Source organism: Chryseobacterium nakagawai, from assembly GCF_900637665.1.
Taxonomy (GTDB): Bacteria; Bacteroidota; Bacteroidia; order Flavobacteriales; family Weeksellaceae; genus Chryseobacterium; species Chryseobacterium nakagawai.
The window spans coordinates 288,027-403,369 of the sequence record NZ_LR134386.1 but is presented as its reverse complement, the minus strand read 5'-3'; the positions used below and the strand labels follow the sequence as shown (position 1 = coordinate 403,369).

At 34.9% G+C, this 115,343-nt stretch carries 105 protein-coding genes and 1 pseudogene (1 of these 106 only partly in view); 58 read left to right on the top strand and 48 right to left on the bottom strand.

Annotation, left to right across the window (positions count from 1 at the left end; all coding sequences use genetic code 11):
* Positions 1-242 precede the first annotated feature (242 nt).
* The 9 genes from EL260_RS01890 to EL260_RS01855 all read left to right on the top strand — a co-directional run bounded on the left by EL260_RS01890 (position 243) and on the right by EL260_RS01855 (position 5,418).
* A complete protein-coding gene (locus EL260_RS01890) occupies positions 243-815 on the top strand; it encodes a DUF2589 domain-containing protein (RefSeq protein WP_123858600.1) in 573 nt (190 codons plus the stop codon).
* A gap of 69 nt (positions 816-884) precedes the next feature.
* A complete protein-coding gene (locus EL260_RS01885) occupies positions 885-1,568 on the top strand; it encodes a hypothetical protein (protein ID WP_123858599.1) in 684 nt (227 codons plus the stop codon).
* Between the two features lie 4 nt (positions 1,569-1,572).
* Positions 1,573-2,127, top strand: a complete 555-nt coding sequence (locus EL260_RS01880) for a hypothetical protein (RefSeq protein WP_123858598.1) — start codon at positions 1,573-1,575, stop codon at positions 2,125-2,127.
* A gap of 204 nt (positions 2,128-2,331) precedes the next feature.
* Positions 2,332-2,502 (top strand): hypothetical protein, encoded by a 171-nt coding sequence (locus EL260_RS25430; RefSeq protein ID WP_164464419.1) that lies wholly within the window; start codon positions 2,332-2,334, stop codon positions 2,500-2,502.
* A gap of 357 nt (positions 2,503-2,859) precedes the next feature.
* Positions 2,860-3,780 (top strand): helix-turn-helix transcriptional regulator, encoded by a 921-nt coding sequence (locus EL260_RS01875; RefSeq protein ID WP_123858597.1) that lies wholly within the window; start codon positions 2,860-2,862, stop codon positions 3,778-3,780.
* Between the two features lie 83 nt (positions 3,781-3,863).
* Positions 3,864-4,460 (top strand): hypothetical protein, encoded by a 597-nt coding sequence (locus tag EL260_RS01870; protein ID WP_228445271.1) that lies wholly within the window; start codon positions 3,864-3,866, stop codon positions 4,458-4,460.
* Between the two features lie 5 nt (positions 4,461-4,465).
* Positions 4,466-4,897: a nucleoside deaminase gene (locus tag EL260_RS01865; protein WP_123858596.1), complete on the top strand. Its 432-nt coding sequence runs from the start codon at positions 4,466-4,468 to the stop codon at positions 4,895-4,897.
* 88 nt (positions 4,898-4,985) lie between these two features.
* A complete protein-coding gene (locus tag EL260_RS01860; protein WP_123858595.1) occupies positions 4,986-5,180 on the top strand; it encodes a hypothetical protein in 195 nt (64 codons plus the stop codon).
* A gap of 52 nt (positions 5,181-5,232) precedes the next feature.
* Positions 5,233-5,418, top strand: coding sequence for a hypothetical protein (locus tag EL260_RS01855; protein ID WP_123858594.1), 186 nt, complete (start codon positions 5,233-5,235; stop codon positions 5,416-5,418).
* Between the two features lie 79 nt (positions 5,419-5,497).
* Here EL260_RS01855 and EL260_RS01850 read toward each other — a convergent pair whose 3' ends face one another.
* The 5 genes from EL260_RS01850 to EL260_RS01830 form a co-directional block, all read right to left on the bottom strand.
* Positions 5,498-6,034, bottom strand: coding sequence for a GNAT family N-acetyltransferase (locus tag EL260_RS01850; RefSeq protein WP_123858593.1), 537 nt, complete (start codon positions 6,032-6,034; stop codon positions 5,498-5,500).
* Between the two features lie 60 nt (positions 6,035-6,094).
* The gene (locus tag EL260_RS01845) at positions 6,095-6,853 is read right to left on the bottom strand and encodes a type III pantothenate kinase (RefSeq protein WP_123858592.1); all 759 of its coding nucleotides are present in this window, start codon (positions 6,851-6,853) and stop codon (positions 6,095-6,097) included.
* 104 nt (positions 6,854-6,957) lie between these two features.
* Entirely contained in the window at positions 6,958-8,796 is a 1,839-nt protein-coding gene (locus EL260_RS01840) for a M1 family metallopeptidase (protein ID WP_123858591.1), read from the bottom strand.
* Between the two features lie 182 nt (positions 8,797-8,978).
* Positions 8,979-9,458 carry a DinB family protein gene (locus EL260_RS01835; RefSeq protein WP_123858590.1) on the bottom strand — a complete coding sequence of 160 codons (480 nt, stop codon included), beginning with the start codon at positions 9,456-9,458 and terminating at the stop codon, positions 8,979-8,981.
* 153 nt (positions 9,459-9,611) lie between these two features.
* Entirely contained in the window at positions 9,612-11,303 is a 1,692-nt protein-coding gene (locus tag EL260_RS01830; protein ID WP_123858589.1) for a DUF6909 family protein, read from the bottom strand.
* Positions 11,304-11,609: 306 nt separating this feature from the next.
* Between EL260_RS01830 and EL260_RS01825 the strand changes: the two genes are divergently transcribed.
* Both EL260_RS01825 and EL260_RS01820 read left to right on the top strand, forming a co-directional pair.
* Positions 11,610-13,805 (top strand): glutamine synthetase III family protein, encoded by a 2,196-nt coding sequence (locus tag EL260_RS01825; RefSeq protein WP_123858588.1) that lies wholly within the window; start codon positions 11,610-11,612, stop codon positions 13,803-13,805.
* Between the two features lie 510 nt (positions 13,806-14,315).
* Positions 14,316-15,026: a C40 family peptidase gene (locus EL260_RS01820; protein WP_123858587.1), complete on the top strand. Its 711-nt coding sequence runs from the start codon at positions 14,316-14,318 to the stop codon at positions 15,024-15,026.
* Positions 15,027-15,204: 178 nt separating this feature from the next.
* On the opposite strand, the gene EL260_RS01815 is transcribed toward EL260_RS01820, so the two are convergent.
* From EL260_RS01815 to EL260_RS01790, 6 genes are all read right to left on the bottom strand, one after another.
* Positions 15,205-15,786: a pentapeptide repeat-containing protein gene (locus EL260_RS01815; protein ID WP_123858586.1), complete on the bottom strand. Its 582-nt coding sequence runs from the start codon at positions 15,784-15,786 to the stop codon at positions 15,205-15,207.
* Between the two features lie 80 nt (positions 15,787-15,866).
* Positions 15,867-17,096, bottom strand: coding sequence for a rod shape-determining protein RodA (gene rodA / locus EL260_RS01810; RefSeq protein ID WP_123858585.1), 1,230 nt, complete (start codon positions 17,094-17,096; stop codon positions 15,867-15,869).
* Positions 17,093-19,138 (bottom strand): peptidoglycan D,D-transpeptidase FtsI family protein, encoded by a 2,046-nt coding sequence (locus EL260_RS01805; protein WP_123858584.1) that lies wholly within the window; start codon positions 19,136-19,138, stop codon positions 17,093-17,095. Before EL260_RS01805 ends, rodA begins: the two co-directional genes overlap by 4 nt.
* Positions 19,135-19,641, bottom strand: coding sequence for a rod shape-determining protein MreD (locus EL260_RS01800; protein ID WP_115968295.1), 507 nt, complete (start codon positions 19,639-19,641; stop codon positions 19,135-19,137). The genes EL260_RS01805 and EL260_RS01800 overlap by 4 nt, the downstream gene beginning before the upstream one ends.
* A complete protein-coding gene (mreC, locus tag EL260_RS01795) occupies positions 19,634-20,488 on the bottom strand; it encodes a rod shape-determining protein MreC (protein ID WP_123858583.1) in 855 nt (284 codons plus the stop codon). The genes EL260_RS01800 and mreC overlap by 8 nt, the downstream gene beginning before the upstream one ends.
* A 28-nt stretch (positions 20,489-20,516) precedes the next feature.
* The gene (locus tag EL260_RS01790; protein WP_002982450.1) at positions 20,517-21,542 is read right to left on the bottom strand and encodes a rod shape-determining protein; all 1,026 of its coding nucleotides are present in this window, start codon (positions 21,540-21,542) and stop codon (positions 20,517-20,519) included.
* Between the two features lie 327 nt (positions 21,543-21,869).
* Here EL260_RS01790 and hemA point away from each other — a divergent pair, with 327 nt between their 5' ends.
* From hemA to EL260_RS01765, 5 genes are all read left to right on the top strand, one after another.
* On the top strand, positions 21,870-23,144 hold the full coding sequence (gene hemA, locus EL260_RS01785; protein WP_123858582.1) for a glutamyl-tRNA reductase: 1,275 nt from the start codon (positions 21,870-21,872) through the stop codon (positions 23,142-23,144).
* Complete coding sequence (gene hemC, locus EL260_RS01780; protein WP_123858581.1) at positions 23,131-24,039, top strand: hydroxymethylbilane synthase; 909 nt, start codon at positions 23,131-23,133, stop codon at positions 24,037-24,039. The genes hemA and hemC overlap by 14 nt, the downstream gene beginning before the upstream one ends.
* A gap of 62 nt (positions 24,040-24,101) precedes the next feature.
* Positions 24,102-24,785: a uroporphyrinogen-III synthase gene (locus EL260_RS01775; RefSeq protein WP_123858580.1), complete on the top strand. Its 684-nt coding sequence runs from the start codon at positions 24,102-24,104 to the stop codon at positions 24,783-24,785.
* Between the two features lie 45 nt (positions 24,786-24,830).
* Positions 24,831-25,868 (top strand): uroporphyrinogen decarboxylase, encoded by a 1,038-nt coding sequence (hemE, locus tag EL260_RS01770; protein ID WP_123858579.1) that lies wholly within the window; start codon positions 24,831-24,833, stop codon positions 25,866-25,868.
* Positions 25,869-25,951: 83 nt separating this feature from the next.
* On the top strand, positions 25,952-26,617 hold the full coding sequence (locus EL260_RS01765) for a hypothetical protein (protein ID WP_123858578.1): 666 nt from the start codon (positions 25,952-25,954) through the stop codon (positions 26,615-26,617).
* A 39-nt stretch (positions 26,618-26,656) separates the two neighbouring features.
* Here the strand turns inward: EL260_RS01765 and EL260_RS01760 are convergent, their stop codons facing one another.
* The 5 genes from EL260_RS01760 to EL260_RS01740 form a co-directional block, all read right to left on the bottom strand.
* Entirely contained in the window at positions 26,657-27,877 is a 1,221-nt protein-coding gene (locus tag EL260_RS01760) for a cysteine desulfurase (RefSeq protein WP_123858577.1), read from the bottom strand.
* Between the two features lie 250 nt (positions 27,878-28,127).
* Positions 28,128-28,781: a 50S ribosomal protein L25/general stress protein Ctc gene (locus EL260_RS01755; protein WP_123858576.1), complete on the bottom strand. Its 654-nt coding sequence runs from the start codon at positions 28,779-28,781 to the stop codon at positions 28,128-28,130.
* A gap of 55 nt (positions 28,782-28,836) precedes the next feature.
* The gene (locus EL260_RS01750; RefSeq protein WP_045491761.1) at positions 28,837-29,775 is read right to left on the bottom strand and encodes a ribose-phosphate pyrophosphokinase; all 939 of its coding nucleotides are present in this window, start codon (positions 29,773-29,775) and stop codon (positions 28,837-28,839) included.
* Positions 29,776-29,860: 85 nt separating this feature from the next.
* Positions 29,861-31,417: an SGNH/GDSL hydrolase family protein gene (locus EL260_RS01745; RefSeq protein WP_123858575.1), complete on the bottom strand. Its 1,557-nt coding sequence runs from the start codon at positions 31,415-31,417 to the stop codon at positions 29,861-29,863.
* A gap of 11 nt (positions 31,418-31,428) precedes the next feature.
* Entirely contained in the window at positions 31,429-32,664 is a 1,236-nt protein-coding gene (locus EL260_RS01740) for an OmpP1/FadL family transporter (protein WP_123858574.1), read from the bottom strand.
* A 478-nt stretch (positions 32,665-33,142) separates the two neighbouring features.
* Between EL260_RS01740 and EL260_RS01735 the strand changes: the two genes are divergently transcribed.
* From EL260_RS01735 to EL260_RS01710, 6 genes are all read left to right on the top strand, one after another.
* A complete protein-coding gene (locus EL260_RS01735) occupies positions 33,143-34,552 on the top strand; it encodes a PSP1 domain-containing protein (RefSeq protein WP_123858573.1) in 1,410 nt (469 codons plus the stop codon).
* A complete protein-coding gene (locus tag EL260_RS01730) occupies positions 34,545-35,009 on the top strand; it encodes a gliding motility lipoprotein GldH (protein ID WP_123858572.1) in 465 nt (154 codons plus the stop codon). Before EL260_RS01735 ends, EL260_RS01730 begins: the two co-directional genes overlap by 8 nt.
* Before the next feature lie 6 nt (positions 35,010-35,015).
* The gene (locus EL260_RS01725) at positions 35,016-37,391 is read left to right on the top strand and encodes a transglycosylase domain-containing protein (RefSeq protein ID WP_123858571.1); all 2,376 of its coding nucleotides are present in this window, start codon (positions 35,016-35,018) and stop codon (positions 37,389-37,391) included.
* A 75-nt stretch (positions 37,392-37,466) separates the two neighbouring features.
* Entirely contained in the window at positions 37,467-39,008 is a 1,542-nt protein-coding gene (locus tag EL260_RS01720; protein ID WP_123858570.1) for a protein adenylyltransferase SelO, read from the top strand.
* An 84-nt stretch (positions 39,009-39,092) separates the two neighbouring features.
* Positions 39,093-39,953, top strand: coding sequence for a T9SS type A sorting domain-containing protein (locus EL260_RS01715; protein ID WP_123858569.1), 861 nt, complete (start codon positions 39,093-39,095; stop codon positions 39,951-39,953).
* Between the two features lie 77 nt (positions 39,954-40,030).
* The gene (locus EL260_RS01710) at positions 40,031-41,308 is read left to right on the top strand and encodes a DUF6080 domain-containing protein (RefSeq protein WP_228445269.1); all 1,278 of its coding nucleotides are present in this window, start codon (positions 40,031-40,033) and stop codon (positions 41,306-41,308) included.
* A 45-nt stretch (positions 41,309-41,353) separates the two neighbouring features.
* Here EL260_RS01710 and EL260_RS01705 read toward each other — a convergent pair whose 3' ends face one another.
* On the bottom strand, positions 41,354-41,911 hold the full coding sequence (locus EL260_RS01705; RefSeq protein WP_123858568.1) for an SPOR domain-containing protein: 558 nt from the start codon (positions 41,909-41,911) through the stop codon (positions 41,354-41,356).
* Between the two features lie 182 nt (positions 41,912-42,093).
* On the opposite strand from EL260_RS01705, the gene EL260_RS01700 reads away from it, so the two are divergent.
* The 13 genes from EL260_RS01700 to ypfJ all read left to right on the top strand — a co-directional run bounded on the left by EL260_RS01700 (position 42,094) and on the right by ypfJ (position 58,077).
* Positions 42,094-43,452 (top strand): c-type cytochrome, encoded by a 1,359-nt coding sequence (locus EL260_RS01700; RefSeq protein ID WP_123858567.1) that lies wholly within the window; start codon positions 42,094-42,096, stop codon positions 43,450-43,452.
* 23 nt (positions 43,453-43,475) lie between these two features.
* The gene (locus EL260_RS01695; protein ID WP_123858566.1) at positions 43,476-46,541 is read left to right on the top strand and encodes a TAT-variant-translocated molybdopterin oxidoreductase; all 3,066 of its coding nucleotides are present in this window, start codon (positions 43,476-43,478) and stop codon (positions 46,539-46,541) included.
* Between the two features lie 25 nt (positions 46,542-46,566).
* Positions 46,567-47,964 (top strand): NrfD/PsrC family molybdoenzyme membrane anchor subunit, encoded by a 1,398-nt coding sequence (gene nrfD, locus EL260_RS01690; RefSeq protein ID WP_123858565.1) that lies wholly within the window; start codon positions 46,567-46,569, stop codon positions 47,962-47,964.
* The gene (locus tag EL260_RS01685) at positions 47,951-48,472 is read left to right on the top strand and encodes a DUF3341 domain-containing protein (protein WP_047376185.1); all 522 of its coding nucleotides are present in this window, start codon (positions 47,951-47,953) and stop codon (positions 48,470-48,472) included. The genes nrfD and EL260_RS01685 overlap by 14 nt, the downstream gene beginning before the upstream one ends.
* Complete coding sequence (locus EL260_RS01680; protein WP_123858564.1) at positions 48,465-49,151, top strand: c-type cytochrome; 687 nt, start codon at positions 48,465-48,467, stop codon at positions 49,149-49,151. Before EL260_RS01685 ends, EL260_RS01680 begins: the two co-directional genes overlap by 8 nt.
* Positions 49,152-49,159: 8 nt before the next feature.
* Entirely contained in the window at positions 49,160-50,491 is a 1,332-nt protein-coding gene (locus EL260_RS01675; RefSeq protein WP_123858563.1) for a quinol:cytochrome C oxidoreductase, read from the top strand.
* A gap of 182 nt (positions 50,492-50,673) precedes the next feature.
* Complete coding sequence (locus EL260_RS01670; RefSeq protein ID WP_123858562.1) at positions 50,674-51,879, top strand: hypothetical protein; 1,206 nt, start codon at positions 50,674-50,676, stop codon at positions 51,877-51,879.
* Positions 51,880-52,416 (top strand): adenine phosphoribosyltransferase, encoded by a 537-nt coding sequence (locus EL260_RS01665; protein ID WP_123858561.1) that lies wholly within the window; start codon positions 51,880-51,882, stop codon positions 52,414-52,416.
* A gap of 205 nt (positions 52,417-52,621) precedes the next feature.
* A complete protein-coding gene (locus tag EL260_RS01660; protein ID WP_123858560.1) occupies positions 52,622-53,329 on the top strand; it encodes a YfgM family protein in 708 nt (235 codons plus the stop codon).
* Between the two features lie 3 nt (positions 53,330-53,332).
* Positions 53,333-53,851, top strand: a complete 519-nt coding sequence (gene ribH, locus EL260_RS01655) for a 6,7-dimethyl-8-ribityllumazine synthase (RefSeq protein WP_123858559.1) — start codon at positions 53,333-53,335, stop codon at positions 53,849-53,851.
* A gap of 213 nt (positions 53,852-54,064) precedes the next feature.
* A complete protein-coding gene (locus EL260_RS01650; RefSeq protein ID WP_123858558.1) occupies positions 54,065-56,143 on the top strand; it encodes an LTA synthase family protein in 2,079 nt (692 codons plus the stop codon).
* A 150-nt stretch (positions 56,144-56,293) separates the two neighbouring features.
* Positions 56,294-57,136, top strand: a complete 843-nt coding sequence (locus EL260_RS01645; protein WP_123858557.1) for a hypothetical protein — start codon at positions 56,294-56,296, stop codon at positions 57,134-57,136.
* A 77-nt stretch (positions 57,137-57,213) separates the two neighbouring features.
* Entirely contained in the window at positions 57,214-58,077 is an 864-nt protein-coding gene (ypfJ, locus tag EL260_RS01640; protein WP_123858556.1) for a KPN_02809 family neutral zinc metallopeptidase, read from the top strand.
* A gap of 57 nt (positions 58,078-58,134) precedes the next feature.
* Here ypfJ and EL260_RS01635 read toward each other — a convergent pair whose 3' ends face one another.
* The gene (locus EL260_RS01635; protein WP_123858555.1) at positions 58,135-58,992 is read right to left on the bottom strand and encodes a GLPGLI family protein; all 858 of its coding nucleotides are present in this window, start codon (positions 58,990-58,992) and stop codon (positions 58,135-58,137) included.
* A 14-nt stretch (positions 58,993-59,006) separates the two neighbouring features.
* The gene (locus EL260_RS01630; RefSeq protein ID WP_123858554.1) at positions 59,007-59,960 is read right to left on the bottom strand and encodes a GLPGLI family protein; all 954 of its coding nucleotides are present in this window, start codon (positions 59,958-59,960) and stop codon (positions 59,007-59,009) included.
* A gap of 214 nt (positions 59,961-60,174) precedes the next feature.
* Here EL260_RS01630 and EL260_RS01625 point away from each other — a divergent pair, with 214 nt between their 5' ends.
* From EL260_RS01625 to sufD, 5 genes are all read left to right on the top strand, one after another.
* Positions 60,175-60,504, top strand: a complete 330-nt coding sequence (locus tag EL260_RS01625; RefSeq protein ID WP_123858553.1) for a HesB/IscA family protein — start codon at positions 60,175-60,177, stop codon at positions 60,502-60,504.
* Positions 60,505-60,573: 69 nt separating this feature from the next.
* On the top strand, positions 60,574-62,022 hold the full coding sequence (gene sufB / locus EL260_RS01620) for a Fe-S cluster assembly protein SufB (RefSeq protein WP_123320368.1): 1,449 nt from the start codon (positions 60,574-60,576) through the stop codon (positions 62,020-62,022).
* A gap of 21 nt (positions 62,023-62,043) precedes the next feature.
* On the top strand, positions 62,044-62,454 hold the full coding sequence (gene uraH / locus EL260_RS01615; protein WP_123858552.1) for a hydroxyisourate hydrolase: 411 nt from the start codon (positions 62,044-62,046) through the stop codon (positions 62,452-62,454).
* 30 nt (positions 62,455-62,484) lie between these two features.
* Positions 62,485-63,228, top strand: a complete 744-nt coding sequence (gene sufC / locus EL260_RS01610) for a Fe-S cluster assembly ATPase SufC (RefSeq protein ID WP_123858551.1) — start codon at positions 62,485-62,487, stop codon at positions 63,226-63,228.
* 162 nt (positions 63,229-63,390) lie between these two features.
* On the top strand, positions 63,391-64,698 hold the full coding sequence (gene sufD / locus EL260_RS01605; RefSeq protein WP_123860634.1) for a Fe-S cluster assembly protein SufD: 1,308 nt from the start codon (positions 63,391-63,393) through the stop codon (positions 64,696-64,698).
* Positions 64,699-64,765: 67 nt separating this feature from the next.
* On the opposite strand, the gene EL260_RS01600 is transcribed toward sufD, so the two are convergent.
* The gene (locus tag EL260_RS01600) at positions 64,766-65,689 is read right to left on the bottom strand and encodes a DUF3078 domain-containing protein (protein ID WP_123858550.1); all 924 of its coding nucleotides are present in this window, start codon (positions 65,687-65,689) and stop codon (positions 64,766-64,768) included.
* Between the two features lie 232 nt (positions 65,690-65,921).
* On the bottom strand, positions 65,922-66,848 hold the full coding sequence (locus tag EL260_RS01595) for a DUF3078 domain-containing protein (RefSeq protein ID WP_123858549.1): 927 nt from the start codon (positions 66,846-66,848) through the stop codon (positions 65,922-65,924).
* 248 nt (positions 66,849-67,096) lie between these two features.
* Here EL260_RS01595 and EL260_RS01590 point away from each other — a divergent pair, with 248 nt between their 5' ends.
* The 3 genes from EL260_RS01590 (at position 67,097) to gdhA (ending at position 70,556) form a co-directional block, all read left to right on the top strand.
* Complete coding sequence (locus EL260_RS01590) at positions 67,097-67,864, top strand: rhomboid family intramembrane serine protease (protein ID WP_123858548.1); 768 nt, start codon at positions 67,097-67,099, stop codon at positions 67,862-67,864.
* Positions 67,865-67,897: 33 nt separating this feature from the next.
* Positions 67,898-69,007: a DNA-processing protein DprA gene (gene dprA, locus EL260_RS01585; RefSeq protein WP_123858547.1), complete on the top strand. Its 1,110-nt coding sequence runs from the start codon at positions 67,898-67,900 to the stop codon at positions 69,005-69,007.
* A gap of 190 nt (positions 69,008-69,197) precedes the next feature.
* Positions 69,198-70,556: an NADP-specific glutamate dehydrogenase gene (gene gdhA, locus EL260_RS01580; RefSeq protein WP_115968363.1), complete on the top strand. Its 1,359-nt coding sequence runs from the start codon at positions 69,198-69,200 to the stop codon at positions 70,554-70,556.
* A 116-nt stretch (positions 70,557-70,672) separates the two neighbouring features.
* Here the strand turns inward: gdhA and EL260_RS01575 are convergent, their stop codons facing one another.
* The 5 genes from EL260_RS01575 to EL260_RS01555 all read right to left on the bottom strand — a co-directional run bounded on the left by EL260_RS01575 (position 70,673) and on the right by EL260_RS01555 (position 75,202).
* Positions 70,673-72,193, bottom strand: coding sequence for an amidohydrolase family protein (locus EL260_RS01575; RefSeq protein ID WP_123858546.1), 1,521 nt, complete (start codon positions 72,191-72,193; stop codon positions 70,673-70,675).
* A gap of 102 nt (positions 72,194-72,295) precedes the next feature.
* On the bottom strand, positions 72,296-73,036 hold the full coding sequence (locus EL260_RS01570; protein WP_123858545.1) for a LytTR family DNA-binding domain-containing protein: 741 nt from the start codon (positions 73,034-73,036) through the stop codon (positions 72,296-72,298).
* 155 nt (positions 73,037-73,191) lie between these two features.
* Entirely contained in the window at positions 73,192-73,506 is a 315-nt protein-coding gene (locus EL260_RS01565; RefSeq protein WP_123858544.1) for a hypothetical protein, read from the bottom strand.
* Positions 73,507-73,741: 235 nt separating this feature from the next.
* Positions 73,742-74,230, bottom strand: a complete 489-nt coding sequence (locus EL260_RS01560; RefSeq protein WP_123858543.1) for a YkgJ family cysteine cluster protein — start codon at positions 74,228-74,230, stop codon at positions 73,742-73,744.
* Complete coding sequence (locus tag EL260_RS01555) at positions 74,231-75,202, bottom strand: ion channel (RefSeq protein ID WP_123858542.1); 972 nt, start codon at positions 75,200-75,202, stop codon at positions 74,231-74,233.
* 144 nt (positions 75,203-75,346) lie between these two features.
* On the opposite strand from EL260_RS01555, the gene EL260_RS01550 reads away from it, so the two are divergent.
* Positions 75,347-75,727 (top strand): group III truncated hemoglobin, encoded by a 381-nt coding sequence (locus EL260_RS01550; RefSeq protein ID WP_123858541.1) that lies wholly within the window; start codon positions 75,347-75,349, stop codon positions 75,725-75,727.
* Between the two features lie 36 nt (positions 75,728-75,763).
* On the opposite strand, the gene EL260_RS01545 is transcribed toward EL260_RS01550, so the two are convergent.
* The 9 genes from EL260_RS01545 to hflX form a co-directional block, all read right to left on the bottom strand.
* On the bottom strand, positions 75,764-76,834 hold the full coding sequence (locus tag EL260_RS01545) for a calcium:proton antiporter (protein ID WP_123858540.1): 1,071 nt from the start codon (positions 76,832-76,834) through the stop codon (positions 75,764-75,766).
* A gap of 66 nt (positions 76,835-76,900) precedes the next feature.
* Positions 76,901-77,239, bottom strand: coding sequence for a DUF6122 family protein (locus EL260_RS01540; RefSeq protein WP_185145603.1), 339 nt, complete (start codon positions 77,237-77,239; stop codon positions 76,901-76,903).
* A 17-nt stretch (positions 77,240-77,256) separates the two neighbouring features.
* Positions 77,257-78,495 carry a hypothetical protein gene (locus EL260_RS01535; protein ID WP_123858539.1) on the bottom strand — a complete coding sequence of 413 codons (1,239 nt, stop codon included), beginning with the start codon at positions 78,493-78,495 and terminating at the stop codon, positions 77,257-77,259.
* A complete protein-coding gene (locus EL260_RS01530) occupies positions 78,496-80,529 on the bottom strand; it encodes a hypothetical protein (RefSeq protein WP_123858538.1) in 2,034 nt (677 codons plus the stop codon). It lies immediately after the preceding gene.
* A 17-nt stretch (positions 80,530-80,546) separates the two neighbouring features.
* Positions 80,547-81,215 carry a hypothetical protein gene (locus EL260_RS01525; RefSeq protein ID WP_123858537.1) on the bottom strand — a complete coding sequence of 223 codons (669 nt, stop codon included), beginning with the start codon at positions 81,213-81,215 and terminating at the stop codon, positions 80,547-80,549.
* A 129-nt stretch (positions 81,216-81,344) separates the two neighbouring features.
* Positions 81,345-82,067: a DNA alkylation repair protein gene (locus EL260_RS01520; RefSeq protein ID WP_123858536.1), complete on the bottom strand. Its 723-nt coding sequence runs from the start codon at positions 82,065-82,067 to the stop codon at positions 81,345-81,347.
* Between the two features lie 20 nt (positions 82,068-82,087).
* Positions 82,088-83,374, bottom strand: a complete 1,287-nt coding sequence (locus EL260_RS01515; RefSeq protein ID WP_123858535.1) for a cation:proton antiporter — start codon at positions 83,372-83,374, stop codon at positions 82,088-82,090.
* A 23-nt stretch (positions 83,375-83,397) separates the two neighbouring features.
* On the bottom strand, positions 83,398-84,027 hold the full coding sequence (locus tag EL260_RS01510) for a DUF4919 domain-containing protein (protein WP_123858534.1): 630 nt from the start codon (positions 84,025-84,027) through the stop codon (positions 83,398-83,400).
* Positions 84,027-85,250, bottom strand: coding sequence for a GTPase HflX (hflX, locus tag EL260_RS01505; protein ID WP_123858533.1), 1,224 nt, complete (start codon positions 85,248-85,250; stop codon positions 84,027-84,029). Before hflX ends, EL260_RS01510 begins: the two co-directional genes overlap by 1 nt.
* Before the next feature lie 195 nt (positions 85,251-85,445).
* Here hflX and EL260_RS01500 point away from each other — a divergent pair, with 195 nt between their 5' ends.
* Positions 85,446-86,153, top strand: coding sequence for a LytR/AlgR family response regulator transcription factor (locus EL260_RS01500; protein ID WP_228445267.1), 708 nt, complete (start codon positions 85,446-85,448; stop codon positions 86,151-86,153).
* 612 nt (positions 86,154-86,765) lie between these two features.
* Here the strand turns inward: EL260_RS01500 and EL260_RS01495 are convergent.
* Positions 86,766-87,200, bottom strand: a complete 435-nt coding sequence (locus EL260_RS01495) for an META domain-containing protein (protein ID WP_228445265.1) — start codon at positions 87,198-87,200, stop codon at positions 86,766-86,768.
* Positions 87,201-87,286: 86 nt separating this feature from the next.
* Here EL260_RS01495 and EL260_RS01490 point away from each other — a divergent pair, with 86 nt between their 5' ends.
* Positions 87,287-89,494 (top strand): S46 family peptidase, encoded by a 2,208-nt coding sequence (locus EL260_RS01490; protein ID WP_123858532.1) that lies wholly within the window; start codon positions 87,287-87,289, stop codon positions 89,492-89,494.
* A gap of 76 nt (positions 89,495-89,570) precedes the next feature.
* Entirely contained in the window at positions 89,571-90,047 is a 477-nt protein-coding gene (locus EL260_RS01485; RefSeq protein ID WP_123858531.1) for a YdeI/OmpD-associated family protein, read from the top strand.
* A 17-nt stretch (positions 90,048-90,064) separates the two neighbouring features.
* Here the strand turns inward: EL260_RS01485 and EL260_RS01480 are convergent, their stop codons facing one another.
* Positions 90,065-90,346 (bottom strand): hypothetical protein, encoded by a 282-nt coding sequence (locus EL260_RS01480; RefSeq protein ID WP_123858530.1) that lies wholly within the window; start codon positions 90,344-90,346, stop codon positions 90,065-90,067.
* 202 nt (positions 90,347-90,548) lie between these two features.
* On the opposite strand from EL260_RS01480, the gene EL260_RS01475 reads away from it, so the two are divergent.
* Entirely contained in the window at positions 90,549-91,772 is a 1,224-nt protein-coding gene (locus EL260_RS01475) for a spondin domain-containing protein (protein WP_123858529.1), read from the top strand.
* Between the two features lie 94 nt (positions 91,773-91,866).
* Here the strand turns inward: EL260_RS01475 and EL260_RS01470 are convergent.
* A pseudogene (locus EL260_RS01470) lies at positions 91,867-92,547 on the bottom strand (YifB family Mg chelatase-like AAA ATPase); the annotation flags it as partial.
* A 112-nt stretch (positions 92,548-92,659) separates the two neighbouring features.
* Between EL260_RS01470 and EL260_RS01465 the strand changes: the two are divergent.
* The 6 genes from EL260_RS01465 (at position 92,660) to EL260_RS01440 (ending at position 99,654) form a co-directional block, all read left to right on the top strand.
* On the top strand, positions 92,660-93,364 hold the full coding sequence (locus EL260_RS01465; RefSeq protein WP_123858527.1) for a TnsA endonuclease N-terminal domain-containing protein: 705 nt from the start codon (positions 92,660-92,662) through the stop codon (positions 93,362-93,364).
* The gene (locus tag EL260_RS01460; protein ID WP_123858526.1) at positions 93,361-95,277 is read left to right on the top strand and encodes a helix-turn-helix domain-containing protein; all 1,917 of its coding nucleotides are present in this window, start codon (positions 93,361-93,363) and stop codon (positions 95,275-95,277) included. The genes EL260_RS01465 and EL260_RS01460 overlap by 4 nt, the downstream gene beginning before the upstream one ends.
* Positions 95,255-96,154 (top strand): TniB family NTP-binding protein, encoded by a 900-nt coding sequence (locus EL260_RS01455; protein ID WP_123858525.1) that lies wholly within the window; start codon positions 95,255-95,257, stop codon positions 96,152-96,154. The genes EL260_RS01460 and EL260_RS01455 overlap by 23 nt, the downstream gene beginning before the upstream one ends.
* A complete protein-coding gene (locus tag EL260_RS01450) occupies positions 96,154-97,152 on the top strand; it encodes a TniQ family protein (protein WP_123858524.1) in 999 nt (332 codons plus the stop codon). Before EL260_RS01455 ends, EL260_RS01450 begins: the two co-directional genes overlap by 1 nt.
* A 336-nt stretch (positions 97,153-97,488) precedes the next feature.
* On the top strand, positions 97,489-97,968 hold the full coding sequence (locus EL260_RS01445) for a hypothetical protein (protein WP_123858523.1): 480 nt from the start codon (positions 97,489-97,491) through the stop codon (positions 97,966-97,968).
* A 24-nt stretch (positions 97,969-97,992) separates the two neighbouring features.
* The gene (locus EL260_RS01440) at positions 97,993-99,654 is read left to right on the top strand and encodes a hypothetical protein (protein ID WP_123858522.1); all 1,662 of its coding nucleotides are present in this window, start codon (positions 97,993-97,995) and stop codon (positions 99,652-99,654) included.
* 134 nt (positions 99,655-99,788) lie between these two features.
* Here EL260_RS01440 and EL260_RS01435 read toward each other — a convergent pair whose 3' ends face one another.
* From EL260_RS01435 to EL260_RS01415, 5 genes are all read right to left on the bottom strand, one after another.
* Positions 99,789-100,175 (bottom strand): hypothetical protein, encoded by a 387-nt coding sequence (locus EL260_RS01435; protein ID WP_123858521.1) that lies wholly within the window; start codon positions 100,173-100,175, stop codon positions 99,789-99,791.
* Between the two features lie 28 nt (positions 100,176-100,203).
* Entirely contained in the window at positions 100,204-102,201 is a 1,998-nt protein-coding gene (locus EL260_RS01430; RefSeq protein ID WP_123858520.1) for a DUF262 domain-containing protein, read from the bottom strand.
* Positions 102,202-102,204: 3 nt separating this feature from the next.
* Positions 102,205-103,878 carry a DUF262 domain-containing protein gene (locus EL260_RS01425; protein ID WP_123858519.1) on the bottom strand — a complete coding sequence of 558 codons (1,674 nt, stop codon included), beginning with the start codon at positions 103,876-103,878 and terminating at the stop codon, positions 102,205-102,207.
* Positions 103,879-103,985: 107 nt separating this feature from the next.
* Positions 103,986-105,143, bottom strand: coding sequence for an ion channel (locus EL260_RS01420; RefSeq protein ID WP_123858518.1), 1,158 nt, complete (start codon positions 105,141-105,143; stop codon positions 103,986-103,988).
* Between the two features lie 270 nt (positions 105,144-105,413).
* Entirely contained in the window at positions 105,414-105,773 is a 360-nt protein-coding gene (locus EL260_RS01415; RefSeq protein ID WP_123858517.1) for a superinfection immunity protein, read from the bottom strand.
* A gap of 180 nt (positions 105,774-105,953) precedes the next feature.
* On the opposite strand from EL260_RS01415, the gene EL260_RS01410 reads away from it, so the two are divergent.
* The gene (locus EL260_RS01410) at positions 105,954-106,199 is read left to right on the top strand and encodes a helix-turn-helix domain-containing protein (protein WP_123858516.1); all 246 of its coding nucleotides are present in this window, start codon (positions 105,954-105,956) and stop codon (positions 106,197-106,199) included.
* Between the two features lie 618 nt (positions 106,200-106,817).
* Here EL260_RS01410 and EL260_RS01405 read toward each other — a convergent pair.
* Together EL260_RS01405 and dinB are read right to left on the bottom strand one after the other, a co-directional pair.
* Positions 106,818-109,874: a DNA polymerase III subunit alpha gene (locus EL260_RS01405; protein WP_123858515.1), complete on the bottom strand. Its 3,057-nt coding sequence runs from the start codon at positions 109,872-109,874 to the stop codon at positions 106,818-106,820.
* 17 nt (positions 109,875-109,891) lie between these two features.
* Entirely contained in the window at positions 109,892-111,040 is a 1,149-nt protein-coding gene (gene dinB, locus EL260_RS01400) for a DNA polymerase IV (RefSeq protein WP_123858514.1), read from the bottom strand.
* A 61-nt stretch (positions 111,041-111,101) separates the two neighbouring features.
* On the opposite strand from dinB, the gene EL260_RS01395 reads away from it, so the two are divergent.
* Positions 111,102-111,905, top strand: coding sequence for an XRE family transcriptional regulator (locus EL260_RS01395; RefSeq protein ID WP_123858513.1), 804 nt, complete (start codon positions 111,102-111,104; stop codon positions 111,903-111,905).
* Between the two features lie 35 nt (positions 111,906-111,940).
* On the top strand, positions 111,941-112,546 hold the full coding sequence (locus EL260_RS01390) for an alpha-ketoglutarate-dependent dioxygenase AlkB family protein (RefSeq protein WP_123858512.1): 606 nt from the start codon (positions 111,941-111,943) through the stop codon (positions 112,544-112,546).
* Positions 112,547-112,577: 31 nt separating this feature from the next.
* Here the strand turns inward: EL260_RS01390 and EL260_RS25425 are convergent, their stop codons facing one another.
* The 3 genes from EL260_RS25425 to EL260_RS01380 form a co-directional block, all read right to left on the bottom strand.
* Positions 112,578-112,754 (bottom strand): hypothetical protein, encoded by a 177-nt coding sequence (locus tag EL260_RS25425; protein ID WP_164466589.1) that lies wholly within the window; start codon positions 112,752-112,754, stop codon positions 112,578-112,580.
* A gap of 778 nt (positions 112,755-113,532) precedes the next feature.
* Positions 113,533-114,477: an RES domain-containing protein gene (locus EL260_RS01385; RefSeq protein WP_123858511.1), complete on the bottom strand. Its 945-nt coding sequence runs from the start codon at positions 114,475-114,477 to the stop codon at positions 113,533-113,535.
* A gap of 171 nt (positions 114,478-114,648) precedes the next feature.
* Positions 114,649-115,017, bottom strand: coding sequence for a hypothetical protein (locus tag EL260_RS01380; RefSeq protein ID WP_123858510.1), 369 nt, complete (start codon positions 115,015-115,017; stop codon positions 114,649-114,651).
* A gap of 220 nt (positions 115,018-115,237) precedes the next feature.
* On the opposite strand from EL260_RS01380, the gene EL260_RS01375 reads away from it, so the two are divergent.
* On the top strand, positions 115,238-115,343 hold the beginning of the coding sequence (locus tag EL260_RS01375; protein ID WP_123858509.1) for a hypothetical protein. Its footprint extends 488 nt past the window's final position; only the first 106 of its 594 coding nucleotides appear in the window; the start codon lies at positions 115,238-115,240; its stop codon lies beyond the right edge, outside the window.

Below are 115,343 nucleotides of genomic sequence, written 5' to 3'. Positions count from 1 at the left end.
TGAAAAGAAATTATATCACGACAAGTTTTGACGCTTGAGTCAACTATCTTTAAATAAACAAAATAACCAAGGAAACCAAAGCTAAATAAGCTTATTCCAAACTTACATTATCCCTATTATTTTTAATAATCTTCTGTTCATCAAATACTGAACAGGATATCTATTGCCCAATATTGAATATTAGTCTGCTAGCACTACTATATATTATTAACCAATTAATAACCTTAAAAATTTTTAGAATTATGGCAAATTTAGTACAAGAATTAAACAGTTTAGATTTCAGTGTTTACATCGGAGGACCTATGCAGGCAGCGATCAAGGCTCAGCATGACGCATCCATGTCGCAAGTAAATTTCATTAAAGAAGTTGGCTTTGAAGAAGGAGCTAAAAAGCTTAAATATGTAGATTTTATCTATAAAAAGTCAGTTCCCAGCACCGCTGAAAACAACGAAAGTGTGACAACATCAGAAGTAAAATTAAGTGTCCCATTACTTTGTATGCTGACCATTCCGGCTTTAAGAATTGACGAAATGACTATTGATTTTAACGCCAAGCTTAATTCTGTAGAAACTCAGAGTATTGCTAGTGAATTCCAGGGAAGTGCTTCTATCAGCGCTAAATTCTGGAAAGTTAAATTCAATGCTTCAGCTTCTTATAAGAAAACCAACTCAAGTACTTCAACTACGGAAAAAACGTATACGTTGGGCGTACATGTAAAAGCTGTAAATGACGAATTACCTGCAGGGCTTTCAAAAATTATGGATATGTTAGAAGATGCTATTGTTGCTTCCGCAGCACCGGTAACTACTACTTAATTATTTTCAGGATGGTTGCTCCGGCAGCCATCCTTTTAAAAAATCTTTATCAATTAAAAAAAACTTATCATGCCAAAATTGAATGAATATTTAGGAGGTATTGTCTCTGAAATTGCCGCAGCCAGAAAAATGACAGACTTACAGACTGTACAAATTGCAAAAGAATATGCTAAAGATGATTTATTGAAACATTTTTCCATTCCAAGAATGAAAGTGGGGACAGTAGATCTTACTATTCCTTTTGCTACAGCAGGAAGCTCCCCTATCTTGCTTTTCAAAGATTTTTCTTATGAAGAAATTACCAAAGTTGCCTCAACGGATTATAATGCTTCTGATACTAAAAATGATCAGAATTTAAGAAATTTCCTAGCCAATCAGGAGTTTAGTTATAATGATTATATAACGAAGATTAAGTCTGAAAACAAACCGACGCTCACCGATACTCAAATACAGTATTTTGAACCTATTTCAAAATATACAGTAGAATACTGTCGTTCTCTTCCCAATTTTACATGGAAGAATACAGATCCCCAGCTTTTACAGCAAAACCTTTTCAACAGGATTGTTTTGGAAGCCAGAAGAGTTATTGAAAAGATAGATAACCGGGAGATTATTGTAGAGGCAAGCAAATTAATGCAACTGGATGCCAAATGCCTGATTTTCGCTAAAATGAGTGTGAGTGAAGCAGGAATGGAATGGTCGAGATATGAGGATATCAATGGAAATATTATAGAAACGCTTATCCCTGAATAATAGAATGAAAAAGTCACAGTTTATTTTAGTTTCCCAGCTAAAGGATCAGCTGCTGGAATTTCCAGCTATTGTTTCTTCGTTGGAGAAAAAAGATCTTTTTTTTGTTGAGAAAATGCTTTCATGGCTGAAGTCTGTAGAGAATATTCTTTCTACGAACACCATTAGTGAAGTTTCGGAAATAGCCGGTTTCAGAAGTAAGATCCTGGCAGGTAAAATCAGTGATGAAAGAAGTTTTAATGCTAAAAAAAACCAGCTCAAGGTTACCGCAAATCTTCTTCACGATGCGCAAAACTGTGTGCTTAATGTGTTACTGCCTCATGAAACAAAAATGAATGAATGCAGAGATATCACCAAGCAAATCCTGGCTTTAGCAGCACAAACAACAAGCCCGCTTTATACTTCAGAAATAACATTTGAAGATTTTGTACAGAAAGTCTGGTGCCATATCCTTTCTGATAATGATTTAAAATTAGGAGGCATCAAACTCAAATCAATGCTTTCTGAAATGGACATCATTATGCTTATTGCTGATGAAATAGATATTAACGATTTTTCTTAAAAACTAAAATAACTCAAAATTCTTTTGAGTTATTTTTTTATACGTCAAGTTTTGACGCCACCCTCTATTACCTTTGAAATATAAACAAGAGCACAAAAACAATTAATAAAAAACTTTAAAAAGCCTTTGAATTCAATATTGATCTATGCTGAGCAACCTAAAGTATGTTCAAAACACAACCAACACCAAATCACAATACAAAACATGGAAACATCCAATCACAATACAGATATACTCTTCGATGAAGATCTCTACACCGTGGAATGGAGTGACATCGAAAATGCAGAGATGGATTATGAAAACTATCTCAATGACATTGAAAATTTCTTCAGACAAGATTTTGATGAAGATATCCTGGAAGAAGATCCCTTTTAAATAAAAAATATGACAAGTTCTGATGCTGTCCGTCATTACTCTCTATCATGCACCCAGCAGTCTCATTAAACATTCTCAACGCCTTTGAATCACCATTCACAAATGTTGGACAGCCAGAACGATGTCTGAAAATATAACACACCTGTGGAAATTCGGCCTACGACCAAATAAAACAAGGCCTAAGATCCTGAAGCGATCTTGTAAAGCTTCAAAATTTATTCTGAAAATAAATATTAGAATATGGAATAAGCCACAGGGTTTCTGTGGCTTATTATTTTTCAAACTTCATCACAAAAAAATAAAACACGACACGTTTTGTCGCATTAAGCCCATATATTTGTGGTACAAAATTTTACCATGAAGAAAGATTTTTATCTGACAAGATATGCCTTAATTATTAAAAGATTAGAAAGTTCTCCGGCTACCTATTCCCAGTTGGAAGACTATCTATTAAATTCTTTTGAATTCCAGGATGCCGGGATCAAAAGTTATTCTATCCGTACCTTGCAGAGAGATATTCGTGAGATTTCCGACCTTTTCAACCTTTCCATTCACAATAAGAAAAAAGGTGACAACCGGTATTATATTGAAAGCCGCCCCATCATGGAAGTGGATGAGTATAACCAAAAACTTTTGGAATCTTTCCAGGTAAGCAACGCCCTGAATCTTCACCCTGATTTTTCAAATTTCATTTTCTTTGAAAGCCGTAAACCAACTGGTATAGAGCATTTTTATGATTTGTTCTTTGCCATCCGTAACAAAAGAGTGGTTACTTTTGAACATTACAATTATAAAAATAAACTGATGACCTCCCGAAAGGTCCATCCTTTGGCTTTAAAAGAATCCAAAGACAGATGGTATCTTATTGCGATTGACACTAAGGATAAAATTTTAAAATCGTTTGGATTAGACAGAATCAATTATCTGGATGTGGCTAAAAATCAGTTCAGAGAAAAGTATAAATATAACTTCAGAGAGCATTTTAAAAATGCTTTTGGAGTGATGAACCTGGCAGAACAGAAGCCGCAGAACATTGTATTAAAATGCAGCCGCCATCAGGGAGAATACATTAGAAGCTTCCCGCTTCATCAGTCACAAAAAGAGACTAAAGAAACTCCGGAAGAGATCTATTTTGAGTTTTTCCTTCATCCTACTTATGATTTTATGCAGGAACTTTTATCCTATGGAAAAGAAGTCACCGTGCTAGAACCGAAAGGTTTAGTTGACGACATCCGCAATCATCTTCAGGAATCTTTAAATCGCTATCTTGAAAGTTAACAGATGCTGAATCAATCTCATATTTTTTAGTTATATTTACATAAATATCCCTATTGAGAACTTTATTCATTTGCATATTTTGTATGATTTCTTCATTTTGTTTATCTCAGCAAAAAGAGGAATTCCGGTTGGTAAAAAATTATTACAACCAGCATAGAGGTATGCTAAATAATGAATTCAAGAAAAAATTTGATGCAGAATCCAATGTTCTTAAAAAAGATGCGATCAAAGGAGATTTTCTTTTTTTTATGAAAAAAATGGATAGCATTGAAAACACTGCTTTAATTGGAGCACTGTTGAGGGTAAGAAATATTGAAGATCTTCAGACTTTAAAAACAACAAAAGGAATCTCTCAGGATTTTACCGATAAATCTGCGAATGTAGAAAAGATGGCAGATTATCCCGGAGGCATCAATACCCTACGACAAGAGGTTGCAGATCTTCTTTATGTAGAGGGGGTGAACTCTGATTCCAAAACAGTAAAAACAGATGTTATATTTATTGTGGAAAAAGATGGAAGCGTAAGTAACGTTCATGCTCAGGGTGATAATTTTACGTTCAACAGACAAGCTGAAATTGCCCTCTACTCTATTTCTGAAAAATTTTCTCCCGCAATGGTAAAGGGTGATCCGGCAAGATTCCGTTTCAGGATTCCTTTAACTTTAACGATGGTTGATTAAATTAGATGTTTACAGACGAATATTATATGAAAATGGCCCTACAGGAAGCAGCGGCTGCTTTGGAACAGGATGAAGTTCCTATCGGATGTGTGGTTGTTTCCAACAACCGTGTTATTGCAAAAGCACACAACCTCACTGAAACATTAAACGACGTTACTGCCCATGCAGAAATGCAGGCTATCACCTCAGCCGCTAATTTCTTAGGAGGTAAATATCTAAAGGATTGTACTCTTTATGTTACCATGGAGCCATGTGTCATGTGCTCAGGAGCTTTATCATGGTCACAGATTTCCAAAGTAGTTATTGGTGCCAGAGATGAACAGAGGGGTTTTATCAATAAACACCTTTCTCTACATCCAAAAACAGAAGTCATTACAGGGATTATGGAAAATGAGTGCTCTACCATTGTTAAAGATTTTTTTAAAAGCAAAAGATAAGTTTCTTTTTTGTCACCGCATATTGAAAAACAAGATACAAGTAATCAAATAATTACCTACATTTGATTTACATTCAAATTAAAACAATATGAAAAAGCTAACCAGAAAAGAAACAGCTAAAATCAATGGTGGAATCGCACCGGGACAATGCTTTTACACTGATCCTAACACAGGCAAGAGAAAACTTGGATGCCAATTAGGCCCCATTCCAGACTGTTGTGGAGGATGGATTTATCCAAATCCTGAATACGCATGCCAACCATGTACAGTTACTGATCTTTAAAAATGAATAAAGACAATTAAACTAATTCCATTTACCTTCAAATTAAAACAACATGAAAAAATTAGCAAGAAAAGAAACGGCCAAAATTAATGGTGGAATCCGCCCTGATCAATGTTTTTATATTGATGACAATGGGGTAAGAAAAATCGGATGCAGAACTCAACCTTTTTTTAATGAGGATAGTGGCACATGGATCTATCCATTGAAAGAATGTGATTCATGTACAGGAGATCTCTAAAAAGGCCCTTTTGAAAACCATAAAAAAATCAGAGAATATAATGTTCTCTGATTTTTGTTTTTATAAGGTCGTATCCCAATTAATCTTTGAAGATAGAATACATAGCAAGGTCAAAATATTCGTCGTCTTTTTTGGCATGTTGTTTTAAAAGAGCCTCCCGCTCCATTCCTATTTTTTCCATGATTTTTCCGGAAGCAGGATTGTGAAGGAAATGAGTAGCATAAATCTTATTAAAACCTAAGTCATTAAAGCCGAAATCTACTATAGCCTTCGCTGCTTCTGTAACATATCCTTTATTCCAGTAGGGAATTCCTACCCAATATCCAAGCTCCGCCTTATCATCATCTCTGTCATGAAGCCCGATAGCACCTATAAGTTCCTCTTTTTTATTTCTAATTCCAAAGGTAAAGCCAGTATTATCATCAAAAGCCTCTTGGGACATTTTTATCCAAAGCTGAGCATCATTTTCCGTATAAGGATAAGGAATATTAGAGGTAAGATCTGAATAAATTCTATGCTTAAGAAACTCAACAATAAAAGGGATATCCTTCTCTTCCAACTGAGAGAGAATCAGTCTTTCAGTTTCTATTTTTGGAAATTCTTTTAATTCTTTCATATTATTCATGGTTATATTGAAATAAAAGTTGAGGTATAACTCAACATTTCTGGATGATATCTACAGATCTTTTCCAAGGAAATAAAGCCCTTTCAAGGTATGCAGTCTATCCATTACATGAATCTTATCTGTTAAAGGTTTATACACATGAGAAACCCCTCCTGTAGCTACCACAAAGCAATCATCATTCACCTCATCATTAATACGATTAATAAAACCTTCTACCATCCCAAGGAAACCATATACCATTCCGCTTTGCATACAGGTTACCGTATCTAATCCTAACACAGATTTAGGTCTCTTAAGTTCAATATCTGGAAGCTGAGCAGTCTGATTGATCAGGGAGTTTAAAGAGGTTACAATCCCCGGAGCAATAATTACTCCCAATGTTTCACCTGTTTCAGCCACACAGCTTGCCGTAAGAGCCGTTCCGAAATCAATTACAATCTTTTTCCTGTTTGGGTAAAGGTTATGAGCTGCCACAAGATTGGCATAAATATCCGTTCCCATCTGCTTAGACTTCGCCTGTACTCCTGATGGCGTTGTACGATCAACAATTACCGGATTAACTCCGTGGATTTTCTTAATTCCTGAACTCATCACTTTGGTGAGCTGAGGGACTACTGATCCTATAATTACTTTCTCTATTTCTTTTGGGTCAACTTTATACGTCTGATAAAGCATCAGCATTTGCACATAAAGCTCGTCTGCTGTTCTATAAGGTTTTGTATTGATTACCCATGAAATATCACAATTATCACCATTAAAAAGGCCAAATCTGATATTGCTGTTCCCTACGTTGATTACAATTGAATTCATTTATATTTAAACAGGCTATGATTTGAAAAAAATTTGAGTTCCAAATTTATAAAAAAATAAAAGGAGTATTTGCAAATACTCCTTTTATCTCTATGTTGATCTTTTTATTTTACTTCTACAAAGTTATCCGCCATATTCACATCTGCGATTCTCTGGCTGAAATCAATTCCCAATACTGACAATTGAGATTTTGTATAAGGAATGGTAATCGTATATTCTTTTTGAGTCCAAGGCCAGTAAGGCATCGTCTTGAATTCACCATAAGCATCTTTTTCTTTCCACGTATGAGTCATATTCAATGGAATCTGATAAGTTACAATTTTCTTATCCGTAGTCATTACACTGAAATCAATTGGCATCGGAACCTGACCGTTATTGATAAGGGTAACTGTAGTAGATTTTGCATCATACTTTACCTCCTTAATTCCGTAATCGATCGTTTTGGTAGTATTGATCCAATAATTGTGGAACCATTTTAAATCCATTCCTGAAACCTTTTGAGCAATATGAAGGAAATCTCTGTCTGACGGGTGTTTCATACTCCATTGGTCATAATATTGCTTCAACGTTTCTGCGAGCTTCTGTTCGCCCATAATATATCCTAACTGTACCAGATACAACTCTCCTTTTACGTAAGAAGCATACGTGTAAGAAGTTCCATTATCATGGTGATCTCCTAACCAAACCGCAGGTTCTTCAATTCCTTTTTTAACAAAGTTTCTGTACGCGTTCAAAGTGTTGGCAAACGGATTCGGAAGCTCTTCCGGAAATAACTGATACATAGTATATCCTTCTGCATAACTGGTAAAACCTTCATCCATCCAAGGACGTACAGATTCGTTAGTCGCAAGCATTTGCTGGTACCAAGAGTGAGAACCTTCGTGAGCCATTAGTCCCATCAGTCCTTTGATATCTTTAGCCTCACCAAGAATCATGGTACACATTCCGTACTCCATTCCACCGTCACCTCCTTGAATAAAGGCATAAGTTGGATACACATATTTCCCGAAATGAGAATTCATGATCTGGAAATACTTGGTAATGTAGGGTTGTGCTTCTCCCCAAACCTTAGTTTTATCATTCTTCAGATAGACTAAATATACTTTTGGACCTTCCGGAACATTAAAGCTTTCCACAGAATAATCTCTGTCTGCACTCCATGCAAAATCAAGGATGTTTTTCGCAGTCCATTTCCAGGTTGCTTTTTTATCTTTTTCTGTTTTGATCTTTGCAGCAGCATCGTATCCTTTTACTTCTGTTGGGTTTTCAAGAATTCCTCCAGCTCCTACTACATAGTCTTTATTAATTTTAATCGTAACATCAAAATCTGAAAACGGTGCATGGAATTCTCTTCCCAGATAATCAAAAGTTGCCCAGCCATCATAATCGTATTCAGCAATCTTCGGATACCATTGTGTCATAGTCATATCCACCCCCTCTCTATTGTTTCTTCCACTTCTTCTGATCTGCTGAGGAATTACAGCATCCCAATCCATGGTAAAAGTTGTTGTAGAGTTTGGTTGAATAGGCTCCGCCAGATATACTTTCATAATGGTTTCCTGAACTTCAAATTTCAGATCCTTACCATTTTGTTTGATCCAGTGAATATTTTGAGCTCCTTCCTGATCTTTTGGAATGGAAGACAGTGTTGAGATTCCATTTTTCTGCAACCTTCCGTCACCATTTTTCCCTTGGGAAGACACTCTCTGATCCATCATGGAATTAGGCTTGAAAGCATTCCAGTACAGGTGAAAATACACCACATTCAGCTCATCCGGTGAGTTATTGGTGTATTCTAAGGTTTGTTTTCCCTGATAGGTAAATTTTTCAGCATTGACATCAATATCCATCTTGTACTTCGCAGCCTGCTGATAATAAGCTCCTTGCTGAGCATGAAATTGTGAAATGATAAACGCAAAAATGATTGCAGCCGATTTTCTCATTTAAAATTTTATTTTTTCTAAAGGTAGGTAATTAAAATAAAACCCTCAAACGTGGAGTTACAAGAGGGTTTTGTCTGTTTTAGATGATTTTCTACTGGTCTTGTTAAATGAAAAGTAAAATTATTTTTTCAATCATAGAGTATACAGATTTTCACAGATCATTAGGAGTATAATTTTGGACTTTACTCTATGTATTGTTCTTTCAACAGTTTTTTTATGAGAGTAATCTGCCCTAAATGATAATAAGCATGTTCAATCATCCCGTCTATATTTCTCTGATACGTTCCATATTTTTCATCTACAAACTTTTCATTAAGCTTTGAATCCGGCATTTTTTCTAATAATGCTATAAACTTTTCAGAATCCTCCCATAGTTTATTTAACAAGCTTCCCCATTGTTCTTGAGATTCAATAGGGGGAAGATCAAAGCTGTATTTATCCTTTATTTCCAGATCTCCTCCTTCAAAAACATGTACAAGCCCAGCTATATAATAATCAATATGAAAAGTAAGCATGGCAATGGTATTTAAAGAACCTACTTTGGTTGTCGCTTGTTCCCAGTTTATATCAGAAAGCTGATCTCTAAAATTGGTATTGGCAATCCAGAGACCATCAAGCAAAACTTCTCTGAATCTTTCGGCTAATTGTGATACTGAACTCATGATAAATATGTTTTTCTAAAGATAAGTAATTAAAATATTGATTTTTAATCTCTCGCAGATTTTGCAGATAGCGCAGATCTTTATGTATTTTAAAACAAAAAAGCCCCAGATGCATTTTACATCTGAGGCTGATATTATCATTTGAAATTACAATTATTTCTTAGCAGAAACTTCTTTCTTTCCGCTTCTTAGGATCTTTTCAAGGATTCTTAAAGTAATCAGATACGTTGGTTTTACTCCTGTAAGACCTAAACCTCCTGAAGATAAAGTACTTCCAGTCTCTAAAGGATTATCCGAAGCATAATAAGCATAGCAAACGAACAGATCCGGTGAAATATGATGTCTGATTTTAGAAGCAACCTGAATCGCTTTCTGATAGTGAGCACCTTCCATTTCAAGACCAATCGCTCTCCACGAAGTATTCATAAAGTAGGACAAGATATCCTTGTTCTGAAGCGATGTTCCTAAAACTGTGATCATAGGACCTTCAAAAGCTTTCAGTTCATCATCTTTAAAATCATCAAGCTTCAATGCATTTTCAAAAGGATAGTTATCTGCGGTACCTTCAAAAATGTGAGAAGTTGGGATCATAATATCACCTTTTTCTCCGGTAAGAATACCAGCTTTACCCATAATGGATACTGATTTTACATGCATCATGTATACTTCTCCCTTATGTTCATAAGGTTTCAGCAATTCATCCATTACTTCAAAAGCCTGTTCACCGAAAGCATAGTCAAAGACCATTACTACATCATCTCCTGAGAACTTAGTATCAGCAAATGGAGTATTTTTCAGGTTCATTTTGCTAAGGTCAATGATCTGTACATCAATATTGCTTCCACTTTTATCAGCAATATGGATCATCCCTTCATCCATGGCAAATTTTAAGACCTTGTCACGAAGTTCTTTTTTGTTAGAAATCTCTTCGTACAACTTATAATCTACCTCATTGTTATGCTTCTTTTTAAGCGCATCATTTGCATACAGCATATTTTTCACAGAGTGCATGTTCGCCGAAATAATATGCAATGGACGGTTATGAAGATTATTTTCAAATAAAACCTCCTTCACTTTATTCGCCCATTTCTCACCAAAGTAATGGTGTCCTACTCTTTCTTTTAATATTGCACTGAAATGAATTTCTCTTTCTGTAGTTCCTTTTGCATCTTCAAGACTTACTTTCGCTAAGTTATAGATGATTTTAAATAAACGGTCCGGATTATTATCATCACCAAAAGTATTGTAAGCTCTTAATGTTTCATCAAAAGATCTTCCTATTAAAGAGGAAAGGTGAATTAGTGCCACTTCTTTCTCTTTTCTGCTGAATTTCTTTTCACCTTTCACTACTTCTTCAATAATTTTGAATGCGCGTGTAGGTTTCCAGTTTTCATCCTGAATGAATGCCAGGTTACGGATTTTATCAGCTTCTATAAATAGGAATGTAAGGTGGGTAAGAATGTCATAAATTTCGGAACGGCCCAAAAGAACTTCAATATTCATCTGGTGTTCGTCTATTCTATAACAGTTTCTTCTTCTTTTCTTTGGAACAATTGGTTCGAAACTTCCTTTATCAAACCCTTCATCAGATGTAAGATGAATAAAAGCACATTCTTCAATTCCCTCCGGAAGCCTGTCCAGTACATACATTAAACCATCAAGTTCCAATTTACTTGGAACACTCATAGTTCCATAAATTTCCGGATTAATAGTTTTCAACAAGCTTCTGATACTTTCTCCTGAAACCCCTGCTGGCTTGAAAAATCCTCTATAAAATAAATGTCTCATAGAGATGTATAATCTTTCAATAGCCTCTGTTGTTTCTCTTGCTCTAGAATTTGTCATAAAATAAATTTCACACAAATATACGAAATCTTTGTCCATTTTATTTTAACTATCTTTTAATAAGTGGCTTAAATTCGCATAGGATCACGGAATGTATCATATAAAATGTATTTATATACTACCACCCTTTCCAAACCCCGATAAATATTGCATTTTAATCTTCGCAGAAACAAACACCCCTACTCGAAACACCCCAAACAATTGTTTAATTTATATAAAATTTCAAAACACCCCTTAATTTTTTAGGGTCAAATCATTTTTGTTTCATTTTTTTTGTAAATTTGCCCTATCAAAATTCACCCAAATATGTCAACCTTAAGATTCAAAGCATTAGAAACTCTTCCATTTAAGGATTTCAGAAAAGATAACACTGTCGAAATCCCTGGGAAATTGTCAGAACTATTCTGCCAAAATGTTTTCTCAGAAGAAACAATGAGAGAATATTTAACGAAAGAAGCATTCCAGTCTATTATGGATGCGGTAAAAAAAGGGACTAAAATCCAGAGACACATCGCAGATCAGGTTGCTGTAGCAATGAAAGACTGGGCAATGAGCAAAGGAGTAACACACTATACTCACTGGTTTCAGCCTTTAACGGGGACAACTGCAGAGAAACATGATTCTTTCTTCACTCCTATCGAAGGAGGTAGGGCGATCGAAAGATTCAGCGGAAACTTATTGATTCAGCAGGAACCGGATGCGTCTTCTTTCCCGAATGGAGGAATCAGAAATACTTTCGAAGCTAGAGGTTATACAGCTTGGGACCCTACTTCTCCAGCTTTCATTATGGGAACTACATTATGTATTCCTTCGATCTTCATCTCTTATACTGGAGAAACTTTAGATTATAAGGCACCTCTTTTAAGAGCTTTAAATGCTGTAGACGAAGCTGCGACCAACGTAATGCAGTATTTTGATAAAAACGTAACAAAGGTAACTCCTACTTTAGGTTGGGAGCAAGAATATTTCCTGGTTGATTCCGCGCTATACCAATCACGTCCGGATCTTGTATTAACAGGTAAGACTTTATTAGGACATTCTCCAGCAAAAGGGCAACAATTAGACGACCACTACTTCGGTTCAATCCCTACAAGGGTAATGAACTTCATGAAAGAGCTGGAAATTGAGTGTATGAAACTGGGAATTCCTGCTACAACAAGACACAACGAGGTGGCTCCAAACCAATTTGAGCTCGCCCCGATGTTTGAAGAAGTAAACGTTGCTGTAGACCACAACTCTTTGTTGATGGATATCATGGCGAGAGTAGCTCATAAGCACCACTTCCACATCTTATTCCACGAAAAACCATTCGCAGGAGTAAACGGAAGCGGAAAGCACAACAACTGGTCTTTAGCTACTGATACTGGTGAAAACCTTTTAAGTCCAGGAAAAAATCCTAAGAAAAACTTACAGTTCTTAACATTCTTCGTGAATACTATTAAAGCTGTATATGAATATGCAGATCTTTTAAGAGCAAGTATTGCTTCTGCAAGTAACGACCACAGACTGGGTGCTAACGAAGCTCCACCGGCAATTATCTCTGTATTTATCGGAAGTCAGCTATTCAGCGTTTTAGAAGAACTTGAAAAAGTTACCAACGGAAAATTATCTCCTGAAGAAAAAACAGAATTAAAATTAAATGTAGTTGGAAAAATTCCTGAAATCCTATTAGATAATACAGATAGAAACAGAACTTCTCCATTTGCCTTTACAGGAAATAAGTTTGAGATCAGAGCAGTAGGATCTTCTGCAAACTGTGCAGAATCGATGACTGTAATGAACACTATTGCTGCAAAACAATTAGGTGACTTCAAAAAAGAAGTAGATGCTTTGATTGAAACAGGACTGAAGAAGGACGAAGCTATTTTCAATGTATTAAGAGAATACATCAAGCAATGTAAAACCATTATGTTTGAAGGTGACGGATATTCTGATGATTGGGCAAAAGAAGCAGAGAAAAGAGGATTGAACAATCTGAAAACAACTCCAGAAGCTCTTAAGCAGGAAATGGATAAAAAATTCCTAGATCTTTATGAGGAAATGGGAATCTTTAATCACAGAGAGGTTGAAGCAAGAAACGAAATTAAACTAGAAAAATATTCTACTGTTATTGACATTGAAGCTAGAGTTCTAAGTGATATTGCAAGAAATCATATTATTCCTTCTGCTTTAAATTATCAAAACAGGTTAATTGAAAACGTTAAGGGTCTTAAGGAGATTTTCGGAGACAAAGAATTTAAGCCATTAGCAAAAGAACAGATGAGTCTGATCACCAGCATTTCTGAAAATGTTTCTAAAATCAAACTGGGTGTTGAAGATCTTATTAAAGCCAGAGAGGCAGCAAAAGGCATATCAAACAGCCAAAAGCAGGCAGAAGAATACTGCAACAAAGTAAAACCACTATTCGACGGAATCAGAGAGGCTTCTGATAATCTTGAAATGATGGTGGACGATGAGCTTTGGCCAATGACAAAATACAGAGAGATGTTGTTTACAAAATAACTCTGTAAAGTTCCATATTAGTTAAATTCCTCAGTTTTCTGAGGAATTTTTTTTATAATGTCTATTCCCTCAACATAATTCCCTCTTCTTCGTTAAGACTTTTGCTACTGTTAACTAAACATTGCCTCATATTCTATCCTATCCTGAAAAGCGATATATCACATAAGACTATTAACAAAATTCTCCTTAAACAACTACTATCATTGCATTTATACAGAATTTATTTTGTTTTTTTAACAGCGTTGAAAATTAGAGTTTTAAATTACAAAACGTGATTTATAGAAGAAAATCGATAGATTTTGTTAAAGAATCTTAATAAAAAAAACCGCAGTCTTACCAAAAACAGGCAATTGCGGTTTATTTTTCTTTAACATATGTAAATAATATGTTAAATAGTGTTAAAATAAGATCCTGACAATTATCATATCAGGGGTCTTTTGCTCGGAATCTCTACTTTTGTATTGCTTTTGAAAATAAATATTCCATTTTAACACGGTTAATCAAATATATATGAAGAAAAGAGTTTTGTTTTATTTAGTTGCTTTAGTTACTACAGTATCATTGCAATCGTGCGCTACCAATTATGTAGTTTCAAAACCAGCAACTTACAGTAAAGAATACAAAACAGATGCCAAACTAGCTTCTATTGATAACAAAAAAATGGAGCAGGATAAGCAGAAATTAATCGACTCTTTTCTTGCTGAAAAAGCTGCATCTATAGCAAATGCTAAAAAAGCTGTTAAAAATTCTGAGATTGCAAAAGCAATCAGACATAATAAAACCATTGATGGTATCCTTGAAGAAGCTGAAACATACCTTGGAACCCCTTACAGATATGGAGGAACTACAAGAAGAGGTATTGATTGTTCAGCTTTCGTTCTTTCTGTTTTCGGAGCTGCAGCAGGTCTTACTTTACCAAGAGTAGCAGCTTCTCAGGCTCAGGAAGGTGAAAGAATTGAAAAAGGAGACCTACAAAAAGGAGACCTAATCTTCTTTTCTCACGGAAGAAGAATTTCTCACGTAGGGATTGTAGAAAGTGTTACTGAAGAAGGTGAGATCAAATTTATCCACGCAGCAACATCTAAAGGAGTAATGGTTTCTTCACTGAATGATTCTTATTGGGGACCTAAGTTCAGATTCGCAAAAAGAGTTATCAACGCGGAGGGGGAAGCTTACAACAACCTAGCTTCTACTACGCAAGCTACACCAGCAAATTTTTAATTTTATAAATAATTGATTTAAATAATGAAGCCATCAGAAATTCTGATGGCTTTTTTATTTGTCTTATTTAAAATTAAGTTTTGGCTAAAGCCAACGGAAGATATTTTATATAAAAAAGCGAACTAAAGCCCGCTTCTATTGTGTCTAATAATTAATGTTTACAACAACCTTTCAGAACCTAGCTGTTTCTGTCTATTTCAATATCCAGGTTATACAACAGTCCATACACTTCCGAAAGCGAAAATTTAGCCTTTTTAAGCCTATTTAAACCCGAATCAATCGAATAGTTAACAGAAGTTCTCAAATCTGCTTTTTCTAGGTTAGTATTATCGAAAACAGCTCCTGACAAATCACAGTTATAAAATACCGCACTGGATAAATCACATTCTGTAAAATCCACCTCAATAAGTTTAGAATCTTTGAAAATAGATTTCTTGATCGATGTTTGGTAGAAAACAGAGCTATGAAGAGCACAACCATCAAATTTAAAAGAAAGCCCAAAGCCATTACAATCATTAAACTGTAAGCCGAGCATCTTACATTCTTTAAAAGTGACATTCCGAAAAGCTGCTGAGGTAAGCTTTGCCATGCTTAAATTACACCCTATAAAATCGCAGTCTGTAAAACTAAAACCAGACAGATTTCCATATTCAAAACTGCAATTCTTAAAAGTACAGTTTTCATACTCTCCTTTTTCCAATGGGATCTGTACAAAATCTGTATTTTCAAAATTTTGATCTAAAACAAAAGTGTCTTTCATAAAAGTAATGATTGAAGAGGTATAACAATAGAATCCACAAATGTTGCAGAACTAAAACCAGTTTAAATCTTTTAAGATAATTATACTAAGCTATTCTTATCCGAATAATTAAGTTTAAAGAAAATAAAAGTCATCATAGAGAAGGCCAGCAAAGAACTTCCACCATAACTGAAATAAGGAAGCGGAATCCCTACCGTTGGGAAAAGCCCCATAACCATCCCTAAATTGATTGAAAAGTGCATCATCAGGATCGAGGCAAAGCAATAGCCAAATACACGGTTAAAGGTAGATTTTTGTCGTTCTGCAAGGTAATAGATTCGTCCGATATATATCATGTAGCATAAAATAAGGATAGCACTTCCTAAGAAGCCCCATTCTTCTCCTACGGTACAGAAAATATAATCGGTTTCCTGCTCCGGAACGAATTTTCCTTGAGTAACAGATCCTTCACGATATCCTTTTCCTAAAAGCCCTCCGGATCCAATAGCGGTTTTGGAGTATAATAAGTTATATCCAGAAGTATCTCTAAACGCCTTTTCACCTTTATAAAGAACCTCAATTCTTTCTCTCTGGTGCTTAGGCAGTTTTTCTAAAATATAAGGAGAACCAAATGCCAGTCCACATAACAAAAGAATAGATCCCGAAATTCCTGATATAGAAATCACATCCCAGGACATTCTATGGTAATTCATCGCGATCAAAACTCCGGCAATAATTAAAATAGCAGCAGCTACATATACTGGCGGAATCGCTAGAGCTACCAAAAAAACAGCAGCAAAAACAAATCCCACACCAAAGAGCAAGCCACTTAATCCTTCTCTGTATAAAGCGATAAAAAATGCAATAAATACAAGCATAGAACCAACATCGGGAATAGCCAATACCACAACTGCAGGAATTCCAATAATCCCTAAAGCTGTCAGCAATGACTTTTTGTTCTTAAGGTTAAAATCAGGTCCTGAAACATAGTTGGCCAACATTAATGCTGTACCAATCTTTGCAAACTCTACAGGCTGCATCGTAAGACTTCCAAACTTGTACCAGTTCTTCTGGCCTAGAATTTCCTTTCCAAAAGGGAAAAGACCTATCAGTAAGAGAACGCCGCCTATATAAATAATACCTGCCATATTCTCGAAGAATTTACTTCTTCCTACAAATATAACAAGTCCTACCACTAAAGATATACAGAAGAAGATCAATTGCTTTTCTCCTAATTTCTGATCAACACTGTAAATATTGGCAATAGCAAAAATGCAAAGCATGAAATACAGTCCTAGACCTAGTTTATCTATCCCTTCTGTCCATTTCATTGCTTAACAGGTTTTTTAGGAGCGTTAGTATTCTTCTTATCGTCTTCTATTTTTTTCTGAAGCTTGGCTTTTTGCTGTTTAACAAGTTCCAGGCTATCTTTTATTCTTTTTTGTTTAATTGAATCCGGTTTAGGGTCTTTATAAAGGCCTTTACGCTTCAAGTCTGCAATCCATTGTCTTTTGTATTCCGGCATAAAACTCGAGGTAATCATTTTTTTATACAGATTTTCCCTTTTCAAATCACCGGTAATATATTTTTCTGCAATTACTGTACAAGCCGGTCCTGCCCATGTCGCTCCAAACCCTGCATGTTCCATTACTGCTACTACAACAATTTTTGGTTTATCTGCAGGAGCAATCAATACAAAAATAGAGTTATCCTTTCCTTGTGGAACCTGCGCTGTACCTGTTTTGGCTAATTGTGTAAAGTCATTGGATTTCAATCCTCTTGCCGTTCCTCTCAAAACTACGGCTTCCATACCTTTTAAAACAGGTTCAAAATGTTTTGGATCAACTAATGTTTTATGCTTAACCTTAAATCTTGGATCTGGATTTGCTTTTCCATCAATTGCTTTTACGATATGCGGTGTATAATACCATCCTTTGTTGGCAATAGCAGCTACATAATTTGCCAACTGAATAGGAGTTACCAAAACATCTCCCTGTCCCATTCCATTATAGATAGCTCCGGTTGACATTTCATCCCAATTTTGGAAATCGGTTCTCTTCGAACCACTTGCCTTCATGATGGCTTTAAACCTTTTCTCGTAAAAATCTCCGGAAGGTATTCTACCCTTTGCACCCACTGCAAAGTCATTATTTAAAAATTCTCCTACTCCAAAGCTGCTCATTATTTTCTTCCACTCATCAACACCTTTTGAAGGATTTCCCGGATACTTTTTAATAATTGCAATAAATGCGTAGGTAAAAAAGCAGTTACTGGAAACCTGAATAGAAGGAATTAGCGGATCGGCTCCACCATGCCCTTTAATTCTTTTACCTTTATAGAAAAATCCACCTCCACAAGGGAAAACCGTTTTTTCATCCATTACTCCCATTTGCATCGCTGCTAAGGCAGTCAATAATTTGAAAGTTGATCCTGGGGGATATCCTGCTTGTAAAGAACGATCAAAAGTAGGTTTATTTTCATAAAGTGTATCTTTTGACAGAGCATATAAATTTTTGGATTTATAAGGTCCTGTGAAGAGGTTCGGGTCAATATCCGGTCCAGTTGCTGCCACTAATACTTCTCCATTATTAGGATCAATAGCTACAATTGCCCCATGTTTGTTAACAAGCATTTCTTCAGCAGTTCTCTGAAGATCATAATCAATAGTCAGAGTAATATCTTTACCTGTAATTACATCCTTATCCAAAGATCCGTTTTTATAAGAACCAATGTTTCTGAGCCTGATATCTTTTTGGATGTACTTCATTCCTTTTACTCCACGAAGTTCCTTCTCATAAGACTTTTCAACCCCAGTTTTACCGATAAAATCTCCCGGTAAATAGTAGACAGAATCTTTTTTAATCTCTTTTTCATTCACTTCACTGGTATACCCTAAAAGGTTTCCTGAAGTAGAAACTTCATATTGACGCTGAGGTCTCTGTACAATATTAAATGCCGGATATTTAAAAATAATTTCCTGTACTCTCGCAATATCTTCCCTGCTAAGGTCCTTTAGAAAGGTCATAGGCGTCAGCTTAGAATAATATTTTTCTTTCTTAATAACATTGATCTTGTTGATAAAATCCGTTTTACTGATCTTCATCAGACTGCAAAAGCCTAATGTATCAAAATCCGGTTTCATTAAACCTTGGGTAAAGGAAATTTCATAAGCAGGTTGGTTTCCTACCATGATCTTTCCGTTTCGATCAAAAATAACTCCACGCTGAGGAATTACATATTCAATTTTGATGGAAGTATTGGCTGCGTTCAGCGCATAACGATCTGTGAACAATTGTAAATACGCAAGCCTCGCCACAAAAATAAGGGCGATAACAACAAGGATGGAAAAAATTTTTAAATAACGTGTGTTCAAACTTTTTGTTTGATTTTAAATATTAATGCGTAGACCACTATAAATATAAAAGAAATTACACTTGTCACCAACACATTAAATAATATTTCAAAAAATCTGCTAAACTTAAAGAACTCTATATATTGTACTAAAAGCTGATGCAGGAAAATACTTGAAAATAAAAACAGCAAAAACTGCGCCCATTGCAGGGACTGAAAAGAGAAAAAGTCTGTAGACGTATCTGTAGATGTTCTGAATATCAAGGTCCTGAAATAAGCGATCAGCGTTGTAGCAAAGGCATTGATCCCCCAAGAATAAAGGAAACCATCAATAGACAACCCTATCAAAAAGCTTAACGCAAGAAATTGAAATTTGTTTCTGAAGAAAGGATAGAACATGACGAACACAGGGTATAATACCGGAGTATACTTCCCGAAAATAGTAATCCTGTTCAGTACAAAAATCTGTAATGCAACAAGAAATATCATGATTAATATGTCCGTAAATAAAGTTCTGCTAATCATTTTCCTTTTTTATTACAGCCTGCATCGTGTCCTGAATTTTCTGCACTTCTGCTTTCTTCAGGTTCTTCACGACATACACTTTATTCAACGCACCCATTTTTTCACTCAGCTCTACTGAGATATCCCAGAAACCGGTTTTATTATCTACTGAATATCCGGCAATAGTTCCAATAGTTACCCCTTTTGGAAAAATTGCAGATTTCCCGTCTGTAACAACGGTATCTCCAACTTTTAAAGCAACATATTTCGGAATATCTGCAAGGTGCATCACCCTGGAGTTATCTCCGTTCCATGTTAATGTTCCAAAATATCCGGAATTTTTCAGAGCGGCATTAATTCTGATTCTGTTTACACTTAATACAGATTGAACCAATGCATAACTGTCTGTAGAATTGATAACAATCCCCGCGATACCTCTAGGTGCCATTACCCCCATCTGTGGAAAGACACCATCTCTTCGGCCTCGATTGATTGTAAAATAGTTATTTCTTCTGTTGATGCTGTTGAAAACAATTTCACCATCAACAAAAGTATAGATCTGACCGCCTCCGATGGTATCATGTACTCTTTTGAAAACAGGATTTTTTGTTCCGTCTTTTCCATACAATTCTGCCATAAGGGCTTTATTCTGAACCACAAGATCTTCATTGATCTGTTTTAGCTTCAGATAAGAAACTCCCTCATCAATATACCCGGAAATCCATGAATTTAATGCAGCTGTTTGGCCTGCAATCCAGGATCTCTGCATGGCATTTCTAGAGAATATCAGAACCAGAGCAATAATTTGCAGGAATATAAAGAAGACAAAAAGTGTGTTCTTCGAAAATAATCTCAGCAAAAATCCCATTCAGATATACAGTCGTAAAAAGTTAAAATTATTTAATTAAGAAATTGAATTTATCCATATTCTTAAGAGCAATACCGGTTCCACGAACTACAGCTCTCAACGGATCTTCTGCTACAAATACAGGAAGACCTGTCTTTTTGTGGATTCTGTCCGCAAGGCCTCTTAACAATGCACCTCCTCCAGCAAGATAAATACCTGTTTTATAAATATCAGCAGCCAATTCCGGTGGAGTAAGGGAAAGCGTTTCCATTACGGCATCTTCGATTCTGATGATAGATTTGTCTAATGCACGGGCAATTTCTTTATACCCAACCATAATTTCTTTTGGTTTACCTGTAATAAGGTCTCTACCTTGTACCGGAATATCTTCAATGTCTACATCAAGATCTTCCACTGCGGAACCTACTTCAATTTTAATTCTTTCAGCAGTTCTTTCTCCAATATAAAGGTTATGGTGAGTTCTTAAGTAATATGCAATATCGTTGGTAAATACATCTCCTGCAATTTTCACAGATTTATCACATACGATACCTCCTAAAGCTACAACAGCAATCTCCGTAGTACCTCCACCTATATCGATGATCATATTCCCTTCAGGCTTCTGTACGTCAATCCCAACTCCTATAGCAGCAGCCATTGGTTCATAGATCAATCTTACTTCTTTTGCGTTTACTTTCTGAGCAGAGTCTCTTACCGCTCTCTTTTCAACTTCAGTAATACCAGAAGGAATACAGATTACAATTCTTAATGCAGGCTGTATGAATTTACCTTTGATTCCAGGAATTTTCTTAATAAATTCCTTAATCATATGTTCAGAAGCGTGGAAATCTGCAATAACGCCATCTTTCAATGGACGGATTGTTTTGATATCCTCGTGAGTTTTACCTTGCATATGTTTCGCCTGTTCACCTACAGCAATGGGTTTACCCGAAGAACGTTCAATTGCAACAATTGACGGTTGATCTATAACAATTTTATTATTATGGATGATAAGGGTATTGGCTGTTCCCAGGTCTATCGCAATTTCTTGCGTAAACATATCAAATAAACTCATATTTTTCTTCTGATTTTAAGTTTACAAAGATATAAATTTAACCCTACTAAAGAAATTTCAATGCAACATAATTTGGTTAAAATTTTATTAAAATTTATAATTCTTTATTAACTTTCTGTTTAGATAATTACAGAGTTTGATTTCAACCAAAATTAATGGGACATCAAAAGGGTAAAAAAGACTAAGAAAAGATCAAAGCAAATAGAAAAATTGCCTAATTAGCTTTCTTGATCTTTTTTTGACTTAACTCTATAGTTTTTTACGATAATTATCATATACACTATCAGAGGATGATTAATTAAAAAAAGCGTAAATTTGCCGTTGCTTATGTTACAGTATTCCAACATCCATCGAACATCGAATTTTGCCGTGCTTTCTATAAGCTACGAAAAGGCTGATGTAGAAACGAGAGGAAAGTTTGCATTCTTTGATGAAAACATCAAAAACTTTGTTTCCCGCGTCCATCAGGAAGATCTTGGGGATGCATTTGTAGTTTCCACATGTAACAGGACAGAGATCTATACCACTTCTTCCAATTATCTTTTAGTAGCAGAAGAATATTGCAAAACCATTGGAGTAAACATTACAGATTTTCTTCAGTTTGCTAATATTTTAACTAAAGAAGAGGCTTTAATACACCTTTTCAGGGTCGCTGCGGGACTTGAAAGTCAGATCATTGGAGATTTTGAGATTATAGGTCAAATCAAAAAAGCATATAGCCGTTTTAAAAAGGAAAGGCAGAATTCTAATCCATACCTGGAAAGAGCAATTAATGCTGCTATTCAGATTTCCAAAAGGATAAAGAATGAAACCGGAATTTCCAACGGAGCCGCTTCTGTTTCTTATGCAGCAGTTCATTATATTCTGAATAGCCAAAAGAAAATTACTGAAAAGAACATTCTTCTTCTTGGAGTAGGTGAGATTGGACAGAATACGGTTGAAAATCTGGTAAAACATGTTTATCAGCCCAAAATTAAAATTGCAAACAGAACTCAGGAGAAAGCTGAAAAAATTTCTCAAAAATATAATATTCCTCACGTTGATTATTCTGATTTTGACAAGGAATTAAAAGAAACAGATATTCTTATCGTGGCTACAGGAGCCAAACACCCAATTATCAACCAATCTCATTTCCCGAATGGAAAAGAAACATTGGTGATAGACCTTTCCATTCCTCATAACGTTGAAAAGAATGTTACGGAAAATAAAAATGTAACTTTAATTGATGTTGATGAACTTTCAAAACAGATCCAGGAAACGATTCAGCAAAGGGAAAAAGAAATTCCTAAAGCCGAAAAGATCATTAAGGAGCTGATGAAAGACTTTATTGAGTGGGAGAAAAAAAGAAAACTAGCACCAAACATTCACCATTTCAAAGCCGTTTTAAAGAATATGGAACGCAATGAAATGCATAATTTTTACAAGAAAAATAAATATATAGACATCACGGATATGGAACTTTCTGATAAAATGATCCAGAAGATCACCAACCGTTTTGCAAAATATATCATCGATAATCCTTTAAAAGCCGAAGAAATTAGTAAATTAATGCACGAAATATTAGTTGAACAACCAAACAACGAATTCAATGAAAAGCATTAGAATCGGAACAAGAAATTCCGCACTTGCACTTTGGCAGGCTAGAGAGGTTGCGAGGCACCTTCAGAACAACAACTATTTAACGGAGATTGTTCCTATCGTTTCTTCTGGCGATAAGAACCTTAATCAACCTTTATATTCATTAGGAATCACCGGGGTTTTTACAAGAGACCTTGATATAGCCTTATTGAATGATGAAATAGATATTGCAGTTCATTCTTTAAAAGATGTCCCTACCCTGTTGCCTCAGAATATTGAGATGATTGCCTATTTGGAAAGAGATTTCCCACAAGACATTTTGATCAGAAAAGAATCAGCTAAAAACAAAGAACTTCATGAACTAAAGCTTGCAACAAGCAGTTTGAGGAGAAGAGCTTTCTGGTTAAGACATTTCCCGAATACTGAGTTTTCTGATATCCGTGGAAATATTCAGACGCGTCTTCAAAAGCTTGAAGATGGCAATTTTGACGCTACCATTTTATCTTTGGCAGGCATCAAAAGAATGAAAATGGAAATTGATTATGAAATGCTTCCAGTAATGATTCCTGCCCCATCTCAGGGCGTTATTGCGGTTGCAGGACATTCCGATAAACCGGAGATCAATGAAATCCTGAAGCAGATCAACCACAAGCCCACTCAGATCTGTGTAGAAATCGAAAGAAACTTCCTAAGTACTTTAGAAGGCGGATGTACAGCCCCTATTGGAGCTTTTGCAGAAATCATTGAGGATCAGATCCGCTTTACAGCAGCCCTTTGCTCACTGGATGGTAAAAACTGCATTGCTATTGATGAGAACTTCGAGTACAACCCGGAAGAAAATTTTGGAGAAAGATTCGCCAAGGTAGTACTGGAAAACGGAGGAAAAGAATTGATGACAGAAATCAAAAGCCAGATCTAGATTATTTAATTCAATTTAGATCTCTAATTTTTTAACTCTTTTCATTTTCTAATCCAACAGACATGAAAATCTTATTTACCAAAAATATAGACCAAGCTATTATATCCAAAGAATTAGGAGAGGATATCCTGGTTGATTGTGTTGAGGTAATTAAGACCAAGCCTATTCTCATCAGTCCGTTTGAACTGAAAAATTACTCTTTGATCTTCACCAGTGTGAATGGTGTAGCCTCGTTTTTTAAAAATAGATTTAAGCCTAATGAAAATTTCACGGCTAAAAACTACAACAAAATCTACTGCGTGGGTGAAAAGACAAAAAGAGCATTAAGAAAGCACGGCTTTGGAACATTTAAGGTCTTAAAGAATGCAGATGCGCTTTCCAGATTCATTATCGGAAACTGCCAGCATGAACAGTTCCTTCATTTCTGTGGTAATCTCGCCATTAATGTACTGGACAAAGAACTTCCTTTGCAAAACATTAAATATAAAAAGATCACAATATACAACACTGAGGAAATCAATCCTTTAATTCCTGAAAAATATCATGCCGCAGTATTTTTTAGTCCCAGCGGAGTTCGTAGTTTTGCAAAGCAAAATTCTCTGAAAGATATGAAGCTGTTTTCGATTGGAGAAACTACATCAGGAGAATTAAGAAATTACACTCACGAAAATATTTTCACGTCCGAAGAGAACACTCTGAGCTCTATTTTTGAGCTGATAAGACTGGAAATTGTGACCAAACTTTAGAATATCTGTTACCGGATTAAACGGTGATATTAGTTTAAATAGATTATGATAAAAAACGACCTATATTTAAAAGCACTTCGCGGAGAAACCGTTGAAAGACCTCCTGTCTGGATGATGAGGCAGGCTGGAAGATATCTGCCGGAATTCATTGCTTTAAGAGACAAATATGATTTCTTTACAAGATGTCAGACCCCTGAGCTTGCTGCTGAGATCACTTTACAGCCTATCCGCAGATTTCCTTTAGACGCAGCGATCCTGTTTTCTGATATTTTGGTAGTTCCACAGGCTATGGGAATTGATTTCAAAATGAAAGAATCTGTTGGCCCTTGGTTAGATACTCCTATCAGAACAATGGAACAGGTTCAAAACATTGAAACTCCGGATGTGAATGATACGTTAGGCTACGTTTTTGACGCTATTGAATTAACCCTTCAAAAACTAGACAATGAAGTTCCATTGATCGGTTTTGCCGGATCTCCATGGACAATTCTTTGCTACTGTGTAGAAGGAAAAGGAAGCAAAGCTTTTGATATTGCAAAATCTTTCTGTTTTCAACAGCCTGAAGCAGCTCATTTATTACTTCAAAAGATCACCGATACTACGATTGCTTATTTAAAAAGAAAAGTAGAAAAAGGTGTTTCTGCTGTACAAATTTTTGATTCATGGGGAGGAATGCTTTCTCCAATGGATTATCAGGAGTTCTCTTGGCAATATATCAACCAGATCGTTGAGGCATTAAGCCCACTTACCCATGTAGTCGTATTCGGAAAAGGATGCTGGTTCGCGTTGGAAGACATGACTATGTCTAAAGCTTCGGCTCTTGGTGTTGACTGGACCATTAAGCCAGAATTCGCAAGAACTTTGACAAACCACACCATGACTTTACAAGGGAACTTTGATCCAGCAAGATTACACTCTACCCCTGAAACCATCAAAAAGATGGTAAATGAAATGATTAACCGATTCGGAAAAGACAGGTATATTGCTAATCTTGGACATGGTATTCTTCCAAACGTTCCTGTTGAAAATGCTGAAGCATTCATCAGAGCTGTGGTTGACTGGAAACCAAATTCAGAATTTTAATACAACATGAATATAACATTCTAAATAATAAGCCTCATAAGTTTCAAACTTATGAGGTTTTTATATCAAAAAAAAAATAACCTATGGAAAACGAAAAAAATCCCGGATTTGAGGATTTCATGAACTTTGTGAATCAAACCCGTGAAGAGAAAAAACAGAAAATCAATGTTGAATTATATGACAAAATTTCTTTATGTGTAGATCAAGTCATTGAATACAAGAAAAATAGCGATATAGGCCTTTTTATTGAATCATTTAAGAAGCTTAAAGAAATTACTTTGGAATGCGATAATATAGATGAGATCACTGATATCTTACTGTACGAAAGAATTTATGCCGCTCATTCAAAGGAATACAGCGAATTTTTTTCAGACATCACAATCCCTCAAATGTATGGAAAAAGCAAAAAAGAAAATTTTCAATATATTGAAAATGCCCTATTTGATCAGGATGGTGGTAAAAAGGAGCAAGCTTTGGTTATCTACATCAAAATAGCAAAAGAACATGGCGAACATCAGCTAAAGATTCTGAATTTTATCGAAAGAAACTATCAACGCTTTTCTCAAAATCAAAAAGTCCTTTTCTGCATGCTGACTGATGAAATATTAAATCACAGCCCACATGCTAAGAGAATCAAAAAATTAATGAATGTAAAAGAATACTCATTAACTTATGGAGATAATGATACTCCTGAAAACGTTCAAAATCATGATTCCCAGGATAAAAAATGGTGGGAATTCTGGAAATAAAATATAAAAAAACCTCTGAACAATCAGAGGTTAATTTTATTAAGACAACATTCGTTGTGCTTTTTTCACTCCTTCTACCAAAAGATCAATCTCTTCAAAAGTATTATAAACAGCAAAACTGGCTCTTACTGTTCCGGCAATATTAAAGAATTCCATAATAGGCTGCGTACAGTGATGTCCTGTTCTTACAGCAATACCCATTTTGTCAAGGATCATCCCTACATCGGAGGAAATCCCTACTCCTTCCAGATTAAAGGAAACAACTCCTACCCTCTTTGCTTTTTCACCATATACTTTCAGCCCTTCAATTTCTAAAAGATGTCTTTGAGCATATTCCAACAAAGCATTTTCATGGTTCTGAATATTCTCGCGCCCCACTCCATTCATAAAATCAACCGCTGCACCTAATGCAATATTCCCTCCAACGTTTGGTGTTCCTGCTTCATATTTAAATGGAAGTCCTGCATAGGTTGTCCCATCAAAAGAACATGTTGCAATCATCTCTCCACCTCCATGGAATGGTGGTAAAGCTTCCAGTATCTCTCGTTTACCATATAAGATCCCTGTTCCCATCGGAGCATACATTTTATGTCCTGAGAAAACAAAGAAATCACAATCCATCTTCTGAACATCAATATTGAAGTGAGGAGCAGACTGTGCCCCATCAATAACAACATAAGCATCCGTATTCTTTCTTGTTTTTGCAATAATTTCTTCAATAGGATTTACAATTCCCAATGCATTAGAAACCTGATTCACAGAAACCACTTTCGTTTTTTCACTTAAAAATTCATCAAAATAATCTAACTGAAGAATTCCATTTTCGTCAATAGGAATCACTCGAAGTTTCGCTCCGGTTCTTTCACAAAGCAATTGCCATGGAACAATATTGGAGTGATGTTCCAGATAGGAAATAATAATCTCATCGTCTTTTTTAAGTTTTTGAGTTAAAATATAAGAGATAAGGTTCAATCCTTCTGTTGTTCCTTTGGTGAAAATAACTTCAAAATCATGTTCTGCATTAATGAACTTTTGGATCTTTCTTCTTGAAAGTTCCATTTCTTCTGTTGCAAGTTGACTTAATGTATGAATTCCTCTGTGAACATTCGCATTAAGTTCTGTATAATATGCGTGACAGACTTCTAAAACCGAATTTGGCTTTTGAGATGTAGCAGCATTATCCAGATAAACCAGCGGCTTACCATTCACTTCTCTGTCTAATATAGAAAACTGGCTTCTTATTTCCTGAATGTCAAACATTTATTTATTTTTTAAATTAAAGCGTTCTTATTTAGAACACTTCAAATTTACGGCTTTTTTTTCGAAAGAAAGTATGGGATGAAGAAGTGATACTTGTCAGTTGATAGAAATATTCAATGGGAGATCGCTAAGAAAACCGATAAGAGATAAGAGAAAAAGACAAAGAGTAAAATTGCAATTTTACTCTTTTACCCAAAATAAAAAACCCGTCAAAAAATGACGGGTCTTATATGGTTTAAATAAGCAATTCTTATTCTGCAGATTTTTCTTCTGTTGTTGGAACATCAGGAGATTGAGTAGCAACTTCTTCTGCTTCTTCTTCATCCTCATCATCCATTGCTGCTGCACCACCTTTCATTGCATTTCTAGACATCTTAACAGCAACTACTACTGCATTGTCTGGGTGTACGAAAGAATATCCTTCAGTTTTGATACCACCGATGTAAAGTTTGTTACCGATTTTTAATGGAGTAACATCTACAACGATTTCGTCAGGTAAATTAGCAGGAATAGCTTTTACTTTTAGCTTTCTGAAAGACTGACGTAAAACACCACCAGCTACAACACCTTTTGAACGTCCTGTAATTCTTACCGGAACTTCCATAACAACTGGCTTATCGTCAGATAATTGATAGAAGTCAATGTGAAGAATTTTGTCAGTAATTGGGTGGAACTGAATATCTTGAAGAACTGCTGGAATTGTTTTTCCGTCAACTTCAATAGATACCGTGTGTGCTTCAGGAGTGTATACTAAACCTTTGAAAGCTCTCTCTTCAGCAGAGAAGTTTAAAGGGGTCTCACCTCCATAAACAACACAAGGAACTAATTCAGCATCACGTAAAGCTTTTGTAGACTTTTTGCCCACGCTTTCTCTTTTTGTACCTTGAATTGTAATAGATTTCATTTATAAAAAATTTAAAAAATTGTTCTTATTTAATTCGCAAACTACTTAAAATCAATTAAATAACAAACTTACTGCTAATTGATTTGTGCTCATGAACCATGGTCATAACGTCCGCAAATAATGGGGCGCAAGATAGCACTTTTATTTTAGATGACAAATTATTTTTGACAGGAATTGAGTCAGTTACAATAACTTCCAAAAGTTTTGAGTTCTCAATATTCTCGTAAGCCTTTCCTGAAAGTACTCCGTGAGTAGCCATAGCTCTTACCGTTTTTGCACCTTTCTCAATCAAAATATCCGCCGCTTTACAAAGTGTTCCTGCAGTATCAATCATATCATCAATAAGAATTACATTCTTACCGGTAACATCTCCAATTAGGAACATCTCTTCCACAACGTTTGCTTTCTTTCTTTCCTTATAAGCAATTACTACTTCTGCCCCTAAGTGACCTGCATAGTTTTTTGCTCTTTTTGCACCACCCATATCCGGAGAAGCAATCGTAAGATTGTCAAGGTGTAAAGATTTGATGTAATCAACGAAGATGGAAGAAGCATAAAGGTGATCTACCGGAATTTCGAAGAACCCTTGAATCTGATCTGCATGAAGATCCATTGTCATTACTCTTGTTGCTCCCGCTGCTGTAAGAAGGTTAGCAACTAACTTAGCACCGATCGGCGCTCTTGGTTTGTCTTTTCTGTCCTGTCTAGCAAGCCCGAAGTAAGGAATTACGACGGTAATGCTCTTTGCAGAAGCTCTTTTCGCTGCATCAATCATTAGAAGAAGTTCTAAAAGATTGTCTGCAGGCGGGAATGTAGATCCGATTAGGAAAACCCTTCCTCCTCTTACAGATTCATCCAAAACTGGTTCAAATTCCCCGTCACTGAACTCCTGAAAGTTGATTTTTCCTAATTCTTTCCCATAACTCTGGGCAATTTTCTCTGCCAAGTCCCTGCTGGTTCTTGTACAAAATAGATAACTTAACTGATCGGCCATTTTTACTTTTTAAAAGATTTTGCAAATTTAAAAAAAAACCACAAGATTTACTCCTGTGGTTTTTAAGTTTTTATTTAATCAATAATTATGGTAGTGTAACTCCTGAGTAATTATTAGGGTTTACAAGGGGTAACGATGAGTTATAAGTTGCGTTAATTGCCGTAATAAATTCATTGGCAATAACACCATATCCTCTACCCGTTAAATGCACTCCATCCAATGAGAATGCACCTCCGGATACAAATTTAGCTGTATATTTTACTCCATCCCAAGAAATACCAGAATCTGCAGCTAATTGCTTAAGTTTAGCATTTGCATCTACAAAAGCATAACCTTTTGCAGTGGCTGCAGCCTTAATGGTTACGTTATAAGCATCAATAGCATCATTGATCTCCTTAATCTCAGATGGAATCAGAATATATTTGTCCGCAAACGGATAAGCAACTCCTCTAGCTCCAAGCGACGCAGGAATTCCCGCAGGAAGTGTTTCAGATGTACCGATTGCTGCCTTCGTTGTTAAAGGAACAAGATCTCCTGATTTTGCTTGTCTTGCCTGTCCATAAGTAGCTCCAAGATAAGGAGCAAGCATCACTAAAGTTGGATTTCCAGAAGCCGCAGCCGCAGCTGTGATCTGCACTCCTAAATTGGCAATACTTTCGTCCTTAATCAATAGTGGATTTGCAGCTGTTTTAGAAAGAGGTTTAATTCTGTCTCCAGCTCCTAATGCAGTTAAAATCTGGCTTAATGGACCGTATACGTTTTTATTTAAATCATCGATTGCAGCTTCTCCAGCAGCAACATTTCCTTTTCCTAAAACGGCAGCCGTCAAAGGATTTGTTGGTATTGTTGTCAAAGAAGGAATAGAAGTTACATTTGGGATATTAGCAATAACTCCTTTTGCTTTTGTTGCTTCAATTTTAGAAATCAACAAGTCATAATATTGCTTAAACTGTGCAGGAGGTGTCAAAGTCTCAACAGAACTATCCGCACCTGCCAAGGCATATAACAAAGCATCATTATTTCCTATCCATAATGAAAAGAATGTAGGACTTTGGCTAGCAAAATCATCAATTACAGATGCATTAGGCGATGAAGCAAATCTCACAAAGTAAGGGTTTGCAGTTTTGGTTGCTATTCCTGCAATATCTCCATATTTCGGAGCAAGCAAATGAGCTACCTTTGCCCCTGGAACTCCCATATTATTAAAAGGGCCCTTAAGAACCGTATTAACCAAGTTCGTAGCTTTATTATCGTTGACATTTCCTATATCAGGAGCTCCATCAACAAAACTTTTTATATAAAGCTTTGTATCTTGAATCTGAGGGGTAACACCCGGAGCAACAGCAAGAAGCAACCCGCCATTATTATCTCCCATTAAAGGCTGCTTAAATTCTCCTCCACCTACAAGTTTCATTTGCTGAGCAATCATAGATGGATAAGATTCATTCTGCCCATCTATATAAAGAGCACCATCTCTATATCCGGAAGTCAGTGAATTTCCTAAAGCAACATACTTTGAGAAATCAGCACTTCCCTTTGATACTTGTATATCTTTTACATCGGTATCAAAATCAGTTTTACAGCTTGTTACAGTAAAAAGAAGCGCAGAAACTGCTACTGTCGATATTATAATTTTTTTCATAGTCTTTTAAGTTAAAAAGGATTATAAGATAAGCCTAGACCAAAATAGAACGCTTTTGCTTTCGCTTGTCCGTAGAATCCAAGATTAGCATTGTTTACATTTCTATATTGAGGCATTGCATATCCTCCTGCAATATCAACCCCAAACTGCTTCAGTTTAAACCCTACCCCACCTGTAATTACATAAGTATTAAATGAAGGTGTTTCCGGTATAAAGTTTTCATTCGTATAAGGAGATTCATCATAATATGCTCCTAAACGTCCGTAAATCATATTAGAGAATGCATATTGAGTTCCCAATCTAAAGGTCTTGGAATTTCTAAAATTCTTAGGGCTCACAAGAACAGTAGGATCTGCCTGATTTCCAATAGGTGCATTCGCAAAATCTAAGACTAACTTACTATATCTTTCCCAGCCGTGATAGTTAAAATCCGCAGAGACTAACCATTTTGGAGTAACTTTATAAGTTAAACCAATAGTATACTCTTCAACCAACGGAAGCGTTGCTGTAAATGCATCTTGGCCTGCAGCATTTAATTTTAGCAAGGAATAAGGAGTCTGAGACGGGAATTTGAATGTAGCAGTTCCGTTTTTAGCTTTCATATCGATTGCTGAACGGTAAGCAATACTCACATCTAATTTCGGATCAGGTCTGAAATAGAAACCAAACCCATATCCGTGGCCACTTGCTTTGTCGTCATTGATATTCACCTGTCCGTTAAACTGTGTTACGGCCTTATCCCAATCTACCTTTCCTCTTGCATAGATATAGCTTGCTCCAAAAGCCAACCAAGGGGCTAACTTTACAGAAACCATTGGCTGAAAATAATAACTCTTCAGTTCCAATCTCTGCACCATTTCCTTACCTTCCCAAGTATCCGGCCATTGAACCGTACTTCCGAAAGGTGTGGAGAAACTGAACCCTACAGATAGTTTTTCTATTGGTTTATAAGTAATCGCTGCATAAATTGGCGTTCCCAGAGGGTTATCCGTTTCTGTACTTTGTAAAGTATTTAAGTTCTGAAAAGTAACTTTATTACTTGCACCAAATCCTCCAGCCACTACACTCAGCTTGGAAGGAATAAATGACATACCTGCCGGGTTGAAGAATGTCACACTTGCATCTTCAGCATGAGCACTAGTATGCGCCATTGCCAATTGCTTTACCCCCTGCAAAGAAACTCTGAAGCCTCCCGCATAAGATAAAACGCCCGCCAATAAAGCAGTTGATACTAATATTTTTTTCATAGACTATTATTATATAACCCAAATATAAAATTATTTTGAATACACCTGTTAATATTTCCCAACATTTTAAACAATATACAAAAAGAAAACTATGTTTAAAATAGCATTCTAGACATAATAAGACGCAAAACAATAATTAACAAACAATTATAAAAACAAATAAAAGACCTTATTACAATCGTTTAATATTAAACAAATGTTTAACAAAAGGAGACTTTATCCATCATATAAGCCAAGATTAAAATAAATCTGAAAAAATGTTAAAATTTTCTAATAGAACTTTTTTCAACAAATCTAAATTTTAAAATTCATTTTTAAGAGCTCACAAAACCTCTTAAACTCGGTTTCTTCACCACTCACAAATTGTATCCATATCAAAATATAAAAATGTTTTACCCGGAATTCAGGTTATTTGAGTATTTTAGAATTGCATAAAGATAAAAATACATAAATTTGCAAGATTATAAATAATAGAAATATGAGTTGTGGATGCAAAACATCCGGCGATTCTGCACATTCTTGTGGTCCTAAAAAAACCGCAAATGGCTGTGAAAATGTAAATACCTGCGGGAATAGTTATAAATTAAGTGTTTTTGACTGGCTTTCTAACATCAACAATCCGGCACCAAACAGGTGTGATTTTGTAGAAGTTAGATTTAAAAATGACAGAAAATCGTTTTATAAAAATGTAAATAATATTCCTTTACATATTGGTAGCGTAATTACAGTAGAATCTAGTCCGGGACACGATGTAGGCGTAGTAAGCCTTACGGGAGAATTAGTAAAGATTCAGATGAAAAAGAAAAAGTTTTCTGAAGAATCCGCACTTAAAATATACAGACAGGCCAACCAAAAAGACCTTGAGGTATGGCAGGAAGCGAGAAAGAAAGAGGAAGGAGTAAAGCTTGAAGCTAGAAAAATTGCTCAAAGATTAGGTCTTGAAATGAAAGTAACTGATGTTGAATATCAGGGAGACTCTTCAAAAATAACGTTCTATTATACAGCTGATAACCGTATTGACTTCAGACAGCTGATTAAAGATTACGCTGGAGCTTTCAGAACCAAGATTGATATGAAACAAATCGGGTTCAGACAGGAAGCGGCTAAAGTAGGAGGAATAGGATCTTGCGGACGGGAACTTTGTTGTTCAACATGGCTAACAGACTTCAGATCTGTAAATACGAACGTAGCAAGATATCAACAGTTAAGTATCAACCCTCAAAAACTTGCAGGACAGTGCGGCAAGCTTAAATGCTGTCTTAACTACGAGCTTGACAGTTATTTAGATGCATTAAGTAACTTCCCTTCTTCATCTACCATGCTGGATACAGAAAAAGGAAGAGCATTTTGTATTAAAATAGACGTTTTCAAAAAGAAAATGTGGTTTGCTTATGTAGATCATTCCATGGCGTGGTATGATTTTGACATTGACCTTGTTAAAAAACTGATTTCAAAAAACAAAAGAGGTGAAAAAACACTTCCTTTAGAAGACTTGAAGCAACCTGAAACTACCATCCAAACCATTGACCTGATTCAGGAAAACAGTGTGGACCGTTTTGAAAAGAAAAACAGAGGTAACAGAAACAGGAACAATCAGAATAAGCAAAACGGCAATCAAAATCAGGGGCAAGCACAAGCTCAGGGACAAAAGAAAAGCAGGACAGAAAGATCTGAAAGACCTAATAGACCTGAGAAATCTGAAAATCCTAATGTAAATGCAGGAAACCAGCCGAAACAACCCAAGCCACAACAGCAACAAAAAGCACCAGTGGAAAAGGAAAATGTAAAAGCTGAAGCCAATCCTGATGCAGATAAAGCTCAACAAGGCAATCCAAACAAGAAAAAATTTAAAAAGAAATATCCTCCAAAAAAAGATAAAAATGCGTAAAATTTTAGGATTATTCACCTTTATCCTTTTCTTTAGCTGTACTTCTTCTTCGGGAGAAAATATTATTATGAATTCCATTGATAACAAATGGAATAAGAAAAGTGAGCAAAAATTTAATCTTGAAATTTCAGATCCGCAGAATCCTAAAAATATTATATTTGTCGTAAGAAATAACAGCAATTATCCTTACAGTAATATAAGATTTATTGTGAATTTTACCAACCTGCAGAACAAGAAAAAGGAGACCGATACCCTAAATTATGTTTTGGCAAAACCAAACGGCGAATGGCTTGGTACAGGCTTTGGAGACACAAAGGAAACCTTGTTTCAGTATAAAGTGAATTACAAATTTCCAGCGAAAGGAAAATACGAAATCGGCCTATCCCAGGCAATGAGAAACGACAACCTTCCTGGAATTGAGGATATTGGAATAAAAATAGAAACGGCTAAACCGTAACCATAAATGGAAGTAAACAATAAAAATGCAGGAAATAAGGGGAAAACATTTCCTCTACCTCCTAAAAAAAAGAACACCTCTTGGAAAAAATGGGTCTCATTTATTTGGATTGGACTCATTGTGGTAGTTTTAGGGGTTTCAGGGCTTTTCTTTGCGGTTTCCCAAGGATTCCTTGGAGAGATGCCGGATGTAAAGGAACTTGAAAACCCGGATATCTTCGTCGCTTCTGAAATCATATCTTCAGATGGGGTCACACTGGGTAAGTTTGAGAAAGAGAAGACTCAGCCTATTGTATATAAGGATCTTCCGCCTTACCTTATCTATGCCCTTCAGGCGAAAGAGGATGAACGTTTTAAAGAACATTCAGGAATCGATTTATACTCTATCGCCAGAGCTGTGGCTTACGGTGGTGGACGTGGTGGTGGTTCTACCATCACCCAGCAGCTAGCAAAACTTCTTTTCACAGGAACCGCATCTCAGAATAAATTTGAAAGAGCATTCCAGAAACTGAAAGAATGGGTAGTGGCTGTGAGTCTTGAAAAAAGATATACCAAAGAAGAAATTATCACACTTTATTTCAATAAGTTTGACTTCTTATTCAATGCAAACGGTGTTGAAATGGCATCCAGAGTTTATTTTAACAAAAAAACCTCTGAACTTACGCTTCCGGAAGCCGCAACTTTTGTTGCCATGCTTGAAAATCCAAGAAAAAACAACCCATACAGATATCCTGAAAAAGCAAAAGAGAGAAGAAATGTTGTTTTGGATCAGATGCAAAAAACGGGATATATTGATGCTGCTACTTATGAAAAGGCAATTAGCACTCCTGTAGAAGTAGACTTCCATCCTATTAAAAGTATTACTGACGGATATTCTGCCTACTATAAATTCTATCTGAGAAAAGAGATTGACAAATATCTTGAAACTCACGAAAAAGAAACAGGAAAGAAGCTCAACCTTTACAAAGATGGTCTAAAAATATATGTTACCCTTGACTCTAAAATGCAAAAATATGCAGAAGAGGCAATTAAAGAACATTTAACCGACCTTCAGAAAAGATTTGATGCAGAGCAGAGAGGAAGAAAAAACAGACCTTTTTACTATCTTACAGATAAACAAATCAACTCCGTAATGCTTCAGGCTATGAAAAGAACCGGAAGATATAAACTGTTGAAAGCTGATGGTATGCCTGAAGATTCTATTATGATGGAATTCAAGAAACCTATCAAAACTTCACGATTCACATGGAACGGAGAGGAAGAGGTTGAAATGTCACCTTGGGACTCTATCAGATATCACAAACAAATTGCACAGGCTGGGCTTATGTCTATGGTTCCGGGAACGGGAGAAATCAAAGCCTGGGTAGGAGGTATTGACTGGCAGCACTTCCAGTATGACCACATTAAGCAAGGTAAGAGACAGGTAGGATCCACCTTCAAGCCTTTCGTATATGCAACTGCAATTATGAAACTTGGAATGACTCCTTGTTCAACTGTTTCTAACGCAACTTATGATCACAATGGATGGCACGTTCCGGGAAGAGGAGGAATGCTTACTTTAAAAGATGGTTTAGCACACTCTCAAAACCCTATTGCCGCAAGACTTATTGAAATGACGGGTGTAGACGCTGTTATCCAGACCGCAAGAGATCTGGGGGTAACAGAAGATATTCCAAGAAATAACACCATAGCACTAGGTTCATCAGACATTACCATCTATGAGATGTTAGGAGCCTATAGCACTTTTGCCAACTATGGAAATCACAATAAACCGGAAATGATTTGGAGAATTGAAGATGCCAACGGTAGGGTTATTAAAGAAGTAAATGTAGAACCTAAGGAAGTAATGAATCCAATGTACGCCTATACCATGATTGAATTGATGAAAGGTGTTGCACAATATGGTACCGCATCAGGAGAATTAGGAAGAAGAGGAATCTCAAAAGGGGTTGAAATTGCTGCTAAAACAGGTACTACACAGAACAACTCAGATGGTTGGTTCATGGGGATCACTCCAAAACTGGCAACAGGAGCCTGGGTAGGATGGGAAGACAGAGCCACTCACTTCTTCGGAACTGGTGAAGGTCAGGGTGCGAGAATGGCGTTACCAATATGGGCCATCTTCATGAAAAAGGTATGGGCAGATAAAACATTAGGAGTGAGTCCTGATGATAAGTTTATCAAACCTTCAGACTGGAAAGACGGCTGTTCAAATCTTAAAGGATTAGGTGGCGGATATGGAGATGACGGAAGTCTTCAGACCATTGACGAAATCAAGAATCCAAGACCGGCAGATCCAACTCCTAAGAAAACTACAGAAAAGAAAGAGGAAAATATTAACGAAAACCTTCATTCGAATGATGAGGTAGATTTTAATAAATAATTTCTCTTTTAGAAATACATAAGACCTTTCAATAATTTGAAAGGTCTTTTCTTTTATAATTAATATCTTTGAAGGATGAATATCGAACGCATCAGCCAACCTTTTCTCAAGAAATTTCCGGGAGATTTTTCTAACAATCCTATGCAGAGAAATACTCCTAAGGTTTTATTCTCAACCATCAATCCTGCGGGTTTTGACAACCCCCAGTTAATAGCCTTTAATGAAACTTTATCAGAAGAAATAGGATTAGGTGTGTTCGAAGAGAAAGACCTTGATTTTTTAGTAGGAAATCATCTACCTGATAGTGTTCAGACCTATGCCACAGCCTATGCAGGGCATCAGTTTGGAAACTGGGCTGGCCAGCTTGGAGATGGAAGGGCCATCATTGCAGGAGAAATTACTAACAGCTCAGGAAAAAGAACAGAAATTCAATGGAAAGGTGCTGGAGCAACCCCTTATTCCAGACACGCGGATGGAAGAGCTGTGCTCAGATCCTCCGTAAGAGAATATTTGATGAGTGAGGCAATGTATCATTTAGGCGTTCCTACAACCAGAGCTTTAAGCCTGGCTTTCACAGGCGAAGATGTCGTTCGTGATATCATGTATAATGGAAATCCACAATTGGAAAAAGGTGCAGTAGTCATCAGAACCGCTGAAAGCTTCCTTCGGTTTGGTCACTTTGAACTGATGTCTGCCCAGCAGGAATATAAAACCTTACAGGAGTTATTAGACTTCACTATTGAAAATTATTATCCTGAAATTACATCATCCGACACTCAGAAATATAAAGACTTCTTTGAAAGTATTTGTACTCGTACCGCTGATCTTATGGTTGAATGGTTTAGGATTGGTTTTGTACACGGGGTAATGAATACTGATAATATGTCAATTTTGGGATTAACAATTGATTATGGGCCTTATTCCATGATGGATGAATACGATTTAAATTTCACTCCCAATACTACAGATCTTCCGGGAAGAAGATATGCTTTTGGAAAACAGGGGCAAATCTCTCAATGGAACCTTTGGCAACTAGCCAATGCCCTTCACCCGTTAATCAAGGATGAAAAATTTTTAGAAAATACATTAAACAGCTATGGTACTTATTTCTGGGAAGCCCATGATAAAATGCTATGCCAAAAATTCGGATTTGATAAGCTGAAAAAAGATGACGAAGAATTTTTTACCAACTGGCAAGGATTAATGCAGGAACTGGAATTCGATTACACTTTATTTTTTAATCAATTGGAAAAGTTAGCCACTGGTATTGACTTAAAAGAACACTTCAGTAGTATATCCTACTCTTTTTTAACGGATGAAAAGCTTGGAAAGCTTAAGGATTTTGTTGGGAAATATGAATCCCGATTGAATTCAAACTCCATTTCAAGAGAAGAGTCTTTAGAAATGATGGCAAAGTCAAACCCAAAGTTCATCCTCAGAAATTATTTACTTTACGAATGTATTGAGGAGATCAACAATGGGCAAACGGAAATGCTAAATAAACTCACTGAAGCATTAGAAAATCCCTATAAAGAAATATTTTCGGAATTTTCCAATAAAAGACCATCAGGATATGACGATACTGCCGGATGTTCTACACTTTCGTGTAGTTCTTAACAAATATACCACAAAAAAGCATCAAATATTAAATTATTGACATCATATTAAATATTTTCACTAATTTTAGAAAAATTTATTAATATGAAAAAAATTATATTTTCTTTAGCAGTAGTATCGTGCTTTTACAGTAATGCACAGACGGTACTTTCACAAAATTTTGATGGTACAACATTTCCTCCAACTGGTTGGACGAAATCAAATACCAATTCTCAAAGAGAGTGGAACTCTACCAGTATTGTTTTTGCCGGCATCACTCCTATTTCTACTGAATTAAGAAATAGATTTACCATTAACGGAAGCAATTCTGCAACCATTGACTGGGTGGACGGAGCAAACGACGCTAGCTTGATAAGCCCGTCTTTTAGTTTAGTTGGCGTAACGAATCCAGTACTAAGCTTCAAAGTAAAATTAGGCTGGTCATATATGATAAGCTTAAATGAAGGTAACCTTCTTGCACAAATTTCAACTAACGGAGGAACAACCTGGACAACAATATGGAATGAAGACAACGAACCAGGCTTCATTGATGATGGAGATGGAGACGTAGATACCGATCTATACAATACAGTGACCGTACAAAGAGATCTAGCAGCTTATGTAGGGCAGGCAAATGTCAAAATAAGATTCCAATATGTAGCAGATAATGCTGATGCCGTTTCAATAGATGATGTACAAATTGTAGCGAATGGATCTCTTGGTACATCCGAAGCTTCAAAATCAAAAACAAATACATCTATCTACCCTAACCCTACAAAAGGAGAAGTCAATATTAAAACTGACAAAAAAATAAAAGCAACTTCAGTGGTTGACATGTCAGGAAAAACCCTTAGTAGAGTAGAATCAGGAAATACAGATATTTCAAGTCTTCCAAAAGGAATCTATCTGATGAAGGTAGAATTTACTGATGGAACTTCTACTACGGAAAAAATTATCAAACAATAACCATAACGTTATACAATCTTCATAAAACCACCAATTCTGGTGGTTTTTTATTTTACTTTTGCAAAAAAATAAGACACGTGTCATTTATCAAAACAAAATTTGTCAACTTTTTAAGGTTGGTTTTTCCATCTTCTTATACAGAACTAAGTGTATTCCTGTTCTTCATCACCTGCTACGGAATTCTTGGTTCTTATATTGCGATACACTACAGAATTATATTCGACAGCAGAATTCCTTGGGATGCCTATTTCAGTTTTGACAACAAATCTATCCTAATGACAGGAGGCAGTTTTGAAAGGCACCCCTTATCCTATTATTTTTTCAATTGTATCAGAGAATTTTGTTTATTAATTTCAGGTGGAAAGATGGATATGACTTTTAGACTAACCCTGGCATGGCTCAGCAACATCATTATTACCTTAAATATTGTTCAGATTTTCAAATACCTCAAGAACATTATCAGGCTTCCATTACCTTACAGTCTTTTGATTACTTTATTTTTTGGAATCTTTTCTACCAACATTATTCTTTCATTTACTCCTGAAAACTTTACATATACCCTATTTTTACTTTCATTGTATAACCATTATGCAGCAATAAAACTCAAAAAGGAAGAAAAAATACCAGCAGCAGCGCTTTCGGCGGCAAGTATTACCATTGGAGGGCTTACTATCACAAACATTGCAAAAGTTTTCATTCCGATATTCTTTGAAAAAAATCTTTTTAAAGACTGGAAAAAACTAGGAAGCGCCATTTTAAGAGGTGCAATTGCCATTGTCATATACGCATTGCTTTACCTCTATAGGATTGATTTCAAATACCAGAACATTTTCTCAAAGACAAATCAACAATACGAAAAGTTCTCCAACGTAGAATCTATGCCAACTTGGGACATGATTCTTTCTTTCTTTTATGGAGGGAATATTTTGCTTCCCAGCTTCATTCTTTCAGATAAGCACAATATGAAGGGTTTTAATTTCAAAGGTCTTTATATGGACCTCTACTCATCAGTATTTCCTTATATCTTCATCATTCTATTATTGATACTGATAAGTTGGAGTTATGTAAAGAATTTTAAAAACAAATGGGTTCAAGTCATCATGATTTCTTTCCTATTTGATATTTTCATTCATTGCATGATGAGATTTGGACTTCACACTTCATATATCTATGGCGGACACTTTGTTTTTGTCTATCCATTACTTATTGGCTGGCTATTCTATGCCTACAGATCCTCTGCAAAAACAATTGCCTTTTTAACATTGGTTGTCAGTATATTACTCGTGTATTTACTCTCAAATAATTTATTCAGAATGTCAGAATTCTTTTGGTTTTTACAAACCTATTATCAATAAAAAAAGCCGAGAATATTCTCGGCTTTTATATTTTAAAGTTTTCAGTTACTTTGCTTCTGCACAGAAAATTCTGTACTGAACCGCAACTGCAGATTTGAAATACTCTCTCACTCTTGAAAGATCACTAGCTGCACTTTGCTTAGTGAAATAACTTCCGGCTAAGATTTTATAATTAGGTCTTAAAGAAGCATCTGTTTCCACTTTAAGGTTAGGAAATCTTTTTCTGAAATAAGACTTCACTTCATTAGCTTCTTCATTACTTTTTACCGTTGTTATTTGAATTTTGTACCCTAAAATTCTAGGATTTTTTCTACAAATTTCGGCATTAGTCAATTCCCTATTCGGCACATAAATCTTATTAGGCTTTGTATTTGTTCCCGAAGAAATGCCCAAGTCATTATTACTATAATCTTTAATGGGATTATTGACAGCAACCTTTGAACATTTATCTTCAACTCCTTCCAAAGCAGCATTTATTTTGGAATCCATAGTGATGACAAGCTCCGTTCCTGAAAGCGTATCTTTTTTAACAACCTGCTGGGCTTCAATACTATAAAAACCAAACAATGATAATATCGAAAATATTTTGATCAAATTTCTCATTTAAACTTGTTTCCGCAAATTTATACAAATTAAAAAACTATACCAAACGAGTTATTTAGAATCAATACAAATTAAACGTAAATGATATTTTCCCCTTTCTATATGCCGTTAAATTTCTGTTAAAAATATTATTTTTGCGGAATTGATATGTTTCAATAATTTACTAACATAAGATAATTTAAATGATTAGTTGGAGAAAGCATTATAAAAAAACGTTGATCGCAATAGGCTTATTGCTATCAACCAGTGCTTCATTTTACGGGCAAGACGGCGATCCTAAAAACGGAGAGAAACTTTTCAAAGCGAATTGTACTGCATGTCACGCGCTGGACAAGCAAGTAATAGGACCACCATTAAAGGGGGTTGTAGAACGTGTAAAGACAGAAGGTGGTGTAGACAGAGATTGGCTTCACAAGTGGATTAAAGACAACAAAGCTCTAAGAGCTTCTGGGGATAAATACGCCAATGAAATTTTTGAAAAGTATAATAAAACTGAAATGTTACAGTTTCCTAACCTTACGGAGAAGGATATTGATGACATTTTAGCTTTCACTACTAATCCTCCGGCTCCGGAAGAAAAAAAGACGGAAGCCACTCCTGCACCTGGCGCTGATGCGGCAGCTCCTGCAGACAAAAGCACAACAAACATTGTAATCATTTCCCTATTAGCCATCGCTGGTTTATTGGTTTGGATCTTGGTTAAACTAAGACAATTAGTGAAACTAGGCCAATCTGAAGAATTGACAGGGCTTAACGAAACGAGAGTTCGTTCGTTCAAGGAAATGTATGAGAAGTTCCACTATGTAGGAAAAGGTATAATAGCTATTCTTGCTATTCTTGCTGCTTACGGAGTTTGGAACTGGTTAATGTGGATCGGGGTTTACAAAGGGTATAAGCCTGAGCAGCCTATCTACTTCTCTCACAAAATCCACGCTGGAGAACAGAAAATTGACTGTCAATTATGTCACTCTAGTGCTAAATACGGAAAAGTATCTGAAATTCCTTCTATGAACGTTTGTATGAACTGTCACAGAACAATTTCTGAATACAACGCAGATCACTACATGGAGCCAGGAAAAGACAAGGCATTCTATGATGGAGAAATCCAGAAGATCTACGCTGCAACAGGTTGGGATCCTGCAAAACAACAGTATACAGGAAAAACACAGCCGGTTGAATGGACAAGAATCCACAACATGCCAGATTTCGTTTACTTCAACCACTCTCAGCACGTAGTAGCAGGTGAACAAGCGATCATCAATTCTTTCAACAAAAAGAACCCTAACAACAAAATTGATGTTGTATGTAAGGCTTGTCACGGTAAAATTGATACAATGAATGTTGTTCAGATGGCTAACGACTTTACTATGGGATGGTGTATTGAATGTCACAGAACAACTGAGGTTGATATGAACAACGGTTATAATAAAGAGTACTTCAAAAATCTACACGACAAGTTGAAAAAACAATATCCACAAGATGGAGGTAAGATCACTGTAGATGCAATTGGAGGTCTTGAGTGTGGTAAATGTCATTATTAATAACTAAAAAATTAGAAGTATAAATGGCTTCAAACAAAATACAATTCAGAAGTATTCATGAACTTAAAGATCCTGCTTTAAATAATAAGCTGGCTCAGAAAGAGTTTCAGGAAGAAATTCCGGTAGAAGATTTCCTTGGAGATGCTGAGACAAACGGATCAAGTACTTCAAGAAGAGATTTCCTTAAATTACTAGGATTCTCTACGGCAGCAGTAACATTAGCTGCCTGTGAAGCTCCGGTAATCAAAACAATCCCTTACGTGGTAAAACCACACGATATTATTCCAGGGGTTCCTAATTATTATGCATCAACATATTTTGACGGATTCGATTTCGCTAGTGTTTTAGTAAAGACTCGTGAAGGTAGACCCATCAAAATTGATCCAAACCCAGCTGCTGGTGATTTAGGTAAAACTAACGCAAGAGCTCAGGCAAGTGTACTTTCTCTTTATGATAATGATAAAGTAAAGCAGCCTAAACTAGACGGTAAAGATGAAACTTTCGATAAAGTAGACAGTTTTGTTCTTAAAGGTTTAGAAGAAGCTAAAGCGTCAGGTAAAAAGATTGTGCTTTTATCACACTCTTTTGCTTCACCTACTTTCAAAAAGCTATTTGGTGAATTTAAAGCAAAATACCCTACAGCAGAATTAGTAACGTATGATGCTTTCCCATACTCTGCAGCATTAGATGCAGCGCAGGAAGTATTCGGACAGAGAGCATTGCCTGTTTATGACCTTAAAGGTTCTGAATTGGTAGTTTCTTTCCACGCTGATTTCTTAGGAGATTATAATGCTTCAAGCTTAGAAACATCTTACGCAGCGGCTAGAAAGCCAGGTCCAAACATGTTGAGACACATTCAGGTAGAATCAAACATGTCATTAACCGGAGCTAACTCTGATTCAAGATACAGATTAAAGCCAAGTGCTGTAAACAAAACTTTAGTTGAAGTTTATAATGCAATTGTAGGTGGTGGTACTTCAGACAAGACTGCTACTGAAATTGCTAATGAACTGAAAGCAAAAGGCAGCAAAGCTGTTGTTTTAGCTGATGGTTCTAAAGGAGCACAGGTTTTAGCACACTTAATCAACCAAAAATTAGGTTCAGTAGCTTTCACTGGTAAAGCAAACTTCCTAAAAGAATTTGATAAAGCAAGATATCAGGAATTCTTAGGATGGGTAAATGCAGGTCAGGTTGGAGTATTAATTACAAACAACGTAGACCCTATCTACTCTCATCCAAAAGGAGAAGATTTCAAAAAATCTTTATCTAAAGTTTCTTATGTAGTTGCTGTAGCCGATAAGAAAAATGAAATGTACAAAGCAGCGAAAGCTGTAATTCCGGTTGCAAACTGGTTAGAGTCTTGGGGAGATATTGAACCTCAGACTGGAGTATATTCATTGATGCAGCCTACGATCCAAAAAATCTACAAATCAAGACAGATTGAAGAGTCTCTATTGGTTTGGAAGAATGGTAAAAACAATGCAGCAAACAATTACTACGATTATTTAAAAGCTAGCTCAGCTTCTATCCTAGGGGGTACTTCTTTCAACAAAGCATTGTATAATGGTATCAGTACTTCTAATAATTCAACAACATTAGCATACACTGGTGGAAACGCTGCTCAAGCTGTTGCTGAACTAGGAAACTTTAAAGCTTCTGAATTAGAATTGGTATTATATACTAAGACTTCAATGGGAGATGGTACTCAGGCAAACAACCCTTGGTTACAAGAATTGCCAGATCCATTGACAAGAATGTCTTGGGATAACTACTTGACAATTTCTCCTAAAGATGCAGAGAAATTTGCAATTGACAATGATCTTAACGCGAGAATGCAGCTAGATGGTTCTATTGTAAACCTTACTGTAAATGGAGTAACAATAAAAGACGTTCCTGTATTTATTCAACCTGGTCAGGCAGAAGGATCTGTAGGTCTTGCCCTTGGTTATGGTAAAAAGAATTCAGGAGCAACTGCAGATACAGGGGTAAATGCTTATCCTTTATTTGACGGTTCTAACCTTGCTCTTTCAGGGGTTAAAATTGAAAAGACAGGAGAAGATCACGAATTTGCAGGTATCCAGCTTCAAAATACATTGATGGGTCGTTATGAAATCGCGAAGGAAGTTCCTTTGGCTGAATTCATTAATGTTCCTTTTGATGATGAGCACAAAGGATGGAACAAGCCTTTGGAATACCACACGATCAGTGGAGCTCTTCCAGCAAGAAAAATTGACCTTTGGGATGCATTTGATGATACTGATGGTCCTCACTTCAACTTATCTATCGACTTGAACTCTTGTACAGGTTGTGGAGCTTGTGTAATTGCTTGTCAGGCTGAGAACAACGTTCCTGTAGTAGGTAAAGAAGAAGTAAGAATGTCTAGAGATATGTATTGGTTAAGAATTGACCGTTATTATTCTTCAAGACAGAAAGTAGAAGTATACGAAGGATTAAAAGAAGGAATGGCTGTACCTGAATTGTATGGTACTGCATTCGGAGACGGAGGGGCATTAAATCACCCAGCTGATAATCCAGATGTAATCTTCCAACCAGTAATGTGTCAACACTGTAACCACGCTCCATGTGAAACAGTATGTCCGGTAGCGGCTACTTCACACGGTAAGCAAGGTCAAAACCATATGGCTTACAACAGATGTATCGGTACCAGATATTGTGCAAACAACTGTCCATACAAAGTAAGACGTTTCAACTGGTTTACTTATAACCTAAATGACAAGTTCGATTTCAACATGAACAATGATTTAGGAAGAATGGTACTTAACCCAGACGTAGTTGTAAGAACTAGAGGGGTAATGGAGAAATGTTCATTGTGTATCCAAGAAACTCAAGCTACCATTTTGGCAGCGAAGAGAGAGAATAGAAAAGTAACAGATGCTGAGTTCAAAAATTCTTGTGCTTGTGCTGCTGCTTGTTCTACAGGGTCAATGACTTTCGGAGACATGAATGATAAAGAGTCTGAAGTTAGAGATTTATATTCTAGCAACAGAAGATATTATTTACTAGAGGAGATCGGAACCAAGCCAAACGTGTTCTATCACACTAAAGTAAGAAACAGAGTAGAAAAATAAAGTTTAAATAATAAATAGGTAAAAAATGTCAGGACATTACGAAGCTCCGATAAGGGAACCTCTAATTATTGGTCACAAAACTTATCACGATATCACAGAGGATATTGCACGACCTATCGAAGAAAGAGCAGGTAAATTATGGTGGATTTCATTATACGCAGCCTTAGTTCTATTCATCTATGGATTCGGATGTATCGCTTATACTATCGGGACAGGTATTGGATCATGGGGGCTTAACAGAACTATTAACTGGGGTTGGGATATTACCAACTTCGTATGGTGGGTAGGTATCGGTCACGCCGGAACCCTAATCTCAGCAGTATTATTATTATTTAGACAGAGATGGAGAATGTCTGTAAACAGATCTGCAGAGGCGATGACGATCTTTGCGGTTGTACAGGCAGCAATCTTCCCTGTAATTCACATGGGTAGAGTTTGGGTTGGATATTGGGTATTCCCATTACCAAACCAATTCGGTTCTCTTTGGGGGAACTTCAACTCTCCTCTACTTTGGGACGTATTTGCGATCTCTACGTATTTCTCAGTATCAACTGTATTCTGGTTCATGGGACTAATCCCTGACTTTGCAATGATCAGAGATAGAGCGAAAACTCCTTGGACTAAGAAGATTTATACATTCCTTGCATTCGGTTGGGGTGGTAAAGCAAAACACTGGCAAAGATTTGAAGAACTTTCTTTGGTTCTTGCAGGGTTGGCAACTCCACTTGTATTCTCGGTACACACTACCGTATCTTTTGACTTCGCGACTTCAGTAATTAAAGGATGGCACTCAACGATCTATCCTCCTTACTTCGTTGCTGGGGCGATCTTCTCAGGATTTGCAATGGTACAGACACTATTGTTAATTGCTAGAAAAGTGTGTCACTTAGAAGAATATATTACGATGTACCATATCGAAATTATGAACATTGTAATTGTTTTAACAGGTGGTATGGTAACGGTAGCTTATGCTACTGAATATTTCATCGGATGGTATTCTGGATCAAGATTTGAAGACTTTACATACCTTTCACCAGGTGCAGCAGTAGGACCTTACTGGTGGGCATTTTGGTCATTAATTATCTGTAACCTTGTTATTCCTGCATCGTTCTGGTTCAAAAAAGCGAGAACAAATATTATCTGGACATTCATTGTTGCATTAATTATTAACATCGGTATGTGGTTTGAGCGTTTTGATATCATCGTTATCAACCTTTCTAGAGACTACTTACCAGGATCTTGGACTATGTTTAAACCAACGATCATTGATGTGGGTGTATACTTAGGAACAATCGGATTCTTCTCTGTATTATTCTTACTATACGCAAGAACATTCCCTGTAATTGCACAGGCTGAATTAAAATCGATTCTGAAAATTTCAGGTGAAACTTATAAAGCAAAAGAAGGAGATGAGCACCACTAAAATTGTATACGGACTTTATGCTGACGACGACGATTTAATGAACGGCGTTAAAGCATTCAACGATAAAGGAATCGCAATAAACGAAGTTTATACTCCGTTTCCGGTTCACGGACTAGACAAAGCTTTAGGGTTAAAGAAAACCAGAATTTCTGATGCTGCTTTTCTATATGCTCTTTATGGTGTTACTATCGGTGCTACGGTTACCTGGTATGTAATGAACCATGACTGGCCTCAGAATATTGGTGGTAAACCAGCGTTTGACTGGGCACACAACATGCCGGCATTCGTAGTTCCAATGTTCGAATTAATGGTATTCTGTGCTGCTCACATGATGTCTTTAACTTTCTTAGTTAGAAACAAAATGTATCCGGGAGCTCCAGCTCAGAACCCAGATCCGAGAACTACTGATGATAAATTCATGATGGAATTCGTAACTGAAGATGTAGAGTCTGTAAAGCAGTTGCTAATTGAAACTGGAGTTGAAGAAATAACTGTTAAAGATGCTTAAAATGAAAAAGAATGTATTAAGAATTACAGCAGTTTTAGGTTTAACAACAGTTTTGCTTAACTCTTGCGGACCAAAGGAGAATACTCCGTTGGTATATTTCCCGGACATGTATTTTCCGGTAGCTTATGATCCATTGATGAAGGCTCAGGATGCATATTCAGATCATGAAAATGAAATTCCTGCTTTTGTTAAAAATAACGGGGCAACAGGTCTTTCTCCAGTAGAAGGATCAGTAGCACAAAATAAGGATGGTATTTTTGAAGAAGGTCTAAAACCAAAGAATGTTGACGAGTACAACGCGGGGTATGATGCTTCTAAAAAACTAACAGCTTCTCCTCTAAACCCAGCTAATGCAGCGAAGGACATTGAAAGAGGAAAAGTATTGTTTGATCACACTTGTGCTGCATGTCACGGAACAGGAGGTGACGGACAAGGACCAATTGTACAAACAGGGGCATTCTCTGGAGTACCAAACTATGCTGACAGAGAAATTACTGTAGGGTCTGTTCATTATGTATTAACAAACGGTAGAAACGCGATGGGATCTTATGCTGGACAGCTAAACCCTGGTGATAGATGGAGAGTGGCAATGTATGTGATGAGTGCTTTCAAAAAAGGCGCAGCAGCACCGGCAGCCGCAGCACCAGCAACTGAAACGACTACTGAAACTAAAAAATAAGAAAAGAAATGTATAGTTTTTCACCAAAATTAAAATCAACTTCTATAATACTTCTTGTTGTAGGTTTAGTTCTTTTCGGTATTGGTTTCTTTTTGAACAAAGGAATTTCTACTGAGAAAATAGAACACATGATGGAAGCTGTTCATGCTTCTGGTCATACTGCTCCTACACACTCAAGTGAAATGGTAGGACCTCAGGATCACAACGCTCATTTAGAGCATGCGACAATGCAGGTTCATAATTCGCCTTTAGCATCCATACATTTCGTAGCTGTATTTTTCTTCGGAGTAAGTTGTGCAGTATTATTTTTCTACTGTATTCAACATGCAGCGCATGCAGGATGGCCAATTATCATTACAAGAGTAATGGAGGCTATTGCTTCTTATATTCCTTATGGAGGAGCTATTCTAGTAATAATTATGTTATTGAATATTTTTCACCAAGGTCACTTATTCCACTGGATGGATCCGGATTTAACAGATCCAGAATCTGCACATTTTGACGTGATTTTATTTGAAAAGAAAAGATTCTTAAATATTCCTTTCTATGCCATCAGAACACTTATTTATGTAATAGGCGCTTCATTCTTTGCATGGAAACTGAAAGCTCAGTCTAAGAAAGTAGATGACACGAATTCAAAAGTTGAGTATCAAATGCTTTACAGATGGGCTGTAGGATATATTGTATTCTTCGGGTTTGCATCTGCAGCTTGGGCTTGGGACTGGTTAATGTCTATTGACCCGCACTGGTACTCTACAATGTATATCTGGTATTCAATGGTTAGCTGTCTTTCAAGTGGTATTGCTGTAATCATTTTATTAAGTGTTTATCTTAAGAAAAATGGTTTCTTACCACAGTTCAATGATAACCACTTACACGATTTAGGAGTATTCCTTTTCGCTACAAGTATGCTTTGGACATATACATGGTTCGCACAGTTCATGCTATATTGGTATGCAAACGTACCAGAAGAGGTTAACTACTTCTTCGGAAGATTCCAGCACTATGGAACAACGTTCCTTCCAATGCTAATTGTCAACTTCTTATTACCTCTATTGGTATTAGTAAGTAGCAGCATTAAGAGAAACTACAAAGTAGTTACTACTATGGCTGTTGTAGTTATTTTAGGTCACCTTTTAGATTACTTCAATATGGTAATGCCTGGAACGGTAGGTCCTTATTGGAACACTCCAGAGGTATTCCTATTAATAGCAGGAGCTGTTTTATTTGTAGCAGGATTATTTATGTTTACTGTATTAACAGCTTTATCTAAATTAAAGTTGATTCCTACAGGAAACCCATTCTTACACGAATCTGAAATTTATGAGTATCCTTTCTAAGGACTTGTAACACAATAAAAACCTAAAAGACTGATTGTTTAAACGATCAGTCTTTTTTTATGTTCAAAATATAGTAGTTATTTCAGCAACTATTTCCAATAGGATCTCCAGGAAAAACAAAACAAAAAATAAAATCTACTATTAATAAAGGTTTTAGTAAATTTGCAACAAACCAAATAAAAATGAAAAAGTTTTCTTTTCTACTTGTTTTCAGTCTGTTGCTTTTTACAGCATGTAAGAAAGATCATGTAGATGCTACGAATACTAAAACGCTGCAGTCAAGTATCAATGATATGACTTCCAGCCTACCAACCATTAAGCAAATTAAGTTTAATGAAGCTCTTTATATCCTTAAAACATTTGGAGTGGAAGCTGATGGGGATGTGAATGAGCTAAAAGCTCTTGGAAAACTGATTAATGGGAAAAAAGTTCCTGAAATCATGACCTTAGCGGATGAAGTTGCACAGAAAAACGGAATTGAATGGGCTAGTTCTTCCCCACCATCATTAGGTGAAATGAATATCTTTGGAGATGATAAAGCTAAGGAAAGTGACCCTAATGACGTTAAAGCGGGAGCATTAAGCCTCGTAACCAGACCAACAGGTGATGATGGAAACGGTGCACCAACCTCCATCCAGATCGTTCCAAGATTAGTAGATGCAGCAGGAAATCCTGTATCGTTTACCGGAGCAGGTTTGGAAGCTACATTAGAAGTTTTCAGCAATGGAGTAAGACTTTCCACCGCTAAAAACCTGATGCAGGATAATAATTTTAAAGGATTCAATCTTAAGTTCTCCTCTATTCCGGCTTCAAAAGTAGTAGATAACAAAATTGATATCACTGTTTCTGTAAAAACAACGGCAAAGACATTCAAAATGTCTAAAATCGGATTGGATGTAAATGCTGCAGCCCTAAAAGTTCCTGCGGTTCCAAAAGCAGATACAACGGCAGTACCACAGCAACCAAGCGCGGTAGTAGATCCTAATAATCCGGGTACCACTACTCCACCTACTACAACGGATCCAAGTACAGTAACCCCTACAGCTCCGGCTACTCCAAAACAACCGACTGCAGATCCTAAAAATACAGTAAGCAAGTTCCTGAACAGTGTAAGTTCTCAGAATTTAAAAGCGGCTTATGAAACGTCCAATAATCCAAGCTGGGGAAGTTATGAATCATTCTCTAACCCTAACTCTGGTTTTGGAGCGGTGAAAAATGTAAGTGTAAAAAATATTACAACAAGTGCAACTAATCCTAATGGAGCTAGTGTAAACGCTACTTATGATGTAACGGATAAAAACGGAAAAACTACTTCATTAAAAGTAACTTTCGGACTTAAAAATGTAAACGGAGACTGGAAAATTTCCAGTTATAAAATAAACCCATAAATGGCTTCAGCAGAATTAATCAAAAGACTAGAAGAAACAATTGAAAATATTCCCGACTTTCCTATTCCAGGAATTCAGTTTAAAGATATTTCACCCATTTTTTTAAATCCAAAACTTTATGAAGATGTCATTGCAGACCTTGCTGCCTTCAGTAAAGGAAAAGTAGATGCAGTATGCGGAATAGAAAGCCGGGGTTATCTTTTTGGAATTGCGATTGCTGTAGCGTTGGAGGTTCCTTTTATCTTAATCAGAAAAGCAGGAAAGCTTCCACCACCCATTATTTCAGAAAAATATGACCTGGAATATGGAAGTGCCATTATCGAAACCCGTGAAGGACAGATAAAACCAGGACAAAGAGTACTAATCCATGATGATCTTTTAGCAACAGGAGGAACAACCGAAGCTGCTGCTAAATTAGTAGAAAAACAAGGTGCTACTGTTTCTCAATTTAGTTTCCTGATTGGGCTAACAGGTCTTAATGGCAACGAAAAACTAAAAAAGTTTGGTGCAGAGGTATACCACATTTTAGAATATTAAAATTCAGAATAAAAATATGCTTTGACTCTGCTCAGCATGACAATCACAATAAAAACTATAGGTTTAAAAATGTCAAGCAGAGCAGAGTCGAAGCGTTTTTATAAGAAATAAGAACAAATTCTCAACATTTAAATAATAATACCAATAAAGTATTTTGTAAATCTCTAAGAAACAATTAAATTTGCAATTCAATTTTTAAAAACTTATGGCAAAATTGGGAAAGAATGCTCAGAATGAGCAAGAAGGTAAAGAAACGGTTGAGTTCTTTAAAGACCTTGACAGAGAGGCCTTAAACACTGAGAGATTTCTTGAAAAATATTCAAAACCTTTAGGGATTATTTTTGGAGTTTTAGTTTTAGGAGTTTTAGGATTCTTCGGATATAAGCAATTTGTAGTTGCGCCTAAAAATGCTGAAGCTGTAAAAAGCTTCCTTGCTGCTCAGAAAAACCTTACAGAAAATAAAAACGCAGAAGCTTTAGGAGGAAAATCTGCTGCAAACCCAGGTTTCATCGGAACTTCTAATGAATATTCAGGAACAAGCATCGGGCAGCTATCTGCTTACAACGCTGGTTTACTGAAATTCAAAGAGGGAAAATTCCAGGAAGCTTACGATCTTTTAGATAAATTCTCTTCTGACAACAAAACGCTAATGGCTATGAAATATGGAGCTATGGCTGATGCAAAATCAGGATTGAACAAAAACGACGAAGCTTTATCATTATTAGACAAGGCAGCTACTGCTTCTGATGATCCTTATACTACTTATTTCTTTACAAGAAAAGCAGGTATCGTAGCGCTAGGATTAAAGAAAGATGCAGATGCTAAAAAATACTTCTCAGTAATTGATGAGAAATACCAGGATTATGACAACGGAATGTCTGATTCTTACATTGAAATGACTAAATATTACTAAAAAATGGCAACAGTTAATCTTTCCGATTACAAGCCACTTCATATAACTAATGCCGAAGATTTTTCTATCGGCATTGTTTTTTCTGAGTGGAATGATTTTGTAACATACAATCTTCGTGATGCAGCTTTAGAAATTCTTGAAAAAGAAGGTGTAAAGGCAGAGAACATTAAGCTTTTCCCTGTTCCCGGAGCTTTTGAATTAAGCTATGCAAGCATGCAGCTTTGCAAAGAAAGAAAATACGACGCTGTAATTTCTATCGGATGTGTGATTCGTGGAGAAACCCCTCACTTCGATTATGTTTGTTCTGCTGTAGCACAAGGAATCAAGGATTGTAACATCATGACCGATACCCCTACGATCTTCTGTGTACTGACAGATGATACCAAAGAGCAATCTATTGCAAGAAGCGGCGGAGACCTTGGAAATAAAGGTGTAGAGGCAGCAGTAACAGCTTTAAGAATGATTGATTTCAAAAGAAAATTATCTGATAAAAAAGGAAACATCGGTTTTGGACATTCATAACCGTTGACATACTTTAACAATATATCGGGACTATTTTTAATAGTCCTTTTTTTGTTGGATGAATTTGGGATAAAGACAATTTCACTGAACACTCGCTTAAATTAGATGGGATAAGTCTTAAAATCTTATTAATAAACATCAGGTTTTGCTTTTTTTACCCTAAAAGTTGTATACAACAACTATCTTTGTGAAAATCGTATAGACCATAAATCCATGTTTCTAAAAAAAATAAAACCTTTCCTATATTTAGGAGTTTTTTATCTGATTATTTCATTGATAATAAGGACAATATTCTTTTTCCATCCCATCACTACCGCCAGTTTCGGATTTTTTGAGATCATTAAAGTACTGTTTGTTGGCCTTATCAACGATATTTTTGTTTTTATCCTAGCCAGTGCCATTCTTGCTCTCTACTTTTTATTCCTTTCGAACTCAAAATATAAAAAGCCTTATGGATACATTATTTTTGGAGCCTTAGTAGCATTTTTCTTGTATATTTGGCTTATTCCAAATAATATTTTCAAACAATACGGAGGCTCTGTAACAGAAATAGCCCTTTCTTTTGTAGGAATAAAGACCTTCTTATTTGGTTTAATGCTTTTCCTTCCTACACAAAGGATCAAGATCCGTAATGTTTTATATTTTATCACACTATTGTTGTATGTATTGCTTATTATCTTCAATGGAGTAAGTGAATACTTCTTTTATAATGAATTTGGGGTACGTTATAATTTTATCGCAGTAGATTACTTAATATATACCAACGAAGTCATTGGTAATATCATGGAAAGCTACCCTGTTATTCCTTTATTTTCAGGAATAATGATTGTTACATTAACCATTACCTGGTTTATCTATAAAAAGACAAAGAACGAACTGCTGGAGCTGCCTAATTTTAAACAAAAACTGATTTTACTCGGATCTTTTGCTGTACTTTGTGCAATCAGCCTGATGACACTACCGTCGTTAATGCAGATCAAATCTGATAATGTTTTTGCAGATGAAATTGAAGCGAACGGACTGCCTAAGTTTTACTGGGCTTTCACTCATAATGAACTTGACTATTTCCAGTTTTATTCGCAGCTTAACCAACAACAGGCAGAAAAAAACTTCCTGAGCCAATATCCACAACATACTTTATCAAGAAGTATTGTGGCAGAACAGCCTGAAGCAAAGAAAAATGTAGTCCTTATCTCTATTGAAAGCCTTTCTGCAGACTTCATGGAACATTATGGAAATACCCAAAAAATTACCCCATTCCTGGACAGCCTTGCAGATAAATCTTTGTTGTTTACTAACCTTTATGCTACAGGAAACAGAACTGTTCGTGGGCTTGAAGCTTTAACGCTTTGTATTCCCCCTACTGCTGGAGAAAGTATTATCAAAAGAAATGATAATAAAAATAAGTTTACTACAGGAAACGTATTCAAATCTAAAGGGTATGATGTTAAATTTCTGTATGGAGGGTACAGTTATTTTGATAATATGCAGGACTTTTTCAGTGGAAACGGGTATGATATTGTAGACAGAAATAACTTTAAGCCGGAAGAAATTACCTTTGCCAATGTTTGGGGTGTTGCTGATGAAGATATGGCCAGAAAAGCCATTCAGGTAATGAATACTGAAGCGAAATCAGGAAAACCGTTCTTCAACCATTGGATGACCGTTTCTAACCACAGACCTTTCACCTACCCAGATGGAAGAATTGATATTCCTGGAACTTCAAAAGCTCGTGAAGGAGGAGTAAAGTATACAGATTACTCCCTAAAGCTATTCTTTGATATGGCTAAAAAACAGGATTGGTATAAAAACACTGTATTTGTTATCATTGCAGACCACTGTGCTTCTAGCGCCGGAAAAACGGAACTCCCGATGGATAAGTATAGAATTCCAGCGATGATTTTTTCTGAAGGATTTATCCAGCCTCAGAAATTTGATGCTTTGATGTCTCAGATCGATGTGATGCCTACTCTTTTCGGATTGCTTAATTTCAGTTATCAATCTAAATTCTTAGGTCAGGATGTTTTTAAACCTGAATTCCAGCCTAAGGCCTATATTGCGACTTATCAGGATCTAGGATTTGTAAAAGACAATCGTTTAACCATCATTTCTCCAGTTAAAAAAGCAAAACAATATTCTCTGGAGCTGGAAAAAAGTGATCTTGCACCAGAATTTAAATTGTATTATGACGAAAAACTATTGAAAAATACAGATCAGAAGCTGGTAGACGATGCTATTTCAGCTTATCAGTCAACATCTTATTGGTTGAAGACCAAACAGCTTAACCGGTAAATAAAATTCTCTTTAAACAGATATTTCAGCTATATTTGAAGGGAGAAAACATTAACCAAAAAAATAAAAAAATTCAAGAATAGAACTTAATAGTACTTGAATTTTATACTTTAAAATATTATGAATTATTATTCATTTTTAAATAAGAGGATGTTTTTCATCCTCTTATTTTTATTTTCAGGATTAAGAGCCCAGAAACTTACCATCACTAATAACTCAGGTAACCCTATCATTATAAAAAATGGCAAAAAAGAAGTTACTCTCAACAACCGTGATAAAAAAGAGTTTACAGAAACTAATAACGTTTCCATAAATACCCTCAATGAGTTTATACAAAATATTACTCTGTTTCTTGAGCCCACAGAAAAATTAAATATCACGATAGAAAAGAATAACAAGTTTGTTTATACAGGAGATCAGGCTGAACGCCATGAATACATTACTCAACAATTAAATATAGATACTTTTGGAAAAATAAATACTTACGAACAAATAGGTCAGAGGAGAAATAGCAGTGAATTAAAAAATGCCTCAGAATTACTACTTTTAGACATTTTAAGGAAAACCGAATTACCTAATATTATTATTTCTCCGAAGGAGACGATCTCAATCAGAAGATTAAAAAATTATATCAAATATAATTGGCTTTATACCTTATTTACGACGATCAATCATCAGGATAAACACTTCAAAAAAGAAGCACTTAATTATTATTACAAAAAATACATAGAAACAGATATTCCCAAATTTAGCTGTGCGACGTCTTTACAGTATCGCGTCATTGAGGTTCTAGCAAAAAATAAATCTCTATTACCAGCAGAACTTCCTACTTACCCTATTGTTGAGCATACCGATGATGATACAATTAACCAGTATCTGCCACAAAACTGTCAAAAACAATATTTTCAGGAGAAATACAACTACCTTAATCATATCGAAGGACATAATAAAGAATATTACAACAGAATCTTGAAGGAGAAATTCAATGAATAATAAATAGAAGCATTCACAACTTAATAAACGGTTGTAAACTTTAATTTTATAAATTTACGACACAAAAACATATTATTATGAGATGGACAGACGACAGAGGTGGCAACGTTGAAGATCGCCGTGGCTCCGGAGGCGGAGGTGGCGGTATGATCGTTGGTGGTGGACTCGGAACCTTAATTATAGCAGCCATTGTTTTCTTTTTGGGAGGTGATCCTTCTGGTATATTAAATTCCGGGAGCACACAGTCTTCAGGAAATACAGGAGAAAAAAGAGAACTTACCGTACAGGAAAAACAAATCGGGGAAATGGTTGATATGATGTCTGGATGGAATACCCAAACCTGGAGCCAGATCTTTAAAGAAAATGGAATGAATTTTTCTGAACCTAGAATTGTACTTTTCGAAAGTACAACAAACTCCGGATGTGGAACAGCACAGTCTGCCATGGGACCATTTTATTGCCCAGCTGACCAGAAAATATATATGGATATGGCCTTTTTCAGTGAACTCCAACAAAGATTTGGCGCCAAGGTCACTGAATTTACAGTAGCTTATGTTCTTGCCCATGAAATGGGGCATCATGTACAAACGCTGTTAGGAACTACACAAAAAGTAGATGCCTTAAGAAGAAGCGGAAGATATTCTGAGGCTGAAATGAACAAAGTATCCGTAGCAACAGAATTACAGGCTGATTTTTATGCAGGAGTTTGGGCTAAACGTACTGATGATACTAAAAAAATTCTGGAACCCGGAGATATTCAATCTGCTATAGATGCTGCAGAAGCTGTTGGGGATGACAATATCCAAAGAAGAGGACAGGGATATGTCAATCAGGAAAGCTTTACCCACGGGTCATCTGCTCAGCGTAAAGAATGGTTTATGAAAGGGTATAATACCGGAGATATCAGACAAGGGGATACTTTCAATCAACTTTTAAAATAGTCAATAGACTTACATTATAAAATAATCGCCAGTGAAATGACTCACTGGCGCTTTTATTTATTGCAATTCGATTGGATTCGTATTTTTCTTAGCTTCCTCCTTTACCCTTTCTTCCATTCGTTTTCTCATGTCAGCTGGGTTCTGATTACCACCACCACCTCCGGGCCCTCTTCCACCGCCTCCTATTCGCATTGGAGAAGACATTCCCCCAGATCCCTGATTCATAAATGACATCGGATCTGTTTTAAACTTTTGCTGTTGTTTTACAAAATCACTTCTTTTTACTTTTAAGGTATTTCCAAACTGGTTTAAAACAGGAAGTTCTGCAATCTTGTAATTCTTCATCAGATCAAAGGAATAATCTCCTTTATCATCCTCAACTTTTACAATCAGTCCCGGAAGTCCGCCAAATTTATAAGGTCCATCCTGATAGGGTAGATCTGTAGTAAACCAGGCAGTCCATTTTCTTCCTGCAAAATCTGCTTCTGCCTTCTGAACCTTATACTCCCCTATTTTTCTGGTTTCTGAGGAAATTTTCCAATTTAAAGGCCTGTCTTCTTCATAAGAATAAATATCCCGTCCTATTCTGTCTTTAAAATAAGTTTTTTGGTTAGCTTTATCTTTTTCTACAGAATAATTGATATTGGACCTCAGACCTTCCATCTGATCCCTGTTAATACTTCCTCTTCCACCGCCGCCTTGAAAGGCTTTCTGCATAATGGAATCTCTTTTAATTCTGTTTTCAGAGTAAAAAACAGATTTATCCTGAGAAATATCAAGATATGCATTTTCAGTTTTTATATCTGCTTTATTTTCCGCATCCGGCTTCATCGTTACCTGATATACAAATCGGTTGGCTTGTGCAGAAACCTGTTGTATAAACAATGCCAGAGCAATAATACTTAATTTTTTCATTTATATTTTTTTATTTAATTCAACTCAATTGGGTTTTGGTTCTGCCCTATCCCGTTTTTAAAAGAAAGATCACTCATATTGGCAGTTGACATCGGAAAATCCTGTCCATTATTGCCCATTCCCCGGTGCATTCCTCCGCCTGAATGACCGCCGCCTCTCATGCCACCACCATTCATTCCGCCTCCATGTCTTCCGCCTCCATTAAAATCCATAGGCTTCTCACCAGAAGCTCCATTTCCTGCCATTATTTTACGGTTTTTTCCAAATTCCAATTCTAATGCCGCTTTATCTCCATGAAAATTTACTCTTGTACTTTGCTTCGCCTCTGTACTGATTGATTCCTCAAAAGCATTATTAATGGTTATTTTTTGAACCAGATCAAACTTATAATCTCCCTTATCGTCTTCCAGTTTCACAATCAGTCCCGGTAATCCTGAAAACTTATAAGGTCCATCAGAAACAGGAATATCTTTTGTAAACCAGGCAGTCCAGATCCTGCCTCCAAAATTAACCTCCGCTTTTTGCGCTGTATATCCGTTTTGTTTTTCTACAATATTCGAAACAGTCCATTTTATAGGTCTGTCTTCCTGATAATAAATTTGTTTCCCGGCTACTTTATCATAATAGTACACTTTTTGTTCCGGAACATTCTTAATAATAAAATATTCAAAAAAAGTAGGTTCAGCAGATCTTCTTCCCTCCAGTTTTGAAAAATCTTTTTCTTCTTTTTTATGAGTTTCTTTTACCTGCGATTTAAAAGAAGCCAAAAGAGAATCCCTTATTAATTTATTTTCACTGATAAACAAAGACCTATTGTTTTTAATATCCAGAAAAGTTCTTTCACTTTTCATACTTACCAGATTAATGGAGTCTGGATTCACCAGTGTTGCATATACATATCTTATGGTTTGTCCATTAGACATTATGGCCGAAAACAATACACAAAAGACCAGCAGTTTTTGTTTCATGATTCATTTTCTTTATAGATAAAAAATAGAATTCAAGGTTAAAATCAAAAAGCAGATCCTTCGGTTTAAAGGAGAAATTTATAGAACTTTAACACAAATCATCAGACTTTAAATCGCCTATTAAGATCAGAATCATTAAAATAGATATCTTCGATTTGAGATTGCGGAAATTAGTTCGTATTTTTGCATCATTAAATCATTCTAAATAAATACAATGATAAAGGTATCAGACTATGCAAAGGAGAAAGCCATCCAGTTAATGACGGAAGATGGTTTTAACCCTGCTGAAGATTATATAAGAGTTGGGGTAAAAAGCGGCGGATGCTCTGGTTTAGAGTATGTTTTAAAGTTTGACAACCAAAAAACAGACACAGATCAGGTTTTTGAAGATAATAACATTAAAATTATTATAGACAAAAAATCCATCCTTTATTTAGCAGGAACAACTCTTGAATATTCAGGAGGATTGAACGGGAAAGGGTTTGTTTTCAACAACCCGAACGCATCCAGAACATGTGGATGTGGAGAATCATTTAGTCTTTAGAGAAAAGACATAAGATACTAGACCTCAGATAAAAAATGAAGTCTAAAATCTGAAATCTAAAAAATTATAATGAGTAAATATACTGAAGACGATTTAAGAGTCGATCTAGAAAATAAAAAATATGAATTCGGTTGGGAAACCAAAATTGATTATGAAGATTTCCCGATTGGTTTAAATGAGGATATCGTCCGTGCCATCTCCGCGAAAAAAGAGGAGCCGGAATGGATGACTGAATGGCGTCTGGAATCTTTCAAAATCTGGTTAAAAATGGTGGAGCCTACCTGGGCTAACATTAAATATGAAAAACCAGATTTTCAAGCGATTCGTTATTACGCAGCTCCAAAAGCAAAACCTGAACTGGAAAGCCTTGATCAGGTAGACCCTGAATTATTGAAAACTTTCGAAAAGCTAGGGATTAATATTGAGGAGCAAAAAAGACTTTCAGGAGTTGCTGTAGATATTGTAATAGACTCTGTTTCTGTGAAAACAACATTCCAGGATACATTGGCAGAAAAAGGAATTATTTTCTGCTCTATTTCTGAGGCTATTAAAAACCATCCTGATTTAGTAAGAAAATATCTTGGAAAAGTAGTTCCTAGAGGAGATAACTTCTATGCAGCACTGAATTCCGCAGTATTCTCTGATGGAAGTTTCTGTTATATTCCTAAGGGTGTAAAATGTCCAATGGAACTTTCCACTTACTTCCGTATCAACCAGGCGGGAACAGGACAGTTTGAAAGAACGCTTGTGATTGCTGATGAAGGAAGTTATGTTTCTTATCTTGAAGGATGTACAGCTCCGTCAAGAGACGAAAACCAGCTTCACGCTGCAGTTGTGGAATTAATTGCACTAGACAATGCTGAAATCAAATATTCAACGGTACAGAACTGGTATCCTGGTAATGAAGAAGGAAAAGGAGGGGTATTCAACTTTGTAACGAAAAGAGGTCTTTGCGAAAGAAGTGCAAAAATCTCATGGACGCAGGTTGAAACAGGTTCTGCTGTAACGTGGAAATACCCTTCTTGTATTTTGAAAGGTGACAACTCCATCGGAGAGTTCTACTCTATCGCTGTAACGAACAATCACCAATATGCAGATACAGGAACAAAAATGATCCACATTGGAAAAAATACCAAGTCAACGATCATTTCTAAAGGGATCTCTGCAGGAAAATCTCAAAACTCCTACAGAGGACAGGTAAAAGTAATGCCTTCTGCAAAAGGAGCAAGAAACTTCTCTCAGTGTGATTCTTTATTGATGGGTAATGAATGTGGAGCACACACATTCCCTTATATTGAAATTAAAGATCCTACCGCACAGTTGGAACACGAAGCAACCACTTCGAAAATTGGAGAAGATCAGATTTTCTACTGTAACCAGAGAGGTATTGATACAGAAAGAGCCATTGCTCTTATCGTAAATGGATTCAGTAAAGAGGTTTTAAATAAACTTCCAATGGAATTTGCTATCGAAGCACAAAAACTACTTGAAATTTCATTAGAAGGATCAGTTGGATAATCCGTTGAAAAGATAATTCCTATGAAAAAGTTATTACTGGTATTTTTTGGATTTATTTTTCTAAGCCTTTCCGCTCAGGAAAAAGCAGGATTTCAACTTTCAAGTCATATTCTTGACATCTCACAGGGACAACCTGCAGGAAAAGTTGAAATACAGCTGGAAAAATATAATGAAACTACTAAACAATGGGTTTCTCTTGGTAAAAAGCAAACTGATAATAATGGCAGGGTTTCAGATTTTTTACCATATCAAAAGGCCGGTAATAATGGAAAATACAAACTTGTATTCTTTATAGAGGATTATTACAAACATAAAAATATAGAAAGCTTCTATCCATCTATTGAAGTAATATTCAAGATAAAAGATAATGAGCATTATCATGTTCCCATCACTTTATCACCTTATGGATATTCCACATACAGAGGAAGCTAGTACAATTATAAAAAGAAAAAGTTAGCAAGAATGTTACAAATTAAAGACCTTCACGCCAAAATTGAAGACGGCGCAGAAATATTAAAAGGAATTAACCTTGAAATAAAGCCAGGCGAAGTTCACGCTATCATGGGGCCAAACGGAGCTGGTAAATCTACCCTTTCTTCTGTAATCGCAGGTAAAGAAGATTACGAAGTAACAGGTGGAGAGATTCTTTTCCAAGGAGAAGATATCATTGAAGATGCTCCTGAAGACAGAGCACACAAAGGAATCTTCCTATCTTTCCAATATCCCGTGGAAATTCCGGGAGTTTCTGTAACGAACTTCATCAAAGCTGCTTTAAACGAAACAAGAAAGGCAAATGGATTGGAAGAAATGCCGGCAAAGGAAATGCTTGCATTAATCCGTGAAAAATCTGAAAAATTAGGCATCAAGAAAGATTTCCTTTCAAGATCGCTGAACGAAGGATTCTCTGGAGGGGAGAAAAAAAGAAATGAGATCTTCCAGATGATGATGCTTAACCCTAAATTGGCTATCCTTGATGAAACGGACTCAGGATTAGACATCGATGCATTAAGAATTGTAGCGGATGGGGTAAACCACTTTAAAAATGAAGGAAACGCAGTTCTTTTGATTACTCACTATCAAAGATTGCTTAACTATATTCAACCTGATTTCGTTCACGTTTTAGCTAACGGAAAAATCATCAAAACAGGTGATAAATCTTTAGCATTAGAGCTTGAAGAAAAAGGGTACGACTGGCTTCTTAACTAAGAAGAAGTATTATTTCAGAGATTAAAAACTTTCGCGGTCATTCATAAATGTAGCAAAAAAGAATCTCTAATATTAAAAATTGGATTCACTGTTTCTCGGAACAGCAATATTTTTAGTTCAAAATAAAAAGAAAAAATGGTGCAAACCACAGATATACCAGTAATGGCATTAAAAGAACAAATCATCGAAAACCATCATGAGTTTTTGGAGAGCCTTCGTCACAGATTTCTGGACGACAATAGAAAAGCCGCTCTTCAAAAGTTTGAAAACATGGGTTTTCCGACAAAAAAAGACGAAGAATATAAATATACCAATCTAAAGGAGATCACGGAAAAAAGCTACAACTTCTTCCCGAAAGAAAACCACAATATCACTAAAGAGCAGTTTGATGAATTGCATCTTGGAGAAGAAAATTTTGATTGGATTGTTTTTGTAAATGGTAAACTTCACAAAGAACTTTCAAAAGTTTCTATTGAAAATGTTGAATTTCTATCATTCAATTATGCATTGAATGATGACAAACATAAAGAGGTATTTGAAAAATACTTCAATACAATTGCTTCCAAAGACTTAGCTTTCACCAACTTAAATCTTGCGTACTGTAAGTATGGTTTCTTCCTGAAGGTTCCTAAAAATGTAGTGATTGAAAAGCCTATTCATGTTTTCTATATTTCTCAAAATCAAGAAGAAAACACATTCTACAATACAAGAAATTTACTAATTGTAGAAGATGGAGCGAAAGTTGAAGTTATTGAAAGTCACCATAATTTTGATGACACTTATGTGTTAACGAACTCTGTGACAGAAATCTTCACTTATCCAAATGCAAAAGCAGACTGGCACAAACTTCAGAACGACAACAATACTTCTTACCTTGTAGATCATACCTTCGCAAAACAGGAGAAAGACAGCTTAACCACTGTGAACACATTCTCTTTTGGAGGAAAATTGGTAAGAAACAACCTTGACTTTATTCATAATGGATCAAATATCAATTCATTCATGAACGGAATCACAATTATCGGAAAAGATCAGTTGGTGGATCATCATACTGCTGTTCACCACAACTTCCCGAACTGTGAAAGTTACCAGAACTATAAAGGAATCTTCGATGGTAATGCCCACGGAGTTTTCAACGGAAAAGTTTTTGTTGATAAAATCGCTCAGAAAACCAATGCTTACCAACAGAATAATAATGTATTGCTAAGCGAGGGGGCAAGTATTGATACCAAACCTCAATTGGAGATCTTTGCAGATGATGTAAAATGTTCTCACGGATGTACAGTAGGTCAGCTTAATGAAGATGCACTATTTTATCTGAGAGCAAGAGGAATCTCTAAAAAAGAAGCACAGGCACTACTTTTATATGCCTTTGCTAATGATGCTATGCAGAATATCGATATTGAACCTCTAAAAGAGAAAATTTCAAAGCTTTTAGCTGAGAAATTGGAAGTAGATATAGAATTTTAATCCTTATATAATTGACAATAAAAAAGCACTTCTTACGAAGTGCTTTTTATATTTATACCCTTTTGGGCTATTTCTTTAACCAGCTTTGGTTGTCCTTATTTTCTGAACGTTTCTTTCCGTTATCAAAATTATAAGCTAAACCTACTCCTAACGTTTGTTTCAACTGGGTTTTCCATATCTGGTTGTGGTCATACAACAGATCCAATGTTACATTCGTAGAGATATATTTATTGATCTTCATGCTTAAAATTCCGCTATATCCAAGCACTAACCTTTCCGGGTGGTCCAGGTAATTTGAAAATACGGAAGCCGTGTTAAGCAAAGTGATGTTCTCCATAATTTTCAGCTTATACATGGCTGTTCCCAAGAAACCGAACTGGAAAAGAGAAGAATCACCATCATTTTTAAGTCCATAAGTTCCTGCTTTTTGAAGATCTTTATCCAAAACAAAGGTCCATCTGGCGTTTGCAGGACGTAGCGTCACGGTAAGATTATCATCCGGACGATATGTAACCCCTGCCCCAACGCTCAAGTAACCTGGTGCCATAAAGTTTGAAATTTTCTTTGCATCAGGATTGTTACCATCTTCATAACCTGGAGCAAATTGGGTCTGAATACCCATACCTCCGGAAATATACCAATGTTTAGCAAACTCTCTACCATAGTTTGTAGATAAGTTAATAACATCCTGAGTCTTTCTTACTCCGGTACCTTGAGTGTTGTTTTGTCCGTAACCAAGAATAATGATGTTTTCCCAAAGGTCTTTGCCTTTTTCATAAGTAAGATTGTAATTGACACCGGCAAGCCATCCTACGTTGTTGGCTCCCCCACCTATCCAGTTTGAAAAGGCAGCCTGGTTAAGCATTAGAGTATTTTGTCCTTGAATAGACCAGGCCTTAACACTATCTGCTGCAGGAGCATCAGTTTTTGTTTCCTGGGCCAGGGCCATAGCTCCAAAAGAAACGGAAGCGATTAATAAAACTTTTTTCATAATTAACGATTTCCTACAAATGTATAAATAATAATTTACGCCAAGATAAAACTCACCTTAAAATGAATTGCTCCTAATTGAAAATACAATTATAACAAAATGGAAATAAAACACTTAAATGGCCATCACACCCATAGCAAACTTAAAACAACTTAAAATCTGAACATTTAAACAAGAAAAAAGCACCTCGTCGCGGAAGTGCTTTTATTATTGAATATTGAATATTGATTGTTTATTTTTTAATCCACCATTGGCTGTCTTTACGATCAGAACGTTTTACTCCATTATCCAAGGTGTAAGCAAATCCAATTCCCAGGGTTTGTTTTAACTGTGTTTTTTCAATCTGGTTATGATCATACAGCAAATCTAATGAGATATTGGATGAGATATATTTGTTCACTTTTAGATTCAGAAGTGCTCCATAAGCCAACACCAGCCTATCGGGACGGTCCAGGTAATTGGAAAAGATTGAAGCTGTATTTGTCAAATGAACATCTTCCATGATTTTCAGCTTATAGATTGCTGTTCCCAAGAAACCAAACTGGAAAAGAGAAGAATCACCATCACTTTTCAAACCATAACTGCCTGCAAACTGAAGTTCTTTATCTAAGACAAATGTCCATCTGGCATTGGTAGGACGTAAGGTTACTGTAAGATTGTCATTGGGTCTGTACGTGATACCCATCCCGACATTCATGTAACCAGGTGCCATGAAATTTGAAATTTTCTTGGCTTCCGGATTATTTCCGTCCTCATATCCAGGGGCAAACTGAGACTGAAAGCCTGCTCCTAAAGAAAAGTACCAACTCTTGGAAAACTTTCGCCCGTAGTTTGTAGAAACGTTGATGACGTCTTGGGTTTTTCTTACGCCCAGCCCTTTAGTATCATTCTGCCCATACCCAAGAATAATAATATTTTCCCAAAGATCATTATCTTTTTCATAGGTAATATTGTAATTGGCACCAGCCAACCAACCAACGTTATTGGCTCCCCCACCTACCCAATTCGAAAAGGCTGCCTGATTAATCATTACCGTGTTTTTTCCTAACACTGACCAGTATTTTACTGTGTCTACCTTCACGGAATCTTTTTTCAACTCTTCTTGTGCACTTGCATAAATCCCCATAAATATGGAAAGAATCAATAAAAACTTCTTCATTACTCTGATAATTTCAATGCAAAAATATTAATATAATTTTTTTTAAAGGTAAATTTAGCCTTAAACAATGTACTTTTTCTAGTTTTCAACCTATTGACAACAAAATACTTCAATGAAACAAATGCCAAAATAAGAGGTTTAAAATTTAAATTTAATACCTTTTGTCTTAAAATCAGGAGAGTAGAAACCGTTTCATCGCCAAATTTTCCGAAATTTATCATTGGCTTTTGATTTGACGTACAATCTCCATGTTTAAAAATGTAATTTCCAAAAAAGCGATTATATACCCTTTGCTGATGCTATCTGCAATGTGGTTGGGATATTTTTTACAGATGCATGGCTTTTTTGGAAGTTGTTTCGGAGCCATTATTCCATTGGTACCGGAAGGACTGCTGGGAATACTAACCTCTCCTTTATTACATGGAAATATAGATCATATTATAGGAAACTCCATTCCCATAGCAGCATTGATGTTTCTGTTGTATCAATTCTATCCCCTAGTTGCCAATAAAGTGTTCTTTATAGGATGGGTTGCCACAGGACTTTTGGTATGGTTGCTCCCTCCAATTGACATTATGACCGGTGAATATATGTACACCTGTACCATCGGAGCCAGTGGTGTAGTATATGTATTAGCCTTTTTCCTCTTCTTCAGTGGGGTTTTTAAATGGAATATGAAATTTCTGACTATTTCCTTACTGGTTGTTTTATATTATGGAAGTTTAGTATGGGGAATGCTTCCCGAAGAACTGTTCTATAATATGCAGGAACCTAGTAAAATATCATGGCAGGCTCACCTTTCCGGGGCTATTGTAGGAAGTATTATTGCTTTTGCTTTTAAGAATGTAGGAGAGAAAAAGAAAAAATTCATTTGGGAATATCCTAATTATTATAGTGAAAAGGATGATAAGCTTTGGCAGGAATACAAAGAAAACCACCCGGAAGACTTTATGGAACTCCCATATAAAAAAAGAGATGATATCTGGGATCATTTGGATAAATTAAGAGGAAAATAAAACTTATTTCATTACATTTGATAAAAAGCACACATGATTTCCGAAGAATATTTATATGCCATCGCATTGCGCGAAAGCAGTCAGATTGGCGACATCAATTTCTATAAACTTATAAGAACTTTTGGAAGTGCAGAAAATGCATGGAAAAAAGCAAAAAGAGAATACAAAAAACTAGAAGGCATTGGACAAAGAACAGTTGCTGACATTGGGAATGAAAATTATCTGAAGTTTGCAGAAAAAGAACTGTCATTTTGCGAAAAGAACAATATCCAAATCAAATTAAGACACCTTGATGAGGTATCCAGCCTTCTTAACGAATGTATTGATGCTCCTGCAATTGTATATCAAAAAGGAAACATTGATAAGCCACTTCAAAAGATAAGCATTGTTGGAACCCGAAATATGACTTCTTACGGAAAACAGTTTATTGCCGATTTTTTTGAAGCCACTCAATCTTCAGAATATGTTTCTGTAAGTGGTCTTGCTTTAGGAGTAGACAAAGAGGTTCATGAGCAGTCTATCTGTAGTCAGAAACCAACCATCGCAGTTCTTGCCCATGGTTTTGAGTTCTTATATCCTGCCAAAAACAGAAAACTTTCAGAAAAAATTCTTCAGGAGGGCGGTGTTTTATTAACAGAATTCAGTTCGGCAAGAAAGCCGGATCGTGAAAATTTTATTCAGAGAAATAGAATCGTGGCAGGACTTTCTCCCGCAACCATTGTAGTAGAAACAGGATTTGGAGGCGGATCTGTAAGTACTGCAGCTTTCGCCAATGATTATAACAGAGAGGTCTTTGCTCTTCCGGGGAAAATTACAGATGTTCACAGCCAAGGCTGTAATCAATTGATTTTGCATAACAAAGCGACAGCTATTTCTACCATCAAAGATCTTATCAGTATGCTTGGCCTCCATAATCCAAAAGAAAAAATTGCTGAGCTTTTTCCTCATAGCGAAACAACAACACAATTAACTGACAATCAGGAAAATATTTATCAATTCATTAAGCAAAATCCACAGATTTCTCTGGACGATCTTGCACAGGAAATTGACCTTTCATCGCATAAAATATTACCAATTATTTTAGAATTAGAACTTTTAGGGAAAGTAAAATCATTTTCCGGGAGACAATTTATTGCAAATTAAGAATTAACGATTTCTTAATACTGCATTATTTCACACATAACATTTCATTTTTAATAAATTTTAATCATAAATTATTAATTTAATAATATTTCCAAACATTATTATTTAATTTTTAACAATCTTAAAATAGAGTGTTGTGAATCTTGAAAAAAAAATTAAATTTGTTGACAATAATATTCAACCTTAATATATGGAACAATATAATATTGACCAGAAAATCCAAGAGTTTATTGCAAAAATTGAAGCAAAAAATCCTAACGAACCGGAATTCTTACAGGCTGTAAAAGAAGTTGCCGTAACTGTAATTCCATTCATTGCTACGAGAAAAGAATATACCGGAATGAAGCTGCTTGAAAGAATGGCTGAAGCTGAAAGAATTATTATCTTCAGAGTTCCATGGGTTGATGATAAAGGAGAGATTCAGGTTAACAGAGGTTTCAGAATCCAAATGAACTCTGCTATTGGACCATACAAAGGAGGAATTCGTTTCCACCCTACTGTAAACTTATCAGTTCTGAAGTTCTTAGCTTTCGAACAAGTGTTCAAAAACTCTTTAACTACTCTTCCAATGGGTGGTGGTAAAGGAGGTTCAGATTTCGATCCACAAGGAAAATCTGATATGGAAGTAATGCGTTTCTGCCAGGCTTTCATGACAGAATTATGTAAGCACATCGGTCCTGAAACAGACGTACCTGCAGGAGATATCGGTGTAGGAGCAAGAGAAATCGGTTATTTATTCGGACAATACAAGAAAATCAGAAATGAATTTACTGGAGTTCTTACAGGAAAAGGTCTTGCTTATGGAGGTTCATTAATCCGTCCTGAAGCGACAGGATACGGGGTGGTATACTTCGCTGAGCAAATGCTTAAAACAATCGGACAGAATTTCCAAGGAAAAACAGTAACTGTATCAGGTTTCGGAAACGTGGCTTGGGGAGTTATCAAAAAAGCAACTGAGCTTGGAGCAAAAGTGGTAACACTTTCTGGTCCTGATGGATATATCTATGATAAAGATGGTATCAGTGGAGAAAAAATTGACTATTTATTAGAACTTAGAGCTTCTGGAAACAACAGAGCTGAGGACTATGCTAAAAAATATCCATCTGCTGAATTCCACGCTGGAAAACGTCCTTGGGAAGTGAAGTGTGACGTAGCATTCCCTTCTGCAACGCAAAACGAATTAGATTTAGATGATGCAAGAAAATTAGTTGAAAACGGGTGTCTTTGTGTAACTGAAGCGGCTAATATGCCTTCTACACTAGATGCAATCAACTATTTCTTAGACAATAAAGTGTTATTCTCTCCTGGTAAAGCATCCAACGCCGGAGGTGTTGCAACATCAGGATTAGAAATGACTCAGAACTCTATCCGTCTTAACTGGACTTCTGAAGAAGTTGACGCAAGATTAAAGGAAATCATGATCGGTATCCACAAAGCTTGTAGAGACTACGGAAAAGACGAAGACGGTTATGTAAACTACGTAAAAGGTGCCAATATTGCCGGCTTCGTAAAAGTAGCAGAAGCAATGTTAGCTCAAGGAGTTGTGTAACACAAAAATATAAAGGTTGGGAAAAATCCCGACCTTTTTTGATACAGCCTGTTCCCGGGATAATGGGAAAAAAGTAAAAAGTGAAAGGAGAAAGCGCTGCTATATGCAGCGCTTTTTTATTTTAAGTATTCGTCAATTTCTATGCTCCTATTTTCATTATTAGCATCTTCTATAGCTTTCAGAATCATTTTAATCTGAGTTTTATTAATTATATGTTGATTAAAAAATACATACTCAATAGCCTTTGTATTTCTAATATCTTCTAATGGATTATTACTAAGCAGAACTAAATCCGAATGGTAGCCTATTTTTATCTTCCCGGTTTTACTTTTCATCCATTGACCGGGCTCCACAGTAGCAGAATAAATGGCTTGTGAATTGGTCATTCCGGATTTAGATAATGATTCTAATTCATCATGAAGAGAAAATCCAGGAACAACGGTTGCTACAGTAGCATCTGTTCCGGCCATAATGGAAACTTTGTGATCTACCAGTGTTTTTGTCATAATATGAATGGCCTCTGCATAGGTCTTCCAATATGTCAATGATAATTTTCTTGCACCCGGATCATCTTTTCCATTATACTCATATCCATTTCTACCAGGCAGCCAGCCGGATTTGTACAATGGAGTTCCTTCAACAATCTTCGGATTGACATATTTTAATTCTATTTCTTTAAGTTTAGATTTTAAATTAAATCTTTGCCCTACAAAACTTTCACACAACCAAACCGTTGAAGTAACACTAATATCATTCTGTTTTAGGTTTTTCGCAATTTGGGCTGAACGTACTTTTAAAAATGCAAGATATTCATTAGGATTTTTAGCTATTGACTTTCCAAAATCTTCAATAGTTTTCTTGGTTATTTCTTCAATATGAGCTACTTCTTTTTGACCCGATTGATAAAAGGTATCTAAATTAACTAAAGGGATATGACCAATCACCGGAATATTATTTTCTTTAGCAATTTCAAGGGTTGTTTTAAACATCTCTGGATTTACAAAACCATACATTTTAATAGCATCATAACCTTGTTCTTTTATTTTTTTTATGCCTTTTTGAGCATCTTCTTTATTTGAATAGTCGACGGTCTTCCTTGTCCACGCATAATAATAACCCATCAAACCGCTTTCGCTATATATAGGCCGGGATGCAATAAACATTCGTGGGCCGAGGCCATTTTTCTGTATTGACTTTCTCCATTCCAATACAACATGCCTTCCTGCCATATCTCTAATATAGGTAACCCCATTCGCCAAGTATAAAAATAAGTCATTCTTACTTTCTTGTAAATGAGCATGGCTGTCTACAAGCCCCGGAATAAGATATTTGTCTGTACCATCAATAAGAGCAGCATCTTTATTTATAACCAGGTTTTCACTTAATTGAACAATCATACCATCTTTAATGAGTACATCTTGGTTTTTAATGAAATGGGTACAATCTTCTGAAAGGACATTAGCATTTCTTATCTGAACGATTTGGGATGATTTGATAAATGAAGAAAAATCAATAACCTTAGTAGACTTGCCCATGACTTTATTTAATTCATGATCTGCCCAAATAAAAACACAAATAAGAACACCAAGCAATGCTATAACCGAATACAGAACTCTCCTAATCCAAAGCTTTTTCATATATATTTATTTTTCTTTGGAAGGCAAAATAAAAACAAAAAAACCTTTCTGTAAGGTAATTTCAGGGATTAGGTATGAAATACGCGGTTTTAGGTACGGAAATTATAAGGATAATAAACGTTCCCTGTAATTTTTAGAAACAGGAAGTTCAATTTGAGTAAGATAAATGGTATCAGCATTTTTCCAAGCTTTAAAATGGGATGGATTGATCAGGTGTGAACGATGGATCTGGATCAAAAATTCAAAGTCATTCTGAACTTTTTTAAGTGTACTGCGAATGAGTTTTACTTTTAATTCACTTCCGTCGAGAAAGAAAATTTCGACATAATTTTGTGAATTAGAAACACAGATCACATCACTTTTTTTAATTTTTAAAATATCAAGCTTATTTTCACCTCTTATAATGATTGTATCGTCTTTTACAGGAATTAATGAAACAATATATATTCTTGCCAGAATGATTATGGGTGTTGAAATCAAAGCTGATTTAAGAATTATTACCTTCAAAAACTTAAAAAAATCATATCCTCCATTCAAAACAGGACTTTTATAAAAACAATAAGTACCAACCCAAAAAAGAAGTTGAAAAAAAAGAATACTTATTACTTCAAATCCGATATTCCATTTTAATAGTTTATCATAAACCCTTTTCTGAAGAATAGCGATTATCCCATAACATAAGAATGCAATTACACTAAATCCTATGCTAATTATCGTCCACATCTTAAAACTGATCGTTCCATCATCAAATGGTCTTATAAAAAAAGCGAAAATGAAAAGCCATATACTGAGGAAAGCTCCTATCAGTAAATGATGCTTAATGGAAGGGTTTAATCTTTTCATTAAAAAAATTAAGTTGGGCCCAAATAGTTGGGTTATATTTTTAAATCTGAAATATACGTAAATAATATAGTGAGTGATTCCAAAAATGAAGTACTTACAAAAAAATCCTGAAATACAGGATTTCAGGATTCAGACTAGTGTTTGCTAAAGTACTATCACTTTTTCTTTTTAGATTTCTTTTCTTCTTTTGTTCCTTCCGCAGGCTTTGTAGCTTCCATCGTAGTTCCTGTACTAACGGTGGCTTCAGCTACAGGTGTTGCTGTTGAAGCTTCCGTTGTACTGGTACTTTGATTCTTCCCATTAGTAGTGGTAGAACTCCAATCCGTTTTGGTTTCCGTTGTCTGTGGTTGAGTTTGCGTTGTTGTTTGGGAATTCGTCGTGCTTTCAGCTGGCTTCTGAGTTTGTGTTTGAGCCGATACTGTGATGGCTCCGACTAATGCAAATGCTGCCGTTAAAAATAACTTTTTCATAATGTAATATTTAAATGATTGTTTAACTTAAACGAAATATCATTTATTAAAATTATGCGTAAATCACTTATTTAACGTACTTTATCATTATTTAAGAGGATTTTACAAAATCAATAATTGGAAAACTGTAGGCTGAAAGAAGAACTTTTTAAACAATATTTAATCAAATAACAAGTATTAATTAGATGTCCACAGCATTTTTATTTCCCATCCTCCAGCTTGATTTTCTTAACAATTATTTTCCGACATTCTTCATCATTTTCTCCACAAACTCAAAAGCGGCAGGACAAATCACCGTATTTTTCAACATCAGATTATTGATCTGGTAAATTTTTTTACGATCAGTATGAGGATATTCTCTGCAGGCTTTTGGTCTTACTTCATAGATAGAACAGGTATTGTCATCATTCAGAAAAAAACACGGAAGGTTCTGTAGCACTTTGTCATTGTCTTCATCCACTCTTAAGAACTTAGTTTCAAAATCAGCTGATTTCATACGCAGGTGTTTGGCAATACGCTCAATATCCTTCTCAGTATATAATGGTCCTGTGGTTTTACAGCAATTGGCACACTGCAAACAGTCTATTTCATCAAAAACTTCATCATGAGTCTCCTGTACTATATAATCGAGATTTTTGGGCGGTTTTTTCTTTAATCCGTCCAGAAATTTTTTATGTTCTTTCTGCTTTTGTAAAGCTTGCTTTTTATAAAAATCTAAATTCATTTATTCTTTATTTCCTGCCTGCATCGGAAGGTCAGCTCTTTGATATTCATTGATCTTATCCAGATCTAAAATGGTAGCAATATTCTTTTTATCAGGGTAATACATAGGAACAAATTTCGCCCCGTATACAATCTCACCCGTCACATACGAAGATCTCTGAACCACGGTATTTGAAAAGACTTCATCAAATGCCCTTACCTGAACAATGATCTCGATATCTGTACTTTTAAAATCGTCCTCAGAGAAACCGAAAAACGGTGAACTTTCATTTATTTTATGCACAACCGTCCAATTTAGAGCCAGCGTATTGATTTTACTTAAGTGTGTTTCCAACCTGTAAAAATTACTCTTAGAAACCTCGTTATCAATTACTTCGATAGCTGTAGACACAATCACATCAGCATCTGTCAGTGCATTATTTTTATAAGGTGCTAATCTGAACATGAGAGCCGTACTTTCTTCAAAAGGTGCAATTACTGCAATATCTGAGAACCTTAAATAAGCTCTCGGTCTTGAAAATCTCCCATAGAAGAGTCCCGTTGCAATGGCAAAGGTAAGCAATCCCAGAAAAGCTTCAAAAGTGGCCACTAAACTAGCCAAAAAACCAACAGGAGCAATTCTTCCATATCCTACAGTAGTAAATGTCTGTGAACTGAAAAAGAAAACATCAATAAATTCATTCAATGGATCACTTTTATCTATTCCGGTAAGATGCTCTACTCCAATCAGGTAATAAATCATGGCAAATATGAGGTTGATCACAATATATGCTACGACGAGATACGAAATAAAACGAAATGAGGACAGATTCAGCATGGTATGATACCAACTAAGACTGTTGAAAACATTCACCCCTGTTCTCTTCACATTCGGGAGACCATCTTTATTGATGAATCTTCCTGAGGCATTGCTTCCGAAACCACTATTCTCAGTGTTTTTCTGACGGATCTTTTTTCTGAATCCTCTTGTCATCTTATATCATTTATTATTGAAGAACTTAATTACCCACCATGAATCTCACCCCGTTTCCGGATACAAAGATAAAATATTGTTTTCATGAATTTTATCAATTGAAACCTTTACTCATTCAATTTGAATTTACAGTAAATTTGGAACATGAAAAAGCTTGAATCAAGAGAAGATATTGAACACCTGGTTAATTCATTTTATGCCAAAGTAGTAAAGGATGAAACGATTAGTTTCTTCTTCAATGATATTGCTAAAGTTGATTGGGATAAACACCTTCCAAAAATGTATTCTTTTTGGGAGTCTATTCTTTTTGGGCAAATGACCTACAAAGGAAACCCTATGGGTGTACATTTTCCGATTAATGAAATACAGGCTATGGAGCAAAAGCACTTCGACAAATGGCTTGAGCTATGGAGAACAACCATTGAGGAGAATTTCGTAGGTGAAAATGCTGATATGGCCATCTACAAATCAGAGAACATTGCCAAACTGATGGCTTTTAAAATGGAATTGGCGAGAAGACTCTAGCTGGATTCTGGTTCTGAAGTTCGATGATAATTTTCTCTAAGGAACAATTACGGTAAAGATATATGCTGCCAAATTCACTAATAACACAGTTCCGTATAGGATATTTGTTTTTCCGCGGCTTAATGAAAGCATTACAATAAACACGGATAAAGAGAGCAAAATAATATCTTTTTTATCTAATCCCAGAACTAATGGGATATCATACATGATACATACTACAGAAACTGCAGGAATCGTCAAGCCGATACTTGCCAATGCTGAACCTAAAGCAAGATTTAAACTGGACTGGATCTGATTGGCTCTTGCCGCACGAATAGCTGCAACTCCCTCAGGAAGAAGTACCACACCCGCAATAATTACCCCTACCAAAGATTTTGGAGCCCCTACACTCTGTACCATACCTTCTATAGTATCAGAAAGTCCTTTTGCCATTAAAACAACAATAACCAAACAAACTACGAGAAAACCAAAACTGATCAATGTCTTGGGTAATGAAGGAATATAATGCTCTTCAGGATGCTCATCAGGAACGATAAAATAACTTCTGTGTCTTACAGTCTGTACCATCAGGAATACTCCGTAGATAACCAAACACGCAATAGACACAAAAATAAGCTGTGCCTGATTATAGAATGGTCCATTGACACTTGATGTGAAATTTGGAAGGACAAGAGTAAGAATAAGAATTGAGACGGTACTTACCAGATATGTTGTAGCAGAAGTTCTGGCGAAGAATTGTTCATGATATTTAACACCACCTACCAATATACAGATTCCCAAGATACCGTTAAGAATAATCATAACAGCGGCAAAAACGGTATCTCTGGCCAGTGTGATCGCCTGATCTCCACCGGCAACCATCAGTGAGATAATCAATGCTACTTCAATAATTGTAATACAAAGCGCAAGAATAATGGTACCAAAAGGTTCTCCTACTTTATGGGCAACCATTTCTGCATGGTGTACTGCCGATAAAACACTCCCAATTAATAAAATTCCTGCTATAACATCATAAACAACCCCATTTCCCATCAATCCCGAGAAGTAGTAAACAACCGCAAGGACAGGAAAAACATAGGTGTAGTGTAAAAATTCTTTTGGTCTCATAAAGTGACTACAAAATACAAAAAATCTATAATATTTTCAATATCAAAAGAAAATATTAATAATATTTTAATGAGGCCAGAAGTTAAAGTCCTGATAATCCGTCAACATATGAAATAATAATCCAATTCCTATAATTCTGACATTTCCTCTAAAAAATAACATCAAAAAATACACCGCAATGGCATAATAGGAATGTAAAAAGTGAAAACCTATACTTTCCCGTGACGGATCAAAAATGGGATTGGCAAAAAGGTGGTCCAGATCTACCAGCATGGTCGCCAATAAAATAAGATATACCTTCTTCCAGTTTTTAGGATAAAAGACCAGTGCTATAAAGACTGGAAATACAAAATGTAAAAAATAATGTGTACAGGTTTTGAGCAAAGCAATTTCTGACGGAGCCATTAATGGATATTTTTCAGTTACCACCGTAAAATTAAGGGTAAATCTCCTTTCTTCGCTTTTATTTTCACCCAATAATTCTGTGATCTATTTCCATACAGCACATAATCGATGTCAGAAATAATACTTTTCTCCGTGTTGCTCAGTGCTTTCAAAGATGAATATAACAAAGCATTGTTTCTGATCAGGATGTAATTTTCTTTTAATTGAGGGGATACTATTACAGGTTTTCTGGTCGATTTTATGATAACCCCATTATTATTTCGGGTGATCTCATTGGGCTGAAAAGGAATTGCTGTGAATTGGCTTTCTCCATTAATCCACTTTTTAGATTGGAAATACCCCCATGTTTTCCCAGGATCTTTACTTTGAATATCAATGATATAATTAGGTTGTGTAATCTTCTGGAAGCTCTTTTTTTCAACCTCATTAAAATTATCATCATATTCATAACTGATAATGGTATCATTGACCTGTTCAAGATTTGCAGTAGCCTTTAAAGAAGTTGCCTGCGAGGAATCTACGATACTCTTATTGAAAAAAAGGCTGAAATTTCTGAGGTTCTCTTTGTCCAATTCAAGTTCCACAAACTGATTTCTTTTCTCAAGTTTTGAAGCGATGGAGTTAAAAGCTTCAGGGGTTGAATTATTTCTTATTTCAATTTCATCATCATGTAATTCGATAGAAAAGTTTTGAATTTTCTGTCCTGAAATGACAGAAATACTCCCCAATGTATTTTGAATAAACTGATCTGCTTCCCAAACTGGCTTTGAGGGAGATTGAAGAAGCTCCTTTTTAATTGTTTCAAAAGCAAAATCAGAAGTTCCTACAATGCAATGGCTGCCTTCTATCATTAAGAAAATCTGGTCCTTTTGAAAGTGATTATTCCCACTAGCAGTAAACTTTTGCTTTTTTAAAAAGGCAATAAGCCTCTGTGGATCTTTAAGTTCTAAAACACTGTACCACTCGGAGAATTTGGTATCTTTAACATGAAAAATCTGCAAAAAATCCGGAATTCTAATCCCTAAACCTCTCAGTGAACCAGATTTTTTTTCATTGGTACTACTTCCAGACCAACTGGAAGGGTGTGTTACAAAATTGAAGAGGTATTGTCCCGTTAATTTCTTAGTATCAATTAAAACAACTGCATCTGCATTTTCAGGAATATATTTAAGGTTTTTGTCTTTATAGAAACCTACAAAATACACAGCAACAGCAAGCAACAAAAGCAACGGGACAATAATCTTCTTTTTTTTCATCTATAAGATTTGTGGTTTCTTTTCTGTTTCTTTTGTTTTAAAAACCTGATCGAACACATCAAAGAAATACATTAAGCTATTCTCCGAAGAACCTTTGATATTATAATTCATTTCTGTCTGGATACTTTCTCCTTTAACTTCAGTTTTATAATACAATTCTCCTACACTTTTTCTGATCGCATCCAATGCTTTTCTTTCTTTAGGACTTTTGAATTCTTTATCTAAACCGGTTAAAAGTTTTTGGATATCCAATCTTCCGGATAAAGGATATTTAGCAGAATCTTTCGCCCATTTTCTGGAAATATCAGATTGGTTAACTGGTAAAATATTGTCTGCAGAGCTCATCAGATAGACAATTCCATCTTTTACAGTAAAGAACAGCTGGTCAATATATCCTCCATTTTTATCTTCTTTAAAAGTGTATAAGTCTCCTTTTTTAGAAAATCTTTTAGACAGTTTCTTATTGGTTGTCAGTAAATCAAAAATACGGGTCCAATATCCTTCGTTCTCCGTTGCAAAAGCAAAAGTGAAATTCGGAACAGCGATCTCCTTAGTTTTCTTTACTTCTTTTTCATTGAAATCAGCATCATATTCATAATCAGTATATTCTACTTTTTTGGATTTCAATTCATTCAAAACAAAAATTCCGTTTCCTGGAGCGATTTTGGTAATGGCTTCTTCATCCAGAACAATTTTCATGGTTTCCATAATAAGCTCCATTTCTTTTTTGTACTCATTTTCTCCTGAATTCCGGAGAAGACTGTACATCATGTCAAAGCATTTTGCTCCATTTACATTCATCGCATAGTAACCAACACTTTTTTCATTGATAAGCTGTAGAAGTTTTTTGTTTTTCTTTCCTTTATAAATGGCAGAAATATTCTTCTGAATCTCAGTATTTTTGTGCTGATAATTATTAACCAGCCTTACTTTGTCTTTATCAAAATATAAGTTGTAGGCATAGTTAGAATTGTACATATTTTTGAAGAACTGTCCATAACTATAATACTTCGTCATCTTGCCATAGATTCCTTCATTTACAATTCTTCCGTAATCTGTGTAAACAAAAACATCAGAATTAGCATCTCTGAACGAAAGCATTTCTTTAGGAACTTCAATGTTTAAATTTGAACTGAAATATAGATCAAACCTGTCCTCAGCATTCTTTTGAACAACTTTGAAATTTTCTTTGCGGATAGAATCCTGTTCTTTCTGATAGGCTTTTTCATACTCCTCATCATAAGCTTCGTTAGGCATCTCGTCTCCGTTTTCAGGATTCTCTGCACTTTCTTTTTCTTTGGGATATTGATGATGCTTTTGCAGGTATTTAATATCTTTCTGAATTCTTGCGATCTCGTTGTTATTGTCTTTAATACTTTCTTTCAGATACTTAATATCTTCCTTCAGACTTTTAATTTCCTCTTTATAATTAAAAGGTTTTTCCGGTTCATCAGTATAAACACCATCTGTAGTGGCATCTACAGCAACAGAATCAACGGCAACAGCATCAACGGCAACAGCAGTACTGTCTGCAACGGCTTCTGCAGCCCACAAATCTTTGTAAGGTTTGGTATAACTTATCATGCTCAGAACGGCTCTACTTTCATTCCAGGCAACAAAGATATCATCATCAATATCTACATAAGAATAGTTCTTTTTCTTGAAAACTTCCTGTCCCTTTTTCTTCATAGAATTGACAAAATCCTGGAATTTTTCGTTATTATCAATGATAAAATGAGTATTGTAAGTCTTAATAGAATCATTAAAACTTGCATAGTGATACTGAACAGCATCGTATTTGATTCCTGTTTTGGAATAATCTGTCCATGAAGGTTTTTCTTTACTCTTCTTGCTCAGTTCATGCAGCAAAGGATTCAGTTTATCCCAGTTTATTTTATTATTAAGCTGTTTTCCGTTGACTTCCATATAAAATACAGCATCAGACGGAATTTTCATGCTGTTTTGAGCAAAAACCAATGTAAAGCCAAAAAGTATAAAAATAATTTTTTGCGTTTTTAATAAGATAGATTTCATGACTATAGTTTAGAAATTTATTGAAAAAGAATTGTGTTTTGTATTTGTTTTTTCTGAAGAATCAAATCCAGAATATCAGCGTCTAGTTTAAGTGCTTTTTTGTTAGGAGAAAGCACATAAGTATTGTTTGTTTGTGATTTCACGGCATTTTCGAATTGCATGATGGAAGTGTATCGCGCATCATTAAAAACTTCTTTATCTGCCTTACTCATCTTATCATAATCTTCTTTGAAGGTATTGACTTTATTTCTTGTCAATGTCTTTTTCTCAAGATTCTGGCTGTAGACTTGTGTTGGAACCATTTTGCCCAATATTTTCTGAGCTTTTAGCTTTTCCAGCCCTGCATTAATGTTTTCAATTTTTTTGAAATTACAGCTCAATTTGATGATATAATTATCAAAATCCACGGACGTTTTTACATTGCTGATTCCCGGAGTTCCTTTAAAAATCTTAGCCGCTTCATTGATTTTGTTTTCAATTTCAGCTTTTTTGGGAACTTTTTTCCCATTGATGGTTTCCATCTTGGAGATTGAAGCTAATCTTGTTTTGCTCTTGCTGGCATTAAGAATGATGGTGTATTCTCCTGTACCATCTGCTTTTACATTCACTTTATCAAGAATATCAAAACAACTTGTCAGGAATAGCAAAGGGAAAAATAGAAGAAATAATTTAAGAAAATTTTTCATGATTGGTTTAAAACCACAAAATTACTTAATTCTGGCCTTAAATCCTTACAATCTTTATTTTTTTGAGCATAAATAGCTGTTTTCCGGTACTTTTTCAGACCGGAAACTCTACTACTTTTGGTTTTATTTTTAAATACGTCCTTTCAAATAATCCTGGCGAAGATCCTCATCCAGTTTTTCAATAGCATAGCGTAGGCAGGTTCTTGGCATTTCTTTATAGAACTCATTCAGATAGCCAATGAGTTCCTGTTCATTTTTATTCCCCATTTCCCTCAACAGCCAGCCATTAGCCTTATGCATCAGATCATGGGAATGTTTTAGGTTTCTTGTTACAAACTCTTTAGTGAGGTCAAAAGATCCTTTTTTGATGTAATGCATAGTTCCTACAACCGCAATTCTCTTATACCACATCTCATCCGCCTTAGAAAGATCTCTCAACAGGATTTCTTTCTCATTTTCATAAGCATATCTGCCAAGAATCTTATAACAGCTGGAATCTACCAAATCCCAATTATTAACATACTGAAGATGTTTAAGATAAAACTCCACGATTTCATCTTTTACGACTATGTCTTTTGCTTTTTCAAACTTTGAAATCAGCATAAAAAGAGCTGTTAACCGGTGTTCATGATATGCTGAAGAAAGTACTTCACTCAATTCTTTCAAACTGATTTTTGAGTAATATTCTTTAGCAACAGTTCTCTGATCAGGAACTTTTACCCCTAAAAACAGATCTCCCTCACCGTATTCTCCCTTTCCTGTTTTGAAAAATCTTGGAAAGAATTCAGCTTTTTCAGGAATGGATAAAACTGCAAGAGCCACCTGTATTTCTTTAACAATACCCGTATGCATGGATCATCTAATTTTAAAAACTAAGCATTTTTCTCTAAAACATTATTTTCCTGCTCCTCTTCTTCTTTTACAATCTGTTTAGGATTGGCTACCTTCGCTATGGTGAGCCCCTGAACAATAATAGAAAATACCACTACACAATACGTAATACTTAAGATTGTCTCACTGTATTCACTTTTAGGAATAGACATCGCCAATGCAATGGAAACACCACCACGAATTCCTCCCCAAACTAAAACTTTTACCGTTTGTGGGCTAAAACTCCTTCTTAGAGAAGTAAACTTCGTAGGTCCCCAGATGGAAATAAACCTTGCAAAGAGAACTACAAAAATGGCCAATAAGCCTGGGATCATGAAGTGCTTCAAATCTTTAATCATTAGAAGTTCAAATCCAATGAATAAGAATAATACTGCATTCAGAATTTCATCAATCAATTCCCAGAATTTAATAAGGTAATCCTGAGTAACAGATTTCATTTTAAAGTTCATATTAAAGTTCCCCATAAATAGCCCTGCGGCTACCATCGTTAATGGCCCTGAAATATGCATCTGTCTTGCAATAAGATAACCTCCCATCACCACGGAAAGAGTTACCAGCACGGAAATAATATAATCATCTACTTCACGCATTAACCTGGAAGTAACCCAACCTAACAAAACACCCAATAAAAGTCCCCCACCTGCTTCATGAAGCAGTAGCAGTCCTATACTTTCTACCCCAAGATCTACTTCTTTTCCAACAGCAAGTTGTAATACTACCGTAAAGACCACAACAGCCATACCATCATTGAAAAGAGATTCACCCGCCACCTTTGTTTCCAGCGATTTGGAAACTTTCGCCTGTTTCAGTACACTCAGAACCGCTACCGGATCGGTAGGTGAAATCAATGCTCCAAAAACAAGACAGTAGATAAACGGAAGCTGAATGCCTACATAGGGAAGTAAATAGAACATCCCAAAACCTACCACAAATGTGGAAATTACAACTCCTACAGTGGAAAATATCAGTACAGGCCTGAATTGTTCTTTAAGATCGTTGATATTAATGTGAATTCCTCCCGCAAAAAGAAGGAAATTAAGCATGGCTCCCATCAGAATTTCTGTAAAGTCTATGCTTTCCATTAAATTATTAAGATGTCCGAAAGTTCTTGGAAGTATCGTTTCTCCGAATAATACCAGAAAAATGGAAACCACAATGGCAATCACCATGATCCCGATGGTACTCGGAAGTTTTAAAAATCTGTAATTAAGATAGGCAAATATGGACGCTAATACAATTAATGCTGAAAATGAATAATATAATTCCACTAAGTGTTCTTTTTTAAATTAATTTATAAGTCTAAGTAAAGGACCTTGATGTATATTTTCTGACCACCTTTTTCCCAGATATCAAACATGCCATCCTTCGATGGCTTTGATCCTCTGGAGTAATCATTTCCTATATTCAGAATATTCAGCAGAATGTATTCATCCCCCACAGAATTCACAAGGTAGGCTGTTTTCTCAGACTTTCCGTCTCCGGAGCTCTTGATTCCGTCTGCAAGTGCCCGAAACTGACTCAGGTGATGCATAAAATTATTTCCATCCTTTAGAGAATCATATGCTCTGAGCAAGATTAGCAGAACGTCCAGATTGGTAGGGTCTTTCTCATACAAAGCCTTTCCCTGTTTGATACATTCTTCAAAATTATTTTGCTTAAAAGCTTCTGCCAGACTTTTGAAACCTTCATCTGAAGTATTGATCTTATCATCTCTAAAACTCCTTCCATAGTAAAGATATTGTGCTTCTATACTATCCAGAGATTTCGGATATCCTTTGTACTTAAAAATAAGTTTCTCGTAATTATATGGAGAATCAGAATTTTTAAGGCTCTTTTCAATGGCTTTAAAATCCACTTTCGATTTTTGGCTGAACCCAAAAGCCGAAAACATAATGAATAAAAGGAAAAAATGATATTTCATTAATTGTTGTTTTCTTCCTCTTCGTCATCAAAATATTCGAAAAGGAAATCATTGTATGGGAATCTGGAGATATGAATTTTCATGACTTCATCGTAGATCATTTTTTTCATTTCAGGGAAGTTCTCCTTCGTCAAAGCAGAAATAAAAACAGTTGGATGCTTTGATTTAGCCATCCATGTCTTTTTCCATTCTTCAAGGGAAACATTCTTTCTTGTACTAGGTGTCAGATCATCTTCATCTTTTTTCTCATAGCTAAAGCCATCAATTTTGTTGAATACCATAATCATCGGTTTCTGATGAGCATTGATATCCATTAATATCTGATTAACAGAGTCGATGTGATCTTCAAAACTTTCGTGAGAAATATCAACCACATGAATCAAAAGATCTGCTTCACGAACCTCATCCAACGTAGATTTAAATGATTCTACCAATTGAGTAGGCAATTTTCTGATAAATCCTACAGTATCAGTAAGAAGAAACGGAAGATTTCCGATTACAACTTTTCGTACGGTGGTATCTAGTGTTGCAAACAATTTATTTTCAGCAAAAACCTCAGATTTTGAAATAGAATTCATTAAGGTAGACTTTCCAACATTTGTGTATCCTACCAAAGCTGCACGTACCACTTTTCCGCGATTGTTACGTTGAGTGGCCATTTGCTTATCGATGATTTTCAGTTTATCCTTCAATAAAGTAATCCTGTCACGAATGATACGACGGTCAGTTTCAATTTCTGTTTCCCCAGGACCTCTCATCCCGATACCTCCCTTCTGACGTTCCAAGTGAGTCCACATTCTGGTTAATCGAGGTAAAAGATATTGATATTGAGCCAATTCCACCTGAGTTCTTGCATAAGAAGTTTGTGCTCTTTGTGCAAAAATATCGAGAATAAGATTGGTACGGTCTAAGATTTTAACCTCCATTTCTCTTTCCAGATTTTTCAGCTGTGAAGGAGAGAGCTCATCGTCAAAAATTACCGTCCCTATTTCGTTTTCCTTTACATATTCTTTTATTTCGAGTGCTTTTCCGCTTCCAATAAAGGTTTTGGAATCAGGCTGTGTTAATTTTTGGGTAAAACGCTTTTGTACGGTTGCCCCAGCTGTGAAAGCTAAAAACTCCAGCTCATCCATATATTCCACCAGTTTTTCTTCATCCTGATTTTGAGTAATAATACCCACCAGGACTGCTTTCTCATAATTATGTTCTTTCTTTTCTAACATTAAAGTTCTGTCTATGTTTATGATTTTTACAAGATAATATTTTTCAGAAAAAAAACAAAATCAATTTTTAGTTAATAACATTTTTTAATATAAATTTAAGTTCAGCTATTTATTATTTTATAAAAAAAGAATACCTTTATATTATAATTTTCTAATTTTTAAACGTTTAACTTAAAAATTAATCTCCAGAAGATCATGATGACCCATATTAGATGTATGATTATTGATGATGATGAACTGGATAGGCTGGTTCTTCAGCATTATATTAAACAGTATGAGAATATAGAAATTGTCGCTTCTTTTGATTCGGCTGAAAAGGCAGTTCCTTATCTCGAACTTCCCCTTGACCTTCTGATTACCGAAACCAATTTAAAAGGCATGAGCGGTCTGGAGTTCCGTAAACTTGCCCATAAGATTCCCGCATGTATCTTCGTAAGCTCCCATCCGGAAATGGCTGCATCTGTTTTTGAGCTCAACACGCTGGATTTTATTACTAAGCCTCTTACTGCAGAACGTTTCCATTATTCTATGCAAAGGCTCTTCGAATTTTTCAAGGTAAAAGAGAAATGTGAATGCTATGATGCCATGTTGGGGCATGATTTTATTAAAATTAAAGAGAGTGGGAGCATTTTCCAGATCAGAAAGACGGATATTCTTTACCTGGAAGCACTGAAAGATTACACCCGAATTATCACTCTTGAAAAAAAACATTGCATTCTTGATTCTTTGGGCAATCTTTTACATAAAAGTTTTTTTGATTCCTTTGTCAGAATACACAGAAGCTATGCGGTTCCCAAGCACCTCATCCGGGGAAAGAACTGTCATGAAATAGAACTGATTCACCACATTAAGCTTCCCATCGGCAGAACGTATAAAAATAATCTCTCTTTCTTTGACCCTTAAAAGACCTTTTAAGTTTCAACAATAATTCCCCAAATACCATTGGTCTATTATTTCCGTCGTTCGTCTATTTTTGAATTATTTGGTTACGATACGTAGTAATTTAGTCTTCCCAATTTTCTTATGGAAAAAACTTGAATTTATCTTATTAAAAATTGTTATCCATGAAAAAAATATTTATTTATTACCTCATCTTATTGCCCCCTCTTTTATCCCTGAAAGCACAATCTGAAGTTCTCTCAACAGAAATGGGCACCTCAGTGGGCAATGGATCCGATTCCTATAGCACAGGATAAATGGATGTTTTTTATAAAGAAGCATGAAAACAAACACAAAACCAAACAACAGCACTAAAACAGGTAAAAGAAAAAGAATCCAGGACATTACAAAATAATTCCCAACCGACAGGCAAATCATCATACAATAAATTCTAGGAACACAAAAACAATTACCGGGCTACTCAATACTATAACTTTAGAAGAAATAAAAAAACAATCCCTAAAAACTAATGACTCTCAAAAACTAATAGCCCACAAAAACTGATAACCAAACCAGATTTTTCAAACAAAAGAAGTCCGCTCATGAGCGGACTTTTATATGTAAGCATTGAAATCATTAATCCCAATCAGCTGCTACAAATTTCATCGTATTCCCTTGGCTGTCGGACAAGGTAAGAAAATGTCCTTCAACAGAATACTTTGTCATAGTCTCAAGTTTCTTTTGAAAAGAGCTTTCCAGACTCATATCCTGACAGGCTTTCATCGTACTTACTCCTTGGGAGATCTTCACAGCTCCCCCTTTTTTAAATTCGGAAGTAAAAGACATTTGATTACAACCCATGTATGCACTTCCATACATTTTACCTTTTTCCATCTTTCCGGTCAGGTTCATCTCTGCTTTATGAGCGATCAACTGGTCTTTAGAAAAACCATCGAAAGAAACCAACATCCATTGTCTTTGTAAATAAGGATTTTTATCCGGGACAACGGAACAATTGAACATAAGTCCTAAGAATAAGACAGCCAAAAGGGGAAATAATATCTTTTTCATGCTGATTATCATCCCATTTTCGTACCAATCCGGGGCAGAATCTCATAAAAATTAGTAAATTAGCGACACAAAAATTATTTTATAAAATGAAAAGACTATTTCTACTATTCACTTTCTTGCTGAGTTTTGCTCAGATGAGGGCGGATGAGGGGATGTGGCTTCTTATGCTTGTCAAAAGACTTAACGGTGTTGATATGCAAAAAGAGGGTCTACACCTTACGCCTGAAGAGATTTATTCCGTTAACAATTCCAGCTTAAAAGACGCTATCGTAAGTTTTGGTGGTTTCTGTACTGGAGAGATTGTTTCTGATAAAGGACTTTTATTCACAAACCACCACTGTGGTTATGGAGCTGTAGCTGCGGCTTCTACTCCTGAAAAAGATTATCTGAAGAATGGTTTCTGGGCCATGAAACAGAAGGATGAATTCAATGCAAAGGATCTTTACGTAAGATTTTTAGTAAGAATGGATGATGCTACTCAAAGAATCACATCCAAGCTAAACAACAACATGACCGGAGCAGAGAGAAAAGCTGTAATTGATGCTGAAACCAAAGCAATCCAAACAGAAAACTCTGAAAACGGAAAATATACTGTAGTGGTAAAAGATTTCTTCAACGGAAATGAATTCTACTATTTTGTATACCAGGATTATAAAGATGTAAGATTAGTAGGTGCACCTCCTTCATCATTAGGAAAATTCGGTGGTGATACGGATAACTGGGAGTGGCCAAGGCACACTGCGGACTTTACTGTTTTCAGAGTGTATGCTGATGCTGCAGGAAATCCTGCTGAATATTCTCCTAGCAACGTTCCTATGAAGCCTAAGCATTTCTTGCCGGTTTCTCTTAAAGGAATTAAGCCTGGTGATTTCTCAATGATTCTTGGATATCCTGGTAGAACAAACCGTTATTTGACTTCTTATGGAATTCAGCAGATGGTAGGCAAAGATTACCCGGCTTGGGTTGAAGCTTCCAAAACCGCAATGGATGTAATGAAGAAGTATATGGATAAAGACAAGGCGACTCAGCTTAACTATGCTTCTCAATACGCTTCTGTAGCCAACTATTGGAAAAACAGACAGGGAACCATTGATGCCGTGATGAAAAACGGAACGATCACTGATAAGATAGGTATTGAGGACAAGTTCAAAACATGGGCGGTTCAACCAGGAAATACTATGTATGATGGTATTTTAGATGATATCAGTATCTATTACAAACAAACTTCTGACAGAAGTGTTGAAAGAAATTATGCAGCTCAGTTCACTAGAAATGCTAAATATATTTCTCTTGCTTTACAGGTAGGTTCTGCTTTAAAAGCTTATGCTGCCCAGGATATGCAGGGGAGATTGGCTATGAAAGCTAAAACTGAAGCTGCTATTAAAGCTGCTTATGAAAACTTCAGCACTCCACTAGAAGGAGAAATGCTTGCTGCAATGACCAGCCTTTACCAGGCAAGAGTAAAAAATACTGAAGTAGCTTCTGCTACAATCCTTGGATTAGACGCTAAAACAATTTCTAACCTTGCTTATTCTTCTATTTTTGCAAACAAAACTTCTGCTACAAATTTCTTATTAAATCCTGATGCTTTAAAACTTGATGCTGATCCACTTTGGAAAGTAGCAAACGGTATCGTTGCAGATCAGAAAATGAATAATGAAAGATTTGTTAAAATAGATGATAATTTCGCTAAAAACAGCCGTCTATTCTTAGCTGGGTTAGTAAAAGCTATGCCTGAGAAGAAATTCTATCCGGATGCGAACTCTACGATGAGATTAACTTATGGTACTGTGGATAAACTTCCTATCAGAGAAGACAGAAACTATTTTGGTGTTACAGATAACTACTATACAGACATGTCTGGTCTTGTTGGAAAATACAAGAAAGGTGATGAAGAATTCGATCTTCCTCAAAGAGTAATCGATCTTTATAACCTTAAAGATTTTGGACAGTATGCTGATGCAAAAGGTTATATGCCTGTAAACTTTCTTTCTAACAATGACATTACAGGAGGTAACTCTGGTTCTCCGGTAATTGATGGAGACGGAAATCTTATCGGTATTGCATTTGACGGAAACAGCGAAGCATTAAGCGGTGATATCGTATTCGAGCCTGAATGGCAGAAAACAATCAACGTAGATGTTCGTTTCGTTCTTTGGACGATTGATAAATTTGCTGGGGCAAGAAGATTAGTTGATGAATTAAAGCTTGTGAGAGATGCAAACACTCCGGCTGATACAAAAACTAAAAACTCAGGTACTACAACAATGCCTAAGAAAACAAAGAAAAAATAATCTTATCTGATATATTTTTAAAACCGTGGAAGTAATTTTCACGGTTTTTTTATTTTTGAATATTAAAATACTGATCATGAGTTCTCAACCTATATTATTCAATGCTATCATTAAACAAAACGGAACAATTAATGCTGCTTTTGTAGAGTTTCCTTTTTCAACAGAAGAGCTATTCAATAAAAAAGGTCAGATAAAAATTAAAGCCACATTAGATGAGAAGGTTGAATATCGCGGAAGCCTAGCTAAAATGAAATCTGATTGCCATATATTAGGGCTGACTCAGGAAATCAGAAAACAGCTTGGAAAAACTTTTGGAGATGAAGTTTCCGTTTCTCTTATTGAAGATAAGGAAGAACGAATTGTTGAGATTGCCAATGATATTGCTTTTATATTTAATGAAAATCCGGATGCAAAAGTATTATTTGATAAGATGAGTTATACTCATAAAAAAGAATATATCCGCTGGATTGAGGAAGCTAAGAAACCTGAAACAAGAGAAAACAGAAAGATAAAAATGATTCAGATGATTCTTGAAGGAAAAAAAGGGATATAGACTCCTTTCTTTACCTATTACATTTTCACTTCTGCTTCTAAATATTGTTGCCCACCGCCGTTGGTAACTGTTAGAAATCCATCATAATGAGCAATCTTCACACCAAGATCGTTTATCACCTCTTTAAAATATCCTCTCTTTTGTATATTATCAGGTTGCCATAAAAACTGTGCAGATTTTCCTCTTTGGTTCTTAAAGATCAATGAATTGAGTCTGTTTGCAACGCCAGATGATTTAAGATCTATCACCACACTTTCATAGGCTACAAATTCCTTAGCCATTACCATACAATTATTCATTTTCTGTTATTTTTGATTGTATTTTTTATCCTGAAACAAAAATCTTGATCTGTAGCGACAGAACTCGACGTATTATTTTATAAAATAAAATAATTCCCAAAATCTCCGTTTCTCTTTATTTAAAAAAATATCTGATTTTTTTGTCAGGATTAGAAAAAGTCCCCGACTATCCTTTTAAATACAACTTAAAAAAATCACTATTATGAAAAGGACCTTTTTAAAAATTACGGTGGCTGTAGCAGGAATTATGACAGCATTTACTCTTTCTTCCTGCAATGATTCAGACAATAATATGATGGATTTATCTTCTCAAAGAACCATCACCTTTGAAAATGTCGTTACCCCAAAAGATTTTGTAGAAAGTGGGAGCTTTCAGGGAACCGGAGCCGTTCCTGTCATTTTACCCGGACAATCCGTATCCGTCAAGTTCAGTGCCGGGAAAGCACAGGCATTGATGTTCGCAACAATGTATGGCGCTTCAAAAGATTGGTTCTTTGCTTCTCAACAGCCAGGCATCAAATTATTTGACACCAGCGGAAAAGCCATCACCGGAGATGTTTCTTCCAGCGTATTGCTGTGGGACAACGGAACGAAGGATAATATGACCGGACAAGTGGAAAGCAAACCTATTGCCCAGGTCCCTAATGTGAATGCCTCACAGCTGATGAAACTTAATCTTAACTACAATGAAATCACGTCGGAATTCACATTAACGATCACCAACACTTCTGGTGGAACAGCCAATGAAACACCTTTTTCACCTGGAGTTTGGGCTGTTTCCAATTACAATGGCTCTCAATTGTTAAACAACGCACCGTTCTTTACTCCAAATGCTTTATCTAATCCCGAAATTACGGACATAGCCCAGATGGGAAGTATTGATAAGATGACAGCAAAGCTTAGCGCCAATACTGGGATTATAACAGGCCTTTCCCCTGCTTTGGTTGTGATTTATCGCGGAGATAAAAATCCAATCTATGAATTGGGAAAAATGGATAACGGAATGGGGTTAAAGGAGATTGCCCAATTTGGAAATGTAAGTAAACTCCAAAGCAGCTTACAATCTTTACCAGGAATTAAAGGAATCTATGTTGCTGGAAATGCTCCTGTTCCACCAGGAAATAAAATTATGACTAATTTCAAAGCAGATCCGGGGGATAAAATTGCTTACGTTACCATGTTTGGTTTTTCCAATGATTGGTTCTATGCCAATGAAGTAAGTATTGACGCAACAGTAAAGGGTGAGCTGAGCTCCAAAACAGCTTTATTTGATTCCGGTACTGGAGTAGATCAATACCCTGGAGCTGGAAACCGCCAGGCGTTATTTGGAGGAATCCCACAAAGTGAATCCATGGTTATTTCAAAGGTTGGAAACCAATATCCTATTCCTGCTGTACAAAATGTAATTAAGGTCACGGTGAATTAAATTCATATGATGAAATAAAAAATACCAGACAGAAAACTGTCTGGTATTTTTTATGTTAGGAGGTTAAATTACAAAGACAACATTCTAATCGTCACTAAGCATTCCAAAATTCCCTGTCTAAACTCCTGTACTGTATGGCTTCAGAAATATGATGGGAGAGAATTTTTTCGGATGCTTCAAGATCAGCAATGGTACGGGCAACTTTAAGGATCCTGTCATATGCTCTGGCGGAAAGGTTCAGTTTTTCCATAGCCAACTTAATAAGTTTGAAAGACGCTTCATCCAATTCGCAGAATGCTTCAATCTCCTTTGGTCCAATCTGGGCATTGCTACTGATATTAAGCTCTTTATATCGTTCATTCTGAATTTTTCTTGCTATTAGAACCCGCTCCCGAATATCTTTGCTACTTTCTCCTTTTCTCTTTTCTGAAAGTTGCTCAAATTCTACTTTCTGAACTTCAATATGAATATCAATCCTGTCTAAAAGCGGTCCGGAAAGCTTATTCATATACCGTTGCATTTCATATACAGATGAGGTATTATTGGGATCATCCGGAAAAAAGCCACTTGGACTAGGATTCATTGAAGCTACCAGCATAAAGCTTGCAGGATAATTGACGGTAAACCTAGCCCTTGAAATGGTCACTTCCCGATCTTCTAAAGGTTGTCTCATTACTTCCAACACCGTTCGTTTAAATTCTGGCATTTCATCCAGAAACAGAACTCCATTATGAGCTAATGAAATTTCTCCTGGCTGAGGATAACTTCCTCCCCCTGTATATTTGCAAAGTAAATGCAAAATACAATGGATAAATCACCCATATTCGCACTTACTTTGTATACTTTTTCGCAAAGTACATGCGACCAATTTTAAATTCTTATCTTAGATGGTACCAATCATACAAAATAAGGTGAGAAAAATTGGCTTAAAACATAGCTCACTATCTGGAAGCTTTTTCAGTGCTAAAACCAATAAAGAAGTCCAGTTTGAATCCTCTCTGGAAAGGGATTTTATATTTCTACTAGAGATGGACTGGATTATTGAATCCTATCACGAGCAGCCAGTTACTATTTATTACTCAGATTCTGAAAGAAAACAACGATCTTACACTCCTGACTTTTTATTTTACTGGCACTACCGGTTTACCTCAATGGGAGCAAAACCATTACTTGTTGAAATAAAATACAAAGAAGACCTAGAAAAGAATTCAGCTATTTATCAACCCAAATTCAAAGCAGCAGAGGAATTTTGTGAAAAGAATGGTTATGAATTTAAAGTTCTTACTGAAGAGGACATAAGAACTGAATATCTTGAAAACTGTAAATTCTTGTACAGATATAAGAAGAATACTTTTGATCATCAACATCCGGATATACAACTCATCCTAAAAACCATGTGTGATTTGCAATGTACAACACCAAGAGAGCTTATCCAGGTATGTGCAAGAGATAAATATAAACAGATGGAACTCATATATTACATGTGGTATATGGTTTCAATAAATATCATCAGGTGTATTTGGGACCACCCCTTAACAATGCATTCTGCAATTTGGCTTGATGAGCTATATGAAAATTCTTATCCAAAATGAAACAGGAAATTTTTTATCTGAATGTCGGTCAGCAAATAACTTATAATGATATTCCGTGTACTATCATTAGAAATATTGATATTAAGCGTGTAAGTATTGAGGAAATAGAAAGCGGTATAATACATACGGTTAATATTGGTGATATCTCTCACGCTGACCCTCAACAGGAATCTAATAATAGAGATATGCTTGATTTTACAGATAAAGAATGGGGAAAAGCACAGGAAAGATTTCAGATTATCCGACCAGTTCTTGAGAATCGAGGAGACTTAAAAATTGTTGAAAGAGCAGCAAAAGAAGCTAAAGTTGATAAAGCAACGATTTATAGGTGGATTAGCCGTTATGAACAAACTGGAAGCATAGGTTCAATACTTGGTAAAAAGAAAAATGGTGGCCGTGGGAAATCAAGACTATCTCCAGAGCAAGAAGAAATAATACAGAAATGTATTACCGAAATATACTTAACTTCATTTCGAAAGTCGATAAATTATTTGATTAGAGCAATTTCTTTTGAATGTAATAAGCTGGGTATACCGACGCCACATTCTACAACAATACGAAGACGAATAAACGAAATTTCCGAAGAGGAAAAGGTCAAACAACGATATGGCAAAAAGGTCTCCGATGCCGCTTTCAAGCCAATTAGAGGAAGTTTTCCGCATTCAAATCATCCTTTAAGTGTGGTACAGATCGATCACACAATTGGTGATGTGATTTTAGTAGATGAAGTATTCCGGCAACCTTTTAACAGGCCATATCTAACTGTGGCAATAGATGTTTACAGCAGAATGATTTTAGGAATTAATATTTCATTTGATCCACCTGGAGCGATGGGGACAGGTCTTTGTATCTCAAATGCAATACTTCCAAAAGAAACATATCTTCAAAAATTAGGAATTGATGGATCGTGGGGATGTTGGGGGGTAATGGAAACTATTCATGTTGATAATGCAAAAGAGTTTAGAGGAATTATGTTAAAAAAAGCTTGCGAAAATTATGGTATTAATCTTGAATTCCGCCCTGTAGCAACTCCACATTATGGAGGACATATTGAAAGATTTCTTGGTTCATTTTCAAAAGCAGTCCATGATCTTCCAGGCACAACATTTTCAAACACGAAAGAACGTTCAACTTATAAATCTGAAAAACACGCCTCGTTAACATTGGCGGAATTTGAAAAATGGATGGTTACCTATATAGTCAATGTATATCATAAAACTGTGCATTCTGGCATTGGAATGACTCCTGAAGAAAAATATATTGAAGGAATATTTGGCAATAATGAAACTAAAGGTATTGGCCTTCCCCCACGTTTCAATGATGAAAGGAGAATAAAGCTAAGCTTCATGCCGTATCTAGAACGAAAAATCCAGGCAACAGGGGTCGTAATCGATCATATTCATTATTATGATGAAGTATTAAGAAAATACATTAATACTCCTAATGACAGTAAAAATTTAAAGAAGTATTCATTTAGAAGAAATCCTAAAGACATAAGCGTCATCTATTTTTTTGATCCGGATCTGAATGAATATTTTGACATCCCTTATAGAGATACTCGGTATCCCCCTATGTCAGTATGGGAATACAGAGCTGCAGTAAAAAAATGGAAAGAGGATAATACTGGAATTATTAATGAGGCACATATATTTGAAAGTTATAAAAAACTGGAAGAAATTGAGTTAAAAGCTATTAAAGCAACAAAAAAACTTTCCAAGAATTCCAGAAGGATGATAACAAAAGAATTCAATGGTAAAGAAAACTTTTTGGAAAATATTACAAAAGTCAATAATGAACTGAAGTTATCCGAGGTTAACAAAACTCAAACTTCTGATACTAGAGAGATTAACTTTGAAAACGAATTCACACTAAAACCATTTGACAACTTAGATGATGAAGCATTTGACAACTAAAACCAAGGAGCTTGTTTTAAATGGAAGCTTAGAAGAAAAAATCTTTTACTTAAGAAAACAGAAATGGATTCCCTATCCTAATGCTGATAAAATACTAGCAAAATTGGACGACCTTAAAAACTATCCTACCGTAGATAGAATGCCTAATTTATTGATTGTTGGAGAAACAAACAATGGAAAAACTGCATTGATTAATAAGTTTTATAAGAAAAACAATCCATATATCCGAGAAGGAGAATATGATGTTGTTATCGCTCCAGTGCTTGTTGTACAGGCACCGCCAGAACCCGATGAGAAGAGCTTTTATAATAAGATTCTACAAATTCTCAATGCACCAATAATAAAAAGTGAAAGTCCGGATATAAAACAAAGAAGGATCATTTCCTTGTTTAAGAAACTAGAAGTAAAACTAATTATCATTGATGAAATACACCATGTCCTTGCAGGAAGTCCTCTTAAACAACGAATATTTTTGAATGTTCTAAAGTATTTAAGTAATGAATTAAAAATTCCAATCATATGTGTTGGGATTCGTGATGCATTTAATGTCATTCAGTCGGATGCACAACTCGCCAATAGGTTTGAAACAGTAATCTTGGAAAGATGGAAAATGAATGAGGTATACTTACAGTTCCTAGTAAATTATGAAGCTCTTCTTCCTCTTGAAAACCCTTCATATCTTGCTGAAAACTCAATGGCATCAAAAATTTTAGCAATGTCAGATGGCTTGATAGGAGAAATAAACACCATCTTAATAAAAGCAACCGAACTTGCCCTTAATAGTAGGCTAAATAAAATTGATCATAAAATTTTGGATAACATTGAATACGTTTCTCCAGAAGACAGAAAGAAAATTTTAAGGAGAGCAAATTTATAATGCCTTATATTCAATCATTAGGAAAAAACATATGGGCAAAATATATCCCACCATATCAGGATGAGCTCTTCACAAGTTGGTTTTTTAGAATTTCACAAGCTCATGAAGTAAAAAGCCATTCGTTTGGAAAATATTATTTCAAAGATCAACAATTCTGGAACCGGGATGTGGATAATATGCCCACAGATTACTTAAAAAAAGTAATATTTGATAATACCCCCCTAGAATATTCCACCATTGACCGTCTATTTTTAAACAACTATCAAAATTGGTTATTTGAAAATCATAATCCAAACGGTTTTACCTCTGGAATACTTCCATTAGGCATTACCCACAGAAAGCGTAAGCACAATGGACTTTTATATTGCCCAATATGCCTAAAACAAGCCTATTACAAAAAACAATGGAGGTTATTAATTTCGTATGTCTGTTGTGATTGCGAAGTTCTTTTACGAGATTGCTGTCCCAAATGTTATAATCCCATAACTTTTCACCGCTTAGAACAGGGTAATAAAAATATAATCAAGATTCAATCACTACTATTATATTTATGTTCCCATTGTAACTATGATTTAACTCAAGATATTGAAAAAGCAAACAAAAATCAAGTTTCTAATCAATTAGAAATTTATCAAATTCTAAACCAAGGATATTCAGAAAATATCCAATATAGTTTCTCTTATTTTTATCTACTTCAAAGTATGATGACACTTTTATCACGAAAACATCCAGTTTGGGGAAGATTGAGAGAAGCCTGCGAACTTGAGTTTGGCGCTCTTCCTCAAATAAATCAGAATTTTACAATGTGGCCGATTGAAAGCCGAATGCCAATTTTTGAAATAGCCTGTAAAATAATTAATGATTATTCTTTTCTAAAATATCTAATTGTCAGATATAATCTTAGATTAAGTGAATTCAGTAAAGATCATATCCTACCATACTCTTTTGAAAACATTTTTAAAAGCCATTATAAACCCTTAAACCAAACCTTATTTTAAATCGAAACTAAAATAACATTTCAATATTTAAATAAATATATATTGATTGTACTTTTTATATTGATATTACAACAAAACCAAACATTCAACCGCACACATCACAAATTTACACACGTAAAAATACAAATATATTAATACAACAAAAAAAAATATTATATTTGCGTTGACTAGTTTAAAAAAGGAAGAAGTCTATTAGAAAAAAGAAATAAAAAAATCCGTTAGTACCTACGAAATACAATAACGGACTTATAAGTTACATAAATAATGGTAAAGGAAAAAATCTTTTATCCCGTCCCCTTATTTCTTGTAGCAAATATAAAAATTTATTAATTAATAATGAAATATATTATGCTAAAATTGAGTGAAAAATTGAAAAAAAATTTCGGGCTGTTTAATATGAAAAATCTTTCTGGATTAAGTTTTACAAACCGAACAAACAAAAATAGCTTACAAACTAATAATCAAACTACTACAAGCTATAAGTATAAGTTAGACTCCACATCTATTTCAACGGAAAAAATGATACTTAACCTAGTAGAATTTAAGAATAAATTCCTCTCTGAAAATGAAGTTTTCCATTATCTTTCTACCACAATAAAAGAAGAAAATTTTAGTCAGAAAAAGATAAATTCTTGCTTGGAAAAACTTGAAAAAGAAAAAAGAATTTATGAATATCGAATTCCGAAAACGCATAAATCAATTTGGGGTCAGGCATGTTGGTTGGATCATAATATGATTCCTAAAAAAGCATATATTAATAATCCGAAATACAGAGATGCAATCCAGGAATATAAACGTCAATGTAATTTAGCCTAATCATTCACAATAATATTAATAGTTATGGATTTCCAATTCAGCTTCCCTCCCATTACAGACGGGTTCTACAAAATCACCAACTTCCCTTATTGGTTCAAAAATGCCAATGACGAAATATACACGAAAGTAGAATTTGCCCATATTATATATGAGCGTGAGAATAATTTTATGGTGGAAAAAATCCAATCCTATTATTATGATGATTTTAATATTGAGGCATTAATGTTTTTAAAAATTGGTGACAAATTTGACGGCAAACTCAATGGCAATTCAAAAAGAATAAAGAAGAAAAGAAATTATCAACTGAGAGTTTTGGTGGATAGTTATGAAAAGATGGATTTCCTAAAAGTAGAAAACGATCAAAACCCAATCTTTTCAGTAGGCTCCCTAGGGACAAGATATTTCCAGATAGAAAAGGAATACGAAGAGGACTTTCCTATAACGATAATTATTCCTTCTGTTGTTATTGCCCAAGCTTTTTTTCTGGTAAATTCATTGATCATTCAAAATTTATTTAGGGCAGATTTTGAGGAATTAACAGAAATTGTTACATGGGAAACCAAAAAAGAAGATGATCTTATTATTGGAGAAATATCGTTGAAAAAACATGGGACTGAGAATATAAAATCAATGGCAAAATCATTGGCATTTTTTTTATTTTCAAAGGAGAATTACCTATGGAACAATCTGCTCAAAATGCAAAGTAACTTATATCATAAAGTATTAAATAACTCTGCAAAGAACATTTATAATTTTTTAATTCCTATACGTGAAAAATTGTATCTGACCATAAATGGCAGCTATATTAATACCCCGGACAAGACATTTTTTTTGGCGAGTGAAATTATTAAGGTGAAACCAGAAAAGAACTTTGATAACATGTATGATACTGACTTTATAAGGTTTATCGATTATTACAACTTATCTTCTACCGAGTCTGGTAATTCTGGTGATTCCTCAGGAAAAAGGTCAAAAGCCACCAATAAAAATAAGAAATCAACCATTACAAAAGATGGAGTTAATCCTAAATTAGCGGAAAATTTCATTGAATCTGGAATTGATATTTTAAGTGACATCGTGAAGCTTTGTATTTATTCTAAAGCTAGTAAATCCAATTCCGGAGGGAAACCAATTTTCCCACCTTCAACTCCTTATGGATCTTTTGATTCCAAACAGCCAGATCCAGGTTCAAAGTCTGGAGAAGTTAGTGGAGGAAAGAAAACTCCTAACAGGGACAAAAAAAGCGAAATTTTTCATATTATCCATGCTATAGCAGATAAATTAAAACATCATTTCATTGTCAATGAACACATCACAAAAAATAATCAAATTGTAATTTTCAAAGTCTATTATAAAGATAAATATGCTTTCTTAATGGATGATGACTTCCATAAACATATTCAACTTATATACACTGCTGATTTAAGTGATGTTGCCGCACCACAAATCAATGAACTTTTAAATTTAGCAAAGGATAATGGTTACAACTGGAAAAAAGTGAGAACAAGTGAAAAATCTACAGGTTTTTTATTTGCTCAACCTACAAATTACAATCGTGACGGAACACGTACTGTAAAAACAATCAAAAACGATGATGGTACCCAAGATCACGAAACAATATCAGACTTGTGCTATTATAATATTCTTAAAAAAATACAGCAGATATTTCAGATCATAATTCAATAATATTGATATTTAAAGAGGTCGATACTAAAAAATTTTAGTATTGACCTTTTTAAATAATGCTACGATATTTATAACTGATTTCAATCTTTTATATTTTTATCATAATCCTTAGAAATTAAAAATATTTTAAATGATTAATCTTCAAAACATAAATATTTTGCAAATGGCTTAGCCAAATTTTGATCAGGTACCCAAGGAAAATTTTGATCAAAACTCTTACCTTCATACGATTTAAGATGTTCTGCTATATCCTCTCCAAATAAATAATATGCTTTTTGAGCAAATGGGGCTATATCATCCCACTCCAAACACATTCTAGTTGCTCCCTTCTGCGGATCTCCAGTAGTTTTCCAAAGCTTTTCAAATTCTAAAAGAAATTTATATCTTCTATCAAAAAGTTCATCTCTTCTTTTCCTCTTTGCTAAACGATAATTTTGAATTGCAAGAACACTACCGATAATAGCTATTGTGGGAGTTAAATAGGCAGCAAAAATAGTTGCTAATTGAGTAAAGTCTTCCATAGATATAAAATATTTTCTCTGAAAATTATTATGAAATTATTTCACATCCCAAAATATCCCTTGGGCGCATACTTTTAAGTAAATAGCAACACTCTTCGTCCTCTGGAATTGCTATATAATTTGATTTACAATAATGTTTAAGGAGATAAGGTTCTTTTATAAGTCTAATTTTCCAATTTGACATGGTAACTGGAGGATCAAAATCTTCAATTATTTGTTCAAAACTCCTATCTATCAAGGCTAACACAAGCTTTTTAAAATAAATATTATATTGAGTATCAATATAATACTCTAATTCTCTATACTTATCTATTAAACATCTTTTGTCTGCATTTGCCACGTTCCAAAAAGACCACCAATAATTATAATATTTATATTCATTATTGTCTTCAATAGTCAGCATTGCCGCCCTAAATTTTTCAGGCAGTTCATTCTCATTATTAAAATATACTTTTAGAACATTTTCTATTTTTTTGAGAAGCTCTAAATCAACAAACGAAACAACATCATGATAATCAGCAACATACAAAGGAAAAGCAATCCTACCTCTTAGTAAATTATTCTCCTCAAGATTTATTATAACTTCTTTAAAATTAATATCATTTGATATAAGTCTAGCTTTTAATATTTCTTCCTCAATTTGTTCACGAGCAAATGCAGACTTTATAGTTGGCAATGTGGATAAGTAAGAAATTATATTTTCGCATCCTTCAGATAGTTCACTTATCAAATTTATAACCCCATCAAATGCTTGAGGGCTACGTATAATTGCAGGACGATCTCCATACTTAGTAACGTCACCTCGAGAAATAATATTTCTGACTACTCTCATCCAATCTGTAAAAGAATCTTGATTAAAATCTTTGACTCTTCTCAAATATTCGGTCTGAGCAAAGAATAGAACTTTTTGAGTGTAAGTAGCGCTATTCCTCTGTATGGTAGAGCTCAAATTATCTTCATAAACAATTGCTGTAAAAATTGTATCAATTGGTTTATGCTGCCATAAATTAATATCTAGTTCCAAGCTTAATCCACTCTTATCTATTTCAGAATATAAATCGAAGCATGAGACTAAATACTTAAATCCATTATTTGAAATCAATTCAACTGGAAGTTTATTAGGATTTTCTTGAAGAGCTGAAATGTTAAAAATTCTATTATCAGCTCTTTCTATAGATAGTCGTATCATAGCAATTGCTGATGCAAAGCGCATAAATGCTTCATCAATAGAATCTCCTTTTCTATGGCTCCAAAGTAAATCTGTCCAGACCGTATCAATTTTGAGTGCAAATGAATCCATAAGAGAGGTGTTAGCCTCCCAAGATTGGTCATTAATATATTTTTGGAAACTTGCCTTAAAGTTTTCGTAAGGAGACAATAATTTCCCCCGAGCATTCATTTTTATATAAAGATCATCTGTAAGTCCAATGTTTCTTAACTCTACATGATAAAATTGAATTAAACAATCTTTTTCAATTAATTTCGTCCATAAATCACTTACATTTTGAAAACGTTCATGAATATCATCAATCATCCTTAACATCGCATCTATTGTTGGGTCTTTTTCCCAAGAAAGTACAAACCAAGGAGAGTCAATTATTTTATCCCTTAAAGTAGTTTCTACACCACCCAAATGAAAATCATTGTTGACCAAAGCAGTACAAAATTCTCTAGAACTAATTCTTGTTTCGTAAGAAAAGTTTAATAAAGTTTTTTTTACTTCTTCTGAACAGTCATTATTCAATTGACAACTATACCAGTGCAGTAAAAACAATGTTGTCAGCCTTTGTTGACCATCCAATGGTTGAAGAATATCCTTTTCTATGCTTCCATATACAAAGTCCAATTTAATTGGTTTCAGTTCTGATAAACTATTAAAAAGAGCAGTAAGAAAATTATCTCTAATCTCTCGCTCATTTTTACGTCCTTGAGCATAGTCTCTTTGTATTATTGGTACTTCAATTTTTGTTGTAGAAAGCAGTTCCCAAAAACTGCATACCTTACCTTTATGTATTGTTTCTGTCAAAACTTAATTTTTTAAATAGTTATCTAATACATCCTGTAAATCTGCATAATACTTATCTCTGTCTTCCTGTGTCCAAAAAGAAATTTTAGGAGGATAATTGCTAAAATATTTTAGAAAGACATTTTTCGTGCATATAGGTATAAAATTACCTTGTTTATCCTTCTCAATAATTGTATTTCTTTTAAATGGAAAAACTGCATTTTTATAACCTCTATTTGTTTCAGAATCGAGCAAAGCAAGATTAGATATATCATTAATATCTTGATCTTTAAGATGCGAATTGAAATGAGCTACAATAGCAGTAAATAAGTCTTCAAAATCTTCATCGTCAGAAATTTCGTATTTAAGTACTCTTTTATTAAGATCTTTACCATCTTTTGTTGATAGGTCTAAGTATAACTTTGCATCTGATAGCCACTTTTCTTTATCATCTGGTAAAGTATCAGTTACTGACGTTATATGTTCAATATCCCATTTTTTATTTTTATAAACATCAAATGGAAAATATGAATTATCATTTTCATTCCTTAGCATTGTCAAAATATTGTATAATAATAAAACATCTTTAACCTTTTTATCTCCATACTGGAGCTCTTCAAGATTGGTGTTTTTAAATATGTCTTTAATTGATTTATCCAAATACTCCTGGAATTCTGTTTTAGTACTAGAAAGAGAGATATTATATAGTTCTTTAATAGTGACAGGACTTGTATTAACAAGAAAACCAACTTTATGATACCAATCTCTCTTATTATACCATTCGTCAAATCGTTGAAAATGAGTCTTTATTTCAGCCCAATTTACATGTATTGTCTCTTCATTTTTATTTTTAAACTTCTTATTGAAAAATCTGAAAGTTGAATAATTATCATTTACATCCTTCTCATCGTTCATCAAATTAAAAATAAATTCAATTCTATTTGTAGAAGATTTATTTCCATTAAGAAAGTACCAAAACTTATCACGTTGCAATGCTTGCTCAATTTGATCCCATTCTGTAGAAATTTCTAATTGTTTATGTCTAATCTTATCGGAAAATTTCTTATCAAAATTCGAACTATTTAGAAAAAGAGCTTTAATTAACTCTGCGTTTGTCAAAGGTATTTTACCTATATTTATACGTGTAAAAATAGCGATTGGATCATCTTCCAAACTTTCATACCATATTACTTTGGTATCAAAAAATAGTTTAGACTCAAAGTTGTTACGGTTGAAATTTTGTTTGGATTGAATCCAATCATGTATAGTTTTGTAGGCCGTTGATATATGAAAAAAATCAACATTATCAGCTCTTATTTCACCAGGAATTAAACCACTCTGAAGAAAGAGTCCCGAATCAATTCGTGTTTCATATGTAAGTCCAAAAATTTGAAATTTAAATCCCTCAGCATAATATTGATTTAGGTAATGTAGAATTAAAAAAATTGTTGTTAGCCTTTGTTGCCCATCAATAACTTCAAACATATCGTCAGAATTTTTCTTTACAACCACTGGCTGTAAACAATACCAAGTTTTTTCATCAGTATCATCAACCTGTTTTGGTTTAAAATCATCGATATCAGTTAATAGATCTAGCACCTCTTTGGTAGTCCAACGATACCCCCTTTGATAAGAAGGAATAAAAAAATTAAATGACTTAAGGTCATTTATTGTTTTAAGTTCTAAAATGTTCTCCATGAAAAATAATTTGAGATGGTCATTAGCCTTTCAAATGTACATTTTTTAGTTGAATTATCTCTGCAGGATTTACTTATGTTACTAATTTAATATAACCTTTATTCAATTTAAAATTTGGCGTCTATTTTTTTACTCAACAAAAATACAAATAGACCTAAAATTACATAACCCATTAATACTTCAACTGTAACTATCATTCTGGCAATATCCGTTTTGGGAAAGATATCTCCATAACCCAATGTTGTAAAAGTAACTATACTATAATAAAAGCTTCCTAGAAAAGTATGAGTACCATTATTAAAATCATCAGCAATTATTAAATATATCGTAGCAAATATTAAATTTAAAATTAAACTAAAGCAACCTAAAACAGAAAAGGAACGCCAATATTTTGTAGTCAACACTTCAAAAAAAAATCCAATTCGACTAGATAGGGGTAAGCGCTCAGATTTATGAAGCATTTTATACACATATTGAAACCATTTCACATATTCAATAAATTTTATTAATTCTGTACTAGAACCCTGACTAATTGAATTAGCATAAAATGTGGTTTGTTCTCCTTTACTATTGAATTCTAATCTGCTAAAAATATTAAAACAACTCCACCACAGCAGCTTAAAATACGAAATTTCCGTAAACTCCATTCCATTTATGCCTAAAACAGCTTCATCTAACACAATTGCGTGTACATAACTACCACTTACATTAATACCACTTAATGTAGAGCCATTATAAGCTTTAATCATTACAAGTCTTGCTTTTTTAAAACTAGAGTTAAGAAAGCTAGTTTCCACCAATGTAACATCTTGAAAATCGCTATTGTTAAAATTCGCAGAATAAAACATACAATTTATGATACATGCATTATAAATTTGGATATTCTCCAAATTAACGCCAATAAGATCTGCTTTTCCATTTATTTTAGAGGTTGGAAAAATGTTACTAAAATCTTGTAAGGTGTATGATTTCCCCTGATACAAAAATGCAAAATCAGTAAAACTGATTTCACAAAGATGTGTATTCTCTATAAAGACTGAATTAACTTTATTTTTTAAATATTTCCTTATTTCTTCAGTACAAATTTTTCCAATTTCTGATTCCCATCTAACAATTTTTCCAAATAAATCAGATTCTCCAATATTAAATGGAATGTCTTTTTGAATTTCATCCTTATTTTCAAACCAAAAGTCTGATAAATTTTCTGAGGAATTAAATAGTTTATGTTTACAAATTTTCTCCTTGTATAACTCATATTTTAGCATGAAAAATGGTATTAGTTACTTTATGAATATAATAAATAATTACCATTTAGACAAATTGATATCTATTTTACAAATAATTCGCCTTATTTATCTGGTTCATCATATGTATTAAAAATGCTTATTGTTTTATTGCATTTATTGCTTGCTTTTTTTTTGATTTTTATTTCTGTTATTGCAAGCCTAAGAAATTGTTTTAATATAAAATCTAAGTTCTCTTCTTTGATTTTCAAAATAACCTTCACCATTATTTTCAAATTAATTATTGATGCATTAGTGATTTAGAATTTTCTTTTTTTCAGCCTCATATTCAAATTCATTAATAGCACCTGAAGAAAGTAAATTATTCAGTTTAATTAACTGATCGTATTTGTCAGTTATTGCTATATCCTTAGATTTATTTTTAATATAAACAATATTTTTGCTTGAAAAAGCCTTTGTAAAGGCAAACCACCAACCATAAATCGTCCATCCAAAAAAAAGATTGATAAATAATACGCTGAAAAATTTAAATCTTATAATTGTGAGCCTAAATAAAGCAACTATAGTAGGAATAAAATAGATGAAAAGAACCATTTTAAAAAACGGAAATCCATCATTATTATGACTAATAGTAGATAATAATACTAACATGTTTTATTTATTTTTTATTATTTCTCCTTTTTATCTGTATATGAACAATAGGAAACATATTATTAAGAGTTGTTCAAATATAAAACATTTCACCATAAAAGCCACTAATTAGATACACCTTTTTAATGGTAACATAACCGGTGCTTATTTGCAAGATTTGTATTCTCTAATTGAGATTACATGGAGGAAAAAGAATTTTTAAAAGAAGAAGTCCTACAAAAACTTGGGAAGCGAATAAAGGAACTTAGAATAGCTAAAGGATATTCTAGTTATGAATATTTTGCATATGAGCATAACATATCAAGAGCTCAATATGGTAGGTATGAAAAAGGAGAAGACCTTCGTTTTAGCACACTAGCAAAGGTTATTAACGCTTTCGGGATGACTATGAATGAATTTTTTGCTGAAGGATTTGAAGAACTATAAAATACTCATGTAAAACGAGGCTACTAGAAATAGCCTCGTTTAGAAAAAACACAATAAAGCTTAACACTAGAATTAGTCTTCGGATTCGAAATGTCCCTCAAAAAAATCAAAGATTTTTAAATGTCCATTAAATTTTCTTTTTTTCAACAATCCTACTGCCATTAAAGCAATAAATAGAAAACCTACAATAAAGATTAGTAATAAAATCTCATACATAGTTGATAATTTTTAAATTAATTAAATTACTCTTGGAGCCCTTCCAACAGCTTCATATTGCAAATAAATAGAACACTGCTTTTCTCTTAAAGGACAACATTGTATTGCAATAATTAAATTCAAAAATATATTCGGATTATAAAAAAAGTTACGACACAGACTCAAAACACTAATAATCAACTAAATAAAATAAAGCATAGTATAAAACCCACGAACCCATTTTAATAATCGCAATTGAAGTGCTTCTATTTTTTGCATATTATTTACATTTTGGTGAAAAAATAACAACATTTTTTTGTCGCATTTTTTCACATAAATTTTATCAAATCCATTTTTTTGACTTTTTATTAGAAATTTTAATTATTCAAATATTGATTACTTCATAATCTAAAATAGAGTTTACTATTGCTCTATTCTATATCTCGGAAGCCCAATTTCATGTGCCTGTGGATATGGCTTTCTGAAGGTCATACTGACATCCTCTTTAATCTGTCTGTGAACATCATACTGCCTCTCTTTATCATAAGCATATCGAGGGTCGGGAATCATCGGCATTTTAGCCATTTTATGAATAGTTATCGTTGGAAAATGAAAATCAACTTCTACTGTTCCAAGTAATAGATAGCATCCACCGCCTTGAAAGTCATATTTTTTCAAACTATCAGGAAAATGAGCTGTATCAAAATAATCACCATTCACATCAATCCAGGTGCCAAAATACATGTTGCCTTTTTTAGTGGGAACATGTTTTCTTGCAATAAGATAAGCCAACATTTTTACTTGTCTCTTATGATGCTGAAGTAAATCTTTTACGAAAACTGATCCTCTGTACTTCGTTTGTAGTAAGTCAAATGGACTGCAGGAAACAGGAAAACCAATAAGTTCGATTTCATCAAAAGCATCTTCAGAAAGTTCTCTTTTCAATTGTGGCAGCTTGAATTCCTGAACAGGCTCTTCAATCAGCATAAGCCCTCTTTGTTCAGGCTTAAAATTCATCAATAATATCCGGGCTCCTACTAGCAATTCATTTTTAGGTTTACCCGTAAATCTCAAGGCACCAATAAAGATCAAAATCTGTACAGTTTCAATACCAATGGGAATCCGCTTGATAAAATCTTCAAGAGATTTGTACTCTCCGTTCCGTTCACGTTCCTCAACAATACCATTCGCAACTTTTGTTTCCAACCCTTCCAGAAGCATCAATCCCAAGTAAATATCTGCTCCTTTAAGTGTTGTTTGATATTCACTGGCATTAACACACGGAGTCTGAATACTCCCTCCTAACATTTTTGCCTCATGGATATATACTTCTGTACGATAAAAACCTCCTTGGTTATTAATAACAGAAACCATAAACTCCAGCGGGTAATATACCTTTAAATAAAGACTCTGGTAACTCTCCACAGCGTAGGAAGCTGAGTGAGCCTTACAGAAAGAATATCCGGCAAAAGATTCTATTTGTCTGTAAGCTTCGGCAGTTAATGGTTCAGAATGCCCAAGCTTTCTGCAGGATTCAAAAAAATTAGCTTTTACCTCCTGAAGTTTTTTAATGGAGCGCCCTTTTCCGCTCATTGCCCTGCGCAAAATATCACCATCAGCAAGAGATAACCCTCCAAAATATTGGGCAATCTTCAGAACATCTTCTTGGTAAACCATAATGCCATAAGTTTCCTTCAGATGCTCTTCAAATATTGAATGAAAGTATTCAAATTGCTGAGGATGATTATGCCTGAATATATATTCACGCATCATTCCACTTTGAGCAACTCCAGGACGGATAATAGAGGAAGCCGCAACCAATGTTCTGTAATTATTACATTTTAATCTTCTTAAAAGTCCCCGCATTGCTGGAGATTCAATATAAAAACATCCAATAGTTCTTCCTATCGCCAAATATTCATTGGATCTTTCTTCATCCTTGGATAATTTTGTGTCCCGAATATCTACTGTGATTCCTCTTGTCTTTTTAATAAGATTCACAGTGTCATTAATTGTCCCTAATCCTCTCTGGGAAAGAATATCAAACTTTTCTAAACCGATATCTTCCGCCACGTTCATATCGAACTGAACAATCGGAAATCCTTTGGGAGGCATTTCTAATGCCGTATAATTGGTGATTGGTTCTTCTGAAATCAATATTCCACAAGCATGCATGCTTCTTTGGTTAGGAAACTTCTCCAATAGTTTACCATACCTCTGTACCAATTCCACTACAGAATTCTGATCATACCTTTCCATTGATTTGCTTGTCAAGTCATCCAGTTCTTCCTTCGGCAGGCCAAATACTTTTCCAACTTCCCTAAAAATTGATTTATATTTAAATTCAACATTAGTTCCACAAAATGCAACATGATCTTTACCATATCTGTCAAAAATATATTCTAAGATCGTATCTCTGTTTTGCCAACTCCAGTCAATATCAAAATCCGGAGGGGTCTTACGGTTAAGATTAAGAAACCGTTCAAAATAAAGATTAAGTTCCAGAGGGCAAATATCTGTGATTCCTAAACAATAACTGACAATGGAATTGGCACCACTTCCTCTTCCTACATGCATAAAGCCCATGCTATTGCTATAACACACAATGTCCCAGGTAATAAGGAAGTAGGAGCAAAAGTTAAGCTCATCAATAACTTTCAGCTCTTTTTCTATTCTTTTTTTAGCAATTTCATGGTTTAATCCATATCTTTTTACCAATCCCGAATAAGCTAATCTGCGCAAAAGTTTCAAATCATCTTCTTTCGATTTTGTATAAAAATTCTTGTTCTTAACTTCTTTAAAATCAAACTCAAAACAGCATTCGGCGAGAATATCCTTTGTATTTTCAATAATCTGAGGGTATCTTTCAAATGCTTGTACCATTTGCTGTTCAGTAATAAAATATTCAGATCTGCGGCAAGCATCTCTTTTGGTAAGTTTAGAAAGCAAGGTATTATTATCAATTGCCCTTAGAATCTTATGCAGTTCATACTCTTCATCTGTACTAAAAGTGACAGGATGGAAAATGACCATTTTAGAAATATACCTTTCATATTCAGGGCGAATCAGGAAATTCAATTCCTCCATTCTTACTCCTATATATTCATTGGCTTTCAATTCTGGGGGAATATTACTCATCGGATAAACAATTAATACCTCCTTAAATTCAGGAGCTATTTCAGATAGTTCTTTACCATCGCAGTTATGACCTGTAATGACTTTGTTGATCTCACCAATTCCTGAGAACTTTCTAGCTATACCTACGTAAAGAAGTTTACCATCCTTTCTGACTTCAACACCGGGAATGGGTTTTATATTAAACTTTTCACATTCTTTTTTAAAATCATAAATTCCGGTTACGGTATTGATATCAGTCAATACCAGTTCTTTGGCTCCTGATTCATGTGCTTGTTTTACCAATTCCTCGATGGATAAAGTTCCATAACGAAGGCTATGAAAAGAATGACAGTTAATAAACATGTTGAAAAGATTTAAAATTATTTCCCGAAATCAAAGCCAGATGCCCGCCCTACAGCATCAGATCCGTAACGGTTTTTGATATAATCCATGGTTTGGTATAGAATCATCTGCTCCTCAGTATCTTCAAATAGATTCATCTGGTGACTTCCATGAACAAGGCCTGTAAAGCGAAGCCCTACCAAACGAAGCCTCATTCTTCTGGTATACGCCTTATTGAACAATTCCCGAGCAACTCTTGACAAGGTGTGATCTGCAGAAGTATAAGATACTTTACATTGCTTGGTTTCCGTATCGAAATTGGCATATCTTATTTTTACCACCACTGTAGAAGTCAGCCATTTTTCTTGTCTCAATTGGTAGGCTAGCTGTTCTGCCATTCCTGAAATCAATCGTTTTAGCTCAATAATATCCATGGTATCATTGGAAAAAGTCCTTTCAGTTGAAATAGATTTTCTTTCAGAATAAGGAACAACAGGATTCTCATCAATTCCATTGGCCTTTTTCCAAAGTTCTTTCCCGTTGGCTCCGATCATTTGCTGCAGAACGAGTACCGGCATTTCAGATAAGGTATGAATCGTCCGGATCCCTATTCTTGATAGCAACTGGAAAGTCTTGCCACCCACCATTGGAATTTTTTTAATGGATAAAGGATTTAAAAATGGTTGCACTTCCAATTCTTTGATTTCCATTCTGCCTACAGGCTTAGCTTCTCCTGTACCAATTTTTGAAACGGTCTTATTCGTTGACAGTGCAAAGCTTATGGGAAGGCCTGTCTCTTTAGTAACAGCTTCAGCAATTTCTTTGGTCCATTGGTAACATCCAAAAAACTTATCCATTCCTGATAAATCCACATAAAATTCATCAATACTAGCTTTCTCCATTAGTGGAACTTTTTCCTGTATAATTTCGGTCACAGTATGTGATAAATTTGAGTACATTTCATGATCACCCCGGATTACTTTTGCATCAGGGCAAAGTCTCAGTGCCATACGGATTGGCATTGCAGAGCGAACTCCAAATTTTCTTGCTTCATAGGAACAAGACGCAACAACTCCACGGTCTCCACCTCCTATGATAAGAGGAATACCTTGAAGCTGGGAGTTATTACGCCTCTCGCAGGATACAAAGAATGTATCAAGATCCATATGTACAATTGCTCGGTTCACGGTACAAAATTAGAGACTATTTGTCCCAAAATTATTATATTTGCTGGTACAATTTGTCCCAATGTCAATTTTTGCAGATAACATAAGGTTTTTGAGAGGTAAGCGAGGTTTATCCCAACATGCTTTTGCCAATGATATTTTGATCATCAGCAGAGATCGGTACTCTAAATATGAAAGTGGCCGTTCAGAGGCTCCCTACGAAGTACTAATAAAGATTTCAAAGTACTTCAATATAAGTATTGATTTACTTCTTACTGTTGATATCCGAAAATATCCATTGGAAGATATCCTGAAACTTCCTGATAATCGAATAGTCTTACCTGTTGTTGTAGACCATTTAGGAAACAACAGCATCGAAATCGTTCCACAGAAAGCATCAATGGGCTATTTATCCGGCTACAGCGATCCAGAATATATTGAAGGATTGCAAAGAATTACACTTCCTTTTTTAGCTAACGGAAAATACAGGGCTTTTCCAGCTCAAGGGGATTCCATGCCTCCTTTTAAAGATGGATCTTATATTATCGGAAAGTATGTTGAAAATATTGAAGATCTAAAACCTGGCAAAAGCTACATATTTGTTACCTTCAATGATGGGATTTCTTACAAAAGATTCAATACTAAGAAGAAAAAATCAATTATCGTAGCAGCTGATAATCCTTTTTACCAGCCTTATGATATTCCATTAGAAGAAATTGTGGAGATATGGCAATATGCTTCGGGTATATTTCCTGAAGATTTTGAACCTGATAACACAAATCATAATGTAAAAGATATGTTTCTGGAACTACGAAAAGATATTCAGAGGTTAGAAAATATGGCTTTCAATGCCAATAAACCATCTCCTAAAAAAGCCTGTAAATGAGATATTGCTAATACAATTATTTAAAGAAATCGACAATGAACCAACTTAGTTTATTCAATTCAGAAGAATTTTATGAATTTCCAAAAGATCTATTGGAGTACAGGGAAAATTTTCTTCAGCCAAAGGAAGCTAATGAACTCAAAGATCATTTATTGCGTACCGTTCAATGGGAACAGCGTACACAAAACATGTATGATAAGATTGTATTAACGCCACGTCTCACAGCCTGGTATGGAGATACAATGGAATCTTACGAATCAGATAATAAGAAGAAAGAAAACAATATCTGGACTCCGGAACTCCTATCTCTGAAAGAAAGAATTGAAAAAGAGTTTGGATATCGTTTCAATGGAGTGTTACTTAATTTATATCGGAACAATAACGATTCTGTTGCCTGGCATAGAGATAAAGAAAGCAAGTATGGCAAACGTCCAGTTATTGCTTCAGTAAGCCTTGGACAATCCAGAAATTTCGATTTCAGAAAAATAGACCATCATCAAAGTAAATATAGCTTGCCACTCACTAATGGTTCATTACTAATTATGAAAGGCAACCTTCAGGAGTATTGGGAACATAGAATTGCTAAGTCCACAATACCTATGAAAGAACGGATTAATTTAACCTTTAGATTTAGAATTTAATCTTAATTGAAATATACACAAAATAACCCTTTTAGCTCAGAATCTGTGCTACTACTTCAATTTTATTACCAATAAAATTAGAGATTAAATTTACTTTTTTCAGGTTAACACTCTCATCAAACTCTTTTCTTGTATCTTTTCCTTTATAAGTCACAACTCCTCTTTTTCCTGAAGCTCTAATTATTTCTTTTAATCCTGTGAATCTCATATAATCTCAATTTGTATTCAAATATACAATAGAAAGGATATACCACAATATACTTCTAATATGCTCCCAAAGATATTTAATCCACTAGATTTGAAGATTAAATTGAAAACACTCTAGAAATAGTGTTAAATAGCATCTTGTTTAACTAAAACTTCCCTTAAAATATCAAAAAATAAAATATTGTTTAATTATTTCAACCATATAATTTCACAAAAAAACACAGAATTAGCTCTTACTCCCCTATTCATAGGTGTTTCATGCAAATGTGGAAAACTTTTTTATCTATTAAGTTTTAGAAAATAAAAAAGCTTTAATACCTTTGGTAAAGAATAAACTCGAGATTGAGCCCTCGAGTTTATAATTTTTCCACAATGGAAAATATTTCAGATTTAATAGAACTTTTAGTAATCCTTATTCAGCTTTATAATGTGGTTGAGTCTCGCTATAAAAAAAAATAAGGACTGTTCTAATTAAAAGCCTCCTTTTTGGAGGTTTTTATTTTTATTAAATTGTCTTTTTAATGAGACAAATATATGTACAAAAATTCGAACAATTGTTCATGCATTTAAAAAAAAAAAATACATCTAGATACTTCAGAGCAAGTTTTTAAACAACATTTTTCTGATAAACCCTTTATTAATAGTTGTTGTTGCTGCCAAAATATTCACAAAATAAGCACAATTTATTCATAAAAAAGTTATCCACTAAGACTATTTTGAAAATTCAAAAAAAATTACTATGGTAGATTACAATCTTATTATTTATATCTCCTTTTGTTTTAATCATTTTGATATTTTAATAATTCTTCGAGAGTTTCTAATCCTATTTGTTCCAGACATTCTTTCTGGTGATTATTAGGCAAATCAATCAAATCAAAATCTTCTTCTTCATCTTTCAGTTCCAATATCGCATCATTACCTACTACAGTATGCTCCCTATGCTTATACAAAGAACATTCTCCAACTACAATAAGTTTAAGTTTTTTCGTTGCTTCTGGTGTAATTGCTATATTAAACCCCTCTCCTCCAACTCTAACACTGGGATAAAAGATTCCATCAAAACCCTTTTTAATTGCAATTTCTGAAAATATTGCAGAAATCATATAATCATAGTCATGTGAAATCTGTTCCTTAGCAAACTCATCAGCTAGAAATGTTTGAATTTTAAAAGACTTTTCTATTATATCAGGAACCTCTTGCAATATTGCTTCTGGAATATTTTGAGTGGCTTGATTATAAGCATTCATCAGTTCTCTTGTATAACTACTCTTCCCAAAATATGTATCCTTGTGTATAATAGCCATTAAACGTAAATCTTCAATAACCTGCCATTTTCCGAAAGAAATCTTTTTGTATAATGAAGATGAGTTATCTCTTAATGCAGGTATTGATTCGGTTACCCCTATAATTCTCATATTTTCTAATTCCCCAGGAACTAAGTTATCAGGAATTGCTGTCGCATAAAACATAGTATGATATGGTGTACTAGCTCTTTGATATGTATTATTAAATTTCTGCGGTTTAAATGAAAAATCACCTTTACTCCTATATCTTATTGTTGAATTCTCATGCGGTCTTGCCCTCATCACAACTTTACCAGGATGGAAGTTAACTTGCATAGAACAGATTACACCAATTTCATTTAACAATTCTCTGATTCTCCCTTCTGGGTAGTCTGCTAAATTTAGATTGCTTAACTCAGCAATAACTTGATCTATTTCCATAATTTGATGTTTTATAAATACATTTTACAGTTCTCCATGACTATTATAGTTGATCTAAGATATACAAAATAATCAAAGAAATGAAAAAGGCAAAGTCCCGTAATTTTCAGAACTTTGCCTTTCATTAGTTAAAAAGAATTTACATCTAAATAAAACTTCATCATATATTTGTTAATTCAATTCTAACAAAACACCTTTTTCTATCATCCTTTTAACAAATATTTCACCTTCACCCGTAAGTTGACTTCCATCATATTGGGGCTCATAATTCAAAGACACATAAACATCTACACCTTTACTACTTTTAAAATACTCTATAGCAGCTTTACCTAAACCTTTTCGTTTAAACTTCTTCTCATATTTATCGCTATATGCATGAGTTAGCTTAAATCCTTTAGAATAATCTAATTCTTTAAAATTGAATTCTCCAATAAGATTTCCTGATACATCCTTTATAAACACATCATCCGATACTAAAAAAAGAGTAAGTTCACCATAATCTTTGAAATCAAGTTTGCTTGAGTCTCCATAAAATTCCATATTTATTAATTTAATTTATATTTTAATTACAATGGTTAAAGATATAATTATCTATTAGTAAGAATTCCATATTTCTAAAAATAACACAAAAGTGTAATTAATCTTCTATCAAGTTTTTCATAACTTATAAGTCATCTAAAACATTATAAAAAATAATTCATTCAACTTTATTTTAATAAAGAATTAATACTTATATTTATGATAACTAATAACTTAAAACATGAAAACACAAATTCAAAAAGGAATACTAGTGATCTCTCTCATGTTATCCATTATATCCTGTTCTAGTATCTACGAAGTACACTACTTCAAAGACAAAGTCAATC

Bases quoted from the DNA above. Each gene is read 5' to 3' on its own strand.
- EL260_RS01890 (WP_123858600.1), top strand. From the start codon at position 243: ATGGCAAATTTAGTACAAGAATTAAACAGTTTAGATTTCAGTGTTTAC.
- EL260_RS01885 (WP_123858599.1), top strand. From the start codon at position 885: ATGCCAAAATTGAATGAATATTTAGGAGGTATTGTCTCTGAAATTGCC.
- EL260_RS01880 (WP_123858598.1), top strand. From the start codon at position 1,573: ATGAAAAAGTCACAGTTTATTTTAGTTTCCCAGCTAAAGGATCAGCTG.
- EL260_RS25430 (WP_164464419.1), top strand. From the start codon at position 2,332: ATGGAAACATCCAATCACAATACAGATATACTCTTCGATGAAGATCTC.
- EL260_RS01875 (WP_123858597.1), top strand. From the start codon at position 2,860: ATGAAGAAAGATTTTTATCTGACAAGATATGCCTTAATTATTAAAAGA.
- EL260_RS01870 (WP_228445271.1), top strand. From the start codon at position 3,864: ATGATTTCTTCATTTTGTTTATCTCAGCAAAAAGAGGAATTCCGGTTG.
- EL260_RS01865 (WP_123858596.1), top strand. From the start codon at position 4,466: ATGTTTACAGACGAATATTATATGAAAATGGCCCTACAGGAAGCAGCG.
- EL260_RS01860 (WP_123858595.1), top strand. From the start codon at position 4,986: ATGAAAAAGCTAACCAGAAAAGAAACAGCTAAAATCAATGGTGGAATC.
- EL260_RS01855 (WP_123858594.1), top strand. From the start codon at position 5,233: ATGAAAAAATTAGCAAGAAAAGAAACGGCCAAAATTAATGGTGGAATC.
- EL260_RS01850 (WP_123858593.1), bottom strand. From the start codon at position 6,034: ATGAAAGAATTAAAAGAATTTCCAAAAATAGAAACTGAAAGACTGATT.
- EL260_RS01845 (WP_123858592.1), bottom strand. From the start codon at position 6,853: ATGAATTCAATTGTAATCAACGTAGGGAACAGCAATATCAGATTTGGC.
- EL260_RS01840 (WP_123858591.1), bottom strand. From the start codon at position 8,796: ATGAGAAAATCGGCTGCAATCATTTTTGCGTTTATCATTTCACAATTT.
- EL260_RS01835 (WP_123858590.1), bottom strand. From the start codon at position 9,458: ATGAGTTCAGTATCACAATTAGCCGAAAGATTCAGAGAAGTTTTGCTT.
- EL260_RS01830 (WP_123858589.1), bottom strand. From the start codon at position 11,303: ATGACAAATTCTAGAGCAAGAGAAACAACAGAGGCTATTGAAAGATTA.
- EL260_RS01825 (WP_123858588.1), top strand. From the start codon at position 11,610: ATGTCAACCTTAAGATTCAAAGCATTAGAAACTCTTCCATTTAAGGAT.
- EL260_RS01820 (WP_123858587.1), top strand. From the start codon at position 14,316: ATGAAGAAAAGAGTTTTGTTTTATTTAGTTGCTTTAGTTACTACAGTA.
- EL260_RS01815 (WP_123858586.1), bottom strand. From the start codon at position 15,786: ATGAAAGACACTTTTGTTTTAGATCAAAATTTTGAAAATACAGATTTT.
- rodA (WP_123858585.1), bottom strand. From the start codon at position 17,096: ATGAAATGGACAGAAGGGATAGATAAACTAGGTCTAGGACTGTATTTC.
- EL260_RS01800 (WP_115968295.1), bottom strand. From the start codon at position 19,641: ATGATTAGCAGAACTTTATTTACGGACATATTAATCATGATATTTCTT.
- mreC (WP_123858583.1), bottom strand. From the start codon at position 20,488: ATGGGATTTTTGCTGAGATTATTTTCGAAGAACACACTTTTTGTCTTC.
- EL260_RS01790 (WP_002982450.1), bottom strand. From the start codon at position 21,542: ATGAGTTTATTTGATATGTTTACGCAAGAAATTGCGATAGACCTGGGA.
- hemA (WP_123858582.1), top strand. From the start codon at position 21,870: ATGTTACAGTATTCCAACATCCATCGAACATCGAATTTTGCCGTGCTT.
- hemC (WP_123858581.1), top strand. From the start codon at position 23,131: ATGAAAAGCATTAGAATCGGAACAAGAAATTCCGCACTTGCACTTTGG.
- EL260_RS01775 (WP_123858580.1), top strand. From the start codon at position 24,102: ATGAAAATCTTATTTACCAAAAATATAGACCAAGCTATTATATCCAAA.
- hemE (WP_123858579.1), top strand. From the start codon at position 24,831: ATGATAAAAAACGACCTATATTTAAAAGCACTTCGCGGAGAAACCGTT.
- EL260_RS01765 (WP_123858578.1), top strand. From the start codon at position 25,952: ATGGAAAACGAAAAAAATCCCGGATTTGAGGATTTCATGAACTTTGTG.
- EL260_RS01760 (WP_123858577.1), bottom strand. From the start codon at position 27,877: ATGTTTGACATTCAGGAAATAAGAAGCCAGTTTTCTATATTAGACAGA.
- EL260_RS01755 (WP_123858576.1), bottom strand. From the start codon at position 28,781: ATGAAATCTATTACAATTCAAGGTACAAAAAGAGAAAGCGTGGGCAAA.
- EL260_RS01750 (WP_045491761.1), bottom strand. From the start codon at position 29,775: ATGGCCGATCAGTTAAGTTATCTATTTTGTACAAGAACCAGCAGGGAC.
- EL260_RS01745 (WP_123858575.1), bottom strand. From the start codon at position 31,417: ATGAAAAAAATTATAATATCGACAGTAGCAGTTTCTGCGCTTCTTTTT.
- EL260_RS01740 (WP_123858574.1), bottom strand. From the start codon at position 32,664: ATGAAAAAAATATTAGTATCAACTGCTTTATTGGCGGGCGTTTTATCT.
- EL260_RS01735 (WP_123858573.1), top strand. From the start codon at position 33,143: ATGAGTTGTGGATGCAAAACATCCGGCGATTCTGCACATTCTTGTGGT.
- EL260_RS01730 (WP_123858572.1), top strand. From the start codon at position 34,545: ATGCGTAAAATTTTAGGATTATTCACCTTTATCCTTTTCTTTAGCTGT.
- EL260_RS01725 (WP_123858571.1), top strand. From the start codon at position 35,016: ATGGAAGTAAACAATAAAAATGCAGGAAATAAGGGGAAAACATTTCCT.
- EL260_RS01720 (WP_123858570.1), top strand. From the start codon at position 37,467: ATGAATATCGAACGCATCAGCCAACCTTTTCTCAAGAAATTTCCGGGA.
- EL260_RS01715 (WP_123858569.1), top strand. From the start codon at position 39,093: ATGAAAAAAATTATATTTTCTTTAGCAGTAGTATCGTGCTTTTACAGT.
- EL260_RS01705 (WP_123858568.1), bottom strand. From the start codon at position 41,911: ATGAGAAATTTGATCAAAATATTTTCGATATTATCATTGTTTGGTTTT.
- EL260_RS01700 (WP_123858567.1), top strand. From the start codon at position 42,094: ATGATTAGTTGGAGAAAGCATTATAAAAAAACGTTGATCGCAATAGGC.
- EL260_RS01695 (WP_123858566.1), top strand. From the start codon at position 43,476: ATGGCTTCAAACAAAATACAATTCAGAAGTATTCATGAACTTAAAGAT.
- nrfD (WP_123858565.1), top strand. From the start codon at position 46,567: ATGTCAGGACATTACGAAGCTCCGATAAGGGAACCTCTAATTATTGGT.
- EL260_RS01685 (WP_047376185.1), top strand. From the start codon at position 47,951: ATGAGCACCACTAAAATTGTATACGGACTTTATGCTGACGACGACGAT.
- EL260_RS01680 (WP_123858564.1), top strand. From the start codon at position 48,465: ATGCTTAAAATGAAAAAGAATGTATTAAGAATTACAGCAGTTTTAGGT.
- EL260_RS01675 (WP_123858563.1), top strand. From the start codon at position 49,160: ATGTATAGTTTTTCACCAAAATTAAAATCAACTTCTATAATACTTCTT.
- EL260_RS01670 (WP_123858562.1), top strand. From the start codon at position 50,674: ATGAAAAAGTTTTCTTTTCTACTTGTTTTCAGTCTGTTGCTTTTTACA.
- EL260_RS01665 (WP_123858561.1), top strand. From the start codon at position 51,880: ATGGCTTCAGCAGAATTAATCAAAAGACTAGAAGAAACAATTGAAAAT.
- EL260_RS01660 (WP_123858560.1), top strand. From the start codon at position 52,622: ATGGCAAAATTGGGAAAGAATGCTCAGAATGAGCAAGAAGGTAAAGAA.
- ribH (WP_123858559.1), top strand. From the start codon at position 53,333: ATGGCAACAGTTAATCTTTCCGATTACAAGCCACTTCATATAACTAAT.
- EL260_RS01650 (WP_123858558.1), top strand. From the start codon at position 54,065: ATGTTTCTAAAAAAAATAAAACCTTTCCTATATTTAGGAGTTTTTTAT.
- EL260_RS01645 (WP_123858557.1), top strand. From the start codon at position 56,294: ATGTTTTTCATCCTCTTATTTTTATTTTCAGGATTAAGAGCCCAGAAA.
- ypfJ (WP_123858556.1), top strand. From the start codon at position 57,214: ATGAGATGGACAGACGACAGAGGTGGCAACGTTGAAGATCGCCGTGGC.
- EL260_RS01635 (WP_123858555.1), bottom strand. From the start codon at position 58,992: ATGAAAAAATTAAGTATTATTGCTCTGGCATTGTTTATACAACAGGTT.
- EL260_RS01630 (WP_123858554.1), bottom strand. From the start codon at position 59,960: ATGAAACAAAAACTGCTGGTCTTTTGTGTATTGTTTTCGGCCATAATG.
- EL260_RS01625 (WP_123858553.1), top strand. From the start codon at position 60,175: ATGATAAAGGTATCAGACTATGCAAAGGAGAAAGCCATCCAGTTAATG.
- sufB (WP_123320368.1), top strand. From the start codon at position 60,574: ATGAGTAAATATACTGAAGACGATTTAAGAGTCGATCTAGAAAATAAA.
- uraH (WP_123858552.1), top strand. From the start codon at position 62,044: ATGAAAAAGTTATTACTGGTATTTTTTGGATTTATTTTTCTAAGCCTT.
- sufC (WP_123858551.1), top strand. From the start codon at position 62,485: ATGTTACAAATTAAAGACCTTCACGCCAAAATTGAAGACGGCGCAGAA.
- sufD (WP_123860634.1), top strand. From the start codon at position 63,391: ATGGCATTAAAAGAACAAATCATCGAAAACCATCATGAGTTTTTGGAG.
- EL260_RS01600 (WP_123858550.1), bottom strand. From the start codon at position 65,689: ATGAAAAAAGTTTTATTAATCGCTTCCGTTTCTTTTGGAGCTATGGCC.
- EL260_RS01595 (WP_123858549.1), bottom strand. From the start codon at position 66,848: ATGAAGAAGTTTTTATTGATTCTTTCCATATTTATGGGGATTTATGCA.
- EL260_RS01590 (WP_123858548.1), top strand. From the start codon at position 67,097: ATGTTTAAAAATGTAATTTCCAAAAAAGCGATTATATACCCTTTGCTG.
- dprA (WP_123858547.1), top strand. From the start codon at position 67,898: ATGATTTCCGAAGAATATTTATATGCCATCGCATTGCGCGAAAGCAGT.
- gdhA (WP_115968363.1), top strand. From the start codon at position 69,198: ATGGAACAATATAATATTGACCAGAAAATCCAAGAGTTTATTGCAAAA.
- EL260_RS01575 (WP_123858546.1), bottom strand. From the start codon at position 72,193: ATGAAAAAGCTTTGGATTAGGAGAGTTCTGTATTCGGTTATAGCATTG.
- EL260_RS01570 (WP_123858545.1), bottom strand. From the start codon at position 73,036: ATGAAAAGATTAAACCCTTCCATTAAGCATCATTTACTGATAGGAGCT.
- EL260_RS01565 (WP_123858544.1), bottom strand. From the start codon at position 73,506: ATGAAAAAGTTATTTTTAACGGCAGCATTTGCATTAGTCGGAGCCATC.
- EL260_RS01560 (WP_123858543.1), bottom strand. From the start codon at position 74,230: ATGAATTTAGATTTTTATAAAAAGCAAGCTTTACAAAAGCAGAAAGAA.
- EL260_RS01555 (WP_123858542.1), bottom strand. From the start codon at position 75,202: ATGACAAGAGGATTCAGAAAAAAGATCCGTCAGAAAAACACTGAGAAT.
- EL260_RS01550 (WP_123858541.1), top strand. From the start codon at position 75,347: ATGAAAAAGCTTGAATCAAGAGAAGATATTGAACACCTGGTTAATTCA.
- EL260_RS01545 (WP_123858540.1), bottom strand. From the start codon at position 76,834: ATGAGACCAAAAGAATTTTTACACTACACCTATGTTTTTCCTGTCCTT.
- EL260_RS01540 (WP_185145603.1), bottom strand. From the start codon at position 77,239: ATGGCTCCGTCAGAAATTGCTTTGCTCAAAACCTGTACACATTATTTT.
- EL260_RS01535 (WP_123858539.1), bottom strand. From the start codon at position 78,495: ATGAAAAAAAAGAAGATTATTGTCCCGTTGCTTTTGTTGCTTGCTGTT.
- EL260_RS01530 (WP_123858538.1), bottom strand. From the start codon at position 80,529: ATGAAATCTATCTTATTAAAAACGCAAAAAATTATTTTTATACTTTTT.
- EL260_RS01525 (WP_123858537.1), bottom strand. From the start codon at position 81,215: ATGAAAAATTTTCTTAAATTATTTCTTCTATTTTTCCCTTTGCTATTC.
- EL260_RS01520 (WP_123858536.1), bottom strand. From the start codon at position 82,067: ATGCATACGGGTATTGTTAAAGAAATACAGGTGGCTCTTGCAGTTTTA.
- EL260_RS01510 (WP_123858534.1), bottom strand. From the start codon at position 84,027: ATGAAATATCATTTTTTCCTTTTATTCATTATGTTTTCGGCTTTTGGG.
- hflX (WP_123858533.1), bottom strand. From the start codon at position 85,250: ATGTTAGAAAAGAAAGAACATAATTATGAGAAAGCAGTCCTGGTGGGT.
- EL260_RS01500 (WP_228445267.1), top strand. From the start codon at position 85,446: ATGATGACCCATATTAGATGTATGATTATTGATGATGATGAACTGGAT.
- EL260_RS01495 (WP_228445265.1), bottom strand. From the start codon at position 87,200: ATGAAAAAGATATTATTTCCCCTTTTGGCTGTCTTATTCTTAGGACTT.
- EL260_RS01490 (WP_123858532.1), top strand. From the start codon at position 87,287: ATGAAAAGACTATTTCTACTATTCACTTTCTTGCTGAGTTTTGCTCAG.
- EL260_RS01485 (WP_123858531.1), top strand. From the start codon at position 89,571: ATGAGTTCTCAACCTATATTATTCAATGCTATCATTAAACAAAACGGA.
- EL260_RS01480 (WP_123858530.1), bottom strand. From the start codon at position 90,346: ATGAATAATTGTATGGTAATGGCTAAGGAATTTGTAGCCTATGAAAGT.
- EL260_RS01475 (WP_123858529.1), top strand. From the start codon at position 90,549: ATGAAAAGGACCTTTTTAAAAATTACGGTGGCTGTAGCAGGAATTATG.
- EL260_RS01465 (WP_123858527.1), top strand. From the start codon at position 92,660: ATGGTACCAATCATACAAAATAAGGTGAGAAAAATTGGCTTAAAACAT.
- EL260_RS01460 (WP_123858526.1), top strand. From the start codon at position 93,361: ATGAAACAGGAAATTTTTTATCTGAATGTCGGTCAGCAAATAACTTAT.
- EL260_RS01455 (WP_123858525.1), top strand. From the start codon at position 95,255: ATGATGAAGCATTTGACAACTAAAACCAAGGAGCTTGTTTTAAATGGA.
- EL260_RS01450 (WP_123858524.1), top strand. From the start codon at position 96,154: ATGCCTTATATTCAATCATTAGGAAAAAACATATGGGCAAAATATATC.
- EL260_RS01445 (WP_123858523.1), top strand. From the start codon at position 97,489: ATGAAATATATTATGCTAAAATTGAGTGAAAAATTGAAAAAAAATTTC.
- EL260_RS01440 (WP_123858522.1), top strand. From the start codon at position 97,993: ATGGATTTCCAATTCAGCTTCCCTCCCATTACAGACGGGTTCTACAAA.
- EL260_RS01435 (WP_123858521.1), bottom strand. From the start codon at position 100,175: ATGGAAGACTTTACTCAATTAGCAACTATTTTTGCTGCCTATTTAACT.
- EL260_RS01425 (WP_123858519.1), bottom strand. From the start codon at position 103,878: ATGGAGAACATTTTAGAACTTAAAACAATAAATGACCTTAAGTCATTT.
- EL260_RS01420 (WP_123858518.1), bottom strand. From the start codon at position 105,143: ATGCTAAAATATGAGTTATACAAGGAGAAAATTTGTAAACATAAACTA.
- EL260_RS01415 (WP_123858517.1), bottom strand. From the start codon at position 105,773: ATGTTAGTATTATTATCTACTATTAGTCATAATAATGATGGATTTCCG.
- EL260_RS01410 (WP_123858516.1), top strand. From the start codon at position 105,954: ATGGAGGAAAAAGAATTTTTAAAAGAAGAAGTCCTACAAAAACTTGGG.
- EL260_RS01405 (WP_123858515.1), bottom strand. From the start codon at position 109,874: ATGTTTATTAACTGTCATTCTTTTCATAGCCTTCGTTATGGAACTTTA.
- EL260_RS01395 (WP_123858513.1), top strand. From the start codon at position 111,102: ATGTCAATTTTTGCAGATAACATAAGGTTTTTGAGAGGTAAGCGAGGT.
- EL260_RS01390 (WP_123858512.1), top strand. From the start codon at position 111,941: ATGAACCAACTTAGTTTATTCAATTCAGAAGAATTTTATGAATTTCCA.
- EL260_RS25425 (WP_164466589.1), bottom strand. From the start codon at position 112,754: ATGAGATTCACAGGATTAAAAGAAATAATTAGAGCTTCAGGAAAAAGA.
- EL260_RS01385 (WP_123858511.1), bottom strand. From the start codon at position 114,477: ATGGAAATAGATCAAGTTATTGCTGAGTTAAGCAATCTAAATTTAGCA.
- EL260_RS01380 (WP_123858510.1), bottom strand. From the start codon at position 115,017: ATGGAATTTTATGGAGACTCAAGCAAACTTGATTTCAAAGATTATGGT.